This is a genomic window from Micromonospora chalcea (genome assembly GCF_028768405.1).
Lineage (GTDB): Bacteria > Actinomycetota > Actinomycetes > Mycobacteriales > Micromonosporaceae > Micromonospora > Micromonospora chalcea.
In genome coordinates this window covers 6,017,323-6,131,287 of record NZ_CP118233.1, presented here as the reverse complement: position 1 = coordinate 6,131,287, position 113,965 = coordinate 6,017,323, and the positions used below count along the sequence as shown (strand labels likewise).

Below are 113,965 nucleotides of genomic sequence, written 5' to 3'. Positions count from 1 at the left end.
GCGTACCTGCTCGCGCTGCTCGGCGGCGGCGCGCGCGTACCGCTCGCGCAGGTCCGGGTCGCCGGTCCACACCTCGCGGTGCCGGCCGCTCTCCGGGTCGACGAGCGTGATCAGTCCGACGTCGGGCAGTTCCAGCTCGCGCGGGTCGGTCACCTCGACCGCGAGCACCTGATGACGGACCGCGAGGCGGCGCAGCGCCGCGGCCCACGGCGGGGGCGCGGCGTCCGGGTCGTCGGGCAGTTCGTCGAGGAAGTCGGAGACGATCACCACGAGCCCGCGCCGGGTGGCGACACGCTGCAGGCCGTCCAGGCCGTCGGCCAGGCCCGGCCCCGCGGCGGGCGGGCGTGCGCCGGCCGCGCCCGCGTCGTCCGGGTCCCGCCGGTCGTCGGTACGCGGAGCGCCGAGCAGCGCGCGGAGCAGCCCGAGCAGATGGGTACGCCCGCTGCGGGCCGGGAATCGGCGCAGCCCGTCGGGCGTGAGCACCTGCGCGCCGAGCCGGTTGCCGACTCCGGCGGTGAGGAAGCCGATCGCTGCCACAGCGGCCACCGCCAGCTCCCGTTTGTCCAGCGTGGAGGTGCCGTACTCCATGCTGGGGCTGGCGTCGACGAGCAGCCAGGTGGTCAGTTCCCGGTCCGCGTCGACCTGGCGGACGTGCGGCACCGTGGTCCGGGCGGTGACCGCCCAGTCCATCCGGCGTACCTCGTCCTCGCCGGGGCGGTACTCCCGGCTGCCGGCGGCCTCGCTGCCCGGCCCGGGCAGCAGGCCCCGGTACCGGCCGTGCAGCAGGCCGTCGAGCCGCCGGGTCACCGTCAGCTCCAGCCGGCGCAGCCGCTGGTCGGGCGCGAGGTCGGTCAGCCCGGGCTCGGCCGCGCCGGTCATGCCGCCGCCAGGTCCGGCGCCGCCTCGGTGGGCCCGTTCACCAGCCGGGGTGGTGGCACCGCCTCGATCACCCGGCGCACCACGTCCTCGCCGGAGATCCCGTCGGCGACCGCGTCGAAGGTGAGCACGAGCCGGTGCGCCAGCACGTCCACCGCCAGGTCCCGGATGTCCTCGGGGAGGACGTAGTCGCGGCCGTGGATGAGTGCCTGCGCGCGGGCGGCGGCCACCAGGCCGAGCGTGGCCCGGGGGCTGGCCCCGTACGCCAGCAGCGGCGCGATGTCGGGCAGGCCGAAGCGTTGCGGGTCGCGGGTGGCGAGGATGAGGCGGACCACGTACTCGGCGAGCGCGTGGTGGACGAAGACGTCGGTGGCGCGGCGCTGGAGTTCCCGCAGCCGGATCGGGTCGAGCACGGTGCTCGCGGTGGGGCGCTCGGTGCTCATCCGGTAGAGGATGGCCAGCTCGTCGGCGTCGCTCGGGTAGTCGACCACGACCTTCATGAGGAAGCGGTCGCGTTGCGCCTCGGGGAGCTGGTAGACGCCCTCGGACTCGATCGGGTTCTGGGTGGCCAGGACCAGGAACGGCTCCGGCACCGGCCAGCTCCGCCCGCCGATCGAGACCTGCCGCTCGGCCATTGCCTCCAGCAGGGCCGACTGCACCTTGGCCGGGGCCCGGTTGATCTCGTCGGCGAGCACGAGGTTCGCCATGATCGGTCCCAGCTCCACGTCGAACTGCTCGGTTGAGGCGCGGTAGATGCGGGTGCCGACGATGTCGGAGGGCACCAGGTCGGGCGTGAACTGGATCCGGGAGAAGGTGCCGCCGACGACTGTGGCGAGGGTCTGCGCCGCGAGCGTCTTGGCCACCCCCGGTACGCCCTCCAGCAGGCAGTGACCGTCGGCGATGAGGGCGGTGAGCAGGCGTTCGACGAGCCGATCCTGCCCGACGATCACGCGTTTGACCTCGGCGAGGGTCTGTTCCAGCTCGACGCCGCTCGCGTCGGCATCGACCGGGCTGGGCACGCTGGCCAGGGTGTCCGAGATGTCCGTCACGGTGCTTGCTTCCCGGGCCGGACCGGCGACAAACGTCGGATTATCGGACCCGGACCGGCAGTGGCCGAACCGGACGGGCAGCATCTCCCCGATCGGGCGGCAACGGCGCGAACCCCATCGGTCCGGGCGGGACCGGGACGGAACACGACACCGGCCCCCGCCGCAGCGGAGGCCGGTGCGCGGCCGGACGGGTCAGTTGGCGACCAGGATGTGGAACGGCCGGTCGGCGAAGCCGCCGGTGGAGTTGCGGGTCTGCACGAAGACCGCGTTGGGGGTCAGCGTGCGCGGCGCGGCCGAGATCTCGCCGCCCGGCGGCACGTTCGCCGAGTCGTTCGTGCCGATCGAGACGTGGTACGCCTTGGCGGACACGTCGTAGTCGAACAGCACCTGGTACTGCCCGGCGGACACGCCCGGGCCGGGTACGAACCGGAGCGAGGACACCACGTTGCCGGAGTGCTGCAGCAGCGTCCCGTTCGCCGACACGACCGCCCAGGCGACCTGACCGGGGGCCGGCGGGGCCAGCGTGGCCCGCATGGCGGCGCGGGCGGCCTGCCGCTCGGCGGCGGTCACCGGCGGCTGCGCGGTGCTGTGCCGGGCGCCGGGCTGGGGTCGCGCCTCCGCCTGGGCGGCCGCGGCGATCCCGCCACCGGCCAGGGTGAGGGACAGCGCGGCGAGCGCCACCACCGTCGCCTTTCGCTTGAAGAATGTGGCCATGAGTTCTCCCTTGGTTAAACCGTGGTGATACGGCGACTGCGCGCGTCAAATTGCGGATCATCGGGAATCCGCCCGGGGAGCGCACCGCTCGTGAGCTGGCCTTACTACAGAGAGTCGCGACGTCTCAACCAGGGGGAACGTAGCACCGGAAAACGCGGGCGGTCAATAGCTCATATTGCGTGTCCGACCGATCGAAAAAGTGCTCAGAAATTGCGGTCGAGCATTCACGAAATTGTTTCGCCGGGCATCGCGGCAGCGCGGACCCGGGTAGCCTGACGGCCATGATCACAGCTCCGGACCTGTCCCGGGGCGGCACCCGGGGCGGCCGCTGGGCCACCGCCGCGTGCTGGCTGGCAGCGGCGCCGGTCGCCGCCTGGGCGCTGGTACGCCTGGCCGGGCTGGAACGCGGTCCGCTGGTGCTGGCGATCGCCTTCACGCCGTACGTCGCCGCGCTGGCCCCGGTCGTGGCGGTGTCGGCGCTCGCCCTGCGGCGCCGGGCCCCGGCGGTGGTCGCGGCACTCGCCGCGCTGTCGTTGATCGGCGTGGTGGCGCCCCGGGCGGTCCCCGACGCCCGTCCCCCGGCCGACGGGCCGACGCTGCGGCTGCTCACCGCCAACCTGCGCCTCGGCTCGGCCGACCCGGCGGGACTTGTCGACCTGGCCCGGGTCCGGCGGGTGGACGTGCTCACGGTGCAGGAGCTCACCCCGGCGCTCGCGGCCGAGCTGGACCGGCTCGGCCTGGCCACGCTGCTGCCCTACCGGTCGCTGAGCCCCGAGGTCGGCTCCACCGGCTCCGGCGTGTACGCCCGCCACCCGCTGCGCGACACCGGGCACCGCCGCAACAAGGGGTTCTTCTTCACCCAGGCGTACGCGACGGTGACGGTGCCGGGTGCGCCGCCGTTACGGGTGGAGTCGGCGCACCCGGCCGCGCCGTACGCGGTGGACGTGGTGCCGGACTGGTGGACCGACCAGCGCGCCCAGCCGCCGGCCACCCCGGACGGCGGGCTGAGCGTGCTGGCCGGGGACTTCAACGCGACGCTCGACCATGCGGCGCTGCGGGAGCTGATCGCCACCGGTTACACCGACGCGGCGGACGCGGCCGGGGCCGGGTTCGGCGGCACCTGGGGCCCGTACGACGGCGACCCGATCCCGCCGGTCACCATCGACCACGTCCTGGTGGACCGGCGCATCGCGGTGCGCGCCGCCGGCACCTTCCCGGTGCCGGGCAGCGACCACCGCGCGTTGCTGGCCGAGCTGCGCCTGCCGGCCGGGTGAGTCAGGCCGCGGTCCCGCCCGTCACCCGGGTCCGGTCCAGGCCGTAGGTGAGCGCGTCGACGAGCGCGTGCCAGCTGGCCTCGACCACGTTCGGGTGCACGCCCACGGTGGTCCAGTCGCGGCCCGCCCCGGCGGTCTCCACGAGTACGCGCGTCACCGCGCCGGTACCGTGGCTGCCCTCCAGGATGCGGACCTTGTAGTCGGCCAGCTGGAACTCGCGCAGCTCCGGGTAGTGCCGGGACAGCGCCACCCGCAACGCCTCGTCCAGCGCGTTGACCGGGCCGTTGCCCTCGGCGGTGGCGATCACCCGCTCGCCGCGTACCCGGATCTTCACCGTGGCCTCGGAGACCACCGCGCCGTCCTCGCGGTGCTCGACCAGCACCCGGTACGACTCCAGCGTGAACGGCCGGACCGGCGCCGCGCCCGGCAGTTCCGAGCGGACCAGCAGTTCGAACGAGGCGTCGGCGGCCTCGAACGACCAGCCATCGGCCTCCAGCTCCTTGACCCGCCCGGTGACCTTGGACAGGGTGTCCGGATGGCCGGCCAGGTCCAGACCGAGCTCACGGCTCTTGAGCTCGATGCTGGCCCGGCCGGCCATCTCGGTCACCAGGATCCGCATGTCGTTGCCCACCACGGTGGGTTCCACGTGGTTGTAGAGCAACGGGTCGACCTTGATCGCGCTCGCGTGCAGCCCCGCCTTGTGAGCGAAGGCGGCAGCCCCGACGTAGGCCTGGTGGGTGTCGGGGGCGATGTTGGCGATCTCGGCGATGGCGTGCGAGACCCGCACCATCTGTTCCAGGCAGCCCTCCGGTAGGACGGGCATGCCCAGCTTGAGCTGAAGATTGGCGACGATCGCGAAGATGTCGGCGTTGCCGGGGCGCTCGCCGTACCCGTTGGCGGTGCCCTGCACGTGGCGGACGCCGGCCTCGACGGCGGCGATGGTGTTGGCGACCGCGCAGGCGGTGTCGTTCTGCGCGTGCATGCCGAGCCGTTCCGGCGCGATCCCGGTGCGCGCCACCAGCCCTTCGATCACGGCGGTGACCTGGGAGGGCAGCATGCCGCCGTTGGTGTCGCAGAGGACGAAGCGCTCGGCGCCGGCGGCCAGCGCGGTCTCCGCCACAGCGGTGGTGTAGCCCGGGTCGAAGCGGAACCCGTCGTAGCAGTGCTCCCCGTCGACGAAGACCCGCCGGCCCTGCGCCACCAGGTACGACACGGTGTCGCGGATCATGGCGAGGTTCTCCTCGGCGGTGGTGCGCAGCGCGCGTTCCACGTGCCGCAGGTCCGCCTTGGCGACCAGGGCGACGGCCGGGGTCTGCGCGTCGAGCAGCCCGCGCACCTGCGGGTCGTCCTCGACCGCGAGGCCGGCCTTGCGGGTGGCGCCGAAGGCGACCAGGATCGCGTGCCGCAGTTCCAGCTCGGTGCGGGCCCGGCGGAAGAACTCGGTGTCCTTGGGCACCGCGCCCGGCCAGCCCCCCTCGATGAAGCCGACCCCGAGGTCGTCGAGCAGGCGGGCCACCGCCAGCTTGTCGACCACCGAGTACGTGAGTCCTTCGCGCTGGGCGCCGTCGCGCAGCGTCGTGTCGTACACCTGGAAGGTCATCGGAGTCCTCTTCTCGTGTCCGTCCTGGGGAGCAAACAAAAAGACCCCCCGCGGATGCGGGAGGTCTGCGCGCTCGGCGAGGGAAGGCCGGCGCGCTAGCTGCTAATGATCAGGACGAAGCTGGTCACGACCAGTACTCTGCCACCCCGCCCCCGCTTTTGGGAGGCGAAACCCATATTCCGGGACGATCGCGGGGCTGGTGACCGCCTTCACACCCGGCCACCGCCCACCACGAGCGCAAACAGGGCTGCGGAAGAATCTTGAACAGATCCAGTTACTGGCCCGGCGGTGCCGCCGGGTCACGCTCAAGGAGGACCCGTGCTCACTGTCGGTGACCACTTCCCCGAGTACGAACTCACCGCCTGCGTGTCGCTCGACGCCGACAAGGCGTTCGAGACGATCAACCACAAGTCCCACGAGGGCCAGTGGCGCGTCGTGTTCTTCTGGCCGAAGGACTTCACCTTCGTCTGCCCCACCGAGATCGCCGAGTTCGGCCGTCTCAACGGCGAGTTCGCCGACCGCGACGCCCAGGTGCTCGGCGTCTCCGTCGACAACGAGTTCGTCCACTACGCCTGGCGCAAGGACCACCCGGACCTGCGCGAGCTGCCCTTCCCGATGCTCAGCGACATCAAGCGTGAGCTGACCTCCGCCTGCGGCGTGCTCGGCGCCGACGGTGTCGCGCAGCGGGCCACCTTCATCGTGGACCCGAACAACGAGATCCAGTTCGTCATGGTGACCGCCGGTTCGGTCGGCCGTAACGTCTCCGAGGTGCTGCGGGTGCTCGACGCGCTCCAGACCGACGAGCTGTGCCCGTGCAACTGGAACAAGGGCGGCGCGACGCTCGACGCCAACGCGCTCCTCGCCGGCGCCGGAGCCTGACCATGGGCCTGGACGCGATCAAGGCGGGCCTGCCCGAGTACGCCAAGGACATCCGGCTCAACCTCGGCTCCACCATCACCACCTCGACGCTGAAGCCGGAGCAGGCGTGGGGCACCGCCCTGGCCTGCGCGGTGGCGGCCCGCAACCCGGTGGTGCTGCGGGAGATCGCCGCCGAGGCGGCCGGTCACCTCACGCCCGAGGCGGTCGCGGCGGCCAAGGGCGCGGCTGCGGTCATGGCGATGAACAACGTCTACTACCGGGCCAAGCACCTGATCGGCGACGAGCAGTACGCGTCGCTGCCGGCCCGGCTGCGGATGCAGATCATCGCCCGCCCCGGCGTGGAGAAGACCGACTTCGAGCTGTGGTGCCTCGCCGTCTCGGCGATTACCGGCTGCGGCGTCTGCCTGGAGTCGCACGAGAAGACGCTGCGCGCCGCCGGGTTCAGCCGGGAGCAGGTGCACGAGGGGCTGCGGATCGCCGCCGTCGTACACGCCGCCGCGGTGACCCTGGACGCGGAGGCCGCGCTGGCCTGATCCACCGGCCCGGACGCGCCCGACCGGCGCCGCGCGGGCCGACCTCCCGAGGGGCCGGCGTCACCACCGTGGCGCCGGCCCCTCGGCGTGGGCGGGCCGGCCGCCGGCGGGTTGGTGCCCGGACAGGGTGGGTAACCCTCCCGACTGATGACGGCGCCGCGACGGCCGCGGCCCTGGGGACGGGAGGCGGCACATGGACGGACTGGACCCGCGCGCCACGCACGGCGGCACCGAGCCGATCCTCGACGACGGCCGGGGCACCGTCGCCGGGGGCGCCCCGGCGGGCGCCTTCGACCCGTGGCGCTACCGCGACGAGGCGGGCGTGGCGAGCGCCGACCTGACCGGCTACAAGGTCGAGGCCACCGACGGCGCCATCGGCAAGATCGACCGGGCGAGCCACGAGGTGGACGACAGCTACCTGGTCGTGGACACCGGGCCGTGGATCTTCGGCAAGAAGGTGATGCTCCCGGCCGGGACCGTGAACCACGTCGACCACGACGCCCGCACCGTGCACGTCGACCGGGAGAAGGACCAGATCAAGGCCGCCCCGGAGTACGACGAGTCCAGCCACGCCGACCCGGGCTACCGGGACCGGCTCGGCGGCTACTACGGCGAGAGCCACTCGGCGCTGCCGCCGGACGTGCCGCCGCGCATCTGACACCGCGGCGACGGCCGGCGGGGCCGTGGGAACGCCCCGCCGGCCGTACCGTGTCGGATGTGGACGCCCCGCAGAGCCGCTTCCCCACCCTGTTCAACTTCCGCGACGTCGGCGGATACGCCGCTCAGGACGGGCGCACCGTGCGCCGCGGCCGGCTCTACCGTTCCGACTCGCTGCACCGCATCGACGAGACCGACCGGGCGGCGTTCACCGCGCTCGGCATCCGTACCGTGATCGACCTGCGCCGCCCCACCGAGGTGGAACGCGACGGGCGGGTGCCCGCCTACGACGGGCTCGCCTACCGGCACATCCACCCCGAGCACGCCGACTGGGGCGCGAACCGGTTCGACGCCTCCGGCGTCAGCCTGGCCCGCTACCTGGCCGACCGGTACGCCGACCTGGCGTGTACCGGGACCGCCGGGCTCGCCGAGGCGGTCGGGCTGATCGCGGACAGCGCCAACGCGCCGGTGGTGGTGCACTGCGTCGCCGGGAAGGACCGCACCGGCATCGTCTGCGCGCTCACGCTCTCCGTGCTCGGGGTGCCCGACGAGGACGTGGTCGCCGACTACGCGCTCAGCACCGCGGCGTCGCAGCGCTTCACCGAGTGGGTCCGCGCCACGCTGCCGGACGCGGAGGAACCGCCGCCGCCGTTCCTGGAGTCACCGGCCGAGACGATGGAGCTGTTCCTGGCCGAGCTGCGCGCCGGCCACGGCTCGGTCGAGGGTTACCTGACCCACGCGGGCGTCACCGAGACGCAGCTGGAGTCGCTGCGCACCCACCTGCTGGACTGACGCCGCGCGGTGAGCAGGGAGCGGACTCGCTGCTCACCGCGCGGTCGGGCGGTCAGATGACCCGGGTGACCCAGCCGTGCGGGTCCTCGGCGCGACCGCGCTGGATGTCCACCAGCTTCTGGCGAAGGGCCATGGTGACCTGGCCGGGCTCGCCGCCGCCGATGAGGAACTCGCCCTCCGGGAAGCGCACGCCGCCGATCGGGGTGACGACAGCGGCCGTGCCGCAGGCGAACACCTCGCGCAGCCGCCCGCTCGCCGCGTCGGCCTGCCAGTCGGCGAAGCTGACCGGCGCCTCCCGCACCTCGTGCCCGGCCTCGGCGGCCAGGGTGAGGATCGCGTCGCGGGTGATGCCGGGCAGGATCGTGCCGCCCAGCGGCGGGGTGACGATGCTGCCGTCGTCGTAGACGAAGAAGACGTTCATGCCGCCCAGCTCGTCCACGTAGCGCCGCTCGACCGCGTCCAGGAAGACCACCTGGTCGCAGCCGGCCTCGATCGCCTCGGCCTGCGCCGCGAGCGACGCGGCGTAGTTGCCGCCGCACTTGGCCGCGCCGGTGCCGCCGGGCGCGGCCCGGGTGTAGTCCGGCGAGACCCAGACCGTCACCGGCTTCACCCCGCCGGAGAAGTACGCCCCGGCCGGCGAGGCGATGACGCAGTACAGGTATTCGTTGGCCGGGCGCACGCCGAGGAAGACCTCGCTGGCGAACATGAACGGACGCAGGTAGAGGCTGGCGTCCTCGTGCTCCGGGATCCACGCCTGGTCGATCTCGACCAGGCGGCGCAGCGACTCCACGAACGTCGCCTCCGGCAGCTCCGGCATGGCGAGCCGGCGGGCGGACGCGCTGAACCGGGCCGCGTTGGCCTCCGGGCGGAACATCGTCACCGTGTCGCCGGTGCGGTACGCCTTCAGCCCTTCGAAGATCTCCTGCGCGTAGTGCAGCACCGCCGCGGCCGGGTCCATCGGGATCGGCGCGCGCGCCTCCAGGCGGGCGTCGTACCAGCCCTTGCCCTCGGCGTAGCGGATGGTGACCATGTGGTCGGTGAAGACCCGGCCGAAACCGGGGTTCGCCAGCAGGGCGGCCCGGTCGGCGGCGGATACCGGCGCGGGATTCGGACGGATCTCGAAATCGAGCTTGTCACCACCGCTCATCGCGCTGACCTCCCTGCGGGTTCACGGCATGCGGGATCGCACGCCGACGTCACTGGTGCCAGAAACTTACCCCGAACGGTCGTTCAGCGGATAGGTCCGCCCCTCGGACGGCTGCGCCGCACCGGACCGCCGAATCGGGCCCGGAGACGGGTCTGGCGGCCCGTTACCGGGCCGCCAGGTGAGGATCGGCCCGGTCAGGATACGGCGTACCCGGCGAGCCGGTCGCCGACCTCCTCGGTGCGCAGCGGCGCGCCGGGCGTACGCGCGGCCAGCTCGGCGCCGACCGCGGCGGTGACCCGGGCGGCGGCGTCGGCGTGGCCGAGCTGGTCCAGCAGCAGCGCGGCGGAGAGCACGGCGGCGACCGGGTCGGCGACGCCCTTGCCGGCGATGTCCGGCGCGGAGCCGTGCACCGGCTCGAACATCGACGGGTAGCGCCCCTCCGGGTTGATGCAGCCGCTGGCCGCCAGCCCGATGCCACCGGTCACCGCGGCGGCGATGTCGGTGAGGATGTCGCCGAAGAGGTTGTCGGTGACCACCACGTCGTACCGGGACGGGTTGGTCACCAGGAACATCGCGGCGGCGTCGATGTGCTGGTACTCGGTGGTGACGTCGGGGTGCTCGGCGGCCACCGCGGCGAAGGCGCGCGACCAGAGCGAACCGGCGTGGGTGAGCACGTTGGTCTTGTGCACGAGCGTGACCTTGCGCCGTTCGCGACGGCGGGCGCGGGCGAAGGCGTCGCGGATGACCCGCTCGACGCCGTGCCGGGTGTTCAGGCTCTCCTCGGTGGCCACCTCGGCCGGGGTGTCCCGGTGCAGCGCGCCTCCGGCGCCCGCGTACAGCCCCTCGGTGCCCTCGCGGACCACCACGAGGTCGACCTCGCCGGGCTTGACCGCGGCGAGCGGGCCGCCGACGCCGGGCCAGAGCCGGGACGGGCGCAGGTTGACGTACTGGTCGAAGGCGAACCGGAGCTTGAGCAGCAGGCCGCGCTCCAGCACGCCCGGCGGCACGGTCGGGTCGCCGACCGCGCCGAGCAGGATGGCGTCGTGACCGGCCAGCTCGTCGAGGACGGAGTCGGGCAGCGCCTCGCCGGTGCGGTGCCAGCGCGCCGCGCCCAGGTCGTACTCGGTGGCCTCGATGCCGGGCAGCACCGCGTCGAGGACCTTGCGGGCCTGCGCGACCACCTCGGGTCCGATGCCGTCGCCGGCCACCACCGCGATGCGTGCCACCTGATGCTCCTCGTCTCGACGTTCCCGGCAACGGTACGTCGGTGTCCCGTCCCCCGGTACGAATCTTCCACCATTCGGGAACGCGAGTCACAGGATCCTCCCAGCTGACACCCATGGCGCGGTCATCTCCACTGCTTAGGGTCGGGTTTCATCGGGTCGACGCAGGCCCGGAACCGGCCACCGCCGCGACACGGCGGCGACCACCGAGGGGCAGGTGTCATGCGGATCGAGCACCGGCGGACCCACTGGGCGGACGAGCAACCACGTACCCGCTGGGTCGACCAGTCCGCGTTCCGCCCGGTCCGTCCGGACCTGCACCTGGGCGCCAGCAGCCACCGCGTCGAGCGGCCCGGCGCCGGCGCGTCCGGCCGGATCACCGTCCGGCACACGGTGGCCACCTCGACCGCCGACTACACACTGCTGCTCAACGCGCCCGAGTGGCTGGGCCACCGGGTGGTGGGCGAGGCGCTGCGGGACGCCGTCGCCGAACTGCGCGCCATCGACCTCACCTACGGACCGAACCGGCCGGACAGCCTCGTCTCCCGGCTGCGCCGCGACGAGATCAGCCCCGACTCGTACCCCCCGCTGGCCGACCTGATCGACCTCTGCGCGTCGATGCGGGCGGCGACCGACGGCTGGTTCGACGCCTGGGCGGTGCCCGGCGGCTTCGACCCGGGCGGCCTGCTCGGCGGCTGGGCCGTGGAGCGGGCCGCGGCGCGGTTGCGCGCCGCCGGCATCCACGACTACGCCGTGCTCAGCGGCGCCGACCTGACGGTACGCGGGCGCGCGGCGCACGGCGGGCCGTGGCGCGTGGCCGTGCACCACCCCACCGACACCCGGCGCACGCCGCTCGTGCTGGAGATGACGACCGGCGCGGTGGGCACCTCCGGTGTCACCGGGCGGCGGGGGCACGTGATCGACCCGCACACCGGCGAGCCGACCGACCGCCTGGCGGCCGCCACCGTGATCGGCCCGGACCTCGCCGTCGCCGACGCCTACGCCACCGCCCTGTACGCCGCCGGACCGGCCGGACTGGCCTGGTTCCGCCAGGACTCGGACTACCGCCCGCTGTTCGCGCAGCACCGGCGCTGAGCCGCGATCGGCCCCCGCGGTCTCGGCAACGACCGTGGGGGCCGGTCAGCGACGAGTGCGCGTGGCTCGCGCAATCGAGGGGTGCGGGCCGACGGGGCGGACGCCCGACCGCGCCACCCGAAGACGGGCCGGGGAATCGACTCAGCCGGAAACCGCAACGGTACGCTAGCGAATCGACGCAACTCGACGCAAGAGTCTCCACAGCGGACGCCGGGGAATCGGTGTCGGCAATCAGCCGGTGAACGCACGGTGGGGCAGAGGTGACGGGCCGGGCCCGGGATGGCACGCTGTCCGCCGTGAGTTTCGATCTGAGCGTGTGGGCCCTGCCGAACGGGGCGACACCGGAGCAGGTGCGGGCGGCGGTGCAGCAGTGCCGCGAGGGCTGGCACGGCAAGCAGCAACCCGACCCGAGGCTGGTCGCCTTCTACCGGGCGATCACGGCGAGCTACCCCGACGGTCCGACCCGGCCGGGTACGCCCTGGGAGGCGCCGCTGCACACGGCCGCCGACCACATCGAGATGAACCTGAACCCGACCTGCCCGGACCAGGTCCTGCTGGACATCGAACGGCTGGCCGGCGAACACGACCTGATGCTCTTCGACGCGCAGGACGGCTCGGTCTACCCGCCACCGGCCCGCGTGCGTTCCTGACCGGCCGGAACGACGAAGGGCCCGGCCGCATCCGGCCGGGCCCCGATGTGTCCTGTCCGGACTACACGTCGCGCAGGTCGGCCGCGCTGGCCGCCACCGCGCCGATCGAGTCGGCGGCGGAGGTGAGCAGGTCGGCGCCGAGCGCCTGGTCGACGGTGAGCGTCATCAGCGTCTCGCCACCGGCCTCACGGCGGGCCACCTGCATGGCGGCGATGTTGACGCCGGCCTCGCCGAGCAGCGTGCCGACGGTGCCGACCACGCCGGGCCGGTCGGCGTAGCGCAGGAAGACCAGGATGCCCTCCGCGCCGATCTCGACGTCGAAGCCGTCCACCTCGGTCAGCTTGAACACGTCCCGGGCGCCGGTGTGCACCACGGTGCCGGACACCCGGACGGTACGGCCGTCCGGCAGCGCGCCGCGCACGGTCACCAGGTTCGGGTGGTCGACCGTCTCGCCCGGCGTGGCCAGCGTGACCTCGACACCCCGCTCGGCCGCCAGGTGCGGCGCGTTGACGTAGGTGACCTGCTCCTCCACCACGGAGCTGAACAGGCCCTTGGTCGCGGCCAGCTTGAGCACCGACACGTCGTGGGCGGCGATCTCACCGCGCACCTCGACGGTGACGCTGGCGGCCACCCCGCCGGCCAGGGCGGTGAACGCCCGGCCCAGCCGCTCGGCCAGCGGCAGCAGCGGGCGTACGTCCTCGGCGACCACGCCGCCGGCCTGCACGTTCACCGCGTCCGGCACGAACTCGCCCTGGAGCGCCAGCTTGACGCTCTTGGCCACGGCCAGACCGGCCTTGTCCTGCGCCTCGTTCGTGGAGGCGCCCAGGTGCGGGGTGGCCACCACGTTGTCGAAGGCGAACAGCGGCGAGGAGGTGCAGGGCTCCTTGGCGTACACGTCGACGCCGGCGCCGGCGACCCGGCCCTCCGCGATCGCGTCGGCGAGCGCCTGCTCGTCGACCAGCCCGCCCCGGGCCGCGTTGACGATCCGGACGCCCGGCTTGACGATCGCCAGCTCCTTCTCGCCGATCAGGCCCACCGTCTCCGGCGTCTTCGGCAGGTGGATCGAGATGAAGTCGCTCTCCCGCAGCAGCTCCTCCAGCCCGACCAGGCGGACACCGAGCTGCGCGGCGCGGGCCGGCTGGATGTACGGGTCGTACGCGATCAGCCGGGTGCCGAACGCGGCGATGCGCTGGGCGAACAGCACGCCGATGCGGCCGAGGCCGACCACGCCCACGGTCTTGCCCTGGATCTCCACGCCGGTGTACTTGGACCGCTTCCACTCGCCGGCCTTGAGCGCGGCGCTGGCGCTGGCGGTGTTGCGGGCCACCGCGAGCAGCAGCGCGACGGCCTGCTCGGCGGCGGAGACGATGTTCGAGGTGGGCGCGTTCACCACCATGACGCCCCGGGCGGTGGCGGCGGGCACCTCGACGTTGTCCAGACCGACGCCGGCCCGGGCGACCACCTTGAGCCGCGGCGCGGCCGCGATCGCCTCGGCGTCGATCTGGGTGGCGCTGCGTACGATCACCGCGTCGGCCTCGGAGAGGGCGGAGAGCAGGGCCGGGCGATCGGTGCCGTCCACGTGCCGCACGTCGAAGTCGTGGGCGAGCACCTCGATGGCGGCGGGGGCGAGTTCTTCGGCGATCAGTACGACAGGATTCATCGGTCCTCGTAGACGCTCGGTAATGGTGCGGCCTGGGACGCCGGGGCGCCGCGCTGCGCCCTACGCCGATCCGTGCCATGGCCGTCGGGTGCGCCGGGGCACCACACCAAGGATGGTAGGTGGCTGCCCGCCCGGCGTGTCCCGGAGTGCGGGGTGAGGGCCCTCACAAAGGCCCGTCGCACGCCCGTCATCCCCCGTTAACGGGTGCGGTACGGGACGAGGCGCTACTCACCGTGTCTCAACACGTGAACGCACGGCGGCCCGCAGCCGGACGCCGGGGAGAGCGTCGGGCCACGGGCCGCACGAGGGAAGAACTCAGGCGGTCTCGGTGATCGGCCGGTCGACCCAGCTCATCATGCCGCGCAGCTTCTGCCCGGTCTCCTCGATCGGGTGCGCCGCGCCCTCGGCCTGCCACTTGGCGAAGTTCGGCCGGCCGGCCTCGTCCTCGGCCACCCACTCGCGGGCGAACTCGCCGGACTGGATCTCGCCGAGGATCTTGCGCATCTCCTCCTTGACCCGCGAGTCGATCACGCGCGGGCCACGGGACAGGTCGCCGTACTCGGCGGTGTCGGAGATGCTGTAGCGCATCCGGGCGATGCCGCCCTCGTACATCAGGTCGACGATCAGCTTCAGCTCGTGCAGGCACTCGAAGTAGGCCACCTCGGGCGCGTAGCCGGCCTCGGTGAGCACCTCGAAACCGGTCTGCACCAGCGCCGCCGCGCCGCCGCAGAGCACCGCCTGCTCGCCGAACAGGTCGGTCTCGGTCTCCTCGGTGAACGTGGTCCGGATCGCGCCGGCGCGGGTGCCGCCGATCGCCTTGGCGTACGCCAGGGCGAGGCCGAACGCGTTGCCGCTGGCGTCCTGCTCGACGGCGACCAGGCAGGGCACGCCCTTGCCGTCGACGTACTGGCGGCGGACCAGGTGACCGGGGCCCTTCGGGGCGACCATCGCCACGTCCACGTCGGCCGGGGGCTTGATCAGGCCGTACCGGATGTTGAAGCCGTGCCCGAAGAACAGCGCCTTGCCCGCGGTCAGGTTCGGCGCGATGGCCTCGGCGTAGATGTGCCGCTGGGCCGTGTCCGGCGCCAGGATCATGATCACGTCGGCCTCGGCGGCCGCCTCGGCGGGCGTGAGCACCCGCAGGCCCTGCTCCTCGGCCTTCGGCCGGCTCTTCGACCCGGCGGGCAGGCCGATCACCACGTCGACGCCCGAGTCGCGCAGCGACAGCGCGTGCGCGTGGCCCTGGCTGCCGTACCCGATCACGGCGACCTTGCGGCCCTGGATCAGGCCCAGGTCGGCGTCGTCGTCGTAGAACACCTCAACGCTCATTGACTTCCCTTTCGTACGGCGGAGCCCGTCGGCCCGTCGAAAAAACTTGTGGGTACGGATCAGGCGGCGCGCAGGGCCGGGCCGGCGGTGATGGCCCGGGAACCCCGCCCGATGGCCACCGTGCCGGACTGGACCATCTCCTTGATGCCGAACGGCTCCAGGTCACGCAGCAGCGCGTCGAGCTTGTCCGGCGTGCCGGTGGCCTCGATCGTCAGCGTGTCCGGCGCGACGTCGACCACCCGGGCACGGAACAGGCCGACCGTCTCCAGCACCTGGGCGCGGGCCGTGCGGTCCGCGCGGACCTTGACCAGCAGCAACTCCCGCGCCACCGACACCTGCGGGTCCAGCTCCACGATCTTGAGTACGTTGACCAGCTTGTTGAGCTGCTTGGTCACCTGCTCCAGCGGCGAGGACTCGGCGTTGACCACGATGGTGATGCGGGAGACGTCCGGGTTCTCGGTCTCGCCGACGGCGAGGCTGTCGATGTTGAACCCGCGCCGGGAGAACAGCCCGGAGACCCGGGCCAGGACGCCCGGCTTGTTCTCCACCAGCACGGACAGCGTGTGCATCGTCATTTAGAGTTCGTCCTCGTCGAAAGCAGGGCGCACGCCCCGCGCGAACATGATCTCGTCGTTGCTGGTGCCGGCGGCGACCATCGGCCAGACCATCGCGTCCTTGCCGACCACGAAGTCGATGACCACCGGCGCGTCGTTGATCGCCATGGCCGCCTCGATGGTCTTGTCCACGTCGGCGGCGTTCTCGCAGCGCAGCCCGACGCAGCCGAGCGCCTCGGCGAGCTTGACGAAGTCCGGGATGCGGTGCTTGTGCGTGCCCAGCTCGGTGTTGGAGTAGCGCTCCCCGTAGAACAGGGTCTGCCACTGCCGCACCATGCCCAGGTTGCCGTTGTTGATCACGGCGACCTTGACCGGGATGCCCTCCAGCGCGCAGGTGGCCAGCTCCTGGTTGGTCATCTGGAAGCAGCCGTCGCCGTCGACCGCCCACACGGTGGTGTCCGGCTTGCCGACCTTGGCCCCCATCGCGGCCGGGACGGCGTAGCCCATGGTGCCCAGGCCACCGGAGTTGAGCCAGGTGTGCGGCTTCTCGTACGAGATGAACTGGCTGGCCCACATCTGGTGCTGGCCGACGCCCGCCACGTAGATCGCGTCCGGGCCGGCGATCTCGCCCAGCCGCTTGATCACGTACTGCGGGGAGAGCGTGCCGTCGGCCGGCTCCTCGAAACCGAGCGGGTACCGCTCGCGCAGGTCGTCGAGCTGCGCCCACCAGTCGGTCAGGTCGACCGACGGGTGCGCGGCCTGCTCGGCGGTGACCGCCGCGATCAGCTCGTCGATGACGTGCCGCGCGTCGCCCACGATCGGGACGTCGGCGTGCCGGTTCTTGCCGATCTCGGCCGGGTCGATGTCGGCGTGGACCACAGTCGCGTCCGGCGCGAACGAGTCGAGCTTGCCGGTCACCCGGTCGTCGAAGCGGGCGCCCAGCGCCACGATCAGGTCGGCCTTCTGCAGGCCGTAGACCGCGGCCACGGTGCCGTGCATGCCCGGCATGCCCAGGTGCTGGCGGTGCGAGTCGGGGAACGCGCCGAGCGCCATCAGCGTGGTGACCACCGGGATGCCGGTCTGCTCGGCCAGCTTGCGCAGCCCCTCGGTGGCGCCGGCCTTGAGCACGCCGCCGCCGACGTAGAGCACCGGACGGCGGGCATTGGTCATCAGCCGGGCCGCCTCGCGGATCTGCTTGCCGTGCGGGTGCAGCGTGGGCCGGTAGCCGGGCAGGTCGAGCGCGGGCGGCCAGGAGAAGGTCGCCGGCGCCTGGAGCACGTCCTTCGGGATGTCGACGAGCACCGGGCCGGGCCGGCCGGTCGCGGCCAGGTGGAACGCCTCGGCCAGCACCCGCGGGATCTCGTCGGCCGTCTGCACCAGGAAGTTGTGCTTGGTGATCGGCAGCGTGATGCCCTGGATGTCCGCCTCCTGGAAGGCGTCCGTGCCGATCGACGGCCGGGCCACCTGGCCGGTGATCGCCACCATCGGCACCGAGTCCATGTAGGCGTCGGCGATCGGCGTCACCAGGTTCGTCGCGCCCGGGCCGGAGGTGGCGATGCAGACGCCCACCCGGCCGGTGGCCTGCGCGTAACCGGTGGCCGCGTGCCCGGCGCCCTGCTCGTGCCGGACCAGGATGTGGCGGACCGTGGAGTCGTAGAGCGGGTCGTACGCGGGCAGGATCGCACCGCCCGGAATGCCGAAGACCACGTCGACGCCGAGCGCCTCCAGCGACCGCACGAGCGAACCGGCGCCCGAGACCTGCGCGGTGGCGGGCTCCCGTACGGGCGTCTCGGTGGTGGCGGCCGCCGGGGCGGCACGGCCGGGGCGGGCGGCGGAGTCGGAGTCACCGGCCGCGCCGGTGCCGGAACGGGCACGGCGGGCGGTGTGGGCGAGGGTCTCTGGCGTGGGTCTCGTCATGGCGGTTCAAGCCTTCGGAAGTGAGTGGGTGACGCGCTTCTCAGGATGGGACGCGGAGGTCCCGCGATGGGTCCGACGGCAACAAAAAAGCCCACGTGCAGGATGCACGGGGCCAGCGCACTCTCGGTGGGAGAGTGCGCTCAGGTAAGTACTCGCGGCGACCGGTTCGACGACATGCGGCTAAGCCTGACGCATCTCACGCGATGAGTCAACTGATCCCACATTTTGGTTCACGGACGTGGGCGTTTCGGTACCCGGCATGCCCTCCACCCCCGGTGCCACCTGCGAAGATCCCTCCATCGGAGGACGCTGCGCGGGCACTGTGGCCGGCGGGTTGTTGCGCAACCGGGGCAGCAACGGCGACGGGCTGTGCGCCGGCGGCGCGGGTGGCGTCTGCGGCATCGCGGTGTGCCGGTTCCCGGGCGCGGTCGCCGCCTCCAGCATCGCCTCCAGGTGCTCGGCCGGCACGCCCCAGCCGAACAGCGCCCCCTGACCGAACCGGCAGCCGGCGGCCACCACCGCGGCCAGCTCGGTCGGATTGGTCACGCCCTCGGCGATCACCTCCAGGCCGAGCTGATGCCCCAGGCGCATGACGATGTCGACCATCGGCGCGAACGCCGGACCGTCCCGCCCGACCGGCCGGACCGGCTCGTGCTCGGCGACCAGACTGTGGTCGATCTTGAGAATGTCGATCGGCAGCCGCCGGAGCTGGCCGAGCGACGAGTAGCCGGCGCCGAAGTCGTCCAGCGCGATCCGGACGCCGGTCAGCCGCAGCGCGGTGAGCCGCCGGATCAGCTCGTCCAGGTCGGTGGCGACCGCGTGCTCGGTCACCTCCAGCACCAGCCGCTGCGGCGGCACGTGGTGCGCGCGCAGCGCCTCGGCGACCTGGACCACGTACTCCGGCGCGTGCAGCTCGCGCGGTGAGACGTTCACCGACACCCACACGTCGTGCCCGTCTGCGAGCCAGCGGGAGAGCTGGTAGCAGGCCTGGTGCAGCACCCACGCGCCGAGCTTGGCGATCATCCCGCACTCCTCGGCGAGCGGGATGAACTCGTCCGGCCGGACGTTGCCCAGCTCCGGGTGCCGCCAGCGCAGCAGCGCCTCGGCGCCGACCGGGCGCACCGACGGCAGCGAGGCCACCGGCTGGAAGACCAGCCGCAGCTCGTCGCGCTCGATCGCGCCGCGCAGCTCGTGCTCCAGCCGGGTACGCCGGCTCAGCAACTGGTCGTACGTGGCGTCGTAGCGCTCGATCCGGTTCTTGCCCCGCTGCTTGGCGTAGCGCAGCGCCAGGTCGGCGTTGCGCAGCAGCAGCTCCACGTCCGCGTCGCCGTGCCCGGCCGCCACGCCGATGCTCACCGACAGGAAGACCGGACCGTCCCCCTGCTCGTACGGGCGGCCGAGCACCCCGAGCAGCCGGTCGGCCACCGGGCCGGGATCGGCCGACCCGTGCATCAGCACCGCGAACTCGTCGCCGCCGAGCCGGGCCGCCAGGTCACCCGGCCGCAGGTTGCCCCGCAGCCGCCGCCCCACCTCGATCAGCACCGCGTCGCCGACGTCGTGGCCCCGCATGTCGTTGACGTTCTTGAACCCGTCCAGGTCGAGCCCGAGCAGGACGCAGGGCACGCCCGACTCGGCGCAGCGGTGCAGGGCCCGCAGCAGCCCGCGCCGGTTCGCCAGCCCGGTGAGCGGGTCGGTGTGCGCCAGCTCACGGAAGTGCGCCTCCCGCTCGGCCAGCCGGCCCGCGTAGCCGCGTACGTCGTTGAGCGCCAGGTACTGCCGGGTGACCAGGGCGAAGCCCTCGACCGTGCCGGCCACGATGGCGTACCCGTCGAACCCGCCACCCTGCACCAGGTGGTACATCGCGGAGGCGGCGATGGCGAACATCGGCACGAAGGCGTACTCGCCGTCGCGGCGGATGAGATCGACGTCGAGCTGCGTCAGGTCGGCCCGGCGTCCGGCCACGGCGGTGGCGAGCAGGCCGGCGGCGGTCAGCGTGGCGCCGGTCAGCGCCAGGCCGGGACCGGCCTGGCAGAGCCCGGCCGAGACGCCCAGCCCGCCCGCGGTGACCGCTATCGCGCCGACGCCGAGCAGGGTCAGCCACCCGCGTGGCGGCGCGACCCGCAGCACCAGGATCACGGTCAGCCCGGTGGTCAGCGCCGCGATGATCGAGGCCAGCACGATCGGCAGGCAGGCGACCGGGGTGGCGTCACCGAGCAGCCGGGTCGGCTCGCTGAACGCCACCCAGCCGACGAACCAGAGCGCGCTGCCCATGATCAGGCCGTCCAGCAGCAGCCGGGCGGTGGCGGCGCGGGTCGCGGCGGCGCCGGGCAGCCGGAGCACGGCGGCGCCGAGGCCGAGCCCGGCGAGCGTGGTGCCCACCGCGACCACTGCCGCCCAGCCGGTCCGCTGGCCCTGCCGGTGCGCCCAGTGGTCCCCGGCCGCGAGCAGACCGCCGAGACCGACCAGCAGGCTGAGCAGGGCCGCCCCGGCGGCGACGGCCAGCAGCAGGTGGGCCTGCCGCCGAGGGCCGGTGCGACGCCGCGCGGACGCGGCGAGCAGCACCGTGGCGGCGGCCGCGGCGATCCCGCTCAGCGCCGCGACGGTGACCATCCCCGGGGACGACTGCACGCGTCAACTGTGCCGGATGAGCGCCCCCCGTGGGGCACCGGGTGTGCAACTGTTGGGACACAGGGTGCGCGGCGGGGGCGCGCCGCCGGGATGGTGTCAGACTGGTTGTCATGCCTGAGCTGCGGTCGAGGACCTCCACCCACGGTCGGACGATGGCCGGCGCCCGGGCCCTGTGGCGGGCCACCGGGATGACCGACGACGACTTCGGCAAGCCGATCGTCGCCATCGCCAACAGTTTCACCCAGTTCGTACCCGGTCACGTCCACCTCAAGGACCTCGGCGGCCTGGTCGCCGACGCGGTGGCCGAGGCCGGCGGCGTGGGGCGGGAGTTCAACACCATCGCCGTGGACGACGGCATCGCCATGGGCCACGGCGGCATGCTCTACTCCCTGCCCAGCCGGGAGCTGATCGCCGACGCGGTCGAGTACATGGTCAACGCGCACTGCGCGGACGCCCTGGTCTGCATCTCCAACTGCGACAAGATCACCCCGGGCATGCTGCTCGCCGCGCTGCGGCTCAACATCCCCACCGTCTTCGTCTCCGGCGGCCCGATGGAGGCCGGCAAGACGGTGGCGATCGAGGGCGTCGTGCACTCCAAGATCGACCTGATCGACGCCATGATCGCCTCCTCGAACGAGGCGGTCACCGACGACCAGCTCGGCGAGATCGAGCGCTCCGCCTGCCCGACCTGCGGGTCCTGCTCCGGCATGTTCACCGCCAACTCGATGAACTGCCTCACCGAGGCGATCGGCCTCGCGCTACCAGGCAACGGCTCGACGCTCGCCACCCACGCCGCGCGCCGGTCGCTGTTCGTCGAGGCCGGGCGCACGATCGTGGAGATCGCCAAGCAGTGGTACGAGAACGACGACGCCTCGGTGCTGCCGCGCTCGATCGCCGGCCGGGAGGCGTTCGAGAACGCGATCGCCCTCGACGTGGCCATGGGCGGCTCCACGAACACGGTGCTGCACCTGCTCGCCGCCGCCCGCGAGGCGGAGCTGGACTTCGGCGTCGCCGACATCGACGCGATCTCCCGCCGGGTGCCGTGCCTGGCCAAGGTCGCCCCGAACTCGCCGAACTACCACATGGAGGACGTGCACCGGGCCGGCGGCATCCCGGCCATCCTCGGTGAGCTGGACCGCGCCGGGTTGCTGCACCGAGACGTGCGCGCGGTGCACTCCCCCGGCCTCGACAAGTGGCTGGCCGACTGGGACGTGCGCGGCGGCGCGGCCACGCGAGAGGCGATCGAGCTGTTCCACGCCGCCCCGGGCGGCGTGCGCACCACCGAGCCGTTCTCCACCACCAACCGCTGGTCGTCGCTGGACACCGACGCGGCCGGCGGCTGCATCCGGGACCGGGAGCACGCCTACAGCGCGGACGGCGGCCTGGCCATCCTGCACGGCAACCTCGCGCCGGCCGGCTGCGTGGTGAAGACCGCCGGCGTGCCCGAGGAATGCCTGACGTTCCGCGGCCCGGCCAAGGTCTACGAGTCGCAGGACGACGCGGTGACCGCGATCCTCGCCAAGGAGATCGTCGCCGGGGACGTCGTGGTGATCCGGTACGAGGGCCCGAAGGGCGGCCCCGGCATGCAGGAGATGCTCTACCCGACCTCGTTCCTCAAGGGCCGCGGGCTGGGCCGCTCCTGCGCGCTGCTCACCGACGGCCGGTTCTCCGGCGGCACCTCCGGCCTGTCCATCGGGCACGTCTCCCCGGAGGCCGCCTCCGGTGGGCTGATCGCGCTGGTCCGCGACGGCGACGAGATCGTCATCGACATCCCGGGCCGGTCGATCGAGCTGAACGTGCCCGCCGACGAGCTGGAGGCGCGCCGGGTGGCCGAGGAGAAGCGGGACCGCCCGTACACCCCGGTCGACCGGCAGCGTCCGGTGTCGGCGGCGCTGCGCGCGTACGCCTCGATGGCGACCTCGGCCAGCGACGGCGCCTACCGCCGCGTCCCCGAGTGATGTAAGGAAGGGCCCCTTCTTAACGCCTCCGGTAGAGGAGGGGGCCCTTCTTAACACCCGCGCGCCGGTAGGGTCCGGCGGCGTGGAGACGACGGTGAGTTACGCGCGACTGGTCCGGCCGGCGATCGACCGGGTGTACGTGGGCGCCCGCTGGGCAGCGCGCGCCCGGATGGAGGCGTTCTACGCCGAGCGGGGCTGCACACTCGGCGCGGAGAACAGCTTCTTCTCCGGTGTGCTGGCCCGGCCGATGCCCGCCGAGGCGCTGGCCGACGGCCTGATCTACACCTACGGAAGCATGGACGAGGAACTGGCGCAGGGCGTCGTCGTCCGGGACGACGAGGGCGCGTGGCACCTCACCGACCTGGGCCGGGAACTGACGCTGTTCGCCCAGCGGGCCACCGGCGAGGCCGCCGAGGAACTGTGGGCCATGCTGCCCGGCGTGCTGCCCGGCCTGGGCGTCGTGCCCCGGCTCGCCGACCTGGTCGGCCGGGTGCTGACGCACGCGCAGGCCACCGCCGGGCCGGTGTTCCGGGCGATGTCCCCGCCGTACGAGCCGGAAGGGGCCTCCCCGGCGCTGCTGCTCGTCACCCGGCTGGGCTCGCTGCGGCACCACCGCGCGGACGCGCACCGGGCCGCGTGGCGGGCCGCCGGGCTGACCGCCGACGAGATCCGCGCGCTGCCGGACGGCCCGGAACGCGCGGCGATCGAGGCGGACACCGACCGCCGCGACGAGCCGGCGTACGCGGCGCTCACCGAGGCCGAGCGCTGGGAACTGCTGGCCGGCCTCGCCGCACTGCCCAACTAGCGCCCCGCGGCCTCCGCGGCCATCGGGTGGAACGCCATGGGTGTCTCGGGACCCGTTTGACATCCATGGCGTTCCCCTCACCGCTGGGCGGGGTCCTCCTCGGCCGGGGCGGTGCCATCTATCGGCAGGCCGAACTCCGCCGGTGAGTTCTCGTCGGTGCCGTCCAGGTCCGCGTGCGGCTCGTCCGGGATGACGTCGTCGGGATCGGCGCCTCCGGCATGCAGTTCGGACAGCTCAACCGGATCAGTCATGCCGCCCTGGTACCCGCCCGGCGCCGCCCGAACCCGCCCGAGGGCCGACGGGGTCAGGCGCGCTGCAGGTGTCGTTCGAGGCCGTCGAAGAGCAGGTCGAGGGTGAACTCGAACTCGGTCTGGGAGTCGCACCAGCCCAGCGTCGGATCGGCCGCGTCGTGCGTCTCGGCGGCCACCATCGCGGCCAGGTGCGGCAGCCGTTCGGCCAGCGCCACCATCTCCGCGGCTGCGGCGTCGGCCGCCCCGCCCGCGTCCGGGCGGAACACCTCCTGGGCGAAGCCGAGCGCCATGCTGCCGAACGCGTGCAGCGCCCGGTGGGCGATCCGGTACGAGAAGCCGCCGTCGACGAGCGTGGCGAGGATGCCGTCGTAGTGGGCGTACACCCCGGCGGGGACGGTCGGGCGGGAGCTGAGCAGCGCGGGGGCCCACGGGTGCCGCAGCATGACCGCGCGCGCGGCGAGGAAGCGCAGCCGTAGCCGAGTCCGCCAGTCGCCGCCGGGCGCGTCCGCTTCGGCACGCTCGGCGGCCGAGGTGATCTCCGTGGCGACCGCGTCCACGAGGCCGTCGAGCAGTCCGGCCTTGCCGGGTAGGTGGTGGTAGAGCGACATGGCCTCGACGCCGAGTTCGGCGGCGAGCCGGCGCATCGTGAGCGCCTCCATCCCTTCCGCGTCGACGAGGGCGATCGCGCTGGCCAGGGCCCGCTCGCGGCTCAGCGGCTCCCGAGGTTTCCGCGCTCCCATCCGGCTCCCCATCTCCCCTTGACCTTACAACGTATGGTTGGCCTTACGGCGTAAGGCAAGCCCCGCCACCGCGTCGTTCACCCCCGAAGGAGCCGCCATGCACCAGCTGATCCGTACCGCCCGGGTGACCGGGCTGTTCTACCTCGGCCTCGCCGTCACCGGCGCGCTGGGGTTCCTCACCGTCCGGCCGATGATCTTCAACCCGGACGACGCGGGCGCGACGTTCGCCAACCTGGTGGCCCACGAGTCGCTGGCCCGCGTCGGCGTCGCCCTCGAACTGCTCGTCGTCCTCACCCAGGCGCTCACCGCCGTCTGGTTCCACCGCCTGTTCCGGACTGTCGACAGCACCGCCTCGGGCAGCATCGCCGCCTTCGGGCTCGTCAACGCGGTCGCGATCCTGGGCAGCGCCGCAGTGCTCGCGACGGCCCTGGGGGTGGCGACCGGCGGGCCGGGCGACGCCGACACGGTCCAGCTGCTCTACCTGGTCAGCGGGAACCTGTGGGAGGTGGGCGGCCTCTTCTTCGGGCTCTGGCTGGTGCCGATGGGCTGGTGCGTGCTCCGGTCGGGCTGGCTGCCCCGACCGCTGGGCCGGCTCCTCGTCGCCGGTGGCGTCGGCTACGTGCTCATGACGTTCGTCGCGTACCTCGCCCCCGGCGCCGGCATCGTCGGCGATCTGCTGGTGGTGCCCGCCACGGTGGGCGAGGTGTGGATCCTCGGCTACCTGATCATCTTCGGCGTGCGAAAGCGCGCGGAGACGGATGCCAGGGCGACCGCGGCCTAGGCGGGGCTCGCGGCCAGGGCGACACCCCGGGCGTACCGGATGGCGGCCGGGGTGTCCGCGAACACCAGGCCCTCGCGGCGCAGCTCCTCGGCGACGCCGAGCGTGCTGAGCACCTGGTCGTGGCCCGGGGTGATGCCGGAGAGCAGCACCGTGATCCCCCGGGCGCGCAGCCGGGCGATGGCGTCGCCGAGCACCTGCGCGCCGGTGGCGTCGATGGTGGAGACGCGGGACATCCGCAGGATCACCACCCGCACGTCGGCCACCTCGGCCAACTCCAGCAGGAACGTGTGCGCGGCGGCGAAGAAGAGCGGCCCGTCCAGCCGGTACGCGACGATGTGCTCGGCGAGCAGCGCGTGCTCCTCGGCGCTGTGCTCGCCGGTGTCCAGCGGCACCTGTTCCAGCTTGGCGCTGCGGGCCACCGCGCGCAGCGCCAGCACGACCGCGACGGCGAGCCCGACGACCACAGCTGTCACCAGGTCCCAGATGACGGTGACGGCGAATGTCAGCACCAGCACCACCGCGTCGGCGCGGGTGGCCCGCATCAGCGCCAGCAGGGAGGCGGCCTCCACCATCCGGACGGTGGTGGCGAGCAGCACCCCGGCCAGGGCGGCCAGCGGGATGCGCCCGACGAGCGGGGCGGCGGCGAGCACGATCGCGGCGAGGGCGACCGCGTGGGTGAGCGCGGCGAGCTTCGAGGACGCCCCGGCGCGGACGTTCACCGCGGTACGGGCGATGGCGGCGGTCGCCGGGATGCCGCCGAAGACCGGGGAGGCGAGGTTGGCCAGGCCCTGGCCGAACAGTTCGCGGTCCGGGTCGTGCCGCTCGCCGACTGTCATGCCGTCGGCCACGGTGGCGGAGAGCAGGCTCTCCAGCGCGGCGAGCGCGGCCACGGCGAGCGCGCTGGGCAGCAGTACGCCCAGCGCGCCGAGGTCGACGAAGTCCAGCGACGGCGCGGGCAGCCCCTGCGGCAGCTCGCCGATCCGGGCCAGGTCGATCGGGGCCAGCTCGGCGAGGAGCGTCGCGGCGGCCACCCCGACCAGGGAGAACGGCACGGCGGGCCGCCACCGGCCGCCGAGCAGCATCAGCGCCGCCACGCCGAGCGCGACAGCGATCGCGGCGGGCCGGGGATGCGCGGCGAACCGGGCGACCGCGTCGGAGGCCACCGCCCACACCTTTTCGCCGTGCGCGCCGGTGACGCCGAGCGCGGCCGGCACCTGTTGCAGCGCGATGACCACGGCGATGCCGGCGGTGAACCCCTCGATCACCGGGGACGGCAGGTAGCGGACGTACCGGCCGAGGCGGGCCAGGGCGAGCGCGATCAGGATCAGCCCGGCCAGCGCGCCGACCATCAGCACGCCACCGGCGCCGAACTGCTGCACCACCGGCACCAGCACGACAGTCATCGCTCCGGTGGGGCCGGAGACCTGGAGGTTGGAGCCGCCGAAGACCGCCGCGACCGCCCCGGCGACGACGGCGGTGACGAGGCCGGCCTGCGCGCCGAGGCCGGAGGTGACGCCGAAGGCGAGCGCCAGGGGCAGCGCCACCACGGCGACGGTGAGCCCGGCGAGCAGGTCGCGCCGGGGCGAGCGGCGCGCCGCCGCCCAGTCGGCCCGGCCGGGCAGCAGCCCGCGGAACAGCCGGCCCGTCTGCCGTACGACGTCACCGGCGCGAAGGGCAGTCGCCGCGCTCACCGGTCCGTCCCCGAGGCCCGCAGCTCGTCCAGCAGGCCGTCCCGGTCGGTGAGGACCGCGCCGAGGATGCGCCGACCGGCGGCGAGCAGGTCCGCGACGTCGGGGGTGCTGAGCGCGTACATCACCAGGGGGCCGTCCCGGTACGAGGTGACCATGCCGGCGCGGCGCAGCACGGCGAGCTGCTGGGAGAGGTTGGACGCCTCCACGTCGATGGCGGCGAGCAGGTCGCGGACCGGTTTCGGCCCGTCCTGGAGCAGTTCGAGCACCCGGATGCGCACGGGGTGCCCGAGGGTGCGGAACAGCTCCGCCTTGGCCTGGTACAGCGGCACCGACACGACACACCCCTCCGACGACGACTCTGAAGACTTTAGCACTTGCATAAATCTTCACATCGACGGAGATGAAGGGCGTCCCGCTCAGGCCAGGTCGTTGACGCAGCGCAGCACCGGCCGGGAGGTGAGCGCCTCGGCATCCAGCGGGCACGTGGTGCTCACCGTGAAGACGACGCTCTCCCCCGGCAGCAGCGTCACCAGCGCGCGGTCCACCTCCGCGGCCGGATCGAGGCGGTCCGGGAACAGCGTCAGGTCGCGCAGCACCGTCCGCGCGGTCACCCGGACCCGCCGGCCGCCGTCCACCGGCTCGACCGCCGCGTCCCACTCCGCCGCCGGCCACCGCACGTCGCGGTCCTCGGCGAAGAACCACAGCGCGCGCTCCGCGGCGTCCCCGGCGTCCGCGACGAGCAGTTCCGCGCGGCCGTCGTCCGGCCGCGCCAGCTCCGCCGGCAGTTCCACCACGACCGAGGAGTACGCCGGGACGTCGAGGTCGACCGAGGTCTTCGCCCTCGGCTCCCCGGTGACTGTCAGCCGGGTGACGGTGGCCGGCCCGCGCCACGCCTGGGCGGTCTCGTTCACCACCACCAGCGCCGGCCGGCCGTCGCGCGGCTGCACCGTGAGCAGCCGGTCGGCGTAGGCGCGGCGCAGCGCGTACCACAGGGGTTTGCGGCGCCCGTCGCCGTCGATCGCCGACCACGACGTGACCGGCCAGCAGTCGTTGAGCTGCCACACGACGGTGCCGGCGCAGACCGGCCGGTGCGAGCGGAAGTGCTCCACGCCGAGCTGGATGGCGCGGGCCTGGTTGAGCTGGGTGAGGTAGTGCCAGTCGTCGAAGTCGGCGGGCGGCGGCAGGTGGGCGTCGAGCCCGCGCCGCAGCTTGCCGTCCCCGTCGGTTGCCTTCTGGTGGTGCGTCATGCCCGGCGAGTCGTGCGCGAGCGGGTCGTCGGAGAGGGCCCGGCGCAGCGTCGCGTACGCGGGCGGCGCCTGGTAGCCGAACTCGGCCACGAAGCGCGGCACGTAGTCCCGGTAGCGCGTGTAGTCGTCGGTGTTCCACACGTCCCAGATGTGCGTGGTGCCGTGCGCCGGGTCGTTGGGGTGAAGTTCCTCGCTGCCGGACCAGGGACTGCCCGGCCAGTACGGGACGGTCGGGTCCAGCTCCCCGACGGCGGGGAGCAGCTCCAGGTAGTAGCCGCGCCCCCAGGTGCGCCCGGCCAGGGGTTCCTGCCAGTCCCAGTCGTGCCAGCCCCAGATGTTCTCGTTGTTGCCGGTCCAGAGCACCAGCGACGGGTGCCCGGCGAGCCGGGTCACCTGCTCGCGCGCCTCCGCCTCGACCTCGGTGCGGAACGGTTCCTCCTCCGGGTACGCGGCGCAGGCGAACAGGAAGTCCTGCTGCACCAGCAATCCCATCTCGTCGGCCAGGTCGTAGAAGTCGTCCGACTCGTACCGGCCGCCGCCCCAGACGCGCAGCAGGTTGACGTGCGCGCCGGCCGCCTGGCCGAACCGCTGCGCCAGGCGCTCCCGGGTGACCCGGTTCGGGAACGCGTCGTCGGGGATCCAGTTGACGCCCCTGACGAACACCGGCACGTCGTTGACGTGCAGCGCGAACGGGGTGCCGTGCGCGTCGGGCGTGGTGTCCAGGCGTACCGAACGGAACCCGATCCGGCGGGACGCGGCGTCCAGCTCCCGGCCGTCGGCGGCGTGCAGGGTGGCGTCGAGGTCGTACCGGGGCTGGTCGCCGTACCCGATCGGCCACCACAGCGCGGGGTCCGCGACGGTGAGCGTCACGACGGCGGTCCGCTCCCCCGCCGGTACGGGGACCTCGGCGGTGACCCCGGCGACATCGGCGCGGACGGTCAGCGGCTCGTCGCCGGTCCGCTCGACCTCGGCGTGCAGCTCGACCCGGCCGACGCCGTCGACCACCGTGACGATCGGCCGCACCGACGCGAGCCGGGCGGTGGACCAGGCGTGCAGGCCGATGTCGCGCCAGATGCCGGCGGTGACGAGCGTCGGTCCCCAGTCCCAGCCGAAGTTGCAGGCGGTCTTGCGGATGAAGTGGAACGGCTCCGGGTACGCGTTCGGCCGGTCACCGAGCCGGTCCCGGTGCGCCTCGGCATACCGGTACGGGGAGTCGAAGCGTACGGCCAGGGTGTTGCCGTGCGGGCGCAGCAGCGCGCGGACGTCGAAGCGGTACGAGCGGTGCTGGTTCTCGGTGCGGCCGACCTCGACGCCGTTGAGCGTGACGGTGGCGACCGTGTCCAGGCCGGCGCAGACCAGGTCGACCCGCTCTTCGTCGCCGGGCTGCCATCCGAACGTCGTCTCGTAGACCCAGTCGGTGCGCCCGATCCAGGTGAGGCGGTTCTCGTTGTCGTCCAGGTACGGGTCGGGGATGAGGCCGGCCGCGAGCAGGTCGGTGTGCACGCATCCGGGCACTGTCGCCGGCACCGCCGTCCCGGCGATCTCCGGCGGCACCGCCGGACCGGGCTCGGCCCGCAGCGTCCATCCCTCGTGCAGCAGCGTTCGACGGCTCACGACTTCACCGCGCCTTCCATGATTCCGCGGACGATCTGACGTCCACCGATGAACAGCATGACCAGCAGAGGCACGGTGGCGATGAACGCGCCAGCGAGCACCCGCCGGTAGATCACGTAGTTGCCGCTTGCGAGGTCGGAGACCGCCACCATCGACGTCGGGTAGTCGGTGCCGCTGAGCGTGATGAGCGGCCACTGGAAGTCGTTCCAGGTGGCGACGAACGTGAGCAGGCCGAGCACCGCCAGCGCCGGGCGGATCGCGGGGAGCACGATCGTCGCGTACACCCGCATGGTCGTGGCGCCGTCGACCCGGGCCGACTCGATCAGCTCGTCCGGGACGGTGTTCAGGATGAACTGCCGCATGTAGAACACGCCGAACGCGGTGACCAGGCCGGGCGCGATGACCGCGAGCAGCGTGCCGTTCCAGCCGAGCCTGCCCATCACGATGTAGAGCGCCACGATGCCGAGCTGGTTGGGCACGGTGAGCGTGAGCACCACGAACAGCATCAGCGCGCGGCTGCCCCGGAAGCGCAGCTTGGCGAACGCGAAGCCGGCCAGCGAGCAGAAGAACAGCACCGAGGCGGTCACCACCACCGAGACGATGACGCTGTTGATCAGCGACGCGGCGAAGTAGACGTCCTGGAGGGAGAAGACCTCCTCGACGTTCGTCAGGAACCGGTCGCCGGGGACCACCGCGGGCGGCAGCTTCGCCAGCGCCTCGTCGTCACTGGTGGCGATGACGAACATCCAGTAGAGCGGGAACGCGGCGAACAGCATGCTGACCGCGAGCAGCAGGTAGGTCCAGAGCCCGGCCGGGGTGTCCTGCGGGGCCCGGGCCACCACACGTCGGGTCGTCACCGGCGGCCTCCGGAGAGTCGGTTGGTCAGCAGGTAGTTGAGGCCGGCCACGATCAGGATGATCAGGAACAACGCCCAGGACATGGCGGCGGCGTAGCCGAGGTTGAGGTCCTTCCAGCCGACCTTGTAGATGAGCTGGGCGATGGTCTGCCATTCACCGTCCGGCCCGCCGGTCGCGGCCTGCGCGTTCGGGTCGAACAGCATCGGCTCGGTGAACAACTGCAACCCGCCGATGGTGGAGAGGATGACTGTGAACAGGACCACCGGTTGGATCATCGGCACGGTTATCCGCCAGAGCTGCTTCCACTGCCCGGCGCCGTCGATGGCGGCGGCCTCGTAGACGTCGCGCGGGATGGACTGCATGGCGGCCAGGTAGAGCAGCGCGTTGTAGCCGATCCACTTCCAGTTGACCATGGTGGCGATGGCGATCCAGGCCTGGAGCTTGCCGGCCCGCCAGTCGATCGGGTCGTCCGCGCCGCCGATGCCGAGCAGGCCGAGCACCCAGTTGGCCATGCCGAAGTCGCGGGAGAAGAAGACGCTGAACACCATCGTCGAGGCCACGATCGGTGTCACGTACGGCAGCAGGACACCCACCCGCCACCAGGTCTGCGCCCGCAGCTTCCGGTTGAGCAGCGACGCGACGAGCAGCGCGAGCAGCAGTTGCGGCACTGTGGAGAGCAGGAAGATGCCGAACGTGTTGTAAAGGGCGTTCCAGAAGTCCTCGTCGGCGGCCAGGCGGCTGAAGTTCTCCAGGCCCGCCCAGTACGGCAGCGTCGGGTCGTCCAGGCGGTAGTTGCGCAGCGACACGACCGCGTTGAACAGCAGCGGGAACAGCCCGAACACGAGGAAGAGCAGGAAGAACGGCGCGATCATCAGGTACGGCATGTAGCGCATGTCGAAGCGGTACAGCCGGTCGCGCCAGGTCATCCGCCGGTCGCCGGCACTGCCGCCCTGCGGCGCGGGTGGGCGGCGGGGCGGTGCGGCACGGGTGCTGGACATCTGTTCACTCCAGGGCCGGGAGATCGGACGGTGACGGGGCGGGCCGGGCCGCCCCGTCACCGCTGACACGTCAGGACTTCGCGGCCTTCTCGGCCTCCTTGACCGCCTCGTTCCAGGCGGCGTCGGACTTGAGCGACTTGTTCTCCACCCGCCGGATCACGTTCTCCACCGCCACCCGGGTCGGGCCGTTCTTGCGGCCCAGGTACTGCGGGGTGAGGCCCTGCGCCATCTTCGGGAAGATCTGGCCGACCGGGGCGTCGTTGAAGAACGGGTTCTTGAAGTCGGCGATGGCCGGGTCGGTGTAGAGCGCCGGCTGCGACGGCAGGTTGCCGACCTTCTTGAAGATCTCGATCTGCTGCTCCGGCGCGACCAGCCAGGTCAGCAGCTTGTACGCCTCGTCGACGTTCTTGCCCTGCTTCGGCAACGTCAGGAACGATCCGCCCCAGTTGCCGCCGCCACCCGGTACCGCGGCGATGTCCCACTTGCCCTCGGTGCCGGGCGCGGTGTCCTTGATGTGGCCGAGCATCCAGGCCGGGCAGGCGAGCACCGCGAACGCGCCGCTGGTGAAGCCCTTGTCCCAGTCGGCCTGGAAGCTGACCAGGTTCGCCGAGAGCCCGGCGCCGACGGCCTTGACCGTGTAGTCGAACGCGACTTTCGGGCCCTGCTCCATCCGGAGCTGGTCCTGCTCGTCGTAGAACCCGACCGGCTGCTGACCGAGGATCGGGTTGAACAGGTTGGTGCCGGCGTCGATGAACTTCTTCTTCGTCGTGGTGGTGTACTGCTGGCCGACCTCGATGAACCTGTCCCAGGTGGGCCAGAGCGCTGACACCTGGTCGCGTTCGGTGGGCAGGCCGGCGGCCTTGAACAGGTCGGTGCGGTAGCACATGGCCAGGCCGCCGACGTCGGTGCCGAGGCCGATCTGCGTCTTGCCGTCCGCCGACAGCGACTGCTTCCACTTCCAGGGCAGGTACTTGCTCTCGTACGAGCCGGCGCCCTTGTCGAGCAGGTTGACGAACTTGTCGGACTGGCTTCGGAACTGGACCATGAAGCCCTCGTCGATCGCCGCGATGTCCGGCGCGCCGTTGCCCGCGACGAGCTTCTTCTGCAGGTCCTCGTGCTGGGCGTTGTACTCGCCCGAGTTGAGCTGGATCTTGACGTTCGGATGTTCGGCCTCGTACCTGGCCTTGAGGTCCTGGAGCCCGAAGTCGCCCCAGAAGTTGATTTTCAGCGTGACCTGACCACCGGCCGGGTCGGAGCCGCCGGTGGTGCTCCGGCCGCTGCAGGCGGCGATCATGACCAGGCTGACGGCACCGACGGCGGTCACCCGCGCCAGGTGCGTCCAGGACCGTCTCATCTCATCCTCCGCGCCGAAATGGGAACGCTCCCGAATATCGAGAGACGTTGACTGAACCGGATAAGTGACGCCACCGTACGGTTCCCATTCACGACTGTCAACGGCCGGTTACCGATGTGCCGATCCGGTAACCTCGCCGCCGCTCACGACCACGCTGCGGGCGGTCTCGTCGGGTCCGCGCTCTAAGCTGAACCGCACAAGCGACTGCCGCCGGATGCGGTCCACCGATGCCGCCCGCGGCACCCGGACCCGGCACCGCGTGCAGTAGCGTCACCAGACGCCGGTGATCCGGCGACCGGAAGCGCCCGCGAGGGCCGGACACAGTGGAGGAACGCTCCGGTGAAGCGGCCGACCATCGCCGACGTCGCCCGGCGCGCCGGGGTCTCCAAGGGCGCGGTGTCGTACGCGCTCAACGGCCAGCCCGGCGTCTCCGAGGCGACCCGCCAGCGCATCCTCGCGATCGCCGCCGAGATCGGGTTCCGGCCCAGCAGCGCCGCCCGCGCGTTGTCCGGGGCGACCGCCAAGGCGGTCGGGCTGGCGCTGTGCCGCCCCGCCCGGATACTCGGCATCGAGCCGTTCTTCATGGAGCTGATCAGCGGCGTCGAGGCCGAGCTGTCGGCCCGCTCGTACGCGCTCACGCTCCAGGTGGTCAGCGACCAGGACGCCGAGATCGCGGTCTACCGGCGGTGGTGGGCCGAACGCCGGGTCGACGGCGTGCTCGTCTGCGACCTGCGCACCGACGACCGGCGGGTGCCGGCGCTGGAGGAGCTGCAACTGCCGGCGGTGGTGATCGGCGGCCCCGGCCACACCGGCGGCCTCGCGAGCGTCTGGGCCGACGACGCGGCGGCGCTGGTCGAGACGGTGGAGTACCTGGTCGCGCTCGGCCACCGGCGCATCGCCCGGGTCGGCGGGCTGCCCTCGCTGCTGCACACCGAGATCCGCACCGAGGCGTTCACCGGCGTGTGCCGGCGGCTCGGGCTGGAGGAGGCGCAGACGGTCTGGTCCGACTACACCGGCGAGGAGGGCGCGCGGGCGACCCGCCGGCTGCTCAGCTCCGCCGCCCGCCCCACCGCGGTGATCTACGACAACGACGTGATGGCGATCGCCGGGCTCTCGGTGGCCCAGGAGATGGGCCTCACCGTCCCCGGCGACCTGTCCATCGTGGCCTGGGACGACTCGCCGCTCTGCCGGCTGGTGCACCCGCCGCTGACCGCGCTGGGCCGGGACATCCCGGCGTACGGCGCGCACGCCGCCCGGCAGCTCCTCGCCGTGATCGCGGGTGAGCCGGCCGCCGTGGTCCAGGACGAGACCGCGCACCTCACGCCGCGCGGCAGCACGGCCCCACCTCGTACGACGGACCGCTGAACCGGTTCAGCTCAGCGGGCGGCGGACGGGAACTCCTCGAACCACGCCTCGACCCGCTCGGCGGTCGCCGGGCGGGCCAGCGCGAAGCCCTGCCCGTACCGGCAGCCGGCCCGGCGCGCGCCCGCCACCTGGCCCTCCGACTCCAGCTCCTCGACCACCAACTCGACCCCGAGCCGGTCGGCCAGGTTCGCCACCACGTCGATGAGCGGACGCTGCCCGTCCCCACCCGGCCGGACCAGATGCGGGCCCACCTTGAGCAGGTCGATCGGCAGGCGGCGGAGCTGGGCGAGCGAGGCGTGCTCGGCGCGGAAGTCGTCGAGCGCGGTCCGCACGCCGATCGAGCGGAGACCCGCGAGCCGGGCCACCACAGTGGACAACTCGGCGCCCACCCCCGGCTCGGCCACCTCCACCACCAGCCGCTCCGGCGACACGTCGTACGCGGCCAGCGCGGTCGCCGTACGCGCCACGAAGTCCGGCGCGGCCAGCTCACGCGGCGTCACGTTGACAGCCATCCACAGCTCCCGGCCGCCCCCCGACCACGCGGCGAGTTGGCGGCAGGCCCGGTCCACCACCCACCGCCCGATCTCGCCGACCAGATCGAGGTCGGCCGCCACCGGCAGCAACTCCGCCGGCAGCACGGTGCCCAGCGTGGGACTGCGCCAGCGCAGCAACGCCTCGGTGCCGACCGGTGTCCGCTCCGCGAGCGCCACCACCGGCTGGTAGACCAGGTCCAGCTCACCGCGCGCCACCGCGCCGGGCAGCTCCCGTTCCAGATCCAGGCGCCGGACCAGTTGCTCCTCCAGGTAGGCGTCGTACCACTCGACCCGGTCCCGGCCGAGCTGCACCGCCCGGCGGCGGGCCAGGTCGGCCTGACGCAGCACGTCCTCCGGCTCGCCGCTTCCGGTCTCGGCCAGCCCGACGCTCACCCGCACCCGGGCCACCCCGCCCGGCCGCGGGTACGGCTCGGTCAGCGCCGCCAGCAGCCGGGTGCCGAGCGCGTACGCCAGCACCGGCCCGACATCGGTGAGGACCGCGTACTCGGCGTCGCCCAGCCGGGCGACCAGGTCGTGCGCCTCGACGCCGGCTCGGAGCCGGCGCGCGACCTCGGTGAGCACCGGCCCCTCCGGCACGGCCGCGCCCTCGCCGTGCAGGTCGACCACGAGCAGGGCGCCACCGCTGCGCTGCGCCAACGCCCGGACCAGATCCGCGCGCGTCAGTGGCGCGGGCTCGACGGCCCGGGCATCAGGCCCGAGCCTGCGCCGCAGCCACGCCTCCCGGGCCGCCAGTCGTTGCACGCGGCGACGCTGGTCCGCGGCGGCGAGCAGCTCACCCACCATGATCGGCGGAACGACCGTCAGGCCCAGGGCCATCGCGCCGGTGCTGAACTCCCCCACCACGCACAGATGGACACCGGCGGCCAGCGCGGCGATCCCGGCCGGCGCGGTGAGGCGGGGCCAGGCGGCCGGCGCCACGTCCCGGTCCGGCCGCTCCCCGGCCCAGGCACGCCGGAGGCCCGCGACGGTCAGCAGCGCCCCCGCCAGCAGCGGCGCTGCGACGACCGGCAGCGCCCGGTCCGGCGCGCCGTACGCCAGCAGCACCACAAGCAGCGTCAGCCCGCCGAGCGTCAGCGCGGCCCCGGCGTGACAGCGTGCGGCGCCCGGCCGGCGGTGACGTTCGGCGAGGGCCACCACCACGAGCACGGCCAGCACCACCGCGCCGCCCGACGCGGCGATCCCGGCGGCGGCCGGGACCGGGCCGCCCGGCAGCAGCATCCAGCCGGCGAAGACCAGGCTGACGCCGAGCGCGAGCACGTCGACGGTACGGCGTACCAGCTCGGGCCCGGACAGCCGGGACCGCCCGGGCAGGCGCAGCAGCGCCGTCACGTACAGCGGCGCGGTGAGGCACAGCCCGGTCAGCGCGATCGGCAGCCGGTACGCGGGATCACTCAGCGGCAGCACCGCCACGGAGAGCCCGGCGACCAGGACGGCGGCGTCGAGGATCGCGGCGACCCGGCGGGACAACGCGACCCGGCGCGCCTGCCGCCCGGTCGTCACGCCCGGCGCAATGACGTCCCGGCGCTCGGGTGGGCCGGTTTCGGCGCTCCGGGCTGGTGATTCGGCGGTTCGGGCGTCGACGGTCGGCGGCGCGTTCGGGGCGAGGTCGCTCGGAGCGGGCAGCGCTCCGCCGGCCAGCCAGGCGAGCCGGACGCAGGCGAGCGCGGATCCACCGGCGACGGCGAGCGCGGTCGCGGCCGGACCGGGTAGGAGCCCGGCGACGCCCGCCAGGAGAAAGACCGCGCCGGTGAGCGACACGGCGACATCGGGCAGGGGTGGCCGCCGACGGGGACCGGCGGGAGGAGGGACGGGCACGGCGGTCGCCTTCGTGAGGGGGCACGGGGGCGGTGCGGTTGCGGTTCGCGGTAACGACGTGCGGGGTCGGGGCGGGCGGGACGCATCGGCGGGGACCGCTGCGGCCACGCCTAGAAACGATCCCGGAAGCGCCCGGTGACGTCATCCCACCAGTGACATCCGTCACACCCCAGCCTCCCGACGAGATCTCGGAAGCAAAGGGCCACCATGAGGACCGTTTCCTTCCAAGATCTCCATCGCACGACCCGCCCGCGCCAGATCTTGGTACGCAGTCGCCCTCGGGAGGGCGGAGACGTACCAAGATCTCCGGGGTTGGCGGGGTTGGCGGGGCTGCCGGGGCGCGGGGTGGCGGGAGTCGGCCGGGTGGGATCATCGGAGGGTGAGCCGTGCCGATACCGTCCGTTTCCGACACAACCAGGCCATCCTGGTCGCCGCGATCGTCGCCACCATCGGCGCGCTGCCGCTGGCCTCCGCCCGCTGGTGGCTGCTCTGGGTGCTGCTCGTCCCGCTCACCGTCGCGGTCTGGGCGTGGCGCGCCGGCACCGACGCCGACGCCTCGGAACTGCGGCTGCGGGCGATCGCCGGGCAACGCCGGGTGCCGTGGACGCGCGTCACCGAACTGGCCGGCGACGCCCGGGGCCGCGCGCTCGCCCGGCTCGACGACGGCGAGGTGGTGATGCTGCCGGCGGTACGCGCCACCGAGCTGCCCCACCTGATCGCCGTCACCGGGCAGGAGCTGCCCGGTGAGGCGAGCGCTCAGTAGCCGTCGACCACCCGGTTCGTCAGCTCCTCCCCGGCCACGTGCCGGCGTAGCTGCTCGGCCACCAGGCGGTACGCCCGGGGCAGCAGACCGCGTACCGAGCCGCCGATGTGCGGGGTGAGCAGCAGGTTCGGCAGCTCCCACAGGGGATGGTCGGCGGGCAGCGGCTCCGGGTCGGTGACGTCCACCGCCGCCCGCAGCCGCCCCGAGGTCAGCTCGGCGAGCAACGCGGGGGTGCTGACCACCGGCCCCCGTGCGGCGTTCACCAGCAACGCGCCGTCCGGCATCGCGGCCAGGAACTTCTCGTCGACAAGCCCCCGGGTCCGGTCGGTCAGCGGCACCAGCAGCACCACCACGTCCGCCTCCGGCAGCAGGGCGGGCAGCTCGTCCACCCCGTGCACACCCTGGTCCGGGCGCGGCGTACGGGCCACCAGCGTGAAGCTCACCTCGAACGGGGCGAGCCGGTCGCGCACCGCCGTGCCGATCGAGCCGGCGCCCACGATCAGCACGCGCTTGCCGGCCAGTTCGTCGGTCGGCGCCACCTCGTCGTACGCCCACTCGCGCCGCGCTTGCGCCCGGGCCAGCGGCGCGAACCCGCGCAGCGAGGCGAGGATCGCGGCCACCACCCACTCGGCGGTGGGCGAGTCGTGCACGCCCCGGGCGTCGCAGAGCGTCACACCGTCCGGGACGCGCCCCACCCAGGCGTCCGCGCCGGCGGAGAGCAGCTGCACCACCTCGACGTCCGGCAGGCGGGCCAGGAACGCGCCGGCGTCCGGGCCGGACAGGAACGGCGGCACCCAGAACCGCACCCCGGCCGGGGACGACGGGGGCCGTTCCGGGTCCTCCAGCAGCTCCACGGTGACGCCGGGCGGCAGCTCGCCGAGCAGCCGGAGGCCTTCGGGGTGCGGGATCCATGCCTTCACGACCGCCGACCATATCGGCAGCCCCGGGCCGGCATGGCGTGGGCCGTGACGAACGCCCCGCCCGGGGTCGATTGACAGTGCAGCGGGGTATAACCGAGGACGGGATGCCGGTCGGGTGTTCCGCTTGCTGAGGGCGGTGGCGATGAGCGAGGACGGCCGGGGCCGGGTGGCCGTGCCGATTGCCGCGCTCACCGATCCCGACCGGTTGCGTGCGCTCGACGAGACGCGGCTCGACGCCGTACCCGACGAGGCGTTCGACAGGTTCGCCCGCCTGGTCGGCGACCTGCTCGACGTGCCGGTCGCGCTGGTCTCCCTGGTCGACGCCGACCGGCAGTTCTTTCCCGGCGCGACCGGGCTGCCGGAGCCCTGGGCGGCGCGCCGGCAGACACCGCTGAGCCACTCGTTCTGCCAGCACGTCGTCGACATCGAGATGCCGCTGGTGCTGCCCGACGCCCGCCTCTACCCCCGGGTACGCCTCAACCTGGCCATCGAGGACCTGGGCGTGGTGGCGTACGCCGGAATGCCGCTCACCGACCTGGACGGGCGGGTGCTCGGCTCGCTCTGCGCGATCGACAGCAAGCCCCGGGCCTGGACCCCCGAGCAGCTGCGTACGCTCGCCGACCTGGCCGCCGCGTGCTCCTCGGAGCTGCGGCTGCGCATCGCGGTCCGCGGCGCCGAGCAGGCCCGCCGCCGCGCCGAGGAGGCGCACGACCGGCTCGCCATGCTGGCCGGGATGAGCGAGATGCTCGGCGGCACGCTCGACGTGGCCACTGCCGTCGACCGGCTCGGGCACGCGATGGTGCCGCTGCTCGCCGACTGGTGCCTGATCACGCTCGTCGACCCGGCGGGCCGCCCGCGCACCGTCACCGGCGTACACCGGGACGCCGAACGCGGGGGCGACCTGGCCCGCTTCGCCGAGTTGCTGACGACCGGCCTCAGCGCGGAGTCGCAGATCCGTTCGGTGCTGCGTACCGGGCGGCCGGCGGTGCGGGCCGTGGCCGGACTGGACGACGTGGCGCGCGGCACCACGCGCCCGGAGCTGGTGCCGCTCGCCGACCGGCTCGGCATCGGCTCCCACCTGACCGTGCCGATCACCGCCGCCGGGGACCGGGTGATCGGGGCTGTCACCCTCGTCAACCGCCAGGGGCGGCGCGGTTTCGACGACAGCGACCTGCGCACCGCGCAGGACATCGGAGTACGCGCCGGACAGGCGGTCGGCAACAGCCGCCTCTACGGTGAGCAGCGCCACGTCGCCGAGGTGCTCCAGCACAGCATGCTGCCCACCCTGCCGACGGTGCCGGGGATCGAGCTGGCCGCCCGCTACCTGCCGGTCGCGGACCGGGTCGAGGTGGGCGGTGACTGGTACGACGCGTTCGTCCAGCCCGACGGCGAGCTGGTGGCCGCGATCGGTGACGTCGCCGGTCACGACATCGAGGCGGCGGCCACCATGGGCCAGTTGCGCAACCTGGTGCGCGGCAACGCGTACGGGCGCGACGACCCGGTGGAGTTGCTGGTGGCGCAGCTCGACCGGGCGATGGGCGGGCTGCGGGTGCCCACCGTCGCCACCGCGGTGCTGGCCCGGATCCGCCCGGACGGGGACGGGCTGCGGGTCTCCTGGTGCAACGCCGGGCATCCCCCACCGGTGCTGGTCCGGGCGGACGGCACGGTCTCGGTCGCCGAGGGACGCGGGCCGCTGCTCGGCCTGGCCCGGGCGCCCCGGCGTACCGGCCGGACACTGGTCCTCGCCCCGGGCGACACGCTGCTGCTGCACACCGACGGGCTGATCGAGCGCCGGGACCGGTCGATCGACGAGGGACAGGCCGACCTGCTCGCCCATCTCCGCGCCGACGGGCCGGGCGCACCGCTGGACCTGCTCTGCGACCGGCTGCTCGCCGCCGCCCACCGCCGTGAGGACGACGTGGCCCTGCTCGCCCTGCGTGCCGGCTGAGCTGAGCGGCCCGGTTCGGCGCTTCGCCCGGCTAGGCTGGGCCGGGTGAGAGCGCGTCTTCCGTACCCCCGTGCCCGCCGGCTCCGCACGGCGCTGGCGGTGTCCTGCGCGGCGCTGCTGCTGGGCAGCGCCGGTTGCGCCCTCGGCGAGCCCGAGCCGGACCCGGCCGGCGCGCCGCCCAACCTGCCGAGCCCGTCCAGTACCGCCAGCCCGGGTGGGGCCGGCCAGCAGGTGGTCGCCACCGTGCTGGCCAAGGGCCTGGAGGTGCCGTGGGGCATCGCGTTCCTGCCCGACGGCGCGGCGCTGGTGACCGAGCGGGACAAGGGGCGGATCCTTCAGGTCGGCCCGGAGTCCGGCCCGGACGGGCTGGCCGTGCGGCCGGTGCAGACCGTGCCGGACGTGGCCGCCGGCGGCGAGGGCGGTCTGCTCGGCATCGCGGTCTCGCCGGCGTACGAGCGGGACCGGACGATCTTCGTCTACTACACCGCCGAGAACGACAACCGGATCGCCAAGATGCGGCTCGGGCAGGCGCCGACGCCGATCCTGACCGGCATCCCGAAGGCCGGCACGCACAACGGCGGCGGGCTGGGCTTCGGCCCGGACGGTCTCCTCTACGCCAGCACCGGCGACGCCGGGCGCACCGAGAACGCCCAGGACGCGAAGAGCCTCGGCGGCAAGATCCTGCGGATCACCCCGGACGGCAAGCCGGCGCCGGGCAACCCGACCGCCGGGTCGCCGGTCTGGTCGACCGGGCACCGCAACGTGCAGGGCTTCGCCTGGACGCCGGACAAGAAGATGTACGCGGTGGAGTTCGGGCAGAACACCTGGGACGAGATCAACCCGATCAACAAGGGCGGCAACTACGGGTGGCCCCGGGTGGAGGGGCGCAGCGACGACAGGCGCTACGTCAACCCGATCACGCAGTGGCCCACCGGTGACGCCTCCTGCTCCGGCCTGGCCGCCGTGGATCGGCTGCTGGTCGCCGCCTGCCTGCGCGGGCAACGGCTGTGGCTGGTGGAGCTGGCCGGCAACGGGACCGTCCTCGGTCAGCCGCGCGACCTGCTCAACGACAAGTACGGCCGGCTCCGGGCGGCGGCGGTGGCCCCGGACGGCTCGCTCTGGGTGAGCACCTCGAACCGGGACGGGCGGGGCCGGCCCGCCGCCGAGGACGACCGCCTCCTGCGGCTGGTCTTCGCCGACGGGGGCGCCGGCCGGAGCTGATCCGGGTCGGCAGGTTTGTCAAGATCGCTCAAGGGGCAGGTCAGGATCTCAGCATGGACGGCCACGACAACGAAGAGCACCGCGCGGGGGACGAGACGTCGCCCGGGCGCGGGCCTGCCCGCCGCTGGACGGCGTGGCGGCCGGGTCACCGGCTGCGCCGGCTGGGTGTCGTGCTGGCCCTGTTCGCGGTCACGCTCGGCGGCATCGTGGTCGGCACGTACGCGGGCGGCCACGTCGGCACCGACATCGGCCCGTTCCGTGCCGAGCTGAAGCTCAGCCCGTCGCTGAGCGGCGGCACCACCGTCGACATCCCGCCGCTGGGCGCGTTGCTGCTGGACAGCCACGACGGGCCGGCGTACCTGACCGTCGAGGTGGGCGCGCTCGACCAGGGGCGCACCGAGGCGCTGATCGACGACCCGGCCAGCATCAGCCGGGCCAGCCAGTCGGCCGTGCAGGACGTCCGCGACGGCGTGATGCGGCTCGGGCTGCGTACGCTCGCCTCGGCGGTCCTGGCCACGCTGATCCTGGCCGCGCTGGTCTTCCGCGACGTGCGCCGTACCGCCTGGGCCGGCGGCCTGGCGCTCGTCATCACCGCCGGCAGCCTCGGAGTGGCCGCGACGACGCTGCGTCCGCAGGCGATCGAGGAGCCACGGTACGAGGGCCTGCTGGTGAACGCGCCCGCGATCGTCGGTGACGCGCGGCGGATCGCCAACGACTACACCAAGTACGCCGAGCAGTTGCAGCGGCTGGTCGGCAACGTCAGCAAGCTGTACACCACGGTCTCCGCGCTGCCGGTGGTGCAGCCGTCGCCGGGCACCACCCGGGTCCTGCACGTGTCGGACATGCACCTCAACCCGACCGGCTGGCAGTTGATCCGTACCGTGGTCGAGCAGTTCGGCATCGACGTGGTCATCGACACCGGCGACATGACCGACTGGGGCAGCGAGCCGGAGGCGTCCTTCGTCGGCTCGATCGGCCTGCTCAAGAAGCCGTACGTGTTCATCCGCGGCAACCACGACTCGCCGCGCACCGCCGCCGCGGTGGCCCAGCAGCCGAACGCGATTGTGCTGAACAACTCGATCACGACGGTGGGCGGGCTGACCATCGCCGGCATCGGCGACCCCCGCTTCACTCCGGACAAGGAGACCTCACCGGCCGGCAGCGGCCTCACCGCCGCCGTCGCCGACCAGGTGATCGGCGCCGGCGAACAGCTCGCCGCGACGGTCGAGAAGTCGCCGCGCAAGGTCGACATCGCGCTCGTGCACGATCCCGCCTCGGCCGGCCCGCTCTCCGGCACCTGCCCGCTGGTGCTCTCCGGGCACACCCACGCCCGGCAGGTGTCGAAGCTGCCGGAGGTGCCCGGCAAGCAGCCGACCACGCTGATGGTGGAGGGCTCGACCGGCGGGGCCGGGCTGCGCGGCCTGGAGGGCGAGAAGCCGACGCCGCTGACCATGACGGTGCTCTACTTCGACCAGCAGAAGCTGCTCCAGGCCTACGACGAGATCACCGTGGGCGGGACCGGGCAGTCGCAGGTCAACCTGGAGCGGCACGTCATCCGCGACCCGGCCAAGGGCGACCAGGTGCCGGTCACCCCGACCCCGACCCGGGGACCCTCCGAGTCGCCGTCGCCGGGTACGACCACCCTGAGCCCCACCGCCACCCCCACCCGCTGACCGTCCGGGCGTTCTCCGGCCGCCTGCCGCGCGGACGCCCGGTCACCGCGTGTCACCGACCCGTCCGGCACTGGCATGTCCTGCTGCCGCCTTTGCTCTGCAGCCATCGGCGCGGCAGGCACCGGGAGTGACCGCACGGACGGCCGCGCGCCGCGGGCACTCTTCGCCGCACCCCAGCTCAGGGCGATGCTGCGGGTGTGGCTGCAGAGCAAAGGCGGCGAGAGGCGATCGCCCGGGTCGCCGGAGACGGTCACTCTCAGCAATCGGGCCAATCTGTCACGTTCCGTGACCACCACGGCCTGCCGCGCCGCCGGGTCGAGCCGGACCAGCCCGGCGCGGTCAGCGCAGCGCGATCGCGGCCAGCGCGGCGTTGACGATGCTGCCCGGCAGCAGGTCGTGCAACTCGTACAGCTCCCGGACGTTGCCGGACTGGCCGAACTCGTCCACGCCGAGCGGCACCGCCGGGGCGCCGACCGCCGAGCCGAGCCAGGCCATCGCGTGCGAGGCCGCGTCGTGCACGGTGACCACCGGCACCCGGTCGGCGAAAGCCGACCGCAGCGCGCCGGGCACGCTCGGCACCGTCGCGGTCCGCACACCTTGACGCAGCGTCCGCTGCCACGCCCGGTAGAGGCGGTCCAGGCTGGTCACGTCCACGACGTGCGCGGCCACGCCCTCCTCCGCCAGCTCCGCGGCGGCGGCGAGCACCTCCGGCAGCACCGCGCCGGAGGCCGCGAGCTGCACGACCGGGGCGTCAGCCAGATCGGGGTACGCCTGGTGCGCGTCGACGAGCCGGTACGCGCCGGCCACCACCTGCCGCCGCAGCACCGCGTCCCCGAGCCGGGTCCGGGCCGCCTCGAACGGGGCCTGGTCGATCGGCCGGGTGCTGAGCCGGAAGTAGTACGCCCCGTCCTCGGCCGGCGCGGCGGTGGCGGCGGGCGCGGCGCCACCGGCGATCTGCCCGAGCGCGTCGCAGAGCAGCCAGTCGAGGCTGCCGGCGTACGCGGGCTCCAGGAACGTCACGCCGGGCAGCTCCAGGCCGACCGACGCGGTGATGGTGGACTGGTGCGCGCCGCCCTCCGGGGCCAGCGTGATGCCGGACGGGGTGCCGGCCACCACGAACCGGGAACCGGAGTACGTCCCGTAGAGGAACGCGTCGAGACCGCGCAGCACGAACGGGTCGTAGACGGTGCCCACCGGCAGCAGCGGCTGGCCGGACAGGTCCCACGACAGGCCGAGCTGGCCCAGCAGCAGGAACAGGTTCATCTCCGAGATGCCCAGCTCGATGTGCTGCCCGGCGGGGCTCTCGGTCCAGCGCAGCATCCGGTCCTCGGTCCAGGAGCGCTGCTCGGTCGGCGCGAACACGCCCGTCTTGTTGATGAACCCGGCCAGGTTGGTCGAGGTGGCCACGTCCGGCGCGGTGGTCACCAGGTAGGGCGCCACCTGCGGATCGCGGGCCAGGTCGACCAGCACCCGGCCGAAGACCTCCTGGGTGGAGACCGGCTTGTTCGCGCGTACCCGCGTGGTTTCCGGAACGGTGACGCCCAGCGCCCGCTCGCGCGGCGGGCGGGACAGCGCCTCCCGGCGCTCGCCGGCCCGGATGCCGGCCGGGGACGCCGGGTCGAGGCGGTCCCACTCGGTCTCCGGGGTCAGGCCCTGCGCGGCGCGCAGCGCGTCGACCTGTTCGGTGGTGAGCAGCGCCGAGTGGTTGCGCGGGTTGCCGGCGATGGGCAGACCCCAGCCCTTGACCGTGTACGCGAACACGACGCTGGGCCGGTCGGTCACCGCGTCGCACTGGGCGTACGCGTCGAGCATCGCCTGCGCGTCGTGGCCGCCCAGGTCGGTGACGAGCGGGCCCAGCTCGTCGTCGCCGATGTCGGCCACGAACGCGGCCACCTCGGCCGGCGCGCCGTCCAGGAACTGCTTGCGCAGCGCCGGGCCGGCCAGCCCGAACAGCGACTGGTACTGCTCGTTGGGCATCCGGTCGATCCAGTCGCGCAGCGCCGCGCCACCCGGCCGGGCGTACGCCTCGGCGAGCTTGCGGCCGTACTTGACCTCCACGACGTGCCAGCCGGCCGCCTCGAACTGGCCGCGCCACTGGTTGATCCGGATGCCGGGGACGACCCGGTCCAGCGACTGCCGGTTGAAGTCGACGAGCCACATCACGTTGCCCAGGCCGGTGGTGGCCGGGTCGGCGACCGCCTCCCAGATGTTGCCCTCGTCCAGCTCGGCGTCGCCGATGATGGCGACGAACCGGGAGTGCGGGCGCGCGCCGAAGTGCGCGTCGACGTAGCGGCGGGTCACGGCGGCGAACAGCGGCGCGGCGGCGCCCAGGCCGACCGAGCCGGTGGAGAAGTCCACCTCGTCCGGGTCCTTGGTCCGCGACGGGTACGACTGGAGGCCGCCGCGCGCCCGCAGCTTCGGCAGGTACGACTTGTCGAGGTTGCCGAGCAGGTACTGGATGGCGTGGAACACCGGCGAGGCGTGCGGCTTGACCGCGACCCGGTCCTCGGCGTCGAGGTGCTGGAACCAGAGCGCGGTCATCGCTGTCACCAGGGAGGCGCTCGAGGCCTGGTGGCCGCCGACCTTCACCCCGTCGCCGGTGTCGCGGTCGTGGTTGGCCGCGTCGACGATGCGGGTGGCGAGCCAGAGCACCCGGCGCTGGATCTCGTCGAGGACGTCGAGGTCGTGCTGGTTCACGGTGACTCCATCCGGGCGTCGCCGTTGACGCCCACTGAGTGGGGGTGAGGCGTTAGGAAGGGCCCCTTCCCATGCACCAGGCGTTAAGAAGGGGCCCTTCCTTACAACACGTCAGGCGCCGAGGCGCGCCAGGATCAGCTCGCGGACCGTCTTCGCGTCCGCCTGGCCGCGGGTGGTCTTCATGACCGCGCCGACCAGCGCGCCGGCCGCCGCGACCTTGCCGCTGCGGATCTTGTCGGCCACGTCCGGGTTGGCGGCGATCGCCTCGTCCACGGCGGCGGTGAGCGCGCCGGTGTCCGAGACGACCTCCAGGTTGCGGTTGGTCATGATCTCGGTCGGCGAGCCCTCGCCGGCCACCACGCCCTCCAGCACGGTACGGGCCAGCTTGTCGTTGAGCTTGCCCGCGTCGACAAGGCCCTGCAGCTCGGCGACCTGGGCCGGGGTGGCGCCCACGTCGGCCAGCTCCACGCCGGTCTCGTTGGCGCGGCGGGACAGCTCACCCAGCCACCACTTGCGGGCCGCCGCGGGGGTCGTGCCGGCGGCCACTGTCGCCTCGATCAGCTCGACCGCGCCGGCGTTCACCACCGACTGCATGTCGAGGTCGGACAGGCCCCACTCCTGCTGGATCCGCTTGCGGCGCAGCCGCGGCAGCTCCGGCAGGGCGGCCTTCAGCTCGGCCACCCACGCGGTGTCCGGGGCGAGCGGCACGAGGTCCGGCTCCGGGAAGTACCGGTAGTCGGTGGCGGTCTCCTTGGACCGGCCCGACGTGGTGTCGCCGGTGTCCTCGTGGAAGTGCCGGGTCTCCTGGGTGATCCGGCCACCGGCCTCCAGCACGGACGCCTGGCGCAGCATCTCCGAGCGCACCGCCCGCTCGACCGAGCGCAGCGAGTTGACGTTCTTGGTCTCGGTGCGGGTGCCCCACTCCTCGCCCGGCCGGTTCAGCGACGTGTTGACGTCGCAGCGCAGCGAGCCCTCCTCCATCCGCACGTCGGAGACGCCGAGGGAGCGGATCACGTCGCGCAGCTCGGCGACGTACGCGCGGGCGACCTCGGGCGCGAGCGCGCCGGTGCCGGGGATGGGCTTGGTGACGATCTCGACCAGGGGGATGCCGGCCCGGTTGTAGTCGACGAGCGACTCGGTGGCGCCGTGGATGCGGCCGGTGGCGCCGCCGACGTGCAGCGTCTTGCCGGTGTCCTCCTCCAAGTGCACCCGCTCGATGCCGATGCGCACCAGCTCGCCGTTGACCTCGACGTCCAGGTACCCGTCGAAGCACAGCGGCTCGTCGTACTGGCTGATCTGGAAGTTCTTCGGCATGTCCGGGTAGAAGTAGTTCTTCCGGGCGAACCGGCACCATTCGGCGATCGAGCAGTTGAGCGCCAGCCCGATCCGGATGGTCGCCTCGATGGCGGCCTTGTTCGCCACCGGCAGCGAGCCGGGCAGGCCGAGGCAGACCGGGCAGACCCGGGTGTTCGGCTCGCCGCCGAAGTCGGTCGGGCAGCCGCACCACATCTTGGTGTTCGTGCCCAGCTCGACGTGGGTCTCCAGGCCGATCACCGGTTCGAAGCGCGCGACGACCTCGTCGTACGCGGGCAGTGTCGTCGTCATCTGAGCTCCAGGCACGATCCGGACAGAACCATTCCAGCCTAATCGGCTGGCCCGGCCACCCCGCTGCCGGGCTTCGAGATCACCGCGCGGGGCCCGGGCGTCACTCGGGTGTGGTGAAGGTCCGCCGCCGGTTGTACGCCAGCACGAGCAGGATGCCGCCGATGGAGAAGGCCACGATGCTCAACAGCAGCAGCACGAGCGGCGAACCCGGCCCGGTGATCGGCAGCCACGCGCCGCTCACCTTCGACGGCGAGGCCGTCGGCAGGGGCGCCGAGGTGCTGCTCTCCGACGGTGTGGCGGCCGGGTCGTCAGGGGTCGGCGTAACAGTCGGGTCGGCCGGGTCGGGCGTCGAGCCGGTCGGGGACGCCGTCGGGGTGCCCGGGTTGCGGGCGGCGACGGTCAGCGACACCTGCTTCATGGCGCTGGTGCTGTAACCCTTCGCCGCGACCGTGAAGGCGAACGTGCCGGCGCTGCCCGGGGTGCCGCTGAGCTTGCCCTCCCCGTCGAGGGTGAGGCCGTCCGGCAGGGCCCCGGCCGCCAGGGAGAACACGATGTCCGAGTCACCGGCGGCGGTGAACCGGAAGGAGTAACGCTTGCCGACGGTGGCGGCGGGCGGGTCGCCGGAGGTGAACGCGGCTGCCGCCTCGGCGACCACGATGGTGGCGTCCTGCTCGTCGAAGCGGTCGTTCTTGTCGGTCATCCGCAGCGTGAACGTGTACGTCCCCGCGGTGGTCGGTGAACCCCCGAGCGACGTACCCACCACGAGCATCCCCGGCGGCAGACTGCCCGAGACCACCGACAACCGGTACGGCCCGGTGCCGCCGGTGGCCTCGACCGTGTGGATCGCGTACACCCGGCCCAGGTACATGGGCGACCGGGGCTTGCCCGACGTGATGACGACCTTGGGTTCGCGCACCTCGATCGTCGCCGTCTGCTCGTCGAAGAGGTCGTTCTGGTCGGTCATCCGCAGCGTGAACGTGTACGTGCCGGGCGTCGTCGGCGCACCACCCAGCGACGTACCCACCACGAGCATTCCCGGCGGCAGACTGCCCGAGGTCACCGACAGCCGGTACGGCGCGGTCCCGCCTGTGGCCTCGACGGTGTGGATCGCGTAGACCTGCCCGATGACCATGACCGACCGGGGTTTGCCCGAGGTGATGGTGACGGCCTCGGTGGCGACGGTGGCCGGTTGCGCGGCGGCCGGCTGCCCGGCGCCCAGCAGCAACGCGACGACCATCGTCAGGGCCATGACCGGGCGAAGTGTCCCCATCGCACATCCAGCTCTCGGTCGGAACCGCTCGCGTCCGCCAGCGGGCCACAGTCCAGTCGATCCAGCAGACTCGCAGTTTATTCGACCAGTGCCAGTGACCCCCGGCAATCCCCTGATCGGTGATCACCGTGTCGGTACGGAGGCGGGCGGGCCGCCTCCGTACCGTCCGGTTCAGATCGTCGGCGGGGTGAGCGTGCCGACGGCGCTCTCCAGCGCGGCGGCGATCCGGTACATCCGGTCGTCCGCCATGGTCGGCGCCATGATCTGGAAGCCCACCGGGAGCCCGTCGGACAGGCCGCACGGCACCGAGATGGCCGGGCCGCCGTACAGGTTCGTCGGGATGGTGAACAGGTCCGCCAGGTACATCTGGTACGGGTCGGCGGTACGCGACCCCAGCGGGAACGCCACGAACGGCGTGGTCGGCGAGATCAGCGCGTCGACCTGCTCGAACGCGCTGGTGAAGTCCCGCGTGATCAGCGTGCGGACCTTCTGCGCCTGGCCGTAGTAGGCGTCGTAGTAGCCCGAGGAGAGCGCATACGTGCCGATCATGATGCGGCGCTTGACCTCGGGGCCGAAGCCGGCCTCACGGGTCAGCGACATGACCTCCTCCAGCGACCGGTTGCCGTCGTCGCCGACCCGCAGACCGAACCGGACGCCGTCGAACCGGGCCAGATTGGAGGAGCACTCGCTCGGCGCGATCAGGTAGTAGGCCGGCAGCGCGTACTTGAAGTGCGGGCAGGAGACCTCGACGATCTCCGCGCCCAGCTTCGCCAGCGCCTCGGCCGCGTCGCGGAACGCGGCCATCACGCCCGGCTCCGCGCCCTCGCCGATGAACTCGGTGACCATGCCGAGCTTCACGCCGGTCAGGTCGCCGGTGGCTCCGAGGCGCGCGGCGGCCACCACGTCCGGCACCGGGGCCGGGATCGACGTGGAGTCGCGCGGGTCGTGACCGCCGATCACCTCGTGCAGCAACGCGGCGTCGAGCACGGTACGCGCGCACGGGCCGGGCGTGTCCAGCGACGAGGAGAACGCCACCAGGCCGTAGCGGGAGGTGCCACCGTAGGTGGGCTTCGCGCCGACGGTGCCGGTGACCGCGCCGGGCTGGCGGATCGAGCCGCCGGTGTCCGAGCCGATCGACAGCGGCGCCTCGTACGCGGCCAGCGCCGCCGCGCTGCCACCGCCGGAGCCGCCCGGGATCCGGTCGGTGTCCCACGGGTTACGGGTCGGCCCGTACGCCGAGTATTCGGTGGAGGAGCCCATGGCGAACTCGTCCATGTTCGTCTTGCCGAGCATCACCGTGCCGGCGGCGCGCAGCCGCTCGACGATGGTCGAGTCGTACGGCGGGCGCCAGCCCTCCAGGATCTTCGACCCGACCGTGGTCGGTACGCCCTTGGTGGTGAGCACGTCCTTCACCGCGACCGGCACACCGGCGAGCGGGCCGAGTTCGTCACCGGCGGCGCGGCGCTCGTCCACGGCACGCGCGGCGGCCAGCGCCCCCTCGGTGTCGACGTGCAGGAACGCGTGCACCCGGTCGTCGACGGCGCCGATGCGGTCCAGGTGGGCCTGGGTGACCTCGACGGCGGAGGTCTCGCCGCTCGCCACCAGCCCGGCGATCTCAACAGCGCTCAGCTTGGTCAAGTCGCTCATGCCGGCACTCCGCTTCGCTCCGTGCCGTCATGAGCGACAGCCATGCTGGGCCCGATGATTCGCTCGCTGCGCTCGCTCATGAGGCCACATCCTCGTCCAGGATCCGCGGGACGCGGAACCGCTGCTCCTCGGCGTCGGGTGCGCCCGACAGCGCCTCCTGCGGGGTCAGGCCCGGCCGTACGACGTCCTCGCGGAGCACGTTCGTCAGCGGCACCGAGTGGGACGTCGGCGGGATGTCCGCCGCGGCGACCTCGCCGACCTGCGCGACCGACTGGAGGATCACATCCAGCTGGCCGGCGAAGGTGTCCAACTCCTCCTCCGTGACGGCGAGCCGCGACAGTCGCGCGAGGTGCGCGACCTCCTCGCGGGAGATGGCGGCCATCGGGTGCCCCCTTCGTGGCTGTCCTGAGACGTCTGCGGTGGGCCGGCCGCGCGTACGGGATGACGCGCGGTGACCGGAGCGAGTCTATTGTCCCGCCGTCACGACGACGCCTTCGCCTCCCCCTCCGGCGCCGCCCCGCTGCGGCTCCCGGCCTCCACCGGGCGCACCGGACGGTAGCGCGACAACCAGGCCACCAGGTCCTCGGCCGGCATCGGCCGGGCGTGGAACCAGCCCTGCGCCACGTCGCATCCGGCGGCGTGCAGCAGCCGCCAGGTGCGCTCGTCCTCCACGCCCTCGGCCACCACCCGCAGCCCGAGCGCGCCGGCCAGCTCGATCATCGAGCGGACGATCGCCGCGTCGTCCGGGTCGTCGGCCATCCCGAGGACGAACGAGCGGTCCACCTTCACCTCGGACAGCGGCAGCCGGCGCAGGTGTTGCAGCGACGAGTAGCCGGTGCCGAAGTCGTCCAGCGCGATGCCGACGCCGATGCGGTGCAACTGGGTGATGCTGGCGAGCACCCGCCGGGGGTCGGCCATCAGCGCGCCCTCGGTGATCTCCACCTGGAGCCGCTGCGGCGGCACCCCGTACCGGGCCAGCCGGTCGGCGATCTGGTCGGCGATCTCGCCGGTGTGCAGGTCACGGACGCTGACGTTGAGCGCGGCCCGCAGCGTGAGCCCGGCCGCCGACCACTTGGCCAGCTGCTCCACCACGTCGTCCACCACGCGGCGGGTGAGCAGCCGCATCACCGCGCTCTGCTCGGCGACCTGGATCAGCTCGCCCGGGTCGACCATGCCGCGGCGCGGGTGCCGCCACCGCAGCAGCGCCTCGACGCCGACCACCTCGCCGGTCGCGATCGCGATCTGCGGCTGGTAGTACATGGTGATCTCGCCCGGGTGCCCGGACTGGTCCTCCGGCTCGGCGCTCCCGTCGGCGGTCGGCCCGATGACGCCGGGCGCGCCGGTGCTCACCGCGGCCTGCGCGTCGTGCCCGGTGTCGGTCTCGTGCGCGGCCTCCGTGTCGCGCCCGGTGCCGGTCTCCGCCGCGTCGGCGTCCCCGCCACCGACCACTGGCGTCGCCACCACCGCTCCGGCGCGCGCGGCCCGGCTGCGGACCGGGTCGGCGCCGGTGAGGATCCGCTCGATCAGGTCGTCGTCGTGCCGCTCCGCGGCGCGGTCCCGACGACGCCGCAGCCACCGGTTCGGCCCGTCGCCGGAGCGTCCGCCGCCCCGGCCGTCGTCGCGCGCCGGGCGCTGGTTGCGCGACGGCCGCTCGGCCCGGGCCGGTCGCGGCGCCGACAGCGCCGGCGTCAGTGCCGCGCCGTCACCCCCGCGTACGCCCACCGTCTCCCCGCCCTGCGCGGACGGGCCCGACTCCAGCACCCGGCGCAGGTCGGCCAGGAGGCTCAGCCGCTCGGCCGAGTTGTGGTCGGACTCCGGCGCGTACACCGCCACCGTGTCGTTGCGGTGCTTCGCGTCGTACATGGCCACGTCGGCGTGGCGCATCAGCGTGGCGAAGTCCTCGCCGTGGTCCGGGTAGAGCGCGATGCCGATCGAACCGCCCACGTCCAGCGGCAACCCGTCCAGCGGCACCGGCTCGGCGAGCGCGGCGACCACCCGGTCGGCCCGCTCGCGGGCCTGGTCGATGTCGGTGAGCCGGGGTACGACTATGGCGAACTCGTCACCGCCCAGTCGCGCCACCATGTCACCGGCGCCGACCACGCCCATCAGCCGGGCGCTCACCTCGACCAGCAGACGGTCCCCCACCGCGTGCCCGAGCGCGTCGTTGACGTGCTTGAACCGGTCGAGGTCGAGCAGCAGCAGCGCCAGGTGCGCGTCCGGTGCGCCCCGGGCGGCCCGCTCGCCGTGCAGGTGCACCTGCTCGGCCACCTCGGTGAGCAGCGCCTTGCGGTTGGGCAGCCCGGTGAGCGGGTCCACGTCGGCGAGCTGTTCCCGTTCCTCGGACAGCCGGGCCATCCGGTAGACGGCGAACAGCGGCACCAGCACCAGCGGGATCAGCGCCGCGCTGGCCCGGGCGGCGGCCACCAGCACCGGCGCGAGCAGAAGCAGCGAACCGGTGGACAGCAGCTCGTACGCCAGCCCGCTGCGCACGCTGGGCCACCACCGGTCGCCGAACCGCAGCCGCACGGCCGAGCTGACCAGCCCGTAGTTGACCACGAACCAGGCGAGCGTCGCGCCGCCCACCGCCGCCACGTCGGTCCAGTGCAGCCGGCCGTCGCCGAACAGCTCGCCCGGACCGAGCCGGGTGACCGCGTACGCGGCGGCGAGCGCGCACGCGTACTGCGCGGCGTTGAAGCCGGTACGCCAGGGCGCATACCCGAGCCGCCAGCCGCTCACCGCGACGGCCACCGCCTGGACCGCCACCGCCGGGCCGAAGCCCCAGCCGAGCAGGATGGCGAAGGTGAAGCAGGTCGACGGGAACACGGCCGAGGTCTGCCGCCGCCCCGGCGGCACGAACGGGCGGGCGTCGCAGGCGACGGCGAGCGCCGCCATGGTCCAGAACGCGGCCGGCAGCTCGGTCAACCGGTCGGCGAGCGCGATCAGCGGCCCGGCCGAGACAAGTACGGCCACCACGCCGACCGCGCCGACGAAGCCGAAGAACGGCCCGCTCCGCCCGGGCGGGACGGAGTTACGCGGGTCGCCGGTCTCCATCGCACCTCCCGGGGGCAACGTCGTGGCGCGCGCCGTCACGCGCCGTACGCCAATGAAACGCCCTCCGAGGCGGTTTCCCCGACACGACAGTCACGAATCGGTCGGAGTCGTAATTAACTTGGTATCCGCGGACGATCGCCGTGACCAGCCCGTCAGTCCTCCACCCGGGCCACCCCGCGGGCCGCGTCCGGGCCGGAGTCCAGCAGCACCCGGAAGCCGTCCTCGTCGAGGATCGGCAGTTTCAGGGTGGCCGCCTTGTCGGCCTTGGAACCCGGGTTGTCGCCGACCACCACGAACCCCGTCTTCTTGGAGACCGAGCCGGTCACCTTGCCGCCCCTGACCTGGATCGCCTCGGCGGCCTGGTCACGGCTGAACCCGCTGAGCGTGCCGGTGACCACGACGGTGACGCCGTCGAGCGGTCGTGGCCCCTCGTCGGCGGCCTCCTCGGCCATCCGTACGCCCGCCTCGGCCCACTTGCGCACGATGTCGCGGTGCCAGTCGACGGCGAACCACTCCTTGACGCTGGCGGCGATGGTCGGGCCGACGCCGTCCACCGAGGACAGCTCCTCCTCGCCGGCGGCCTCGATGGCGTCGACCGACCGGAAGTGCCGGGCGAGCGCCTGGGCGGCGGTCGGGCCGACGTGCCGGATGGACAGTGCCACCAGCACGCGCCACAGGTCGCGTTCCTTGGCCTCGGCCAGGTTGTCGAGCAGCTTGACCGCGTTGCTGCCCAGGCTGCCGTCCTTGTTGACGAAGAACGGTGACCGGCTCAACTGCTCGGCGTCGAGCTGGAACAGGTCGCCCTCGTTGGTGATGATCTGCGCGTCCAGCAGCGCCGCCGCGCCCTTCTCGCCGAGCACCTCGATGTCGAGCACCTTGCGGCTGGCCAGGTAGAACACCCGTTCGCGGATCTGACCGGGGCAGGCGCGCCCGTTGGGGCAGCGGATGTCGACGTCGCTCTCCTTGGCCGGCGCGAGCGGCGTGCCGCAGGCCGGGCAGGTGGTCGGCATGACGAACGGACGGGCGTCGGCCGGGCGCAGCTCGACCACCGGGCCGAGCACCTCGGGGATCACGTCGCCGGCCTTGCGCAGCACCACCGTGTCGCCGATGAGCACGCCCTTGCGCTCGACCTCGCGGGCGTTGTGCAGCGTGGCCAGCGCGACCGTGGAGCCGGCGACCCGGACCGGTTCCAGGACGGCGAACGGGGTGACCCGGCCGGTGCGCCCGACGTTGACGTCGATGTCGAGCAGCTTCGTGTTCACCTCCTCCGGCGGGTATTTGAAGGCGATCGCCCAGCGGGGGGCCCGGCTGGTCGAGCCGAGGCGGCCCTGGATGGAGACCGGATCGACCTTGACCACCACGCCGTCGATCTCGTGCTCGACGTCGTGCCGGTGCTTGCCGTAGTAGGCGATGTAGTCAGCGACGCCGGCGAGGTCGTCCACCACCCGCCAGCGGTCGCTGGTGGGCAGCCCCCACGCCTTGAGCGCGGCGTACGACTCGGACTGCGCCGCCGGCCGGAAGCCGGTGCGGGCGCCGATGCCGTGCACCACCAGGCGCAGCGGGCGGGAGGCGGTGACCCGCGGGTCCTTCTGGCGCAGGCTGCCGGCGGCGGCGTTGCGCGGGTTGGCGAACGGCGCCTTGCCCTGCTCGACCAGGCTCGCGTTGAGGTCGGCGAACGCGGCCACCGGGAAGTAGATCTCGCCGCGTACCTCGATCAGATCCGGCACGTCGGGGAAGTCGTCGGCCGGGGTCAGCCGGGCCGGCACGCCCTTGATGCTGCGCACGTTCGCGGTGACGTCCTCGCCGGTGCGGCCGTCGCCCCGGGTGGCGGCGCGCACCAGCCGGCCCTTGGAGTAGGTCAGGTTGATGGCCAGCCCGTCGACCTTCAGCTCGCACAGGTAGGGCACCGGGCCGCCGGCGTCGCGCTCGACCCGCTCGGCCCAGGCGGCCAGCTCCTCGTCGGCGAAGGCGTTGTCGAGCGAGAGCATCCGCTCGGCGTGGGCGACCGGCGTGAAGTCGGTGGAGAAGGTGCCGCCGACGCGCTGGGTGGGCGAGTCGGGGGTGCGCAGCGCCGGGTATTCCGCCTCCAGCGCCTCCAGCTCCCGCAGCTGCGCGTCGAACTCCGCGTCGGTGATCGTCGGCGCGTCCAGCACGTAGTAGCGGTACTGGTGTTCGGTCAGCTCCTGACTGAGCGTGGCGTGCCGCTCCCGGGCCGCTGGGATCGGCTCGGCCCCCGCCGCCGCCTCCTGGGCCGCGTCGGCCGCAGTGGGAACCGCTTCTTCGGACACGCCGCCGCCTTCGGACACCGCTGTCGCCTCCCGTGCTCGCGCTACCCGAGAACCGTAGCGGTCGGCTGTGACAACAGTCCGGCCACCCGCACGAGCAGGGCGAACCGGCGCGCGTCGCGCCCCCGCGCGGTCCGGCCCCGGGCGTGCGACCATCGCCTCGGCGGCGCTGTGCGGGAACGGTCGGAAGGCGGGTACTGATGCGCGACGGGGTTCTCTGGGCGCTGGTGATCGTGGCCTGCGTCGCGGCCGGCTGGCTCTGGAACGAGTGGCGCCGCCGGTCGGCCGACCGTTCCGCCGGGGCGCGCGGCCGGGCCGACGGGCGACGGCCGGGCTCCGGGCGCGGTGGCCGGGCCGGCGTCGGCGTCCGGCGGGACCGGGGTGGCGTCCCGCCACGGCCGCGCGGCGCCGGGCGGACGGACCGGGACGAGCCCCGGCCCGGGGAGATCTGGTGGGCGGACGTGCCCTACGCCGACGGGACCGGCTCCAAGGTGCGGCCCTGCCTGGTGCTGCGGGTCGACGGCGCGGACGCCGAGGTCCTGAAGATCACCAGTCAGGACAAGTCGGACCGGGACGACCACCTGCCGATCCCGACCCGGAGCTGGGACCCGGACGCCGACCACGACAGCTACCTGGACATCAGCGAGCCCATCCCGGTGCCGCTCACCGCGTTCGCCGACCGGGCCGGCACGTGCGACCCGGACCTGTGGCGGGGTGTGCGCCGCCTGAACCACCTCACCGGCTGACCCCGGCGGCCTCCGGACCTCAGCGCTGCGACGCCCCTGCGTCGAGCGCGTCGGCGAGCGCGGCGAGCTGACCGGCGTACTCGATCCGGTCGGCCCACCCGGCCGGCCAGGCGGCCATGCCGTACGCGGCACCGGCGAACGCGCCGGCCAGCGCGGCGATGGAGTCCGAGTCACCGGCCGTGGTGGCGCCCCGGGCCAGCGCGCCGACCGGATCGTCGCGGTGGCGCAACGCGCAGAGCAGCGCGGTGGCGAGCGCCTCCTCGGCGATCCAACCCTCGCCGGTGAACCGGCACGGGTCGCCGCCGTCGTCGGGACGGGCGAGTGCCGCCTCCAGCCGGTCGAGCACCCGCAGGCAGTCGTCCCAGCCGCGGGCGACGAACCCGGCCGCGTCGCTCTCGCCGGGCCGCTGCCACAGGTCACCCAGCCAGTCCTCCCGGTAGACGGTGCGCTGCTCCCGCGCCCGCTCGGTGAGCAGGCCGGGCAGCTCGGGCAGCGCCGCGCCGTCGCGCAGCAGCCGGACCGCGTACGCGGTCAGCTCGCTCGCCGCCAGCCCGGTCGGGTGGCCGTGGGTGAGCCCGGCCTGGAGCTGGGCCAGCCCGGCCATGGTGTCGAGGTCGACGTCGAGCAGCCCGACCGGGGTGACGCGCATGTTCGCGCCGCAGCCCTTCGAGCCGGCGACTGTGGCCTCCTGCCAGCGGGCGCCCCGGGCCAGCTCGGCGCAGGCCCGCAGGCAGGTCATGCCGGGCGCGCGGTTGTTCTCCGGGCTGACCGACCAGTCGACGAAGCGCTGCCGCAGCAGCGGCTCCACCGCCTCGGCCGTGTACGCGGGCGCCTCGTGCAGCGCCCACGCCACTGCGAGCGCCATCTGCGTGTCGTCGGTGACCAGGGCCGGGTCGCCGGTCAGCTCGCGCGGACCGCCCGGGCCGTAGCGCCGGACGATCTCGGTGACGGTGAGGAACTCGGTCGGCTTGCCCAGGGCGTCGCCGTAGGCCAGGCCGAACAGCGAGCCGGCGACGCGGCCGGTGGCGGTGGAGGCGGTCACGGTGGCGATCATGCCTCCGCCGCGCAAGCCCGGGAAGATCAGTCCCAGCAGAGGCAGAACGGGTGGCCGACCGGGTCGGCGTAGACCCGGAAGCCCTCCCCCTCGCCGGGTAGCCGCCGTGCGCCCAGCGCCAGCGCCGCCTTCTCGGCCGCCTCGATGTCGTCGACGCTCACGTCGAGGTGGAACTGCTGCGGCCGGGCCGGGTCGGGCCAGTCGGGGGTGCGCAGGCCCGGCGCCCGCTGGAAGGCCACCCGCGGCTGGTGCCCGGGTGGCCCGCCGAGCACCACCCACTCGTCGCCGTCGGAGTTCTCCTCCACCACGGGCAGGCCGAGCAGCTCGGAGTAGAAGGCGGCGAGCGCGCGCGGATCGGGGCAGTCGATCACTGTGGAACGCAGTCGTCCAATCATGCCGGTCATCGTGCCCGGCGGGTACGACGGAAAACGTCAGTCCTCGGCCAGCCGCCGGCCCGCGTCGCGGCAGGCGGTGAGCACCGCGCGGGCGTACGCCGGGGTGGCGCCGGCCAGGCCGCACGCGGGAGTGACCACCACCTGCTCGGCCAGCCGGCGGCGGGGGAAGCCGAGCTGGTCCCAGACCCGGCGGACCCGGCCCGCGACCTCGGCCGACGTCGGCGCCCGGCCGGAGGCCGGTGGCAGCGTCGGCGCGGCACCGGCCAGCAGCCCGAGCCCGGCGTCGATCGCCTCGCCGAGCGGGTCGAGGTCGGTGACCAGCGACAGGTCGAGCGCGACGCCCACCGCACCGGCCGAGCGGATCAGCTCCAGCGGTACGTCCGGCGCGCAGCAGTGCACCAGAGCCGGTACGCCCGCCGCGTCGATCACGTCGCGCAGCAGTCCCCGCGCCACCTCGGTCTCCACCGGACGGTGGGTGCCGAAGCCGCTCTCCGTGGGCACCCGCCCGGCCAGCACGGCCGGCAGGGACGGCTCGTCCAGTTGGAGCAGCACCGAGGCGCGGGGCAGCCGCCGGGCGACCGCCTCGACGTGCCCGCGCAGGCCTTCGCCGAGCGAGCCGGCGAGGTCGCGTACCGCGCCCGGGTCGCGCAGCATCCGGCCGCCGATCGGCAGCTCCAGCGCGGCGGCCAGGGTGAACGGGCCGGCGGCCTGGATCTTGACCGGTCCGGCGTACTCCTCGGCCTGCTCGGCGAGCTGGTCCAGGTCGCGTTCCATCAGGTCGCGGGCGCGGCGCAGGTCCCGGCCGGGGCGCGGGGCGATCCGCCAGCGGGCCGCGTACAGCTCGACCGGCAGTTCCACGAGCAGGCCGGCGCTGCGGCCGACGAGGTCCGCACCCGGTCCCCGGGCGGGCAGCTCGGGCAGGTGCGGCAGGGTGGGCAGCTCGCCGAGCACGATCCGCTGCGCCTCGGCGATGTCGGTGCCGGGCAGCGACCCGATGCCGGTCGCCGCTCCGGTGGGCCAGGGCCACGCCTGCTCAGTCACGGCCGCAGCCTATCCGCTGCCGATGCGAGGTCAGGCGGCGGTGATGGTGGCGGAGCCGAGGACCACGTCTCCGGCCGGGTCCGGCCGGTAGGCCACGATCGCCTGGCCGGCGGCGACACCCCGGACCGGGCGGCGCAACGACGCGCGCAGGCCGTCGGCGTCCACCTCGACGGCGGCCGGCACCACGTCGCCGTGCGCCCGCAGCTGCACCTCGCACTCGACCGGCCCGTCCGGGCGCGGCCCGCCGGTCCACACCGGGCGGGTCGCGCGTACGTCGGAGACCTCCAGCGCCTCGGCCGGGCCGACCGTCACCGTGTTCGTGGTCGGGGTGATGGACAGCACGTAGCGGGGCCGGCCGTCCGGCGCCGGGCGGTCGAGGTGCAGGCCGCGCCGCTGCCCGACGGTGTACTGGTAGGCGCCGCTGTGGCTGCCCACCACCGCGCCGGTGAGCGCGTCCACCACCTGGCCGGGCGCCTCACCGAGCCGCTCGGCGAGGAAGCCGCGGGTGTCGCCGTCGGCGATGAAGCAGATGTCGTGCGAGTCCGGCTTGTCGGCCACCGCGAGACCGCGCCGGGCGGCCTCCGCGCGCACCTCGGCCTTGGTCGAGTCGCCGAGCGGGAAGATCGACCGGTCGAGCTGCGCGCGGCTCAGCACCGCCAGCACGTACGACTGGTCCTTGGCCGCGTCGACGCTGCGCCGCAGCAGGCCGTCCGCGCCGAGCCGGGCGTGGTGGCCGGTCACCACGGCGTCGAAGCCCAGGGCCACGGCCCGGTCCAGCACCGCGGCGAACTTGATCTTCTCGTTGCAGCGCAGGCAGGGATTCGGGGTACGCCCGGCGGCGTACTCGGCCACGAAGTCGTCCACCACGTCGTCGTGGAACCGGTCGGCCATGTCCCACACGTAGAACGGGATGCCGAGCACGTCGGCGGCGCGCCGGGCGTCCCGGGAGTCCTCCAGCGTGCAGCAGCCCCGGGCCCCGGTGCGGTAGGTCTGCGGGTTGCGGGCCAGCGCCAGGTGCACGCCCGTCACGTCGTGCCCGGCCTCCACCGCCCGCGCCGCCGCGACGGCGGAGTCCACCCCGCCCGACATCGCCGCCAGAACCCTCACCGGCCCACTCCCCTCGTCCTCACCGAGCGTATCCGGGTCAGCGGGGCGTACGGAGGGCGGCCGCGCGGCGGGCCCGCTCCACAGCGGCGGGCAGCGCGGCGATCAGCGCGTCCACGTCCGCGCCGGTGCTGGTGTGCCCGAGCGTGAAGCGCAGCGAGGACCGGGCCCGGTCGTCGTCCGCGCCCATGGCCAGCAGCACGTGCGAGGGCTGGGCCACCCCGGCCGAGCAGGCCGACCCGGTGGAGCAGGCGATGCCCTGGGCGTCCAGGAGCAGCAGCAGCGCGTCCCCCTCGCAGCCGGGGAAGGAGAAGTGCGCGTTGCCGGGGAGCCGGTCGGCCGGGTCCCCGTTGAAGATCACCTCGGGGACCGCCTGCCGGACCCGCTCGACCAGTTCGTCGCGGAGCGCGGCGACGCGGGCCGCGTACTCCTGCTGGCCCTTCACCGCGGCCTCGACGGCGACCGCGAACGCGACGATGCCGGCGGTGTCCAGCGTGCCGGAGCGGACGTCGCGCTCCTGGCCGCCGCCGTGCAGCAGCGGGGTGGCGGCCACGTCGCGGGCCAGCAGCAGCGCGCCCACGCCGGTCGGCCCGCCGAGCTTGTGCCCGGTCACGGTGAGCGCGGACACGCCGCTGGCGGCGAAGTCGACAGGCACCTGCCCGACCGCCTGGATGGCGTCGGTGTGGAACGGCACCCCGTGCTCGGCGGCGACAGCGGCCAGCTCGGCGACCGGCTGGACGGTGCCCACCTCGTTGTTCGCCCACATGGCGGTGACCACCGCGACGCGCTCGCCGTGCTCGGCCAGCTCGGCGCGCAACCGCTCCGGGTCGAGCCGGCCGACCGCGTCGACCGGAAGGAGACCGGCCTGGGCGCCCTCGTGCTCGACCAGCCAGTCCACCGCGTCCAGTACGGCGTGGTGCTCGACCGAGCTGGAGACCACCCGGACCCGGTCGGCCCGGGCCGCACGGCGGGCCCAGAACACGCCCTTCACGGCGAGGTTGTCGCTCTCCGTCCCGCCACCGGTGAAGATCACCTCGGAGGGCCGGGCGCCGAGCGCGGCGGCCACCCGCTCGCGGGACTCCTCCACCCGCCGCCGGGCACGGCGGCCCGCCGCGTGCAGCGACGACGCGTTCCCCACCTCGCGGGCGGTCGCGACGTACGCCTCGAGTGCCTCGTCCAGCATCGGGGTCGTCGCCGCATGATCAAGGTATGCCATCACCGTTCAGCCTAACGGCCTGCGAACCCGCGGCCGGGGGCCGGACCGCCCCGTCCCACCCGGGGCGGTCCGGCCCGCTCACGACCGAACGGCCGCGATCACGCGGGAACCGCCGTGACCACGATGTTGTCCCGGTAGCTGCGGGTCTTGGCGTCGAACGGCCCGCCGCAGGTGATCAGCGTAAGCCGGGGCTTGCCGTCGCGCGCGAAGTACCGCTCGAGCGGGATCTTCGACTTCCGGTACTCCTCCCGGGCCACCACCCGGTAGGAGCGCTCGCGGCCGTCCGCGCCGGTGGCGGTCAGCTTGTCGCCCTGGCCCAGCTCACGCAGCCGGAAGAACGCGCCCTTGCCCTGCTCGGCGCTGTCCACGTGCCCGGCGATCACCACCGAGCCGGCGTCGGCCTCCAGGCCCGGGCCGTAGCGGTACCAGCCGACCTGGTCCACGCTGGGCGGGACCTCGAACTCGTCGGTGCGCTCGTTGACACCCACCGGATTGACGGTGGCGGTGACCCGGATCGGCGGGATGCTGAGCTTCACCGGCGGCACGATCTCACTGCCGGCGGGCAGCGTGCCCGGGTTCACCGGAACCGAACCGCCGCCGGTCGCCGCCGGGGCCGGCGTGGGAGTGGCACTGGCCAGGGCCGTCACCTCGTCGCCGCCGACGTCCTCGGCGGGCTCGGATCCGCACGCCACCACGCCCGCCAGGGTGAGCGCGGCGGCGCCGGCGGCCATCGCCGCCAGCGCCCCGCGGTTGCGCACCGTCACCGGCGACCGGCCCGGGCGGTTGCCGCCACCCGCGCACCGCCGCCGACCAGGAGCAGCACGCCGGCCCCGGCCAGCACGTACCACCAGGTGTCCACGCCGGTGCCGGCCTGGCCGCCGGTGCCGCTGGGCACGCCGCCCGGAGCCGAGTGCAGGCCGGTGATGGTCTGGGCGACCACGCTCAGGTTCTTCGCCTCGGCCGAGCCGATCGCGTAGACGATGGTGGCGGTGCCCTCCTTGAGGTTCAGGTCGGCCGGGCCGATGGCGACGGTGTCGGTGCCGGCCAGCACCACGTCCGCCTTCACCGAGCCGGCGGCCACGTCCGCCTTGGCCTCCTTCGGGTTGGTCAGGTCCTCGAAGACCGGCTTGCCGCCGGCCCGCACGTCGACGGCCGGGGCGGCCGCGGTGTGCCGGACGATCAGCCGGGCCTTGCCGGCGCCCACCTTGGACACGTCGTTGACGAACGGCGTGATCTGCGGGTTGCCGTCGGCGCTCAGGTGCGCGGCGAGGCTGATGTTCGCCCCGCCCGGCACCGCGGCGTCGTCCACCTTCAGGATCGCCTTGTCGATCGCCTCGCCGGGCTTGGTCAGGGCGATGTCGTACTCCCCCTCGGGCAGGGTGAGCGGGCCGGCCACGTCGCCCGGCTTGAAGTTGTTCAGCGTCTTCTCGCCGTTGACGTACACGTCGACCGGGGTGTCCGGAATGCCGTGGACCACGGAGACCTTCGACGAGGCGGCGTAGGCCGGGCTCATGGTGGCGGCGCCGACGCCGGCGAAGGTGAGGGCGGCCACCGCGCCGCCCGCGGCGACCCGACGGAACATCGCGTACTGCATTGTCTGCCTCCTGGTAGTTCATGCTGATTCGTCAGGCCTGGCTTGCAGAACGGGTTACGCCGGCTCCGTGGCCCCCGGATGCGCCCGGATCCGATTTCTTTTTCCCGTCTCCGGGCGCATCCGCCGGAGCCTCCGGCGACGAAGGAGAGGTGACGAGGGTCGTGGCGGACACACCGGGAGAGTGGGGCGGGGGCTGTGGGAGTTACAGTCGGGCATGCCCCACGGAAGGCGAGCCGCCCGGTGACGGCGGCCAGGCAGGGCCCCGAACCGCCGGGCGAGGACGACCTCGCCACCCGGTTCCGCGACGGCGACGAGGCGGCCCTGCGAGAGGCGTACGACAGGTACGGGCGGGCGGTGCTGCACCTGGCCACCACGACGCTCGTGAACCGCAGTGACGCCGAGGACGTGACCCAGGCGACGTTCGTCGCCGCCTGGCTCGGCCGGGAGACGTTCGACCCGGCGAAAGGCTCACTGGTCGGCTGGCTGCTCGGAATCGGGCGGCGCAAGGTGGTCGACCGGATCCGGGCCTCGGCCCGGGAGACCCGGGTGGTCGAGACGGTGAAGCAACTGCCGGAACCGGTCTCCACCGGCCCCGACCCGGACACGGTGGTCGACCGGCTGGTGGTCGCCGACGAGCTGGCCCGGCTCCCCGACGAGCAGCGCCGGATGCTGGAACTGGCGTTCTACGACGACCTGACACATCAGCAGATCGCGGCGGTGACCGGAGTGCCGCTCGGCACCGTCAAGAGTCACATCAGACGCGGCATGCAGAGCCTGAAACGCAGATGGGAGGTGGACGGTGCAGCACCTGGACCACGACCGGCTGGTCTTTCTGGCGCTCGGTGAGAGCGAGGCGGCTGACGGCGAGGCCACCCATCTGGGCACCTGCGACCACTGCCGGGGCGAGATGGAGACGCTCCAGCACGTCGCCGGGCTCGGCGCGGGCACGCAGGGCCTGGCGGAGCTGCCCGACCCGCCGGAGCACATCTGGCAGGGCATCGTGGCCGAGATCCGGGCCGCCGAGGAGCTGCCGGCGTTGACCGAGCGGCGCCTGCCGCGCCCGGCCGACCCGGTGGAGCCGGCTGCCGTACCCGTGGTGGCACGTCGTCCGCGGCGGAGCCGGCGCTGGCCGGGGTGGGCGACCACGGCGGTCACCGCCACCGCCGCCGCGGTGATCGGCGTGGCCGGCACGGCCGCGGTGCTCGGCGGCGGCGGTGGCGAGCCGGCCGACCCCGACCCGCCGGTGGTGGCCAGCGCGCCGCTCGCCGCGTTCGGCTCGACGCCGAAGGACGCCTCCGGCGACGCCCGGGTGCTCGGTGACAATCGATTGCATCTGCACGTGGCGAATCTCCCGAGCGTTCCGGGGTACTACGAGGTCTGGCTGATCGATCCGAACACGATGAAGATGTTCTCCGTGGGTACGCTGAGCAACGGTTCGGGGGACGCGCTGCTGCCGATCCCCCCGAACGTCGACCTGCGCACCTACACCGTTGTCGACGTCAGCGCGGAGCAGTACGACAACAAGCCCGGCCACTCCGGCGACAGCCTGCTGAGGGGCACCCTGACGGGCTGATCGGCGGGCCGGCTCAGCTCCCCGGCCCGCCGATCAGCTCCCTACGAGAAAGGCCGCCGCCCGGTGCACCGGGCGGCGGCCTTTTCACGCGACGCTCACTTGCGCTTGCGGATCTCCTCGGCGGCCTGCGGGACGACCTTGAACAGGTCGCCGACCACGCCGTAGTCGGCGAGTTCGAAGATCGGCGCTTCGGCGTCCTTGTTGACCGCGACGATGGTCTTCGAGGTCTGCATGCCGGCCCGGTGCTGGATCGCCCCGGAGATACCGAGGGCGACATACAGCTGCGGAGAGACGGTCTTGCCGGTCTGGCCGACCTGGAACTGGTGCGGGTAGTAGCCGGAGTCGACCGCCGCGCGGGACGCGCCGACCGCGCCGCCGAGCAGGTCGGCGATCTCCTCGACCAGCTTGAAGTTGTCCGCGTTACCGACACCGCGACCGCCGGACACGACGACCGACGCTTCGGTCAGCTCGGGGCGGGAGCCCTTCTGCTCGGCGACCCGCTCGACGACCTTGGCGAGCTTGTCGGTGTCGGTGACCGACACGGTGAGCTGCTCGACCGCCGGGGTGGCGGCGGCCGGGGCCGGGTTGAGCGAGTTCGGCCGGACGGTGACCAGCGGCAGGCCCTTGGTGACCTTCGCCTTGACGATGGTGGAGCCGGCGAACGCGACCTGGGTGGCGGTGCCGTCGGCGGCCAGGGCGACCACGTCGGTCAGGATGCCGTTGTCCAGCTTCACCGCCAGCCGGGCGGCGATCTCCTTGCCCTCCTGCGACGACGCCAGCAGCACCGCCGCCGGCTGCACCCGCGCGACGAGGTCGGCGACCACAGTCGCCTTGGGGGCCACCAGGTAGCCGTCGATCTCCTCACCCTCGGCCGCGTAGATCTTCTCCGCGCCGTACTCGCCCAGCTTGGCGCTCAACGCCTCGGCGGCGCCGGCGCCACCGAGCACGACGGCGCTCGGGGTGCCCAGCTCGCGGGCGAGGGTGAGCATCTCGAGGGTGACCTTCTTGACGCCGAACTCCCGGGTGGCTTCGACGACGACGAGAACCTCAGACATGTCAGTGACCTCTCACACGAACTTCTCGGAGGCGAGGAACTCGACCAGCTTCACGCCGCCGTCGCCCTCGTCGGTGATCTTCTCGCCGCCGGAACGCGGCGGGCGCTTGGAGTGCTCCACCACCGCGCTGGTGGCGCCGTCGAAGCCCACCTCGGCCGGGGCCACGCCCAGGTCGCCCAGGGAGAGCGTCTGCACCGGCTTCTTCTTGGCCGCCATGATGCCCTTGAAGGACGGGTACCGCGGCTCGTTGATGGTGTCCCAGACGGAGACCACGGCCGGGGTCGAGGCGGTGACCACCTCGTAGCCCTCCTCGGTCTGCCGCTCGACGGTCAGGCTGGACCCGTCGACGGTGAGCTTGCGCGCGCCGGTCAGCGCGGCCACGCCCAGCCGCTCGGCGATCATGTGCGGCATCACCTGCACCCGGCCGTCGGTCGACTCCGCACCGCACAGAACCAGATCGGCGCCCAACTGCCCGAGCGCGGCGGCGAGGACCTTCGAGGTGGCCACCGCGCAGGAACCGTGCAGGGCGTCGTCCACCACGTGGACGGCCTTGTCCGGGCCCATGGACAGCGCCTTACGGATCGACTCGGTCGCCCGGTCCGGACCCATCGTCAGGATGGTGACCTCACCACCGTGCGCTTCCTTGATCTTCAACGCCTCTTCGATGGCGTACTCGTCCATCTCATTGATCACATTGTTCGCCGAACCGCGGTCGACGGTGTTGTCGTCAGAACGCAGGCTGCGGTCCGCGCCCGAATCAGGCACCTGCTTGACGAGTACGACGATATTCATCGCGCTTCGACGACCCTCCTGTTTGGTGTAGCGATCACTCGCCCGGTCACGGGCGCAGCCTCCCGCGTGACGGAACGTGGGTCAACCGCGGGCAGCTGTGCACTTCCCCACGAGCGCAATGTTACCCGCAAGTAGCATGACGGCCCCGGCAGCCCGCAGTGACGCAGGTCACCGGCATCAGACCGATCCGGCCAGCGCCTGCGTGATCTTCTCGATCGCCGCCGCCTCGGCGGGCTCGATCCCCCGGTGCGCCTGCGCCACCCGCTCCGCGGCGGCCAGCACCACCGACCGGTACGTCTCGGCGTCGGCGGGCGACTTGGCCCGGAGGATCTCCATCGACCGGCCCAGCGCGGGCAGCACCACGGACTCGACCTCCAGGGCCGAGTCCCGGGGCAGCTGCGGCAGCGGGCCGGTGGTGAGCGCCTCCTTGACCACGCCCCCCACCTCGGCGAGCGCGCCGGAGGCGGCGAAGCTCTCCCGCACCATCGCCAGCACCCCGGGTACGGCGTTGGAGACCAGGAAGACCGCGCCGAACGCACCGGTCTTCAGGGTGAGCCGCTCGTCCGCCGTCAACCGTTCCATGATCACGGAGTGTAGACGTACGGCGTGGAGGTGGTGACCGCAACGAGTCCGAGCCGCTCCAGGATGGGCCGGCTGTCCGGCGAGCAGTCCACCTGCAGCAGCGTCTTGCCGCGCTGCTGCGCCAGCCGCGCCCGGTACGCCACGAGCGCCCGGTAGATGCCCTTCTTGCGCCACTGCGGCAGCGTCGAGCCGCCCCAGAGGCTGGCGAAGCCGGTGCCGCGCTGGTAGCGGATCCAGCCGGCGCTGACCACCGTCTCCCCGGCCTCGGCCACCACGATCGTGATCGACTGCGGATCGGCCTCGATCTCCCGGGCCAGCCCGTACACCAGGTGGCTGCGGTCCTCCCGCCAGACCTCCTCCTCCATGGCGGCGATGCGCTCCAGGTCGGCCCGGCTGGTGACCTCGCGCAGGCGTACCCCCTCGGGGAGCACCGGAACGGCGGCGGCGAGCGGCGCGACCGGCCCGACCACCACGGTCTCCTGGTCCTCCGGCACGAAGCCGGCGGCGCGCAGCCGGTCGCCCAGGTCGGCCGGCTCGTCGTGACCGGCGAGCTTCCACTCGACCGACTCGCCCCGGGCCCGGAAGACCTCGACCTGCCGGGCGATCAGCGCGTCCAGCTCGGCGCCGGCCAGGCCGTCCAGCGTCCGGTAGGTGAGGAAGCCGCGGTGGTCGAGGCCGAGCACGCGGAACAGCGGGCCGTCGCGCTCCACCGTCACCCCGTCCGGCAGCGGGTCCGGCAGCTCCGGTCGGATCTGTGCGTCGTAGGCGGCGCGCAGCTCACGCGCGTCAAGATCGGTCATCCCCCAGGCTAGGCGCGGGGCAAAGCGGATAATCGGCAGCGTGTGGGAGTCGATCAAGAACTGGTTCGACCCGCGTGAGCTGCGTTCGGTCGGCAACCCGCCGGACTACCGCTTCTCGCTGGCGAACGAACGGACGTTCCTGGCCTGGCTGCGTACCGGCCTGGCGCTGGTGGCGGGCGGGCTCGCCGCGGCGCAGTTCCTCCCGCCGCTGCGCCTGGCCCACCTGCGCGAGGCGCTCGCGATCGCGCTGCTGCTGCTCGGCGCGACCGTCTCGATCCGGGCGGTCGACCACTGGGCGCGCACCGAACGGGCCATGCGGCTGGACGAGGAACTGCCCGCGTCCCGCTTCCCGGCCGTGCTGGCGCTGATCGTCGCGATCGGCGCGCTGCTGCTGGTGGCCGCCGTGCTGCTGGGTGGCGCGGGATGACCCGCGACCCCGGCCTGCAACCCGAACGCACCCGGCTGGCCTGGCGGCGGACGCTGCTCACGCTGACCGCGGTGCTGCTGCTGCAGCTCCGGCTGGCGTTCACCGGCCGGGTCCTCGACGCGCTGCTGACCGGAGCAGCGCTCCTGGTCTGGCTCGCCGTGCTCGTGGTGACGTGGCACCGGGCCACCGGCGCAGGGCCGCGGCGGTTCGACAGCTGGTCGGTGCCGCTGACCGCGATCGGGGCGGCCGGACTTGCGGTGCTCGGCGTGGCGCACGTGCTGGGCGGGGTGCGCTGACGTGCGCGGGTGAGCCATCATGGGGCATGGCCCGCCTCTACGTGCTGCTCTTCCTGGTTCAGATCGTCCTCGCGGTCGTCGCGCTGATCAGTTGCCTCTCCGCCGACGAGGAGAAGGTCAAGGCGCTGCCCCGGATGATCTGGGTGCTGATCATTCTGTTCTTCCCGCTGGTCGGCTCGATCGCCTGGTTCCTGGTGGGCCGCGAGCACCCGGCCGGAACCACCGGCGTCACCGGCGCGGCTCGGCCCGCCGCCCCGGCCGGTCGCCCGCTCGCCCCGGACGACGACCCGGAGTTCCTCGCCTCACTCGACGAGCGGTCCCGCCGCGAGGACCAGGAACGGCTGCGGCTGTGGGAGGAGGACCTGCGCCGCCGCGAGGAGGAGCTGCGCCGCCCGGACGACCGCGACCGCCCCGAGGTCTGACACGCGCCGCGGGCCGCCCACCGGTCACCCGGCGGACGGCCCGCACGCGCCGCGGTCAGGCCAGGTTCGACGACCGGGGGTACGCGTCAGCCGGGTCGGTCAGCACGTTCACCAGGTACGGCACGCCCGAGTCGAACGCGCGCCCCAGCGCGGGCCCGAGGTCGGCCGCCTTCTCCACCGTCTCGCCCCCGCCGCCGAGCGCCTCGACCACCTTGTCGTAGCGCAGCCCGGGCTGGAGGTCGGCGGCCACGTCGTAGCCGTACATCGCCCGCATCGGGTGCTTCTCCAGCCCCCAGATGCCGTTGTTGCCGACCACGATCACCACCGGCAGCTTCTGCCGGACCAGCGACTCCACGTCCATCAGCGAGAAGCCGGCCGCGCCGTCGCCCATCAGCACGCAGATCTGCCGGTCCGGGTGGCTGATCCGGGCGCCCATCGCGTAGCCCATGCCGGTGCCGAGGCACCCGTACGGGCCGGGGTCGAGCCAGGTGCCGGGCTGGGCCGGCTCCAGGTAGCGCCCGGCGTACGACACGAAGTCGCCGCCGTCGCCGATGGTGACGGCGTCCGGGGCGAGCACCTTGCGCAGCTCGCCGTAGATCCGGGCCGGGCGGATCGGGTCGCTCTCGGCGGCCATCTCCTCGGCGTCGCGGGCCTTCGCCGCGTCCTCGGCGGTACGCAGCTCGGCGATCCAGTCGGCGTGGTCGGCCCGGTCACCGGCGTGGTCGGCGAACGCGCCGAGGATCAGCCGCAGGTCACCGGCCGGCGCGGCAGCCGGCTGCACGTGCCCGGCCCGCTGGCTGGGCGCGTCCACCACGTGCACCACCTGCGCGTCGCCGAAGTCGCCGAAGGAGAGCCGGAAGTCCAGCGGGGTGCCGATCACCACGACCACGTCGGCGCCCTTGAGCGCGACCCGGCGGGCCTTGGCGAACGCGAGCGGGTGCTCCGGCGGCAGCGCGCCCCGGCCCATCCCGTTCGTGAACACCGGCACCCGCAGCGACTCGGCGGCGGCACGCAGCGCCTCGACGGCGTCGCCCGCGTACACGTCGGAGCCGGCGATGATCACCGGCCGGGACGCGCCGGCGATCAGGCGGGCCGCCTTCGCGACCTCGTCCGGGTCCGGCTCGATCGGCGCCGGCGGCGTGACCGCCGGCAGGTCGGCGTCACCGACCGAGAAGACCGCCTCCAGCGGGAAGTCCAGGAACACCGGGCCGCGGTGCGGGGTGAGCGCGGTGGTCAGCGCCGCCGACACCGCGCGCGGGATGTCGTCGGCGCTGAACACCGTCTCGGCGTGCTTGGTCACCGGCGCGACCAGCGGCAGGTGGTCCATCTCCTGGAGGCTGCCCGAGCCCCAGCGGAACTGCGGGGCCCGCCCGCCGAGCACCAGCACCGGCGAGGCGTTGAAGAACGCGCTGGTCAGGCCGGAGACGCCGTTGGTGACGCCGGGGCCGGCGGTGAGCACGGCCAGGCCGGGGCGGCGCTGGAGCTTGGCCACCGCCTCGGCGGCGAACACGGCGGACTGCTCGTGCCGCACGTCGTAGAGGGGGAAGCCCGCCTTGTGGGCGGCGTCGTAGAGCGGGAAGACGTGCCCGCCGGAGAGCGTGAACATCTCCCGTACGCCGTGCGCGCGCAGTGCCGCGAGCGCCAGATCGCCGCCGTGGCCCTCGACCCGTTCCGTCATGCCATTCCCCTTCATCGACCGACCGGGGTCACGTTACTGGCCGGTACAGCAGATGTGAACAGCTCTCGCGTCAGCGGCCGGTGAAGCCCGGCTTGCGCTTCTCCACGAACGCGGTCATGCCCTCGCGCCGGTCGTCGGTGGCGAACAGCGCCGCGAAGAGCTGACTCTCCCAGGCCAGGCCCGAGGTGAGGTCCATGTCCAGACCCGCGTCGACGGCCGCCTTCGCCGCCCGCAGCGCCTGCGCCGGCCCGGTCAGGAACGGCTTCACGTACGCCACCGCGGCGTCGTAGACCTCCGCGGCCGGCACCACCTGGTCGGCCAGGCCGATCCGCAGCGCCTCGGCGGCGTCGACCATCCGACCCGTCATGATCAGGTCCTTGGCGCGGGCCGGGCCGACCAGGCGGGCCAGCCGCTGCGTGCCGCCCGCGCCCGGGATGATGCCGAGCTTGATCTCCGGCTGGCCGAGCTTGGCGTCCTCGGCCACGATCCGCCAGTCGCAGGCCAGCGCCAGCTCGCAGCCGCCACCGAGCGCGTACCCGGTGATCGCGGCCACTACCGGCTTGGGGATACGGGAGATCGCGCCGAGCGCGCTGGACAGGTCGGCCGCGCGCTCCGCCATGTCCACGTAGGACATGTCGGCCATCTCCTTGATGTCCGCGCCGGCCGCGAAGACCTTCTCGCCGCCGTACACGATGACGGCGCGGACCTCGGCGTCGGCGGTGGCCGCCGCAGCGGCGGCGCGCAACTCCTCCTGCACCTGGGTGTTGAGCGCGTTCATCGGCGGCCGCTCCAGCCGGATGGTGCCGATGCCGTCCTTGGATTCCAGCTTGACGAACTCGCCCACGCTGCCCTCACTTCCTCGTCGAAGTCGCGTGCCAACCTTACGGCTCGCCTCGTTGGGGTAGACAGTGTGGTGTCGGCGACTCCCCAGGTAGCCGCCGGAGTCGCCGCCGCCCCGCCACCGGGAGTGAGCCATGATCACCTACTTCGACGACCGGTCCGTCCAGGTCACCTCCACCACGGTACGGGTGGACGGGCGCACCTACCCGCTCGCCGAACTCACCACCGTGTGGCACCGGCGGGGCGAACGCTCGTGGCGGGTGCTCGCCGGGCGCGGCGCGATCGGGGCCGCGATCGCCGGGCCGCTGGTCACCGCCGTGCTGGGCATCGGGCTGGCCGTGTGGCTGCAACGCTCGGCGGTGGTCACCATCGCCATCGTCGGGATCTCGGTGCTGATCGGCCTGGCCGTCGGGCCGGTGGCCGACTTCCTCTTCGAGCACCTGGACCGCTCCTACGCCCGGGGCAGCCGGGAGATGGAGATGTGGGCCGACTGGCGGGGTCGTCCGGTGCGGCTGCTGCACACCCGGGACGCAATGCGCTTCGGCCAGATCTACCGGGCGGTGCAGCGGGCCATGGAGAGCCTGCCGGCCGCACCCGGTCGTCCCGCGGCCGACCCTGCCGCGACCGGTCCTGCCGCGACGGGTCAGAACGTGATCGGCTCGTCCGGCAACAGGCCCAGCCCGCGCAACAGGCCGTAGGCGTCCTGCTCGCCCGGCCCCGCCCGCCATACCGTCACCCTACCGACGCTCGACCGTCCGGTGTCGACACAGGCGGTTAGGCTGATTCATGGCCCTCTATTACCGGGACGACGCGGTGCAGGTCACCTCGGACGCGATCCACGCGGGTGGTCGGGTCGTCGCGCTCGCCGACGTCACGTACGTCTGGCACGAGCGCGGCGCCACCACCCTCGCGGTCCGGGGACGGGTGCTGGGACGCGGGGTGCTGGTCCTGCTGCTGTCGCTGCCACCACTGGTCGCCGTGGTCTGCGTGCTCTCCCTCGCCTGGTCGGCGCAGGACCGGGGCGAGTGGAAACTGGCCCTGATCATCCTGGCCGCGTTCGTGGTGATCGGCCTGGCGCTCACTCCGTTCCTGGAGGTGCCGCTCGGCTGGCTGGACCGCTCCTACGAGCGTGGCAACCGGGTGCACGAACTGTGGGTGCAGCACCACGGCCGGGAGACGATGCTGGTCCGCACGCCCGACGCGCTGCGGTTCGGGCAGATCTACCGGGCCGTGCAACGTGCCGTGGAACAGCAGACCGACCGGCGCTGAGCCGACCGGCGCCGGTCAGGCCAGCGGCAGCGTGGTCGCGATCGGCCAGGCCAGCAGCACCGCCCCGAGCAGCGGCGCGAGCCACCACGGCGCGGCCCGGCGGCGCAACACCGCGGCCCAGGCCGCCTGCCAGGCCACCAGCGCGGCGAACAGCGGCACCACCAGCAGCACGAACCCGGGCGCCAGGCCGAGCACCGCCGCGGCGGCCAGCACCAGCACGGCGATGCCGCCGGTGGCCGCGTAGCGGAGGCCGTCGCCGCCCGCGAGCCGCTCGGCGCCGAGCAGGAACACCAGACAGCAGAACGCCACCAGGGGCAGCAGCCACCACCGGGCCCCGACCGGCACGGTCGAGGTGAGCCCGAGATGAAGCGGCAGCGCGACGGCGAGCACCGCGTACCCGAGGAACGCGACAGCGACCACCGCGGACCGGACGCCGCTCGCGGTCGGCGGTGTCCCACCGGGGCGCGCGTAGCGTGCCGCGGCGGCCAGCAGCACGCCGGTGAGCAGCAGGAACACGGCGACGTATCCGCCCACGGCGAGCGGCAGGCGGGTGGTCGGCAGCAGCGCGGCGGACACCGCGCCCAGCCCGGCCGCCGGCACCGTCGCGGCCAGCCACCAGCCGGTACGCGGACCGCCCGCGCCCGGCCGCGCCCGGCGCGGCAGCAGGGCCGCAAGCGGCACGAAACCCAGCGCGAGCCCGGCCAGCAGCAGCCCGGCGCCGCCCGGCCGGGTCAGCGGGGACGGCTCCGGCCCGCCGGTACGGCCCGGGAGCGCGTCGAGCACCGCGGCGTGGGTACGCGGCGCGAACAGCACCGACACGTGCTCGACGCCGGGCGCCACCACCCGCGTCCGGGAACCCGGTGGCGCGTCCCGGGTCGCCTCGTCGACGGCCTGGCGGAAGCCGGCGAACTCCAGCCCGCCCACCACCAGCGTCAGGTTCCCCGGCCAGCCGGCCGGCACGTCACCGCCGTCGGGCAGCGAGATCGCCACCGTCCGGTCGATCTCCGGATGCGCCACCGCGTACCGGACGACAGCGCCGGCGCCCATCGAGTGCCCGACCAGGACGATCCGGTCCCTGTCGACGCCGGGACGCCCGCGCAGCCACCCGACCGCCACGTCCAGGTCGTGCCGCAGCCGCGCCCGGGCACGTTCCTCGTCCCGCCCGGCCCCGGGCAGCCGGGACCCGCTGGCGCCGTGCCCGGCGAAGTCCAGCAGCACCGCGACGCCGCCCTGGCGGGCCACCGAGTCGGCCAGCGGCCGCATCAGCCGGGCCGACCCGGCGAAGCCGTGCGCGATCACCACCCCGGGCCGCAGGCCACCGGCCCCGCCGTCGGCCCGTACCTCGGTCAGCGGCACCCCGGCCACCGTCGCCCGCGCGGTGCTCAGCCCGGCGTCGGCGCGGACCAGGAGCAGGGCGCCGAGGACGACGGCGAGCAGCGCGACCACGCCGCAGGCGAGCGTTCGCCGCGACGCCGGGCCGGGGGTGGGCATGCCGGCACCCTACGCCGCGTCGGCGGCCCGGCGTGACCTTCGCCGCCCGGCTGCCGCCGGGCGGCACTGGCCGCGACGCCGCACACTGGAAGCCATGGCGATCCCTCTCCCCCGGCCCGGCGCCCTGCTCGGCCTCACCCGTACCGCAGTGGACCAGGCGCTCGGCTCCGCCGCCACGATGGCCTCGGTACCCGCTCGCGCCTTCGCCGTCCTCGACCAGGTGGAGGCGCTGGTCCGGCGGATCGACGGAGTGGTGGACCGGATCGAGGGCACGCTCGACCGCACCGACCGGGTGCTGGCCGACGCCGAGACGGCGGTCCGCGAGGTGGCGGTGATCAGTGCCGCCGCGACCGCGGCGATCGACACGGCGACCGAGGTGGCCGCCGCCGCGACGGTGGTGGTCGGCGAGGCGCAGCGGGTCTCCGCGGCGGCGGCCACCGTGGTCGGCGAGGCGGACCGGGTGGCCCGCAGCGCGGCCGGTGTGGTCACCGAGGCGGAGACGGTGACCGCGCGGGCGGCGGGCACCCTCGCCACCGCCGAGAAGGCCACCGGCGTCGCGAACGAGCTGCTGGCCGCGTACGAGTCGACGCTGCGCCGGGCCGCGCCGATGGCGGCGCGTTTCGTGGAGCAGCTCAGCCCGGAGGAGGTGACCGCAGCGATCCGTCTCGTGGACGAGTTGCCGAAGCTCAAGGACCACCTCACCTCGGACGTGCTGCCGATCCTGGCCACGCTGGACCGGGTCGGCCCGGACCTGCACGACCTGCTGGACGTCACCCGCGACCTCAAGCTCGCGGTCGCCGGCATCCCCGGGCTCGGCATGCTGCGCCGCCGCGGCGAACGCCTCACCGACGAGGTGTAAGGAAGGGCCCCTTGTTAACGCCTCCGGTAGTGAAAGGGGCCCTTCTTAACAGTCGGCGAACAGCTCGTCGATCTCCGCGCGGTGCGGCAGCGCCACCGAGGCGCCGAGCTTGCGTACGCACGCCGCACCGGCGGCCGCCGCCCAGCGCACCGCGTCGGCCAGGTCCCGCCCCTCACCCCAGGCCACGGCGAGCGCCGCGGTGAACGCGTCGCCGGCGGCGGTCGAGTCGACCACGTCCACCGGCACCGCCGGCACGTGCGTCGCCGGCCGCTCCCGGTCGACGTACCAGGCGCCGTCGCCGCCGAGCGTGAGCACCGCCCGGGGCACCAGATCCAGCAGCGCCGCCGGCTCGTCCCGGCCGCGACCGGTCAGCGCCTGCGCCTCCGGCTCGTTCACCACGAGCAGGTCGGTGGCCGCCAGCAGCTCGGCCGGCACCGGCCGGGCCGGCGCGGCGTTGAGCACCACCCGGGTGCCCGCCGACCGGGCCGCGAGCGCCGCCTCGGTCACCGTCTCGACCGGCACCTCCAGCTGCGCGACCAGCACGTCCGCATCGCGTACGGCGGAAAGCTCGTCGGCGGTCGGCGACGTGAACGCGGCGTTCGCGCCCGGCGTGACCAGGATGGCGTTCTCCCCCGCGCCGCCGACCATGACCAGGGCGACGCCGGACGGGCCGTAGACCACGCGCAGGTGCCCGGTGTCCACGCCGGCCGCTGTCATCCGGGCCCGCAGCGTCACGCCGAACGAGTCCGAGCCGATCGCGCCGAGGAAGACGCAGGAGGCGCCGGCGCGTACCGCGGCGACGGCCTGGTTGGCGCCCTTGCCGCCGGGCAGCATGACGAAGTCGCTGCCCAGCACCGTCTCACCCGGCCGGGGCAGCGCGGCGCCGATGCCGACCAGGTCCATGTTGGCGCTGCCGACGACGGCGATCCGGGTCTGCGGCACGGTGTCCGTCCCGTCGCTCAGGCGGCGCGGGCGGCCCAGCGGTCGCCGGACCGCGTGACCACCAGCGGCAGGCCGAACGTCTTCGACAGGTTGTCGGCGGTGAGCACGTCGCCGAGCAGGCCCTGCGCCACCACGCCGCCCTCGCGCAGCAGCAGCGCGTGCGTGAAGCCCGGCGGGATCTCCTCGACGTGGTGGGTGACCAGCACCATCGCGGGCGCGTCCGGGTCGTACGCCAGCTCGGCCAGCCGGGCCACCAGGTCCTCGCGCGCGCCCAGGTCGAGCCCGGCGGCCGGCTCGTCGAGCAGCAGCAGCTCCGGGTCGGTCATCAGGGCGCGGGCGATCTGCACCCGCTTGCGCTCGCCCTCGGACAGCGTGCCGTACGCGCGGTCGGCGAGGTGCCCGACACCGAGCTGGCGCAGCAGCGCGGCGGCGCGCGCCTCGTCGGTGCGGTCGTAGCTCTCCCGCCAGCGGCCCACCACCGACCAGGCGGCGGTCACCACCACGTCGGTGACGCGCTCGTCGGCGGGGATCCGCTCGGCGAGCGTCGCGGTGGACAGGCCGATGCGGGTACGCAGCTCGTTGACGTCGGTGCGGCCGATGCGCTCACCGAGCACGTGCGCGACGCCGTTGGTCGGGTACAGCCGGCCGGAGGCCAGGTTGAGCAGTGTCGTCTTGCCCGCGCCGTTCGGCCCGAGCACCACCCACCGTTCGTCCAGCTCGACCCGCCAGTCGACGTCGTGCACCAGCGCCGTGCCGGAACGCTTGACGCCGACCCCGTCGAGGCTGACCACCAGATCCGCGTCCACGGTCGAGGGGGCGGGGGCGCCCGGGGCGCCGGGGATCAGGTCACCAGTCACCGCACCATCCAATCACGCATCCGGCACGGTGCCCCCCACGGGAGGCGTCGCCACCATAGGGTGGGGCGCCGTGTCGTTGGTCACCGCTTCCGGAAGGACACCCATGCCCGACCGCTGCCGGAAGGCGCGCGGATGAGCGCGGTCATCGAGATCGCCGGCCTCCGCAAGACGTTCCACTCGCTGCGTCAGGGGCGGCGGGTCGCCGTCGACGGCTTCGACATGCTGGTCGAGGCGGGTCAGGTGCACGGTTTCCTGGGGCCGAACGGTTCCGGCAAGACCACCACGCTGCGTGCGCTGCTCGGGCTGGTCCGGCCGGACGCCGGGCGGATGCGCGTGCTGGGCGCCGATTCACCCGAGCGCCTGCCGGACGTGGCCGGCCGGGTCGGCGCGATCGTGGAGAGCCCGCAGTTCTTCGCCAACTTCACCGCGCACCGGACGCTGCGGCTGCTGGCCGTGGCCGGTGGCGTGCCGACCGTCCGGGTGGACGAGGTGCTGGAGCAGGTCGGGCTGCGGGACCGGGGCCACGAGCGGGTCAAGGGTTACTCGCTGGGCATGAAGCAGCGGCTGGCGGTCGCCTCGGCCCTGCTGAAGAACCCGGAGCTGCTGATCCTGGACGAGCCGGCGAACGGGCTGGACCCGGCCGGCATCCGGGAGATGCGCGACCTGACCCGGTCGCTCGCCGAGGCCGGGGTGACGGTGCTGCTCTCCAGCCACATCCTGGCCGAGATCCAGTTGATCTGCGACCACGTGACGATCGTCAGCCGGGGGCGGCGGGTCGCGTACGGGCCGGTGGAGGAGGTGCTGGCCGGCTTCGACCAGCACCAGTGGCGGGTGCGGGTGGCCGACCCGGAGCAGGCCGGTGACCTGCTGGGCCGGGCCGGTCTGTCGGTGACGGCCGGGCCGGACCACCTGGTGGTGACCGGCGTGGAGGATCCGGAGACGATCAGCCGGACGCTCGGCGAGCAGGGCGTGTGGGTACGCGAGCTGGTCCCGCTGCGGCCGGACCTGGAAAGCGTCTTCCTGGAACTGACCGGCGACCACGAGCACATGGGCGTGGAGGTGCCGCGGCAGGTCGACGGCGCGCCGCCGAGCGACGGAGTGATCGACCTCGACGTCCGGGAGAGCCGGGAGGTGGACGCGTGAACCTGGTCCGTGCCGAGCTGGAGCGGCTGGCCGCCCGGCGCTTCGTGCAGCTCATGGTGGTGCTGCTGGCTGCCGCCTTCGCGGTGACGGTGGTGACCACGCTCGCCGGTTCGCACCGGCCCAGCCCGGCGGAGCTGAGCCGCGCGCAGGCGCAGGCGGCGGAGAGCGTCCGCGAGATGGAGATGACGTACGACCGCTGCCTGCGGATCCGGGAGGGCTCGCTCCCGCCGGCCGAGAACGACTACCTGCCGCGCGACTGCGCCCAGATCGACCCGGCCCAGCTCGACGAGCTGCCGACCGCGGCCGACTACCTCAGCGGTGTCTTCGTCTTCGCCAAGGAGGCCGAGCCGCTGCTCTACTTCCTGATCGCGTTCCTGACGCTGTTCGGGTTCCTGGTCGGCGCCTCGTACATCGGGGCCGACCTGAACTCGGGCGGGGTGGTCAACCTGCTGCTGTGGCGGCCCCGGCGGTCGACGGTGCTCGCCGCGAAGCTGGGCACCCTGCTGGGCGGGCTGGTCGGCCTGTCGGTGCTGGCCTCGGTGGCGTACCTCGGGGCGTTCTGGTTGATCGGCCAGGCGTCCGGCCTGGTGGGGCGGACCGGTGGCGACTTCTGGCCGTCGCTCGCCGCGATCTGGGGGCGCGGCCTGGTGCTGGTGCTGCTCGCCGCGGCGCTCGGCTTCGCCGTCGCCACGCTGGGCCGGCTGACGTCGGCGGCGCTCGGCGCGGTGGCCGCGTACGTGGTGGTGTGGGAGCTGGGGGCGCGGCTGGTGTTCCAGATCCTCCAGGTGGGCCGGCCGGACCGGTACATGCTGTCCAGCTATCTGGCGGCCTGGCTCTCCGGTGAGGTGCGGCTCTGGGACGGCAACGCCTGCGGCCCCGGGATCTCCGGCTACTGCGACGGCTCGTACACGGTGACCTGGCCGTCGGGTCTGGTGGTGCTGCTCGGGCTCACCGGCGCGCTCGTGGCCGCGGCGTTCACGGTGTTCCGCCGCCGCGACCTGATGTGACGGAAGCGCAGGCCCGGCAACTCCTTGCGAACCCTGACGCCATGATGAAGGATTCCTTCACATGGCGTCAGGGCGCACGACGCGGTCAGCCGACCGTCGAGCCGAACACCTCGTCGCGCACCGCGTCCAGCGCGGTACGCAGCGCGCCGCGCAGGATCGGCTCCTCGGTCAGCCCGGTGGTCACCACCCGGGGCCGGACGAGCGTGATCGCGGCGACCTCGTGCTGCACCCGCTCGGCCAGCGCCGCCCCGCCCGCCTGCCCGACCGCGCCGGCGAGCACCACCAGCGGCGGGTCCAGCACCACGCAGGTACTCGCCACGCCGAGCGCCAGCCGGCGGGCCAGCTCGTCCAGCATCGGCCCACCGGCGGTGCCCGCCGCGATCGCCGCGCGTACCACCTCGGCCGCCCGGGCCGCCGCGACGCCCTGCTCCGCCGCCTTGGGGGTGGCGAAGCCGTGCTCGGCGGCCACCGCGCGTACCGCGTCGGCGCCGACGAGCTGCTGGAATGCCGGCTTGGCCCGCTTGGACACGTCGCGCGGGATGGGCGCGCCGGGCACCGGCAGGTAGCCGATCTCGCCGGCCGCGCCGCTGCTGCCGTGGTGCAGCCGCCCGCCCAGCATGATCGCCAGGCCGACGCCGGCGTCCACCCAGACCAGCACGAAGTCGGAAGTGCCCTGGGCCGCGCCGGACTGCGCCTCGGCCACCGCGGCGAGGTTCACGTCGTTCTCGAACACGACCGGGGTGTCCAGGTCCTCGCGCAGCGCGGCGAGCAGGCCGCTGTGCCAGCGCGGCAGGTTGAACGCGAAGGTGATGTCACCGGTCTGCGGGTCCACCAGGCCGGGGGTGCCGAGCACGACGCGCCGGACGGCGGACAGCTCCGCCCCGGCGCTGCTGGCCGCCTGGACCACCGCGTTGTGCACCACCCCGACCGGGTCGTCGGTGTCCTTCGTGGACTGCTCGACCCGGCCGGCCACCGTACCGGTGATGTCGGCGCAGGCCGCCACCACCCGCTCCGCGCCGACGTCCACACCCACCACGTACGCGCTGCTCGGCCGGACGGCGTAGAGCTGGGCGTTCGGGCCCCGCCCGCCGGCCTGCTCGCCGACCCGGGCGACCAGGCCGCGCTCCTCCAGCCGTTCGACGAGCTGGGACGCGGTGACCTTGGACAGCCCGGTCAGCTCACCGATCCGGGCCCGGGTCAGCGGGCCGCGTTCGAGCAGCAGCTCCAGCGCCGCACGATCGTTGAGCGCCCGCAGGAGTCGGGGGGTACCGGGCAGCCGGGTCGCACTCATGCCGTCGTCCTCAATTTTCAGTAAAGTTTTCTAACCACAAAACGCCTGCCGAGGGGCGTCCGTTAGCGTATCGGCCGCCCCGATCCGCGAAGGTCGGACGACCCGGCAGGGAAAGGGGATACTCGTGGGTCAGGATCCAGGACTCCGGCGGCTCGCGCTGGGCACGCTGCTGGCCGCGTACCCGGGTCCGGTCCCGCCGGACTGGGCGGTCGACCTGCTCGCCGCCGGGCTCGCCGGGCACACCCTGTTCGGCACCAACATCCACGACCCGGCCCAGGTCGCGGCGTCCACGGCGGCGCTGCGCGCCGGCCGCCCCGACGTGATCGTCGCGATCGACGAGGAGGGCGGCGACGTCACCCGGCTGGCCCACGCCACCGGCAGCCCGTACCCGGGCAACGCCGCGCTCGGCACCGTCGACGACCCCGCGCTGACCCGCGAGGTGTACGCGGCGATCGGCGCCGAGCTGGCCGCGCTCGGCGTCACGCTCGACCTGGCGCCCACCGTCGACGTGAACACCGCCGACGAGAACCCGGTCATCGGCACCCGCTCGTTCGGCGCCGACCCGAAGCGGGTGGCGGTCCACTCGGCCGCCGCCGTCGCCGGCCTCCAGTCGACGGGCGTGGCCGCCTGCGCCAAGCACTTCCCCGGGCACGGCGCCACAGTCGCCGACTCCCACCACGAGCTGCCCACAGTCGACGCGCCGCCGGCCGTCCTGCGGGAACGGGACCTGCCGCCGTTCGCCGCGGTGGTCGACGCGGGCGTCCGCGCGGTGATGACCGCGCACATCCGGGTGCCGGCGCTGACCGGCGACGGCCCGGCCACGTTCAGCCGCGCGGTCCTGCACGACCTGCTGCGCGTCGAGTACGGCTTCACCGGCGCGGTAGTCACCGACGCGCTGGAGATGAAGGGCGCGGTGCTCGCCGCCGGCGGGGTCGGCACGGGCGCGGTCCGGGCGCTGGCGGCCGGCGCGGACCTGCTCTGCATCGGCGCCCGGGTCGACGCCGAGCTGGTCGAGTCGGTCGCCGCCGAGATCGTCGCGGCGATCGGCGACGGGCGGCTGGCGCGCGAGCGGGTCGAGGAGGCGGCCGGCCGGACCGCCGCGCTCGCCGCCACCGGCCCCGCCGACGCCCCGCCGCCCGCCACCGACGGCCTCGGCTACGCCGCCGCGCTGCGGGCGGTACGGGTCGAGGGCGACCTCACCCGCGCCGCCGCACCCCTGGTGGTGCAGGTGCACGCCACCTCCACCGTCGCCGAGGGGCGGGTGCCGTGGGGGCTCGGCCCGCACCTGGCCGCCGGGATCGAGCAGGCCCGCGCGGTGGCGGGCGAGACCGACCCGGAGAAGCTGCGGCGGCTCGCCGGGGACCGGCCGGTCGTGCTGGTCGGGCGGCACCTGCACCGGCTGCCCGGCGCGCGGGAGCTGGTCGAGGCGCTGGCCGCGACGCATCAGGTGACAGTGGTCGAGATGGGCTGGCCGGGCGCGTGGCGGCCGGCTGGCGCGCGCGCGTTCGTCGCCACCCATGGCGCCAGCCACGCCAACGGCCGCGCCGCCGCGCAGACGCTGGGCCTGACCGGCTGATCCACGCCTCTCTTGAACACGTTCAAAATCTGTCGTACGCTCAGGGCGTCCTTGATTTGAACACGTTCAAGAGAGGCGACGGGGATGGACGTGAAGGTCTGGATGTACCTGGCCTACCTCGCGGTCAGCATCGGTCTGACCATCTGGGTGGCCCGGGCACTGTCCCGCAACGGGCTGGTGTTCCTGCAGGACGTGTTCGCCGACAGCCGGCTGGCCGAGGCGGTCAACAGCCTGCTCGTGGTCGGCTTCTACCTGCTCAACCTCGGCTACGTCACGGTGGCGATGAAGGAGTCCGGCCCGGTCGGCGACACCAGCCAGGCGCTGGAGCAGCTCTCCATGAAGGTGGGCCTGGTCCTGCTGGTACTGGGCGCGCTGCACTTCTTCAACGTCTTCGCGCTCGGCCGCTACCGGCGCGGCCGCCTGCGGCAGCAGGCCACCCACCCGCCGCTGCCGCCGGTCCGTATCCTCCCGCCGCAGGGTGGGCCCGTACCGGCAGGCGGCCCGAACCCGCCGGCCCGGTGACGTCCGCCCCGGGCGGGCGCCCGTCGGATCCCACCGGGCACGGGGCCGGTGGGATCCGCGGGTTCACCGTCCTGTTCGACGCGGGCTGCCCGATGTGCCGGGGCGCCCGGCGGTGGCTCGCCTCGCGGCCCCAGCTCGTACCCCTGGAGTTCGTGCCGGCCGGGTCCGCCGAGGCCCGGCGGCGCTTCCCCGGCCTCGACCACGACGCGACGTTGCGGGACCTGACGGTGGTGGCCGACACGGGCGCGGTCTACAGCGGCGACGGCGCCTGGTTCGCCTGCCTCTGGGCGCTCGCCGAGCATCGGGGTACGGCCGAGCGGCTGGCCCGCCCGCACCTGCTGCCGCTGGCCCGGCGGGTGGTGGCGGCGGCCTCCGCGGTCCGCGAACGGATCCGGGAACCGGGATACGGTGACGACGATGACCGAGCAGAGTGCGCCGACGACCGCTGCGGGTGGGCAGGGGTCGACGGCCCGGGGTGAGCAGACCCGCCAGTTGATCCTGGACACCGCGATGCGGCTGTTCCGCGAGCGCGGGTACGCGCGCACCACCATGCGGGCGGTCGCCCAGGAGGCCGGCGTGGCGGTGGGCAACGCCTACTACTACTTCGGCTCCAAGGAGCACCTGGTCCAGGAGTTCTACGCGGGCACCCAGCGCGATCACCGGGAGGCGGCCGGCCCGGTGCTCGCCCGGGAGCGGGAGTTCGCCGCGCGGCTGGCCGGGGTGCTGCACGCGGGCATCGACGTGCTGAGCCCGTACCACGCGTTCGCGGGCGCCTTCTTCAAGACGGCGGCCGAGCCGACCTCGCCGCTCAGCCCGTTCTCCGCCGAGTCGTCGGAGCCGCGGGACATGTCGATAGCGCTGTTCCGCGAGGCCCTCACCGGGTCCACTGTCAAGCTCGACGACGAGCTGCGCGAGGCGCTGCCCGAGCTGCTCTGGCTCGGCTACATGGGTGTGGTGCTCTACTGGGTGCACGACCGCTCGGACGGGCAGGTCAAGACCCGCCAGCTCATCGACGGCGTGGTGCCGCTCGTGGACCGGCTGGTGGGGCTGTCCCGGCTGCGCGTGCTGCGGCCGGCCACCCGGCAGGCGCTCGCCCTCATCCATACGCTGCGTCACTGACCTCGCCCGCGCACCTGCCAGCGATTTCGCAGGTGAGAGTCCGCAACCGGACAGCAACACACCCCTTGTTCACGGTCGGTAATACACATAGCGTTACCGGTGTCGGGGCCTGGGGGAGAGCTGCGGACCGTGGATCCGGCCCGGGATCCACGGTCCGCGCCGAGCCGGGCCGGCTCAGCGGGGGAACACGCCGAACGCGGTGAAGCCGCGATCCGGGAACCCGGCCGCCTCGGCCACCCGGCCGGACGCCGCGTTGCCCGGGTCGTGCAGGTAGGTGGGAATCGCTCCCTCGTCCAGCACCCGGCGCGCCGCCTGCGCGACCAGCCGCCGGGCCAGGCCGCGCCCGCGCGCGGCCGGCACCGTGCCCACCGCCAGCTCGTGCCCGTACGAGTCGTGCCGCTTGATCCCCACCCCGGCCCGGTACGCGCCGTCGGCGCCCCGGACCACGAGCACCTCCCGGTCGAACAGCCGCAGCCACGGCGGCAGCCCGGGCAGCGTGGGCGGCACCCACTCCCCCACCTCGGGCAGCGGCGCCGGGCCGGCGCACCAGCGGAAGACGGACGTGTGCGAGATGAAGTCGGGCGTGCCGACCGCCGCCGGGAGGGCGGGCAGCCACTCGCCGGGCGGCCGTCCCCGGACCAGCGCCCGGACCGCCTCCACCCGATCGACGGCGACCGAGAGGACGGTGCTGCCGTGGGCGGTCACCGCGAGGGCCGGGCGCAGGCGGCCGTCCCAGGCCGGACGGGCGCGGCGGTGGGACCGCACCACGTGCAGCCCCGGGCCCGCCGGCCACTGTCCCAGCCAGGTCGCCAGATGGAGGAAGACCCGCCGGTCGAGCACGTGATCATGGTACGCCGGGCCGGACCGCCCGTGCTCGCGTAATCAACTGATCCCACCGGGGTTGAGACCCGCGGCGGATGGGTAGTGGGGCGGCACGCCAGCGACGGATGACGATGTGTGGTCCGGCGGAGGGCCGCAGGAATTTGACGCTTCACGGGAACCCGAGGCATCGACCCTGCGTCATATTCATTTCCATACATGGACAAGTTTTTCTGGGACGGTAGTGGTCATGCCTCACGAACCGAATGACCGATTCCAGCAGGACCCGGAGCGGAGCTGGCGGGCCGCCGGCGACGCCGGACGCTTCCCGGCGCAGCGGGCGTACCGCGAAGCCCGCAGCCGGGGGCTCTCCTGGGCCGAGCTGAACACGCAACCATCGGGCGCCGCCGCCTGGCGCGGGTCGGCGGCCGCCTGACGCACCAATTTCAAGCGCAGCTTGGTGCGCAGATCCAGCACTTCCTGGTGTACGGTCGAACGCATGACCCGCATCACGGTGGACGTCAACGATGAGTGGCTGGAGTCCGCCCGCGAGGTGCTGGGCACCGACACCAAGGTCGCCACCATCAACGCCGCGTTGCACGCCTTCGCCGTCCGGCGGCAGGCGAAGGAGATCGTCGCCGCGTTCGATCAGGTCGAGATGGACTTCGCCGAGTCGGACGAGGGCTGGCGTTACGGCGGTGGGCGCGACTTGAGCCGGCTCGCCGAGGACGCCCGCGACGGCGAGGCCGCGGCCTGATGGCCGGCCAGGTCTACCTGGCGGACACGTCGGTGTACGTGCTTCAGGCTCGGCACCAGGCCGTCCGGAAGCGCTTCGAGACGCTGCTGGCAGAAGGGCGCCTCGCCGCGTGCCAGATGACCTCGCTGGAATATCTGAACAACGCCCCCACACCGAAGGGATACGAGATCCTGTGGCAGGCGCTCCGGGGACACCGCTGGCTGGATGTCACCGCCGAGGCGATGGACCGCGCCATGGCGGTGCACCGCCTACTGGCCGCCGAGAGCCAGCACCGCAACTTTCGGCTGCCTGATCTGATCATCGCGGCGACCGCCGAGCTGCACGGTGCCACGGTGCTGCACTACGACGCCGACTACGACCGGATCGCCGCGCTCACCCACCAGCCCACCGAGTGGGTCGCCCCGAAAGGCAGCCTCTAGGAACGCGGGCGGCGACACACCGGCCGGGCGTGCGTACCGGTCTTCGCACACCTGTGCGGTAGCGTCTTGTGGTCCGATTTCCGGCCTACGACAGGAGAAGCTCCGCGCATGGGCAAGAAGACGATCCACGTCTCCGACTTCACCGGCCAGGTGCTGAGCGCCGACGACGAGGTGGTCAAGGTCGTCGTACTGGAGCACCCGGACCTGGTCGCCGGGCCCGTGCAACTGGACGCCACCCCGGTCGACGTGGAGAGCATCGACGACGCGGCACTGGACGTCGCGGTGGTGGAGATCCACGACCGGCACGGCCACGGCGAGCCGCGCCGGGTGGTGCTGACCGCCAGCGAGTTCGACGCGATGGCCACCGACGTGCCGATGGCGCAACTGCTGCGTACCGCCGAGCGGGTCAAGCCGCCCAAGGCACGCCGCGCCACCGAAAAGATCGACTACGGCACCATCGAGCACGCCGGGCGCCCGCACCGCGGCCGCGTCACCGAGGAGGAGGCCCGGCTGGTCCGGGAACGCCTGGACGAGGTGAACAAGCGCCTCGCCGACGCCGGCATCCGCCAGGTCGACCCGGCCGACCCGGAGCACGCGGCCCGCTACGGGTTCCCCACCGCCGAATGACACACGCGGGCCGGGCACGCGCCCCCGTGGCGCGTGCCCGGCCCGGTGTCAGGCCCCTTTTCGGGTGATCTCGGCCAGCGCCGCCTCGAACGCCGACTCCAGCGCGTCCTTGCGCAGCCCGAGTCCGGTCAGCACACCGTCGCCGCCCTCCTCCTCCAGCAGGGCGAGCAGGATGTGCTCCGTACCGATGTAGTTGTGTCCCATCCGCAGCGCCTCCCGGAACGTCAGCTCCAGGACCTTCTTGGCCCGCGCGTCGTAGGGGATCAGGTCCGGGACCTGGCCGGCCTTCGCCGGCAGCGTCGCGGTGACGACCTCCCGCAGCCGCTCCAGGGGTACGCCCTGCGCCACGATCGCGGCGGCGGCCAGCCCTTCCGGCTCGGCGAGCAACCCGAGCGCGACGTGTCCCGGGGTGATCTCGGCGTTGCCGGCCGCCCGCGCCTCCTCCTGCGAGGCCAGCACGACGTTGCGGGCGCGCGGGGTGAACCGGCCGAACCCGGAGTTCGGGTCGAGCGCGGCGGCGGTCTCCGCCTTGGCCGCGGAACGCTTCTGGGCGGCCTGCTTGCTCACGCCCATACTGCGGCCGATCTCCGTCCACGACGCGCCGGAGCGGCGCGCCTGGTCGACGAAGTGCCCGATCAGGTGATCGGCGACGTCGCCCAGGTGGTCGGCGACGAGGACGGCGTCGGCCAGTTGGTCGAGCGCGTCGGTGTGTGCCTTCTTGATGCCGTCGATGAGGTCGTCGAGGCGTACCGGGTGGGTCATCTTGTGCGGTTCCGTCTCCTCCATGCGTCAACCATAGGTTGACGATACGGATGCGTCAACCCCCGGTTGACGGCCCCTTTCCCATCGCGCGATGATCTCGATCCCGGTAGTGTCGACCGGGGTGAGCACCCATTCGACACTGCTGTTCGTGCTCGCCGCCGTCGCGGTCGTCATCGCCGTACGGTGGGTGGCCTCCCGCACCGGCCTGCCCGCCGCCGCGCTCCTGCCGCTCATCGGCATCGCGTACGCGCTGCTCCCCGGCCCCAACATCGGCCTCGATCCCGACCTCGTGCTCATGGTCGTGCTGCCGCCGCTGCTCTACAGCGCCGCGCTCGACTCGTCCCTGCTGGACATCCGGCGCAACCTGCGGATCGTGGTCAGCCTCTCGGTGCTGCTGGTGCTCCTCACCGGACTGCTCGTCGGCGTCGGGTTCCACCTGTTCGTCGCCGGCGCGACCCTGGCCGCCGGCATCGCGGTCGGCGCCGCCGTCGCCCCGCCCGACCCGGTCGCCGCCCTGGCCGTGGGCCGCCGGGTCAACCTGCCGCCGAAGATGGTCACGATCATCCAGGGCGAAGGGCTGCTGAACGACGCCACCGCGCTGACCATGCTCAGCGTCGCGGTGGCCGCCGCCGTGGGCGGCGAGTTCTCGTTCCACGCAGCGGTCGGGCAGTTCGTGCTCGCGGCGGCCGGCGGAATCGCCGTGGGTGTCGTCGTCGCCCGGGCCAAACGGCTGGTCCGGCCGCTCACCGCGGACCCGCTGCTGTCCAACGCCATCTCGCTCGCGACACCGTTCGTGGCGTACCTGCTCGGCGAGGCGCTGCACGTCTCCGGCGTACTCGCAGTGGTGGTCGCCGGCCTGATCGTCGGCCACCAGACGCCGCAGTTCGGGTCCGGGGCGGCCCGCCTCCAGACCAACGCCGTGTGGCGGCTCGTCGACTTCCTGCTCGAAGGCTTCGTCTTCCTGCTCATCGGCCAGCAACTCCCCGCCGTCGTGCGGGGCCTGCGCCAGTACGAGACGTCCACCATCGCCGTCGCCGTCGCCGTGTCCGTCGGCGTGGTCCTGCTCCTGCGCCCGGCCTGGCTGATCCTGACCCAGTGGCTCCCCCGGTCGCTGCACACCCGGCTGGGCGGCGTCGCCGAACAGGACGACACCGACCCACCCGGCGCGGCGCGGCGAACCGGGCGAGCCGACCGCAACGCCCGCGGACTGACCGCACGCGAGGTGGTGGCGCTGAGCTGGTCCGGCACCCGGGGCGTGATCAGTCTGGCCGCCATCTTCACGCTGCCGCTCACCACCAACAGCGGAGACCCGTTCCCCGACCGCGACCTGCTGCTGTTCTGCACCTTCGTGGTGGTCCTGGTGACGCTGGTCGGGCAGGGCCTGACGTTCGCGCCGCTCGTGCGGATGCTCGGCCTGCGCGCCGACGAGGCAGACCAGGCCCGGGTACGCAACGAGGCCCGCTCCGCTGCCGTCGAGGCCGCCCTGGCCCGCCTCGACACCGTCGCCGCCGAGGAACCGGACACGCGGGTGGCGGTCGACACCACACGCGCCCAGTTGCTGACCCGGCTGGCCCGCTACCGGGGGCGGCTCGACCTGCTCCAGCAGAGCGGATCGTCGGAGCTGCCCACCTCACCCGAGTACGAGACGGCGCTGCGGGTCCACCGGACCGCGCTGGAGGCACAGCGCGAGGAGTTGCTGCGGTGGCGCGACTCCGGCCGGCTGCCGGACGAGGGACTGCGCGTGCTGGAACGCGAACTCGACCACGAGGAACTGCTGCTGCCGAAGCGGGCGCCGAGCTGACTCCGGGCCCGGCGCCCGCCGGCCGCCTCACAGCTGGCGCAGGATCACCGGATCCTTGATCTTCTTGTCGGCGGCCAGCAGCAACGCCTTGCTGATGATCTCGCCGAGCCGGCTGTCACCCTCGAACGGCAGGAACATCTCCGGCTCCTTCGCCTTCGCCGAGTCCGGGATGACGCACAGGTACCGCTCGTCCGGGGCGATCAGGATGTTGCCCGAGCCGCAGTGGATGCGGTACGTGTGCAGGTCGCCGCGTACCTCCAGGAACCTGTCGGTGAGCGTGCAGCGACCGGCGATCGCCAGCCGGGGGATCAGCTCCGCCAGCACGTCCCGGCGCGTCCGGCCGGTCGGGTTCAGCTCGCCGAAGCTGTTCTGCGCCCAGTAGTCGCGATACCGGCCCTCCGGCCCACCGTCGTACCAGTTCGGGTCGGCGCCCACCCCGGCCGCGGCCACGAACAGGTCGACGTCGCGCATCACCTCGCTCAGCACGACCGGCGGAACCTGCGCCAGCGGAACCGGCAGGCGCTCGCCCCGGATGAAGAACAGCTGGTCGGTTCCCATCGTGTCGAACACGAGGTCGTCGTCCCGGTGCTCGATCCCGGCGACACCCAGTTCGGCGCGCAGCCCCCAGTCCGGGAGGGCCAGCCAGGGCAGGTTGTAGGACGCCCCGTCGTTGCGGTGCTGGACGTACGACCAGCCGCGCCGGGACAGCAGCGCGTTGAGCCGGTGCTGACGCACGATGTGCGCGGCGAACCGGTTGGAGTACACGCCAGTGGCTCGCTCCGCGTCGGTGAGCAGATACTGCTCCCGGTGCGCCTGCTTGAACGGCTGGGTGATCGCGTGCCGGGTCAGGAACTCCCGCCACGGCCCCACCGCGTCGGGGTCGAGCACCGGATGCCACAACCGGACCGTCGCGTCGCCGGCCGGCTCGAACACGGTGTCGTCCACTGTGCGCAGCGCCTCACCGGCCCAGCAGCAGGCGACGCCGTCGACCGTCCAGACGAGCCGCCGGGCCAGCGTACGGGCCAGCGGATGGTCCAGGAGCCGTTCGCGCCACTGCTCGACGGTCCACGAACGGTCGCGCCGCAGCAGCCCTTCCAGCCGGTCGCGGGTGGCGACGAGCGTCGCGGCGACGTCGGCGACAGTCGCCTTCAGCTCCTTCACCTCCTCGCCGTGCTCCCTGCGCACCTGCGCCGGAGGCGTCCTGACCACCTTGCCGTCCGCGTTGCGCCACATCACTACGGCGTCGACACCGCGCACCTCCAGCTCGTACGAACAGTCGCCCAGCTTGTCCGCGAGCGGCAGCCCGAAGCCGGGCAGGGCCATCTCCTCGACGTCCTCCCGGCTGACACCGAGCGCCTCGGCGTGCCGGGTCAGCCCCTTCTCCACCAGGCGCAGGGTGCTCTTGTAGGTCAGCCGCGAGGACAGTCGCGCCAGCTGGGCGAGCGCGGCCGGGTGATCGGTGTCGACGAGCGCCGCGACCGCGGCGTTCGCCAGCTTCGGGCTCGCCGGGCCGTGGCCGGAGATCTTGCGGGCGGCCCGTTCCGCGATCTGGCCGAGGCTGCGCAGGGTCTCTTCGGACGGCGGGCACATCGTCCGCATCCAGAGCAGGCCCCACAGCAGCCTGACGTTGTAGCGGTCGATCATCCGTGGTGGCATGTCCTTGATGTGGCCGGCGCAGCACGTGGTCATGCGCAGTGGCAGGCTGCGGGACTGCCCGACGAGCGGGAGCCAGTCGTCGAGCCGGGCGGTGAACTCGTCGGCGCCCACCGCGTCGAGCAGCGACCGGGCCTGCTTGCGCCAGGCGGCCGTCGGCTTCGCCTTGTCCGCCTCGACCGGGCAGTGCGCCAGCAGCGCCTCCCACGCGGACCGGCGATCCGCCGGCATCGCCTCGATGTCCGCTACGACGCGGTCGGCCCACTGCTCACCGACGTTGGGGATCGGCCACATCCGGTCGGCCTCGTCGCTGATGTAGCTCAGCGAGCGCTCGATCCCGGTCCGCCGCCAGGTCGCCAGCGCCGCCGGGTTCACCCGCCCGGCCGAGGCCTCCGCCTGGAGGGACTCCCAGGTGAACCGCGTGAGATGGGAGCTCCAGTAGTTGAATCCCAGCCAGGCCTGAGTGCTCAGCCGGCCGAGCCAGGCCGAGCCGTCGAGGCCGCCGCCGGAACACACGGCACGGATCAGCGTGGCCCACCCGTCCTTGCCCGAGCCCGGCACGGCCAACGCGTCGAACACCACCTGCCGTACCGGCGCCGGTTGTGCGGCCAGGAGTTCCTTCGTGCGGCGCCACGCCTCACCCCGGGCCCGGTCCCGCGGGTCCTCGTGCGCGTACGGCAGCGACGGCAGGCGGTCGATCAGTGTCGACGCAGCGGTGACACGGCGGTCGTGATCCGCGTCGTCACCGGCCAGGTCGGCCACGGCGGCGGCGACCGTCTGCGCCTGCCGGGTCGCCTCCGGTAGCAGCTCGACCAGCGGCGGAGCGAGATCGTACGGCCCGTGCGGATCGTTCAGTGCCGCGAGCAGCGACGGAACCGTCCCGGCCGGCGCCCAGCCGCACACGGTCACCACCAGGCTGATGGATTCCCGCTGAGTGGGCTCGTTGAGGGTCTGGCCGCTCCGCTCGCACCACCTCTTGACGGTGGCGACCACATCGCGCAGGGCCGACTCGGGGTCGTACGTGTCCACTCAGCCACCCACCAGCGGGACGAGCTTGAGGAAGGTGACGCGCGATCCCGCGTGCAGGCGGACCTTCTCGTCCAGGTCGGTGACCTGGTGGTCGTCCACGAGCACCACGAAGGCGTTGCGGCCGAACGCGTCGAGTGTCATCCGCGTCCGCTCCTCGGGATCGGCGTCCGCGCCGGACTCGGCGATCTCGAGGGAAACCCGACGGCGGATCAACTCGGCGAGGGGCAGCGTCTCCTCGAAGACCTCAATGGTCCACGCGGGCCCGCCCGGAGCTCCGACCACCTCGTCGGTGACTGTGATCAATGGCATGGCGGAGAAGGTAACGCTTCCCTCCGACACCTCAGCATTTTGTGTGACCTGACCGCGTACCGGACAGTCTCCACGGTGTACGAGATCATTCCGTGAAGGCGAGGTTGTGAGCGTGTCCTATCCCGCGTACCCGAACAGGGCCGACATGTCGGCGGTGGTGGACGCGGCTCGCCGCGGCGACCGGGCGGCGACGGACGAGGTGGTCTCGCACTGTCTGCCGCTGGTCTACAACATCGTGGGCCGGGCGCTGAACCGGTCGGCCGACGTCGACGACGTGGTGCAGAACACGATGCTGAGCGTCGTACGCGGCCTGCCGGGCGTCCGCGAGCCGCGGCTGTTCCGGTCGTGGCTGGTCGCCGTCACCATGAACGAGATCCGCACCCACACGCAGCGCCGGCCCACCACACCGGCGCCGCCGGAGGACATCGACAACGTGATCGACCCGCGCGCGGACTTCGAGGACCTGACCCTGACCCAGCTCCGCCTCGCCGACCAGCGCCGCGAGGTCGTGCTGGCCACGCGCTGGCTGGACGACGACCACCGCCACCTGCTGTCCCTGTGGTGGCTGGTCGAGGCCGGTCACCTCACCCGCGCCGACCTGGTCGACGCCCTGCGCCTGGAGCCACATCACGTGACCGTGCGGGTGTCCCGGATGAAGGCGCAACTGGACACCGCCCGGCTGGTGGTGCGAGCCCTCACCGCGCGGCCCGGCTGCGCCGGCCTGCGCGACACCGCGTCGGGCTGGAACGGTCAGCCGGCGCCGCTGTGGCGCAAGCGGTTCGCGCGGCATCTCCGGGACTGCGCGCACTGCCCGGACGCGACGAACGACCTGGTGCCCGCCGAACGGCTGCTCGCCGGCCTGGCGCTCACGCCGCCCCCGGCCGCACTCGCCTCGGACGTCACGCAGAAGCTGCACGCCGTCGCCTCCGTGTCGCCCGTCGCCCCGGCCGGTACGCACGCCGTGGCGGCCGGAGCGAGGTCCGGGCTCTCCTTGTCCAAGACCCTGGTCGGTGTCGCCGCGGCCGTTGCCGTGCTCGGCGGGGGTGGTCTGATCCTTGCCAACTACCCGAGCGGATCGAAGCAGCAGCCGACGAGCGTGGCGGCCTCGCAGCCCGCGACCGAGACCACCGCTCCCGCGCTCACACCCTCCCCGACCGCCGCCTCCCCGACCGCCGCCCTCCCGAGCCCCACCCCGAGCCGGTCGGCGAAGCCCAGCAAGTCGCCAAAGCCGACCCCGTCGCCGGTCAAGTCCACCGCCACGTCCAACGGCTTGTCAGCAGCGGAACGGCGGCTGCTGGTGCTGCTCAACGAGCGGCGTCGCGCGCTCGGGCTGACCGAGGTCAAGCTGGGCGCGGCGCAACACCGGGAGGCGGAGTCCTGCGTACGGCGGAACCTGAACGCGAGCGGGTTGCAGCACTGCGGGCACGAGGTGCTGTTCGCGTCGTCGGGCAACTCCTCGCCGGAGCAGATGATCGAGGCGTGGTTCAACAGTCCGGGCCACAAGACGGCGCTGACGTACGCCAGCTCCCGCTTCGCCGGCCCGGCGATCGTGTTCAACGGCAGTCGCCAGGTCGCCGCCATCAACATCGACTACTGAGGCGGTCGCTACGCTCCCCCGATGACGCACGAGAAGGAGATCGTCGAACCGGTCGACCTGTGCCTTCCGGACGGGCGGCTCAACCCCGCCGCGGTCGGCTGGACCCGCCGGCCGCTGCACCGGGCGAACCTGCGCGGCTGGGGTAGAGCCAAGCGCTGGGAGTACTGGGGGATCGTGACGCCGACCCACATCGTCGGCCTCGTCGCGTCGTCGCTGGACTACGCCGGGGTGCACGGCGTCTACGTGCTCGACCGCGCCACGAAGGTCGAGACCAGCACGGACGCCGTGGTCCCCTTCGCCCGCGGCGTCGTCATGCCGCCGATCAGCGGCGTGGGCGCCGTGTGCGCACGCGGGGGCGGCCTGTCGATCGACATCGACCAGACCACCGAGGGCAGCACGATCCGCGCCACCGCACCAGGCATCCAGATCGACCTCGTGGTGCCGCTCCCGCCCGGCCACGAGTCGCTCGGCGTCGTGGTCCCGTGGAGCAAACGCCGGTTCCAGTACACGGTCAAGGACGTCGGGCGCCCGGTGCGCGGCTCACTGCGGGTGAACGGCACGACGCACGTCGTGGACGAGCGGGACTCGTTCGCCGTGCTCGACCATGGCCGGGGCAAGTGGCCGTACGCGATCACATGGAACTGGGCGGCGGGCAGCGGACCGGACGCGTCGATCCAGCTCGGCGGCAAGTGGACCGACGGCACCGGCTCGACCGAGAACGCACTGTTCGTCGGCGGCCGGCTGCACAAGCTCGGCGCCGAACTGCGCTGGAGCTACGACCGCCACGACTGGCTGCGGCCGTGGCGGATCAGCGGTGATCGCGTCGAGGTGGAGTTCCACCCGTTCCACGAGAAGGTCTCCCGCACCAACCTCGGCGTCGTGGCCAGCGAGACCCACCAGTGCTTCGGGCACTTCTCCGGCTGGGCCCAGGCGGACGACGGCGAGCGGGTGGCTCTGGACGGCCTGGTCGGCTGGGCGGAGGAAGCTCAGAACCGCTGGTGACGCAGCCGCTCGTTGACCTGCCGGACCACGTCCTCGGGAAGCTTGACCACGCGCCGGTCGTACGTGAGCAGACCGTTCAGCTCGTCCTCCACGTCGGACAGCTGGGTGTAGACGGTCGCGCTCAGACCGGCCCGGATCGCGGGCACGATCTGCTCGGTGTGCAGCCGCGTGAACGCCTCCGCCAGGTCCTCGGCGCTCCGGTACCGCCGGTAACCGAAATCCTTGCGGCTGAAGGCGTGCCCGTCGACGCGCAGGTTGTAGCCGCCGTACTCGGACAGCACCAGCGCCCGGCGGTCGCCGCGTCGCCGCGGCACCCGGAAGCGGCGGAAGTAGACGTGCAGGCTGCGCAGGTCGCCGCCGCCCTGGTCGTGCCAGCCGCTGGCGTGGTCGACCGTACGGGTGCTGTCGAGTTCGGCGACCTCGCGGGCGATCCGGGCCGCGTCGAACTGCCCCCAGCCCTCGTTGAAGGGCACCCACACGGCGAGGCTCACCACGTTGCGCAGGTGCTCGACGGTGTCGCGCAGCTCGGCCCGGAACCGGTCCCGTCCACCGGCGTCGGCACGGCCGAACCAGCGCCGCCACCGGCCCCGGTCGGGCAGCCGCAGCGGCGTCACCGCCGGCGCGGTGACGACCAGCGGGTGGTAACTGCTGCCGCCGTTGACCATGTCCTGCCAGACCAGCATCCCCAGCCGGTCGCAGTGGTGATACCAGCGCAGCGGCTCGATCTTGATGTGCTTGCGCAGCATGGTGAACCCGAGCCGCTTCATGGTGGCGATGTCGGCGATCATCGCCTCGTCGGAGGGCGCCGTGTACATGCCGTCCGACCAGTAGCCCTGATCGAGGATGCCGGCGTGGAAGTACGGCCGCCCGTTGAGCAGCAGCCGGGGCACGCCGTCCCCGTCCGGTCCGACACCGAACGAACGCATGCCGAAGTAGCTGCGTACCCGGTCCGCGCCCAACTCGGCGGTCACGTCGTAGAGGAACGGATCCTCGGGGCTCCACTGCCGTACCTCGGGGATCGGGATGCGAACGGCCACGCCGACGGGTGCGGTGGCCTCGGCCACCGCGACCCCGTCGGCCAGGATCCGGATGCCGGCGTCGCCGGCATCCGCCGTCGCGTGCACCGTCACCTCGACGCACCGCTCGTCGAGGAGCGGGGTCAGGGTGAGGTGCCGCAGGTGTACGGCGGGCACGCTCTCGGCCCACACCGTCTGCCAGATCCCGGACTGGGCGGTGTACCAGATGCCGCCGCGGCGCAACCGCTGCTTGCCCCGGGAGTGGTGGTCGGTGTCGCTGTCGTCCTGGACCGCCACGACCAGGACGTTGGCGTCCTCGCGGAGCGCGTCGGTGATGTCGCAGGTGAACGGCAGATACCCGCCGGTATGGCCGCCGACAGCAACGCCGTTCAGGTAGACCTGGCAGGTCTGGTCGACCGCGCCGAAGTGCAGCAGCAGGCGCGAGCCGGCCGCGTGGAAGCCCACCGGGAGGGTCAGCGGTCGGCGGTACCAGAGCGTCTCGCCCGGCTGGAGCTGCCGCCCGACGCCGGAGAGCGTGGACTCCGGGGAGAACGGCACGAGGATTTCGCCGTCGTAGCGTTCCGGCTCGGTGGACGAACCGGTGATCGCGTACTCCCACCGGCCGTTGAGGTTGAGATAGCTGTCCCGGGCGAACTGCGGGCGGGGGTATTCGGGCAGGACACGCTCCGGGTCGAGCGTGGAGCCCCACGGGGTCAGCAGCGTCATGCCCGGGCCTCCCGCTCCCGCCGCCGCAGCGCCACGGCCGGCACCGCGATGAGGACCAGCACTGCGAGCGCCATGAGGAAGATGCCCGGCGTCGGAACCTGCTTCACCACGCCGAGATCCTCGTAGACCTCGCCGGCGCCGGTGATCACGGCGGCGCCGAGGTAGGGACCGACGAGCATCGGCACGAGGATGGCGAAGACCATCCGCAGCCCCTGGACATGGCCGGCCCGATCCGGTGGCGAGTAGTCGCGCACGATGGCGCCGATCGGGGCGAGGACGAGCATGAAGCCCGACATCATCACGACCCCGGCGGCGATCACGGGAACCATGCCGCGGGCGAAGAACATCAGCGCCAGGCCGGCGCCGTACACCACTACTGCCGGCAGGAGGAAGCGCACCTTGCCGACGCGGTCGATGAGCCGCCCGCCGACCACGCTGACCGCCGACGCCGTGACGAGGACGACGGCCAGGACTATCGCGTACCCCTCGATCCGCAGGTACCGCTGCAGGTAGATGATCAGATACGGCAGGAACACCTGCGTGGAGATCCCCCAGATCGACCAGGCCGCCAGGGCGAGGTAGAGCCCCGGGTTGGCCCGGACGGCGGCCGGGCGCAAACCGTGGACGACGGCGCGCAGGTAGCCGCCCTCGTGCCGGACGAGTGACGGGCTGTCCTCGACCAGGAACCAGGCCAGCAGACCGGCCACGGCCATGATCGCGCCGATGACCACGAAGAACAGCCGCCAGTTCCCGGCGCGGGCCAGCCCGTCGAACCCGCCGAAGATCACCAGCATCGAGACCAGCGGCATGATGGCGAGCACCGACTCGACCCGGCCACGGTTGGCCGGCTCGGTCACGTCGGTGACCCACGCCTGGAACGCCGCGTCGTTTGCGCCCGAGCCGAGGAAGGACATCAGGCAGTCGAGGGTGATGACCGCGATCGCCGTGACCAGCACGACGTTCGCGACGGGCGCGATGTCCTCCACGAAACCCACTGTCAAGAAGCCGAAGGCGGCGGTGGAGACGCCCCACAGCAGGTAGCCGCCCGCGATGAACGACCGGCGCCGCCCGGTCCGGTCGGAGAGGGCACCGAGCAGCAGGGTGGCGACAGTGGCGGTCACTGCGCTGGCGGCGACCATCGTGGCGATCGCGTTGGGATCGTCGGTGATCGTGTCGTACACGAACAGGTTCAGGTAGATGTTCTCGATGGTCCAGGCCATCTGCCCGACGAGCCCGAGCACGATCAGCGCGGTCCAGGTCCGGGGGCGCAGCCCGACCGGACCGGCCGAGGTAGCCGGGGTGAGCACGCTCCGGGTGGCGGACACGACGGCCTCCTTCGACGGGTCAGAATATGATCCGTCCCGCCCGGCCGTCGATGGGTCCGGGGTCGGCCAGGCTGCCGCGTCCGAGCAGGCACGACGAAAAGGCCCTGGTACGGGTGACCGAACCAGGGCCTTGATCGTTGGTGCGCCGCCAGGGACTCGAACCCCGAACCCGCGGATTAAGAGTCCGCTGCTCTGCCAGTTGAGCTAGCGGCGCTCGCTGACAACGGGACGAGACGTTAGCACGCCCGCCCGCCACCCCCGAAATCCAGGGTCGGCCTCACCGCACCGCCAGCGTGACCTGCCCGGTCGCGGCCCCCGACGGGTCCACCATCAGGGTGTACGCCCCGGAGGCCGGCAACACGGTCGGCCCGAGTTCACCGGCCCCGTTGATCACGCAGCCGCTGCCGACGGTGCTGCCGTCGGGCGCGCGCAGCGCCAGCACGCCGCACTGGTCCGGCAGGTCGGAGGCGGTCGCGCTCACCGTCACCGACGTGCCGGCGACGGCGGTGAACCGGTAGCCGATGACCGCGCCGGGCCGTTCCACGACGGCGACGACAGGTGGCCCGCCGGGCGTGATCGCCGCCTCGCGGTCCCGGCTGGTGACCAGCCGCAGCGTGGTCGTGCCGGTGCCGCGTTCGGTGGGGTCGACCACCACCGTGTACGTCCCGTCGGCGGGCAGCACCGTGCCGTCGACCTCGCCGGTCCCGTTGATCACGCAGCCACTGCGCAGCAGCCGCCCCTCGGCGTCCCGCAGCTCCAGCGGTGAGCACTGGTCGGTGAGCGTGCTCGTCGGCACCTCCACGTAGACGCGCTCGCCCGCGCGCCCGGTGAACCGGTAACGCGCCCGTGCGCCGGGCTGCTCGACGGTGGCGGTGACCGCCGGGCCGTTCGGTTGCAGCGTGCCGTCGCTGTCCCGCGCCGCGTACACCCGCACGGCGGCGCGGCCGGTGTCGCCGGGCGCGGCGACGACCCGCAGCGCGTACGTGCCGGTGGCGGTGAGGTCGACGCGGTCGACGTACCCGTTGCCCTTGATGTTGCAGCCACTGGCGATCTCCCGGCCGCCCGGCTCGGTGAGCACGTACGGCGAGCAGCGGTCGCCGATGCCCGGCGCGGTGGCGTCGACGAAGACGGCGTCCCCGGCGCGGACGGTGAACGTCAGCGGCGCGCCGCCGGGGGTGAGCGAGGCGGTGGCGACGGGTACGGCGGTGATCGGGGTGGCCGCGGGTGGGGCGACCCGCTCCGTGCTCGCGCCGGCGACGGCGAACTCGGGGCGCCCGCTGACCGCGACGTCGAAGACGCACTCGGCGAGCTGGGCGGGCGCGGTGACGCCGGCCCAGCGGCAGACCTGTTCGGCCGCCGCGCGCCGGGCCGGGTCGAGGTCGGCGACGGTGACCTCTCGTTCCGGGAACGCGCGGTCGGTGAACGTGCCGGTGTCCTGCCCGTCGTCGTAGTGCAGCAGCGAGCGGTCCGCGGCGATCCGCCAGCTGTCCGCGTACGCGGGATAGAGCTTGCCGAAAGGCACCGGCTGGGCCAACGGCGCCCCGGAGGCGGGCGCGATGTCGTCGGCCGGGTCGCCGTCGAAGTCGCCGAGCAGTCCGCGTACCTTTCCGGCCCGGGTCTCGGCCAGCCGCACCAGGATCCGGTAGCCGTACCGGCCGATCTGGTCCACCGCCGCCGCGGACCCGTCCGGCCACGTCACGTCGTACCCGTCGGTGGGGCCGGTGTCCGACGGGCGGCGGGTGAGCGTGCCGCCGCCGGCCAGGTCGGTGCGGTCCGGGGGTACGGCGAGCGGCGCGCCGTCGACGTGTACCCGCGTGCCGCCGTCGGTGAGGGTCAGCGCGACGCGGTGCGCGCCGACCCGGAACGCGACAGCCGAGTTGACCGAGGCGGTCCGCGTGCCCGCCATCGGGGCCTGCCGCACCTGCACCTCCAGCGGGTCGCCACCGGTGGAGGCGACCAGCGTGAACTCGCCGACTGCCTGGAAGTCGTAGGCGACCCGGTCGAACGTGACCAGGTGCGGGTCGCCGTTGCTGCCGCCGCAGTCGGCGCCGTCCTCGCAGAGCTTCACCGGCCCCTTCGGCGGCGGCGTCTTCTTGGCCGGCTTCTTGCACTCGTCGAGGCTCTTCGGCAGCGTCTTCCCCTTGTACTCGGTGCGCGGCGGCAGCCCCTTCGCCGCCCGGTAGCGGTTCTCCGCGAGCGTCGCCTTCACCTCGGCGGTACGGATGCCGGTGCCGCCGCACTCGCCCTGCGGCACCGCGTTGCGGGAGATGTCGTCGGCGTGGTTCAGCTCGTGGTACAGCGCGGCGCAGGGGTCACGGGCCACCCCGTCGCCGTACGGGTCGGTGGAGGTCGGGTTCCAGGTGACGGTCGAGGAGCCCTTGCCGTCGACGCTGTCCGGCGTCTCGAACGCGCCGGAGCCACCAGTGGTCGGAATGATCCGCACCCGGGGGCTCTTCTTGTCGCGCAGCCTCGGCAGCAGGCCGGACGGGTCGCCGCCGGGTAGCGCGAACCCGGCCAGGCAGCCGTCGACGGCCGCCTGGAAGTCGACACCGCTGACCGGCACCCCGGCCGTCGGGTCGACGCCGTAGTCGGCCCGCGCCGGCCGGGCGCCACCACCGACGTACGCGCCGACGGCGACCAGCAGCAGCGCCACGGCGGCGGCGGTCGGGCGGCGTCGTCGGCGTACCAGCAGCAGCACGACCAGCGCGACGACGAGCAGCGCCAGGACTCCCCCGCCGACGAGCCAGAGCCAACGCTGGCCGGCCCCGCCGCCGTCGGACACGGTGAACGTGGTGGTCCGCAGCGCCGTCGCGCCCGCGCACAGGTCCGCCGCGCCGGTCACCGGCAGCGTCACGTAGCCCGCTGTCACCTCGTACCGGCCGGGTGCGCCGACCGGCCAGAGCGTGTCCAGCCCGCCGCCGTCCGGCGTGGCGGCCACCGAGCGGAGGAGCACCTCGCCGTCGCGCAGCCGTACCCCGGTCGAGGTCACTGTGGCGGTCGCGCCCGGCTCGACGGTGGTCAGTCCGGCGGTGGCGGCGGCGCCGATCCCGTCGTCGTGGAAGCTGCGGGCGAGCGTCGGCGCGACGTCGCGCCCGTCCCGGCGTACCCCGGTGATCTGCACGGTGCCGACGGCGCTGGTGGCGAGCGCGCAGGCCGCGCCGGTGGCGTTCGTGACGGTGAGGTCGAGGCGGACCTGGTCCCCGGCGCGGTAGTCGGCCTGACCGGGCCGCAGCGCCAGGCCGAGGCCGCCGTCGGCGGGCGCCGCGGCGGCGCTCGCCACCCCGGTCGCCAGAGCGGTCACGAGTACGCCGAGCGCCGCAGCCAGCCGCAGGGTCCACCTCATGGTGCGGACTGTAGAAGCGGGTGGGCCGGTTTCCGCGCGGTCTGTCGGGGACCGGTCGGAGCCGTATCCTGCTGGTGATGAAGCTCTTCGGTACGGTCGCCGACCTGTACGAGCGCGCGCGGCCCGGTTATCCGCCGGAGATCGCCGAGTCGATCCTCGCCTACCACGGCGGTACCCCGGCCTCAGTGGTCGAGGTCGGCGCGGGCACCGGCAAGGGCACCGACGTGCTGGCCCGCCTCGGCGCGCCGCTGACCTGTGTGGAGCCCGACGCGCGGATGGCGGCCCGGCTGGCCGAACGGTTCCCGGACGCGCGCATCGAGGCAACGACGTTCGAGCGGTGGTCGCCGCCGGCCGGCGGGGTGGACGTGCTCGCCTGCGCGATGGCCTGGCACTGGCTGGACGCCGCCACCCGCAACGCCCTGGCCCGGCGCGCCCTGGCACCCGGCGGCACGCTCGCCGTCTTCGGGCACCGCTACGACTACGCCGACGCCGGCCAGCAGGCCGCCGTCCGGGCCGCACTGCGATCCGTCGACCCCACCGTCCGGAAGCGGCCCGTCGACTGGTTCCACCGGGACATCCTCGACAGCGGGCAGTTCGACGACGTACGCCGCGAGGTGTTCCGGCGGGAACTGCCGCTGGACAAGGAGCGGTACCTGGCGCTGATGCGCACGTTCGGGCCGTACCTGTCCCGCACCCCCGAGCAGCAGCAGCGCGGGATCGCCGCCCTGGACCGGCTGGTGGACGACTTCGGCGGCACTGTCGTGCTCGACCTGCGGACCACGCTGGTGCTGGGCCGGGCCGATGCTCGGTGACCGGTGGGGCGTGTCGGACGACGAGACGCTGGGCCGCTACCCGTGCGACGACTTCGTGCCCGCGCCCACGTTGCGGGCGTGGCGCGGGGTGAGCGTGGACGCGCCACCGGCGGCCGTGTGGCAGTGGGTCGGCCAGATCCGGCTCGCGCCCTACTCGTACGACTGGGTCGACAACCTCGGCCGCCGCTCACCGCAACTGCTGGTGGGCCTTCCCGAGCCGGCGGTCGGCGAGCCGTTCACCACCGCGGGCGGGCGGCGAAGGGGCCGGATCCTCGCGGTCGAGCCGGGGCGTCACCTCACCGCCTCGATCATGGGCGCGGTCCTGTCGTACGTCCTGGTGCCGGATGCCGGGAACACGACCCGCCTGCTGCTCAAGGTCGTGATGCGGACGAACCCGGTGATCGCCCTCGGCGGATGCCTCGGTGACCTGGTGATGGCCCGCCGGCAGTTGCTGAACCTCAAGCGGCTCGCCGAGGAGGGCGCGGTTCCGGGGCGCTGATCCGTCACTCCGGGCGTCGTTCGACCGGCGCGCTGCTCACCACGCCGTCGGGGCGGACCTCCTGACGCAGACGCGCCAGGTTGACGAACCGGTCGCCGTCGACCGGGGCGGCGTCGAGCAGGCGCAGGACCACAGTGCAGTACTTGGCCATGGTGTTGCGGCCCGGCATGAAGATAGACAACTCGTCGTGGGCCTCGGGCGTCTGCACGAACAGGTCGGCAGGCAGGGAGGGCAGCGTCTCCGGGGTGTCCGCCACAGCGACCTTGACCGTCCAGAACGGCCCGGTGCCGTCGAGTACGCGCCGGTCCTGCTCCGGCGTCTCCAGCGCCAGCGTCCGCCACGGCTCACCCAGGCAGGTGAGGCCCGCCTGCCGCACGGTGGCGACCAGTTCGGCCGCCGCCGCCTGGATGATCTCCTCGGCCCGGTCCCACTCCTGCGCGTCCCGGCCCAGCGGTGTGCCCGGCACGAGCCGCGCCACCACAGTCGTCGCGGGCACGTGCCGCAGCCGCGGCTCGGGCTGCGCCTCGAAGACGGCGCGGGCGGCAGCGATCGCGTCCGCCTGAGCCTGACGTTCCCGGCGGACCTCGTCGCTGTGCCGATCGAGCAGGGCGAGCGCCTGGTCCGGTTCGTCGAGGGCACGCCGGACGAGCTTCACGCTCATCCCGGTGTCCCGCAGCAGCGTGATCAGCATTGCGCGTTCCACCTGCTCGAAGGCGTACGAGCGGTGGCCGGTCCGGTCGTCGACCTCGGCGGGCACGAGCAGCCCTTCGGCGTGGTAGAAGCGCAGCGCCTGCGGCGACAGGTGACACATCTGGCTGAACTCGCTGATCGACAACATGATCCCAGCCTGCCCCCTTCAGTAACCGCAAGGGCAAGCGCCGCCGCCTAACGCTGGGGCAGCCCGGCGGCGGCCGCGATCGTCTCGACCGCCTGCTCCAAGCCGGTGCTCTCCGGGAGGACGAGTTCGCCGGGCCAGCCCAGGATGTCGTGCGCGGCGTACCAGCCGCTCATCTGCTCGGCGGTGAACTCACCGGCCTGCGGGCGGGTCAGATGCCGGCGCAGCGTCTCGGCCAGCGACACGTCGAGGTAGCAGAACAGCGACCGCCCCCGGTGGCCGTCCCGCAGCGAGGTCAGCATGTCGCGGTAGCGGCCGGTGTACAGGATGCCCTCCAGGACCACGTGGTAGCCGTGGTCGAGCGCGAACCGGACGGTCTGCTCGATCAGGGCGGGCGCGACGCCGCCGGGCGTGTCCCGTTCGCGCAGGACGACGCGGCGCAGGTAGTCCTGTTCGACGAGGGCGCATCCCCGGCCGTGCCGGTGTCGTAGCTCACGGGCGATGCTGCTCTTGCCCGAGCCGGAGTTGCCCCTGATGCAGACGAGGATCGTGTCCGGGCTGCCGGCCGATTCGGCGCGCACATTCCATCCCTGGCGTCACGTGCCGCAGGCGAATGCCGATCAGGTCCGGGTGATCACCAGGAACGCGTACCCGATCACCTTCGTGCCGTCCCAGTTGTACATGGGCGGCACGCCTGCGGCTTCGTCCACGACGACTGGTACTTGGGCGGCGCACCCATGGGCCGGTTCCCTCCCCGCCACCGGGCTGACCGCCCCTCGGTGGAACGTCATGGGTGTCTCCCGGCCCGTTTGACATCCATGGCGTTCCACCCGCGGGCGGTCGCCCCGGCGCGCGCCCGTCCCGCCTGCCGGCGATGTACCCGAAAAGGCCCCGACCGGCGTGGAACGCCTGTTCAGGGCCTTGCTCGTTGGTGCGCCGCCAGGAACTCGAACCCCCGAACCCGCGGATTAAGAGATAGACGGACAACGTGCGATGACGTCCAGTCCGGCCGACTGAGTCCACCTGTTCGCGGTCACGCCCCGACTTCGGCCGGTCGGCGTCCCGCCCAGTCCGTCGAAAGCTGGTCCGTCCATCGCGCCGGAGCACCCGTGGAGCACCCGGTCATGAGCCAATTCGTCGACGATGCCTGCTCAGCTCAGGGCTTAGCGCGGACCTGACTCCAGAAAGCGGTGACGTTGTCATTGTCCGGGCCTTCTGCCCGGATCGTCGTGGGAGGCACCTTGAACCGGACCTTGGCCTTCGCTGGTCCGGCCGACGTGATCGGTACGAGATCCGCCAAGCCCGCGTTGACCAGCAAGCGGACGAAATCCCTCCATACGTCGAGGCCATGGCGATGTTGCCAGCCGGACTGTTCCTCGGCGCTGCGGTAGTCCGATTCGTAGACCACGATCGAGTCCGCCCGGCTGATGACACGGGACAGGAAGACGTCGACGTGGTTGGCGAACTGGCTGTCCGGACGGCTCTCAGCCACCCGTTGCAGCGGTACACCGAGCCGGACCAACTCGCGCGAGATATCCGCTGTCCCCTCGCAAAAAGACTGCGGGGTGATCAGAAGCGTGATCCGTTCCGGATCCAGTCCGGTCACATTTCCCAGCCGCATCAACATCCTCACCCGGAGGGTCTCGATGTCGCAGTCGTCGAAGTTGATACACGGTGTCAACGGCAGAATCAGTTCGTTGATGGCGCAATGGGCGAAGGTCAGCTGCCCGCATGTCACGTCCGAAAGATCCAGCACGTCGAACTCGACGTCGTGGATCCGCACCGAACCGAGGCGACGAAGCACCCGGGCCACCTCAGCCCAGAGAGAACCAAGGTTCTTGCGGAAAGTCTGCTGCCGCTCCGGCGACACGTGCCGGGTCTGGCCCATCTCGGTGATCATAAGTTCAGGGATAGTTTCGGCGCTGTACCGGACCACATGCGTGACAGTCGCGGCTCGCCATTCCACGCTGGCCAGAACGTCATGAAACTCGACATGTTTATCGTTGCGAATCATCTCCAAAATTGCATTCGCGAGGAACTGATCGTAGAAGAGTTCGTGTTGGAAGGTGAAGCGCTTCTCGGTGGATCTGCTGTTCCCGGCGAACGCGACACCGCACAGAACCGATAGACGATTCGTCAGGCCGCGGCGCACCTCCAGATCCTCGCTATTGATCGCCAGCGAGGCGGCAAACCGAAGTTCCTCGACGGACACCTCGCGCTCACGCTGGTCGGCCATCAGCTGGGCCAGATACTCGAACATTCGTTCCAACTCCATATTGGTCAGGAGTGGTTTGCTGCCTGGGGTAGTGAGCTTCGCGATCTCCCGGTTGATGTACTGATCGATGAGACGCTGCGGCAGGGGCCGGCCGGCAGCGGCCTCGACGTCTCGGCTGGCCGCACGCCTGCGTACATCCTCGAGGAAGACTCTGGCGAAGAAGGGTAGACCTAGCAGATCGCGGTCCTGTTCGCTCAGGACCGCGGTCTCCCGTTCCGGCACGCCATTAATTTGCAGAAAGCGCGCCGCCAGGGACTTGTCCCAGCGTTGGATCTCGGCCACCTGGTGTCGGACAGCGAGGCGCTGTGAACCGTCAGCCCGCTGAATGCTGGACCGGTACTGGTTCAGGTAGTAAGAGGAGCGCGCAGAAACGATGATCACTCCGCGGCCGCCGAGATCCTCGATCCAGGGCCTCAAGGATCCCAGCGCGTCGTCGTAACCGACGCCGCCGAGCAACTCGTCGAATCCGTCGACAAAGAGTGCCATGAGGCCATTGCGGCACAACGCCCGAACTGCGGCCTCGGTGAGGTTTCTGGTCGCTGTGACCGCCGCGTCCACCACCATCGGTAATGTAGCCAGAACATGCCCGGCCGACGACACGTAGAGGAAGAGCGGGCCCTCCGGGCTCTTGCCCTCCTCGATCTGACTGGCGCGGTCGAGTGCCGCTTTGAGGAGAACCCGGGTCTTGCCGATACCGGCCTCACCAGTAACGAAGTAGACTTGAGTGTGGGTTCCTCGTGACTCGACGCTGGTGTCGATCTGAGTGAGGAGCTGGTCGAAGGACTGCATGTCACTGCTCTCGGCCGCCGGTTGACCGGAGAGATCTCTTATCCGGATTCTCGACTCCACTGGGTTCGGCGGCATCGCAGCCCAGCCGAGCGCGGTCTGTTCCTCAGTAACCAACTGTTGGTAGAGTTCGACAAGCTGCTGCCGGATCCTGCGAGCAACCACGGTCAGGTTCGCCAACTGCCGGAGGAAGTGCGAGTACGGCTGCCACTGTGTACCATCTTTCCACTGCCGCGCCTCGTCTGGGCCCAACCGGAATCCGTCGATGCGATCCTCGGTTCCCTCACTGGTTGCGCGTTTCCAGAAAAACGCGACACCACCGGCTATTTCATCGTGGTAGGGATCGAAGTCCGGATCACGAAAACCGGCTAGGTCGGCACGCACGTCCGAAATGAAGGCGGCGAACGCGCGGTCGCCGTTCTTCGCCTCGATGGACTGGCCTATGGCATGCACCAGCTCCTCGTCGGCCAGATTGAACCGGACCGGCGCGTATTCGCCGGGCCGAATATAGACCGGCTGAAGTCCGGTGAACTGGGCGAGGAGACACCAGCTTCCGGCGTTGTCGGAGAGCACGAACGGCCACAGCGGAAGGCATCCGTCCGGCCAGGCGAGCGTCACTCCGAACATGCTGTCGCCAGTGCGCGTACCCTGCATCATCTCCGCGTCGGCCAGCATCGTGTGAACGGCCTCGGTGACCTCGGAGATAACTCGCTTGACATGTCTTGCCAGTGCCGAACGATCCGGCTCATGGGGGACGGGGCCCCCGTGACTTAGGTGGTTCCGCAGCTTCAGGAGGCTTGTCAGTCCGGAGTCGTTGGGCCAGCGGGAGTCGAGCGCGCCGAGGACTCGGCTCACGGCACTAGTGACAATGCGTACGGCCGGGGTGCTCGGCAGGTTCGGTGCGAGCGAGAGGAAGCGGCGCAGATAGCTTGTCCAGCTTCCGAAGCCTGGAGCACGGCCCAGGTTCACCGCCTCTCGGTCGTTCTGCCGCAGGCAACCGGCGACGCATAGGGTCAGAAACCGTAGCTCGAAATCGACCTGAGCGATGTTCTCGTAGAGGCTAGAGGGCTCCGGGGCTTCGCGAAACGTCTGCTCGGTCTTCCGATACTGGTCGATCGCCCGCACGCGACATCCCCTCCGATAGCCGTAACCTGACAAACGGTGAGGATACCCAGGAGTTCCTTGCCCGGCATCGGTTGAAGTTTCTGAAATTCGTCGCGGACAAACTGCACACGCCGACCGGCCACGTGAACAAGATCGCCAAACACGGCACGGCGGCCATCTACTGATCCCGGTCAAGGCCAAGCAGCCGACCTTGCACGCCCAGCTCAAGACCGTCCTGGCGCAGACCCCGGTAGGCCACCGATCCCGCGACCGTGGCCACGGCCGCCACGAGACCCCGCACCACCAAGGCAGTCTCCATGAACATCGCGGCGACATCCTGTTTCCGCACGCCCACCAAGCCGTCCGGATCACCCGCACCACCGCGGCAAGACCAGCCGCGCACCCTGGCGGTTCGGCTCGAGGAGGCGGTCGGCTGGTTGGCCTCCGCGATGGACGAACCGGCGCTTTGCTCGATCAGCTCAAGCTGCCGAGGGGCGACACTCGACGCCGCCAGAGCCTCGTCCAATCCCAGACGGAGTCTGACCAGGCCTCCGGCCTCACTGCTCCCCATACGGGCAGGCGATCGATCCGCTCCACCGGCCACGGTCTCGATGCTGACGTCGCGCGGCATAGTGCTGTCCTCGTTGCGGCCGAGCCCCATGACCGGACGCGGAATATTCAGACCCACGGCGATCCGTTCCAGCACCTCGTACGCCGTGACCTGCCGGACGCCCTTGGCGATTTCAGTAGCGCGGTGGGGCGAGAGGCCAACGAGAGCGGCGATCCTGCCGTAGGACATGCCCCGGGCGTGAAGGAAGCGGAAGACCGTAGTGATGTCACGTTGTCGCAGGAGCTCGAGGATCGGTCGGCCGTTCCACAGCCCCGAACTCCACCACTCGGGATCCACCTGCACGGCCACGATCACCTCCGATCGGACGACGACCACCTGACAGCACAGCGCATCCGCGCCGTCACATCAAGTCAATGGCGGCCGAGTCGACAGCCCATCCAGAGTCGGCGCTTGGGGTGGCATCCGAAAGACCCACGATGAGCTCTCAGGGTGTCCCCTCGTGGGATCAGCACAGGCTCCGGAGCACCACAACCTGTCCAGCCCGAGCCTTGGTCATCGGCCTGCGCAACCGAAGCAAGTGAATGCAAATGAGGGAAGAGTGGTCTATCAATAATCCGTCATAGCTCAGCCGAAGGAGCGGATCTATAGGCACCCAACAGGCAGAACACCCGCAGAAGGTCGAGGCCGAAAGGGTCGAGCCACCCCACCCCCTTCAGACACCCATTGGCACCCATAACTATCTTACGTAGGGTCATCAGCTAGTCGCTTTGAGTGCAACAGACCGGGTGGTGGCTTGCGGATGATGACCAACACCCACAGGGCTAACTGCGCAAACGCCCGACGGCCGGGCTGCGAGTGCTCCGGCTGCGGGGGCTCACAACACGGCTGGCAAGGATGGAGCCTTTTTCATCCTGCGTAGCGGGCGGCTTCGACGTGGTGCAAGACGAGGGTGGCCTGCACGATCGCGGTAGCGCGGCGCGGGCAGCAGCGAAGCTTGGCCAGGATCTTCCAGGTCTTGAGCGTGGCGATCGCGCGCTCACCGCGGGCGCGGATCTTCGCGTGCGCCTGGTTGACCGTCTTCTGCCGGCGTGACAGCTTCGGCCGGAAGCGGCGCCGCTTGAACGGGATGCGCAGGCTGCCGCGGGCGCCCTGGTAGCCCTTGTCCGCGAAGGTCATCACATCGGCGCTGGTCAAGGCTTCGATGATGCCGTGGGTGCGGGCGGCGGTCAGGTCATGCGTTGAACCGGGCAGCGCGGCCGATGCCCAGACGAGACGCCCGGCCGCATCCGCGATGACCTGCACGTTCACGCCGTGACGTTTGTGCTTGCCGGAGTAGTACGGCTTCTGGTCGGCGACCCGGTCGATCGGGGTCAGCGTGCCGTCCAGGATCGCGTAGGCCAGTTGTCGGATGCGCCGCATGGCGGTGTCCAGGTCCTCGGCGGCAGCGCTGAGCAGGGCGATTGCTTCTTGAACATAGCGCCAGGCGGTCGCGACGCCGATCTCGAAGCCGGCGGCGAGGCGGGTGTAGGTGTCGCCGTTGCGCAGGTGGGCCAGGGCGAGTAGTGCCTGGCGGCCCGGGTTCAGTCGCCTCCACCGGGATTTGCGCTGCTGGCGGTGGCCGCGGATTCGCTCGGCGAGGTGGTTCAGGGTCCGGTTGGACAACGGGATCGTGGCAGGGTAGGACAGCATGGCGAGGCTCCCGGTCGGGGCATCGGGTTTTGGTCGATTTGCTGTCCTACCTGGAGCCTCGCCCTCATCGATCAGCACCCCTTGCCGACCCGGGCTGACCTGCAAGATCAGGCTGGAAAAGGCTCATGGATGAGCCTGGCCGCCGACCAGCCAGAGAAACGCGACGACCGGCGGCGCGAACTCAAGGAAGAGGCAGAAGCAGACCAAGGATCCGGACGCCTGGGTTTTAACGCCCGCAACCGCCAGGTCTACTTCGACCTTGCACGCCTGGACATCGCCGACTACCTGTGGGCCGCCGACGATCGAGCCAAGATCAACGGTCGGTTGCCCCGCGATGTTGAACCATCATCGACGTCATCAGACCTTGGCCGGATAGACACCGTCGGCCGAGAGGTCATGGGGAACACGTGGCCCGAGATCTCAGCCGGCATAGACAGCCTCGTCCGGAACAAGGCTGACGCCAGGGAGGTCAAGAGATGCTTGGCCGATCACACGTGGTGCAGCCTGTTGGTGGCCCTGATCCAGTTGATCGAGAGGATCAACAAGGCCGTCGACCTGCTCTCGGATACCGCCAAGCAGTTCATCACCGGCGTGTTGTCGCAGCGGTTCGGTTCGGGGGTGCCCCGGCTGGTGACCGACGCCGTAATCCGCCTTGTCGTGGACAAGGTGTGGTCAGCCCTGGCGAGGCTGCTGGAGGCTCACTTTCCCCTCCTCGGAACAGACACCCTGCGCGTCCTGAGGATGCTGGCCATCTTCACCTGCCCCTCGGTCGAACACCACCCAGAGGTCTACAAGCACGCCGTCAGGCCGCTCATGGACGACGCGCACGAAATCATCACGGACGAGATCAAGACGCACGTAGTAACCCTCTTCACCGCGTGGTGGCGGCGGCGCGCTCCGGAAGCTCTCGCCTAACGCCCGGACACGTCTGGCCCTTCAACCCCGGGGAAGAACCAGCGGTACGCGCCACACGCACACGAGACCCGCGTAAGCGAAAAAGGCCCCGACCCGGTGCGTGACACCAGGTCGGGGCTTTGATCGTTGGTGCGCCGCCAGGGACTCGAACCCCGAACCCGCGGATTAAGAGTCCGCTGCTCTGCCAGTTGAGCTAGCGGCGCTCGCTGACAACGGGAAGAAGATTAGCACGCCCGCGGAGCCGGGTTCCAATCCGATACCGGGGTCCCCCCTTCGGACGAGCTTAACCGGCGAAAGCGACCAAAACGGTCAAAGACTTGAGCGCGGGGGCGGGTCAGATGGCGTCGATACGGCACGATGTCCGCCAGGCATGTGAGGACAGGGGTGGGCATGGGCAGGTTCTCGCGGGCCGGGGCGACGGTGGGCGCCCTGGTCCTCACGGCGTCGCTGGCACTGACCGGGTGCGGCGGCGGCGACGAGGGGAAGAAGCCGGCCTTCGAGCCCGGCCAGCAGCAGGTCGGCGGCGTCTCGGCCTCGGCGCCCGCCGACCCGAGCGCCGCCCCGACCGGCGGCGCCCCCGCGGCGGCGCTGACTGTCAGCCCGGCCGACGGCGCGGCGAGCCGGCCGGTCAGCACCGAGATCAGCGCCCGCATCCCGGGCGGCGGCACCGTGTCGAAGGTGGTGCTCGCCACCGCCGACGGCACCGCCGTCGCCGGACGGATGCGACGGGACGGGTCCAGCTGGGTGCCGTCGGCCGCGCTGAAGTACGGCACGAAGTACACCGCCACCGTCACCGGCGCCGGCAAGGACGGCCAGACGTACGAGGGCACCAGCACGTTCACCACGATGGCCAAGCCGAAGTCGATGATCGGCTCCGGGCTCTACCTGTTCAGCGACAAGACGTACGGCGTGGCCATGCCGGTGGTCGCCGAGTTCTCCCCGGGCATCCCGAAGAAGGACCGGGCCGCGGTGCAGAAGCGGATGTTCGTGCAGACGGACCCGCCGCAGCCCGGCGCCTGGCACTGGGTCGACAACGGCACCCAGGCGTACTACCGCGCCCCGGAGTACTGGAAGACCGGCACCACGATCACCGTCCGGCTGGCGCTGGCCGGGATCCCGCTGAGCAACGGCCGCTACGGCAACATCGACCGGAGCGCCACCGCGAAGATCGGCCGCGCGTTCGAGATGACCGTCGACAACGCGACGAAGCGGATGACGGTCTCCGAGAACGGCACGGTGATCCGTACGCTGCCGGTGAGCCTGGGCAAGAAGAGCACCCCCTCCTCCAGCGGCACGATGGTGGTGATGGAGAAGAAGGAGTCCACCGTCTTCGACACCCGCAGCGAGCCGGACCCGGCCAACCGGTACGTCACCGAGATCGACTTCGCCCAGCGGATCACCTGGGGCGGCGAGTACATCCACGCCGCGCCCTGGTCCGAGGGCGTGCAGGGGCGCCGGAACGTCTCGCACGGCTGCGTCAACGTGTCGATGGCCGACGGGCGGTGGCTGTTCGGCAAGACGCTCGTCGGTGATCCGATCACGGTGAAGGGCACCGAGCGGCGCCTCGCGCCGGGTAACGGCTGGACTGCCTGGAGCTTGAGCTGGTCGGAGTTCGTCGCCGGCAGCGCGCTGCCGGTGCCGGAGGGCGGGCAGCCCGCCCCGTTCTGACCGGCGTACCGTGGTCGGACACGCCACCTCCGACGAAGCGCCGGGCGGCCGTGGAATCGTTACATCCCGGCGGGGTGTTCCGGTTCACGCCCGGCAACGCGTAAGCGCTCCGGCGCGTCTGACCTGAGACGACGCCGAACGGCATCACTTGTGAGGGAATCATGCGAGCTGGCCAGGACGAACCGATCAGGGGCGGGAGCGCCCCGCGCGTCGGCCGCCGCCGCGCGCTGGCGGCCGGGGTGCTCGCCGCCGCGTTGGCCCTGACCTCCGCCTGCACCGGCGGCGGTGGCGGCAAGCCGTCGAGCTGGCAGGGCGGCGGCGACGGTGGCGAGAAGGCCCCGAAGGCCGCCGCCACGATCAGCGAGCCCGCCGCCGACGCCAAGGACGTGCCCGCCTCCACCGCCATCGTCTTCACCACGACCGAGGCGCAGGAGACGACAGTCGAGGTGAAGGACTCCGCCGGCAAGGCCGTCGACGGCGCGGTCGCCGCGGACGGCAAGAGCTGGCTGCCGGCCGGCGCCCTGGAGTACGGGCAGACGTACACCGCGACCGTGACGGCGACCGGCGACGACGGCAAGCCCGCGACCGCCACCAGCACGTTCACCACCATGGCGAAGCCGGCCAAGCAGGTCCGGGTCACCAGCTTCCTCGGCGACAACCAGGTCGTCGGCGTGGCCATGCCGCTGATCGTGAAGTTCGGCCGGGCCATCCCGGAGGACTACCGCGACGACGTGCAGCGCCGGATGATCGTCACCGCCAAGCCGGCCCAGGAGGGCATCTGGCACTGGGTGAGCCCGACCGAGGTGCGCTACCGGCCCAAGACGTTCTGGAAGCCGAACAGCACCGTCAGCTACAAGGTGCAGGCGGGCGGGCTGCCGCTCGGCGGCGGCTGGTACGGCCGGTCCGACCTCACCGTCGACGTCAAGATCGGTCCGTCGTTCGTGATGACGGTCGACAACCGCACCAAGCGGATGACAGTCACCCGCGACGGCAAGGTGGTCAAGACCATCCCGGTGAGCCTCGGCAAGAAGAGCACCCCCTCCTCCAGCGGCACGATGGTGGTGATGGAGAAGCTCCGGCACACGGTCTTCGACACCATGGAGGAGCTGGGCCCGGAGGAGGGCTACCGCACCGAGATCGACTACGCCCAGCGGCTCACCTGGGGCGGCGAGTTCATCCACGCCGCGCCCTGGTCCGAGGGCGTGCAGGGCCGGTCGAACGTGTCGCACGGCTGCGTCAACGTCTCGATGAAGGAAGGCAACTGGCTGTTCGCCAACACCCGCATCGGTGACCCGATCACGGTGAAGGGCACCGAGCGCAAGCTCCAGAACGGCAACGGCTGGACCGACTGGAACATGAGCTGGGAGGAGTACGTCAAGGGCAGCGCCCTGCCGTACGAGCCGCCGGCCGCCGACACCCCGGACCCCGACACCACGCCGGACGCCGGTACGCCGAGCGTCGAGCCGACCCCCTGAACCCCGCTCACGACGAAGCCCCCTCCGGAAGGAGGGGGCTTCGTCGTGAGGAGACACACAGGCCATGTCTTGTCGGGACCGCGCTCGTTCCCCTCATGGCCGGGCGCGCCATGGACCTTCCGTCAGCCGGTCGTTGAGGTGGTCAGATGAGCAGCGCGGCCTGGCTCGACGAGTCGATGCGTCAGCGGCCCGACCGCAGCGGCATCTACGTGCTCGCAGCGGCGGTGATACAGACCGGCGAGGTCGAGATGGTCAGGTTCGACGCTGCCAGGCTGGCTCCAACGCCCCGGGCCCGCGTTCACTACCGGGACGCGACCGACGGCGAACGGCGCAAGATGGTCCAGGCCGTAGCGTCCATGACTGCAGCGGTCCATGTGGTGGTCATGGGAACCGGCATGGACAGCTCCCGGCAGGAACGCGCCCGGCGGCTGTGCATGGAGCAGATGTTGTGGCAACTCGACCGGGCAGGCGTGGAACACGCGAGCATCGAGACCCGCACGGCGTCGCTCAACGCCATGGACACCGCTGCCATTGCTCAGTTCAAGCGGCGGCGGATCATCTCAGGACGGATCAAGATTGACTTCGTGCGGCCGTACGGACCGCAGAGTGATCCGCTGCTGTGGCTGCCGGACATCGTTGCCGGCGCGGTCAGCAGCGCACACGGCTCAGCTCATGGGCAACAGCTGCTCGCTCCGCTGACGCCCACACTGAGGATGTCCGAGATCGAGCTGCACTGACTGGAACATGCGCGGGGCCGAGGTCCCGGTCTGCCC

99 protein-coding genes, 2 tRNA genes and 1 pseudogene (1 of these 102 cut by a window edge) are annotated in these 113,965 nt (G+C 72.7%); 43 read left to right on the top strand and 59 right to left on the bottom strand.

All coding sequences use genetic code 11. The features are described from left to right. From PVK74_RS27775 to PVK74_RS27765, 3 genes are all read right to left on the bottom strand, one after another. A protein-coding gene (locus PVK74_RS27775; protein ID WP_043325978.1) for a DUF58 domain-containing protein crosses the window boundary here: on the bottom strand, window positions 1-879 show its 5' portion. Its footprint begins 138 nt before the window's first position; the window shows 879 of its 1,017 coding nt (coding positions 1-879); it begins with the start codon at window positions 877-879; its stop codon lies beyond the left edge, outside the window. Beyond that, window positions 876-1,925, bottom strand: coding sequence for an AAA family ATPase (locus tag PVK74_RS27770; RefSeq protein ID WP_043325980.1), 1,050 nt, complete (start codon window positions 1,923-1,925; stop codon window positions 876-878). Before PVK74_RS27770 ends, PVK74_RS27775 begins: the two co-directional genes overlap by 4 nt. A gap of 192 nt (window positions 1,926-2,117) precedes the next feature. Next, window positions 2,118-2,639, bottom strand: a complete 522-nt coding sequence (locus PVK74_RS27765) for a hypothetical protein (protein ID WP_043325982.1) — start codon at window positions 2,637-2,639, stop codon at window positions 2,118-2,120. 281 nt (window positions 2,640-2,920) lie between these two features. Here PVK74_RS27765 and PVK74_RS27760 point away from each other — a divergent pair, with 281 nt between their 5' ends. Next, entirely contained in the window at window positions 2,921-3,913 is a 993-nt protein-coding gene (locus PVK74_RS27760; RefSeq protein ID WP_274477571.1) for an endonuclease/exonuclease/phosphatase family protein, read from the top strand. A gap of 1 nt (window position 3,914) precedes the next feature. Here PVK74_RS27760 and cimA read toward each other — a convergent pair whose 3' ends face one another. After that, window positions 3,915-5,513 (bottom strand): citramalate synthase, encoded by a 1,599-nt coding sequence (gene cimA / locus PVK74_RS27755; RefSeq protein ID WP_043325985.1) that lies wholly within the window; start codon window positions 5,511-5,513, stop codon window positions 3,915-3,917. A 318-nt stretch (window positions 5,514-5,831) separates the two neighbouring features. On the opposite strand from cimA, the gene PVK74_RS27750 reads away from it, so the two are divergent. From PVK74_RS27750 to PVK74_RS27735, 4 genes are all read left to right on the top strand, one after another. Beyond that, complete coding sequence (locus PVK74_RS27750) at window positions 5,832-6,392, top strand: peroxiredoxin (RefSeq protein ID WP_030500869.1); 561 nt, start codon at window positions 5,832-5,834, stop codon at window positions 6,390-6,392. A gap of 2 nt (window positions 6,393-6,394) precedes the next feature. After that, window positions 6,395-6,925 carry an alkylhydroperoxidase, AhpD family gene (gene ahpD, locus PVK74_RS27745; RefSeq protein ID WP_104113885.1) on the top strand — a complete coding sequence of 177 codons (531 nt, stop codon included), beginning with the start codon at window positions 6,395-6,397 and terminating at the stop codon, window positions 6,923-6,925. Window positions 6,926-7,118: 193 nt separating this feature from the next. Beyond that, entirely contained in the window at window positions 7,119-7,583 is a 465-nt protein-coding gene (locus PVK74_RS27740; RefSeq protein ID WP_030500871.1) for a hypothetical protein, read from the top strand. Window positions 7,584-7,633: 50 nt separating this feature from the next. After that, the gene (locus tag PVK74_RS27735) at window positions 7,634-8,374 is read left to right on the top strand and encodes a tyrosine-protein phosphatase (RefSeq protein WP_274477569.1); all 741 of its coding nucleotides are present in this window, start codon (window positions 7,634-7,636) and stop codon (window positions 8,372-8,374) included. Between the two features lie 52 nt (window positions 8,375-8,426). Here PVK74_RS27735 and PVK74_RS27730 read toward each other — a convergent pair whose 3' ends face one another. Then, complete coding sequence (locus tag PVK74_RS27730) at window positions 8,427-9,521, bottom strand: branched-chain amino acid aminotransferase (RefSeq protein ID WP_274477568.1); 1,095 nt, start codon at window positions 9,519-9,521, stop codon at window positions 8,427-8,429. Between the two features lie 194 nt (window positions 9,522-9,715). Further along, the gene (locus PVK74_RS27725; RefSeq protein ID WP_030500874.1) at window positions 9,716-10,747 is read right to left on the bottom strand and encodes a 3-isopropylmalate dehydrogenase; all 1,032 of its coding nucleotides are present in this window, start codon (window positions 10,745-10,747) and stop codon (window positions 9,716-9,718) included. 219 nt (window positions 10,748-10,966) lie between these two features. Here PVK74_RS27725 and PVK74_RS27720 point away from each other — a divergent pair, with 219 nt between their 5' ends. Together PVK74_RS27720 and PVK74_RS27715 are read left to right on the top strand one after the other, a co-directional pair. Then, window positions 10,967-11,839, top strand: a complete 873-nt coding sequence (locus PVK74_RS27720) for an FAD:protein FMN transferase (RefSeq protein WP_043325992.1) — start codon at window positions 10,967-10,969, stop codon at window positions 11,837-11,839. Window positions 11,840-12,135: 296 nt separating this feature from the next. After that, window positions 12,136-12,489 carry a hypothetical protein gene (locus tag PVK74_RS27715; RefSeq protein ID WP_030500876.1) on the top strand — a complete coding sequence of 118 codons (354 nt, stop codon included), beginning with the start codon at window positions 12,136-12,138 and terminating at the stop codon, window positions 12,487-12,489. A gap of 61 nt (window positions 12,490-12,550) precedes the next feature. Here PVK74_RS27715 and serA read toward each other — a convergent pair whose 3' ends face one another. The 5 genes from serA to PVK74_RS27690 form a co-directional block, all read right to left on the bottom strand. Then, a complete protein-coding gene (serA, locus tag PVK74_RS27710) occupies window positions 12,551-14,149 on the bottom strand; it encodes a phosphoglycerate dehydrogenase (RefSeq protein ID WP_043325995.1) in 1,599 nt (532 codons plus the stop codon). Window positions 14,150-14,464: 315 nt separating this feature from the next. Further along, entirely contained in the window at window positions 14,465-15,478 is a 1,014-nt protein-coding gene (gene ilvC / locus PVK74_RS27705; RefSeq protein ID WP_043325996.1) for a ketol-acid reductoisomerase, read from the bottom strand. A gap of 59 nt (window positions 15,479-15,537) precedes the next feature. Then, window positions 15,538-16,053, bottom strand: coding sequence for an acetolactate synthase small subunit (gene ilvN / locus PVK74_RS27700; protein ID WP_018786257.1), 516 nt, complete (start codon window positions 16,051-16,053; stop codon window positions 15,538-15,540). Continuing rightward, complete coding sequence (locus PVK74_RS27695) at window positions 16,054-17,949, bottom strand: acetolactate synthase large subunit (RefSeq protein WP_043325998.1); 1,896 nt, start codon at window positions 17,947-17,949, stop codon at window positions 16,054-16,056. Window positions 17,950-18,129: 180 nt separating this feature from the next. Further along, on the bottom strand, window positions 18,130-20,577 hold the full coding sequence (locus tag PVK74_RS27690) for a putative bifunctional diguanylate cyclase/phosphodiesterase (RefSeq protein ID WP_043325999.1): 2,448 nt from the start codon (window positions 20,575-20,577) through the stop codon (window positions 18,130-18,132). Between the two features lie 110 nt (window positions 20,578-20,687). On the opposite strand from PVK74_RS27690, the gene ilvD reads away from it, so the two are divergent. Further along, on the top strand, window positions 20,688-22,535 hold the full coding sequence (gene ilvD, locus PVK74_RS27685; protein WP_083296934.1) for a dihydroxy-acid dehydratase: 1,848 nt from the start codon (window positions 20,688-20,690) through the stop codon (window positions 22,533-22,535). Between the two features lie 94 nt (window positions 22,536-22,629). Further along, window positions 22,630-23,340 (top strand): hypothetical protein, encoded by a 711-nt coding sequence (locus tag PVK74_RS27680; RefSeq protein WP_274477567.1) that lies wholly within the window; start codon window positions 22,630-22,632, stop codon window positions 23,338-23,340. Between the two features lie 77 nt (window positions 23,341-23,417). Here the strand turns inward: PVK74_RS27680 and PVK74_RS27675 are convergent, their stop codons facing one another. Further along, the gene (locus PVK74_RS27675; protein WP_187692897.1) at window positions 23,418-23,591 is read right to left on the bottom strand and encodes a hypothetical protein; all 174 of its coding nucleotides are present in this window, start codon (window positions 23,589-23,591) and stop codon (window positions 23,418-23,420) included. A gap of 53 nt (window positions 23,592-23,644) precedes the next feature. Further along, complete coding sequence (locus PVK74_RS27670) at window positions 23,645-24,343, bottom strand: TetR/AcrR family transcriptional regulator C-terminal domain-containing protein (RefSeq protein ID WP_274477566.1); 699 nt, start codon at window positions 24,341-24,343, stop codon at window positions 23,645-23,647. A gap of 85 nt (window positions 24,344-24,428) precedes the next feature. On the opposite strand from PVK74_RS27670, the gene PVK74_RS27665 reads away from it, so the two are divergent. Beyond that, window positions 24,429-25,112 (top strand): DUF4386 domain-containing protein, encoded by a 684-nt coding sequence (locus PVK74_RS27665; protein WP_064446994.1) that lies wholly within the window; start codon window positions 24,429-24,431, stop codon window positions 25,110-25,112. Here PVK74_RS27665 and PVK74_RS27660 read toward each other — a convergent pair. From PVK74_RS27660 to PVK74_RS27635, 6 genes are all read right to left on the bottom strand, one after another. After that, entirely contained in the window at window positions 25,109-26,803 is a 1,695-nt protein-coding gene (locus tag PVK74_RS27660; RefSeq protein WP_166455564.1) for a SulP family inorganic anion transporter, read from the bottom strand. The genes PVK74_RS27665 and PVK74_RS27660 overlap by 4 nt on opposite strands. Continuing rightward, window positions 26,800-27,138 carry an ArsR/SmtB family transcription factor gene (locus PVK74_RS27655; RefSeq protein WP_043326024.1) on the bottom strand — a complete coding sequence of 113 codons (339 nt, stop codon included), beginning with the start codon at window positions 27,136-27,138 and terminating at the stop codon, window positions 26,800-26,802. The genes PVK74_RS27660 and PVK74_RS27655 overlap by 4 nt, the downstream gene beginning before the upstream one ends. 81 nt (window positions 27,139-27,219) lie before the next feature. Next, a complete protein-coding gene (locus tag PVK74_RS27650) occupies window positions 27,220-29,664 on the bottom strand; it encodes a glycoside hydrolase family 2 protein (protein WP_274477565.1) in 2,445 nt (814 codons plus the stop codon). Beyond that, a complete protein-coding gene (locus PVK74_RS27645) occupies window positions 29,661-30,521 on the bottom strand; it encodes a carbohydrate ABC transporter permease (protein WP_187692901.1) in 861 nt (286 codons plus the stop codon). Before PVK74_RS27645 ends, PVK74_RS27650 begins: the two co-directional genes overlap by 4 nt. Further along, window positions 30,518-31,519 carry a carbohydrate ABC transporter permease gene (locus tag PVK74_RS27640; protein WP_069087624.1) on the bottom strand — a complete coding sequence of 334 codons (1,002 nt, stop codon included), beginning with the start codon at window positions 31,517-31,519 and terminating at the stop codon, window positions 30,518-30,520. The genes PVK74_RS27645 and PVK74_RS27640 overlap by 4 nt, the downstream gene beginning before the upstream one ends. A gap of 70 nt (window positions 31,520-31,589) precedes the next feature. Further along, window positions 31,590-32,873 (bottom strand): ABC transporter substrate-binding protein, encoded by a 1,284-nt coding sequence (locus PVK74_RS27635; protein WP_069087623.1) that lies wholly within the window; start codon window positions 32,871-32,873, stop codon window positions 31,590-31,592. A 339-nt stretch (window positions 32,874-33,212) separates the two neighbouring features. On the opposite strand from PVK74_RS27635, the gene PVK74_RS27630 reads away from it, so the two are divergent. Continuing rightward, on the top strand, window positions 33,213-34,238 hold the full coding sequence (locus PVK74_RS27630) for a LacI family DNA-binding transcriptional regulator (RefSeq protein ID WP_064446989.1): 1,026 nt from the start codon (window positions 33,213-33,215) through the stop codon (window positions 34,236-34,238). An 11-nt stretch (window positions 34,239-34,249) separates the two neighbouring features. On the opposite strand, the gene PVK74_RS27625 is transcribed toward PVK74_RS27630, so the two are convergent. Then, the gene (locus PVK74_RS27625) at window positions 34,250-36,550 is read right to left on the bottom strand and encodes an EAL domain-containing protein (RefSeq protein WP_420800536.1); all 2,301 of its coding nucleotides are present in this window, start codon (window positions 36,548-36,550) and stop codon (window positions 34,250-34,252) included. A 436-nt stretch (window positions 36,551-36,986) separates the two neighbouring features. Here PVK74_RS27625 and PVK74_RS27620 point away from each other — a divergent pair, with 436 nt between their 5' ends. Further along, a complete protein-coding gene (locus PVK74_RS27620) occupies window positions 36,987-37,370 on the top strand; it encodes a PH domain-containing protein (protein WP_069087620.1) in 384 nt (127 codons plus the stop codon). Here PVK74_RS27620 and PVK74_RS27615 read toward each other — a convergent pair. After that, entirely contained in the window at window positions 37,364-38,290 is a 927-nt protein-coding gene (locus PVK74_RS27615) for a 2-hydroxyacid dehydrogenase (protein ID WP_064446986.1), read from the bottom strand. The two genes, PVK74_RS27620 and PVK74_RS27615, sit on opposite strands and share 7 nt — an antisense overlap. A 142-nt stretch (window positions 38,291-38,432) precedes the next feature. Between PVK74_RS27615 and PVK74_RS27610 the strand changes: the two genes are divergently transcribed. From PVK74_RS27610 to PVK74_RS27600, 3 genes are read left to right on the top strand one after another with little or no spacing between them, the layout of a single operon-like run. Next, window positions 38,433-40,238, top strand: coding sequence for a SpoIIE family protein phosphatase (locus PVK74_RS27610; RefSeq protein ID WP_210871946.1), 1,806 nt, complete (start codon window positions 38,433-38,435; stop codon window positions 40,236-40,238). Between the two features lie 45 nt (window positions 40,239-40,283). Next, window positions 40,284-41,459: a PQQ-dependent sugar dehydrogenase gene (locus tag PVK74_RS27605; RefSeq protein ID WP_043326037.1), complete on the top strand. Its 1,176-nt coding sequence runs from the start codon at window positions 40,284-40,286 to the stop codon at window positions 41,457-41,459. A gap of 53 nt (window positions 41,460-41,512) precedes the next feature. Next, complete coding sequence (locus tag PVK74_RS27600) at window positions 41,513-43,132, top strand: metallophosphoesterase family protein (RefSeq protein WP_104113640.1); 1,620 nt, start codon at window positions 41,513-41,515, stop codon at window positions 43,130-43,132. A gap of 339 nt (window positions 43,133-43,471) precedes the next feature. Here the strand turns inward: PVK74_RS27600 and PVK74_RS27595 are convergent, their stop codons facing one another. The 7 genes from PVK74_RS27595 to ligA all read right to left on the bottom strand — a co-directional run bounded on the left by PVK74_RS27595 (window position 43,472) and on the right by ligA (window position 55,708). Continuing rightward, window positions 43,472-45,829, bottom strand: a complete 2,358-nt coding sequence (locus PVK74_RS27595) for a transketolase-like TK C-terminal-containing protein (protein ID WP_069087618.1) — start codon at window positions 45,827-45,829, stop codon at window positions 43,472-43,474. A gap of 111 nt (window positions 45,830-45,940) precedes the next feature. After that, window positions 45,941-47,434 (bottom strand): Asp-tRNA(Asn)/Glu-tRNA(Gln) amidotransferase subunit GatB, encoded by a 1,494-nt coding sequence (gene gatB, locus PVK74_RS27590; protein WP_043326041.1) that lies wholly within the window; start codon window positions 47,432-47,434, stop codon window positions 45,941-45,943. A 100-nt stretch (window positions 47,435-47,534) separates the two neighbouring features. Beyond that, entirely contained in the window at window positions 47,535-48,683 is a 1,149-nt protein-coding gene (locus tag PVK74_RS27585; protein ID WP_274477562.1) for a putative Ig domain-containing protein, read from the bottom strand. A 192-nt stretch (window positions 48,684-48,875) separates the two neighbouring features. Beyond that, on the bottom strand, window positions 48,876-50,351 hold the full coding sequence (gene gatA, locus PVK74_RS27580) for an Asp-tRNA(Asn)/Glu-tRNA(Gln) amidotransferase subunit GatA (protein ID WP_043326045.1): 1,476 nt from the start codon (window positions 50,349-50,351) through the stop codon (window positions 48,876-48,878). Window positions 50,352-50,427: 76 nt separating this feature from the next. Further along, complete coding sequence (gene gatC, locus PVK74_RS27575; protein ID WP_013284468.1) at window positions 50,428-50,733, bottom strand: Asp-tRNA(Asn)/Glu-tRNA(Gln) amidotransferase subunit GatC; 306 nt, start codon at window positions 50,731-50,733, stop codon at window positions 50,428-50,430. A gap of 98 nt (window positions 50,734-50,831) precedes the next feature. Further along, window positions 50,832-53,402, bottom strand: a complete 2,571-nt coding sequence (locus PVK74_RS27570; RefSeq protein ID WP_274477561.1) for a putative bifunctional diguanylate cyclase/phosphodiesterase — start codon at window positions 53,400-53,402, stop codon at window positions 50,832-50,834. A gap of 152 nt (window positions 53,403-53,554) precedes the next feature. Then, window positions 53,555-55,708, bottom strand: a complete 2,154-nt coding sequence (ligA, locus tag PVK74_RS27565; protein WP_082931011.1) for an NAD-dependent DNA ligase LigA — start codon at window positions 55,706-55,708, stop codon at window positions 53,555-53,557. A 179-nt stretch (window positions 55,709-55,887) separates the two neighbouring features. On the opposite strand from ligA, the gene PVK74_RS27560 reads away from it, so the two are divergent. Beyond that, a complete protein-coding gene (locus PVK74_RS27560; RefSeq protein ID WP_064446981.1) occupies window positions 55,888-56,433 on the top strand; it encodes a type II toxin-antitoxin system PemK/MazF family toxin in 546 nt (181 codons plus the stop codon). 19 nt (window positions 56,434-56,452) lie between these two features. On the opposite strand, the gene PVK74_RS27555 is transcribed toward PVK74_RS27560, so the two are convergent. The 7 genes from PVK74_RS27555 to PVK74_RS27525 form a co-directional block, all read right to left on the bottom strand. Continuing rightward, the gene (locus PVK74_RS27555) at window positions 56,453-57,487 is read right to left on the bottom strand and encodes an ADP-ribosylglycohydrolase family protein (protein ID WP_064446980.1); all 1,035 of its coding nucleotides are present in this window, start codon (window positions 57,485-57,487) and stop codon (window positions 56,453-56,455) included. Window positions 57,488-57,513: 26 nt separating this feature from the next. Next, window positions 57,514-57,882: a VOC family protein gene (locus PVK74_RS27550; RefSeq protein ID WP_176722754.1), complete on the bottom strand. Its 369-nt coding sequence runs from the start codon at window positions 57,880-57,882 to the stop codon at window positions 57,514-57,516. A gap of 36 nt (window positions 57,883-57,918) precedes the next feature. Continuing rightward, window positions 57,919-58,923, bottom strand: coding sequence for a methionine synthase (locus tag PVK74_RS27545; protein ID WP_069087613.1), 1,005 nt, complete (start codon window positions 58,921-58,923; stop codon window positions 57,919-57,921). A gap of 30 nt (window positions 58,924-58,953) precedes the next feature. Next, the gene (gene mnmA / locus PVK74_RS27540; protein ID WP_069087612.1) at window positions 58,954-60,030 is read right to left on the bottom strand and encodes a tRNA 2-thiouridine(34) synthase MnmA; all 1,077 of its coding nucleotides are present in this window, start codon (window positions 60,028-60,030) and stop codon (window positions 58,954-58,956) included. A 37-nt stretch (window positions 60,031-60,067) separates the two neighbouring features. Further along, window positions 60,068-61,243 carry a cysteine desulfurase family protein gene (locus PVK74_RS27535; RefSeq protein ID WP_064446977.1) on the bottom strand — a complete coding sequence of 392 codons (1,176 nt, stop codon included), beginning with the start codon at window positions 61,241-61,243 and terminating at the stop codon, window positions 60,068-60,070. A gap of 98 nt (window positions 61,244-61,341) precedes the next feature. Then, window positions 61,342-62,007: a class F sortase gene (locus PVK74_RS27530; RefSeq protein ID WP_064446976.1), complete on the bottom strand. Its 666-nt coding sequence runs from the start codon at window positions 62,005-62,007 to the stop codon at window positions 61,342-61,344. Next, the gene (locus PVK74_RS27525; protein ID WP_069087611.1) at window positions 62,004-62,837 is read right to left on the bottom strand and encodes a DUF4397 domain-containing protein; all 834 of its coding nucleotides are present in this window, start codon (window positions 62,835-62,837) and stop codon (window positions 62,004-62,006) included. The genes PVK74_RS27530 and PVK74_RS27525 overlap by 4 nt, the downstream gene beginning before the upstream one ends. Before the next feature lie 240 nt (window positions 62,838-63,077). Between PVK74_RS27525 and PVK74_RS27520 the strand changes: the two genes are divergently transcribed. Further along, complete coding sequence (locus tag PVK74_RS27520; protein WP_013284457.1) at window positions 63,078-63,683, top strand: RNA polymerase sigma factor; 606 nt, start codon at window positions 63,078-63,080, stop codon at window positions 63,681-63,683. Beyond that, window positions 63,637-64,410 carry an anti-sigma factor gene (locus tag PVK74_RS27515; protein WP_064446974.1) on the top strand — a complete coding sequence of 258 codons (774 nt, stop codon included), beginning with the start codon at window positions 63,637-63,639 and terminating at the stop codon, window positions 64,408-64,410. Before PVK74_RS27520 ends, PVK74_RS27515 begins: the two co-directional genes overlap by 47 nt. A gap of 95 nt (window positions 64,411-64,505) precedes the next feature. Here PVK74_RS27515 and PVK74_RS27510 read toward each other — a convergent pair whose 3' ends face one another. From PVK74_RS27510 to PVK74_RS27495, 4 genes are all read right to left on the bottom strand, one after another. Then, window positions 64,506-65,465, bottom strand: coding sequence for an electron transfer flavoprotein subunit alpha/FixB family protein (locus tag PVK74_RS27510; RefSeq protein ID WP_274477560.1), 960 nt, complete (start codon window positions 65,463-65,465; stop codon window positions 64,506-64,508). A 12-nt stretch (window positions 65,466-65,477) separates the two neighbouring features. Beyond that, on the bottom strand, window positions 65,478-66,257 hold the full coding sequence (locus tag PVK74_RS27505) for an electron transfer flavoprotein subunit beta/FixA family protein (RefSeq protein WP_113974472.1): 780 nt from the start codon (window positions 66,255-66,257) through the stop codon (window positions 65,478-65,480). Window positions 66,258-66,434: 177 nt separating this feature from the next. Next, the gene (locus PVK74_RS27500) at window positions 66,435-66,839 is read right to left on the bottom strand and encodes a hypothetical protein (protein WP_030500918.1); all 405 of its coding nucleotides are present in this window, start codon (window positions 66,837-66,839) and stop codon (window positions 66,435-66,437) included. Between the two features lie 2 nt (window positions 66,840-66,841). Beyond that, complete coding sequence (locus PVK74_RS27495; RefSeq protein ID WP_030500919.1) at window positions 66,842-67,639, bottom strand: GNAT family N-acetyltransferase; 798 nt, start codon at window positions 67,637-67,639, stop codon at window positions 66,842-66,844. Between the two features lie 40 nt (window positions 67,640-67,679). On the opposite strand from PVK74_RS27495, the gene PVK74_RS27490 reads away from it, so the two are divergent. From PVK74_RS27490 to PVK74_RS27480, 3 genes are read left to right on the top strand one after another with little or no spacing between them, the layout of a single operon-like run. Further along, window positions 67,680-68,066, top strand: coding sequence for a YidH family protein (locus PVK74_RS27490; RefSeq protein WP_030500920.1), 387 nt, complete (start codon window positions 67,680-67,682; stop codon window positions 68,064-68,066). Next, window positions 68,063-68,362, top strand: a complete 300-nt coding sequence (locus PVK74_RS27485; RefSeq protein WP_030500921.1) for a DUF202 domain-containing protein — start codon at window positions 68,063-68,065, stop codon at window positions 68,360-68,362. The genes PVK74_RS27490 and PVK74_RS27485 overlap by 4 nt, the downstream gene beginning before the upstream one ends. Before the next feature lie 26 nt (window positions 68,363-68,388). Further along, window positions 68,389-68,784, top strand: coding sequence for a PLD nuclease N-terminal domain-containing protein (locus PVK74_RS27480; RefSeq protein WP_210871165.1), 396 nt, complete (start codon window positions 68,389-68,391; stop codon window positions 68,782-68,784). Between the two features lie 55 nt (window positions 68,785-68,839). Here PVK74_RS27480 and PVK74_RS27475 read toward each other — a convergent pair whose 3' ends face one another. Together PVK74_RS27475 and PVK74_RS27470 are read right to left on the bottom strand one after the other, a co-directional pair. Further along, window positions 68,840-70,462 (bottom strand): acetolactate synthase, encoded by a 1,623-nt coding sequence (locus PVK74_RS27475; protein WP_274477559.1) that lies wholly within the window; start codon window positions 70,460-70,462, stop codon window positions 68,840-68,842. Window positions 70,463-70,532: 70 nt separating this feature from the next. Continuing rightward, complete coding sequence (locus tag PVK74_RS27470) at window positions 70,533-71,306, bottom strand: enoyl-CoA hydratase-related protein (RefSeq protein WP_043326074.1); 774 nt, start codon at window positions 71,304-71,306, stop codon at window positions 70,533-70,535. A gap of 130 nt (window positions 71,307-71,436) precedes the next feature. On the opposite strand from PVK74_RS27470, the gene PVK74_RS27465 reads away from it, so the two are divergent. Together PVK74_RS27465 and PVK74_RS27460 are read left to right on the top strand one after the other, a co-directional pair. Next, window positions 71,437-72,000, top strand: a complete 564-nt coding sequence (locus PVK74_RS27465; RefSeq protein WP_274477558.1) for a DUF6232 family protein — start codon at window positions 71,437-71,439, stop codon at window positions 71,998-72,000. An 88-nt stretch (window positions 72,001-72,088) separates the two neighbouring features. Continuing rightward, window positions 72,089-72,571, top strand: coding sequence for a DUF6232 family protein (locus PVK74_RS27460; protein WP_064446971.1), 483 nt, complete (start codon window positions 72,089-72,091; stop codon window positions 72,569-72,571). Between the two features lie 15 nt (window positions 72,572-72,586). Here PVK74_RS27460 and PVK74_RS27455 read toward each other — a convergent pair whose 3' ends face one another. Continuing rightward, the gene (locus PVK74_RS27455) at window positions 72,587-74,062 is read right to left on the bottom strand and encodes an alpha/beta fold hydrolase (protein ID WP_274477557.1); all 1,476 of its coding nucleotides are present in this window, start codon (window positions 74,060-74,062) and stop codon (window positions 72,587-72,589) included. A 94-nt stretch (window positions 74,063-74,156) separates the two neighbouring features. On the opposite strand from PVK74_RS27455, the gene PVK74_RS27450 reads away from it, so the two are divergent. Further along, complete coding sequence (locus tag PVK74_RS27450) at window positions 74,157-74,921, top strand: hypothetical protein (RefSeq protein ID WP_064446969.1); 765 nt, start codon at window positions 74,157-74,159, stop codon at window positions 74,919-74,921. Window positions 74,922-74,966: 45 nt separating this feature from the next. On the opposite strand, the gene PVK74_RS27445 is transcribed toward PVK74_RS27450, so the two are convergent. Together PVK74_RS27445 and PVK74_RS27440 are read right to left on the bottom strand one after the other, a co-directional pair. Further along, window positions 74,967-75,863: a ribokinase gene (locus tag PVK74_RS27445; RefSeq protein ID WP_069087606.1), complete on the bottom strand. Its 897-nt coding sequence runs from the start codon at window positions 75,861-75,863 to the stop codon at window positions 74,967-74,969. Between the two features lie 17 nt (window positions 75,864-75,880). After that, window positions 75,881-76,720, bottom strand: a complete 840-nt coding sequence (locus PVK74_RS27440) for an ABC transporter ATP-binding protein (protein WP_064446967.1) — start codon at window positions 76,718-76,720, stop codon at window positions 75,881-75,883. Window positions 76,721-76,852: 132 nt separating this feature from the next. Here PVK74_RS27440 and PVK74_RS27435 point away from each other — a divergent pair, with 132 nt between their 5' ends. Beyond that, window positions 76,853-77,863 carry an ABC transporter ATP-binding protein gene (locus PVK74_RS27435; RefSeq protein WP_043326083.1) on the top strand — a complete coding sequence of 337 codons (1,011 nt, stop codon included), beginning with the start codon at window positions 76,853-76,855 and terminating at the stop codon, window positions 77,861-77,863. Beyond that, a complete protein-coding gene (locus tag PVK74_RS27430) occupies window positions 77,860-78,870 on the top strand; it encodes an ABC transporter permease subunit (protein WP_043326085.1) in 1,011 nt (336 codons plus the stop codon). The genes PVK74_RS27435 and PVK74_RS27430 overlap by 4 nt, the downstream gene beginning before the upstream one ends. A gap of 85 nt (window positions 78,871-78,955) precedes the next feature. Here the strand turns inward: PVK74_RS27430 and PVK74_RS27425 are convergent, their stop codons facing one another. Then, window positions 78,956-80,161, bottom strand: coding sequence for an ROK family transcriptional regulator (locus PVK74_RS27425; protein WP_030500934.1), 1,206 nt, complete (start codon window positions 80,159-80,161; stop codon window positions 78,956-78,958). 124 nt (window positions 80,162-80,285) lie between these two features. Here PVK74_RS27425 and PVK74_RS27420 point away from each other — a divergent pair, with 124 nt between their 5' ends. The 4 genes from PVK74_RS27420 (at window position 80,286) to PVK74_RS27405 (ending at window position 83,378) form a co-directional block, all read left to right on the top strand. After that, window positions 80,286-81,737: a glycoside hydrolase family 3 protein gene (locus tag PVK74_RS27420; RefSeq protein ID WP_274477556.1), complete on the top strand. Its 1,452-nt coding sequence runs from the start codon at window positions 80,286-80,288 to the stop codon at window positions 81,735-81,737. Between the two features lie 84 nt (window positions 81,738-81,821). Then, complete coding sequence (locus tag PVK74_RS27415; protein ID WP_043326089.1) at window positions 81,822-82,259, top strand: hypothetical protein; 438 nt, start codon at window positions 81,822-81,824, stop codon at window positions 82,257-82,259. Further along, window positions 82,256-82,738: a thiol-disulfide oxidoreductase DCC family protein gene (locus PVK74_RS27410; RefSeq protein WP_043326091.1), complete on the top strand. Its 483-nt coding sequence runs from the start codon at window positions 82,256-82,258 to the stop codon at window positions 82,736-82,738. The genes PVK74_RS27415 and PVK74_RS27410 overlap by 4 nt, the downstream gene beginning before the upstream one ends. Then, the gene (locus PVK74_RS27405; protein ID WP_043326093.1) at window positions 82,677-83,378 is read left to right on the top strand and encodes a TetR family transcriptional regulator; all 702 of its coding nucleotides are present in this window, start codon (window positions 82,677-82,679) and stop codon (window positions 83,376-83,378) included. The genes PVK74_RS27410 and PVK74_RS27405 overlap by 62 nt, the downstream gene beginning before the upstream one ends. Window positions 83,379-83,552: 174 nt before the next feature. Here the strand turns inward: PVK74_RS27405 and PVK74_RS27400 are convergent, their stop codons facing one another. Further along, window positions 83,553-84,218 (bottom strand): GNAT family N-acetyltransferase, encoded by a 666-nt coding sequence (locus PVK74_RS27400; protein WP_274477555.1) that lies wholly within the window; start codon window positions 84,216-84,218, stop codon window positions 83,553-83,555. A 229-nt stretch (window positions 84,219-84,447) separates the two neighbouring features. On the opposite strand from PVK74_RS27400, the gene PVK74_RS27395 reads away from it, so the two are divergent. The 4 genes from PVK74_RS27395 (at window position 84,448) to PVK74_RS27380 (ending at window position 86,000) form a co-directional block, all read left to right on the top strand. Further along, on the top strand, window positions 84,448-84,633 hold the full coding sequence (locus PVK74_RS27395; protein WP_043330580.1) for a hypothetical protein: 186 nt from the start codon (window positions 84,448-84,450) through the stop codon (window positions 84,631-84,633). A gap of 63 nt (window positions 84,634-84,696) precedes the next feature. Continuing rightward, a complete protein-coding gene (locus tag PVK74_RS27390; protein WP_043326097.1) occupies window positions 84,697-84,954 on the top strand; it encodes a type II toxin-antitoxin system VapB family antitoxin in 258 nt (85 codons plus the stop codon). Continuing rightward, complete coding sequence (locus PVK74_RS27385) at window positions 84,954-85,373, top strand: PIN domain nuclease (RefSeq protein ID WP_043326099.1); 420 nt, start codon at window positions 84,954-84,956, stop codon at window positions 85,371-85,373. Before PVK74_RS27390 ends, PVK74_RS27385 begins: the two co-directional genes overlap by 1 nt. A 108-nt stretch (window positions 85,374-85,481) precedes the next feature. Then, on the top strand, window positions 85,482-86,000 hold the full coding sequence (locus PVK74_RS27380; protein ID WP_166455581.1) for a hypothetical protein: 519 nt from the start codon (window positions 85,482-85,484) through the stop codon (window positions 85,998-86,000). Window positions 86,001-86,048: 48 nt separating this feature from the next. On the opposite strand, the gene PVK74_RS27375 is transcribed toward PVK74_RS27380, so the two are convergent. Further along, complete coding sequence (locus PVK74_RS27375) at window positions 86,049-86,786, bottom strand: Clp protease N-terminal domain-containing protein (RefSeq protein ID WP_043326103.1); 738 nt, start codon at window positions 86,784-86,786, stop codon at window positions 86,049-86,051. Window positions 86,787-86,853: 67 nt separating this feature from the next. On the opposite strand from PVK74_RS27375, the gene PVK74_RS27370 reads away from it, so the two are divergent. Next, window positions 86,854-88,563: a Na+/H+ antiporter gene (locus tag PVK74_RS27370; RefSeq protein WP_166455582.1), complete on the top strand. Its 1,710-nt coding sequence runs from the start codon at window positions 86,854-86,856 to the stop codon at window positions 88,561-88,563. Between the two features lie 27 nt (window positions 88,564-88,590). Here the strand turns inward: PVK74_RS27370 and PVK74_RS27365 are convergent, their stop codons facing one another. Beyond that, a complete protein-coding gene (locus tag PVK74_RS27365) occupies window positions 88,591-91,245 on the bottom strand; it encodes a DUF4132 domain-containing protein (RefSeq protein ID WP_274477553.1) in 2,655 nt (884 codons plus the stop codon). After that, complete coding sequence (locus PVK74_RS27360; RefSeq protein WP_051611207.1) at window positions 91,246-91,554, bottom strand: hypothetical protein; 309 nt, start codon at window positions 91,552-91,554, stop codon at window positions 91,246-91,248. Between the two features lie 112 nt (window positions 91,555-91,666). Between PVK74_RS27360 and PVK74_RS27355 the strand changes: the two genes are divergently transcribed. Continuing rightward, the gene (locus PVK74_RS27355; RefSeq protein ID WP_274477552.1) at window positions 91,667-93,151 is read left to right on the top strand and encodes a sigma-70 family RNA polymerase sigma factor; all 1,485 of its coding nucleotides are present in this window, start codon (window positions 91,667-91,669) and stop codon (window positions 93,149-93,151) included. A 21-nt stretch (window positions 93,152-93,172) separates the two neighbouring features. After that, window positions 93,173-94,153 carry a DUF2804 domain-containing protein gene (locus PVK74_RS27350; RefSeq protein WP_274477551.1) on the top strand — a complete coding sequence of 327 codons (981 nt, stop codon included), beginning with the start codon at window positions 93,173-93,175 and terminating at the stop codon, window positions 94,151-94,153. Here the strand turns inward: PVK74_RS27350 and PVK74_RS27345 are convergent. From PVK74_RS27345 to PVK74_RS27330, 4 genes are all read right to left on the bottom strand, one after another. Continuing rightward, window positions 94,138-95,895 (bottom strand): glycoside hydrolase family 2 protein, encoded by a 1,758-nt coding sequence (locus PVK74_RS27345; protein WP_274477550.1) that lies wholly within the window; start codon window positions 95,893-95,895, stop codon window positions 94,138-94,140. The two genes, PVK74_RS27350 and PVK74_RS27345, sit on opposite strands and share 16 nt — an antisense overlap. Continuing rightward, the gene (locus tag PVK74_RS27340; RefSeq protein WP_210870118.1) at window positions 95,892-97,220 is read right to left on the bottom strand and encodes an MFS transporter; all 1,329 of its coding nucleotides are present in this window, start codon (window positions 97,218-97,220) and stop codon (window positions 95,892-95,894) included. The genes PVK74_RS27345 and PVK74_RS27340 overlap by 4 nt, the downstream gene beginning before the upstream one ends. A gap of 138 nt (window positions 97,221-97,358) precedes the next feature. Further along, a tRNA-Lys gene (locus tag PVK74_RS27335) sits at window positions 97,359-97,434 on the bottom strand. 63 nt (window positions 97,435-97,497) lie between these two features. Continuing rightward, window positions 97,498-100,563, bottom strand: a complete 3,066-nt coding sequence (locus PVK74_RS27330; RefSeq protein ID WP_274477549.1) for a VWD domain-containing protein — start codon at window positions 100,561-100,563, stop codon at window positions 97,498-97,500. 77 nt (window positions 100,564-100,640) lie between these two features. On the opposite strand from PVK74_RS27330, the gene PVK74_RS27325 reads away from it, so the two are divergent. Together PVK74_RS27325 and PVK74_RS27320 are read left to right on the top strand one after the other, a co-directional pair. Then, on the top strand, window positions 100,641-101,375 hold the full coding sequence (locus PVK74_RS27325) for a class I SAM-dependent methyltransferase (protein WP_274477548.1): 735 nt from the start codon (window positions 100,641-100,643) through the stop codon (window positions 101,373-101,375). Between the two features lie 10 nt (window positions 101,376-101,385). Further along, window positions 101,386-101,874, top strand: coding sequence for a polyketide cyclase (locus PVK74_RS27320; RefSeq protein WP_274477547.1), 489 nt, complete (start codon window positions 101,386-101,388; stop codon window positions 101,872-101,874). A 4-nt stretch (window positions 101,875-101,878) separates the two neighbouring features. On the opposite strand, the gene PVK74_RS27315 is transcribed toward PVK74_RS27320, so the two are convergent. The 5 genes and pseudogenes from PVK74_RS27315 to PVK74_RS27295 all read right to left on the bottom strand — a co-directional run bounded on the left by PVK74_RS27315 (window position 101,879) and on the right by PVK74_RS27295 (window position 109,134). Beyond that, entirely contained in the window at window positions 101,879-102,712 is an 834-nt protein-coding gene (locus tag PVK74_RS27315; RefSeq protein ID WP_274477545.1) for a MerR family transcriptional regulator, read from the bottom strand. Window positions 102,713-102,759: 47 nt separating this feature from the next. After that, window positions 102,760-103,290, bottom strand: coding sequence for a kinase (locus PVK74_RS27310; RefSeq protein ID WP_274477544.1), 531 nt, complete (start codon window positions 103,288-103,290; stop codon window positions 102,760-102,762). Window positions 103,291-103,865: 575 nt separating this feature from the next. Beyond that, window positions 103,866-106,895: an NACHT domain-containing protein gene (locus PVK74_RS27305; RefSeq protein ID WP_274477543.1), complete on the bottom strand. Its 3,030-nt coding sequence runs from the start codon at window positions 106,893-106,895 to the stop codon at window positions 103,866-103,868. A 436-nt stretch (window positions 106,896-107,331) separates the two neighbouring features. Further along, window positions 107,332-107,820: pseudogene (locus tag PVK74_RS31240) on the bottom strand (hypothetical protein); the annotation flags it as partial. 531 nt (window positions 107,821-108,351) lie between these two features. Continuing rightward, window positions 108,352-109,134 carry a transposase family protein gene (locus PVK74_RS27295; protein ID WP_274477541.1) on the bottom strand — a complete coding sequence of 261 codons (783 nt, stop codon included), beginning with the start codon at window positions 109,132-109,134 and terminating at the stop codon, window positions 108,352-108,354. 129 nt (window positions 109,135-109,263) lie between these two features. On the opposite strand from PVK74_RS27295, the gene PVK74_RS27290 reads away from it, so the two are divergent. After that, window positions 109,264-110,049 carry a hypothetical protein gene (locus PVK74_RS27290; protein ID WP_274477540.1) on the top strand — a complete coding sequence of 262 codons (786 nt, stop codon included), beginning with the start codon at window positions 109,264-109,266 and terminating at the stop codon, window positions 110,047-110,049. 127 nt (window positions 110,050-110,176) lie between these two features. On the opposite strand, the gene PVK74_RS27285 is transcribed toward PVK74_RS27290, so the two are convergent. After that, window positions 110,177-110,252, bottom strand: a tRNA-Lys gene (locus PVK74_RS27285). Window positions 110,253-110,439: 187 nt separating this feature from the next. Here PVK74_RS27285 and PVK74_RS27280 point away from each other — a divergent pair. From PVK74_RS27280 to PVK74_RS27270, 3 genes are all read left to right on the top strand, one after another. Continuing rightward, the gene (locus PVK74_RS27280; RefSeq protein ID WP_064446946.1) at window positions 110,440-111,717 is read left to right on the top strand and encodes a L,D-transpeptidase; all 1,278 of its coding nucleotides are present in this window, start codon (window positions 110,440-110,442) and stop codon (window positions 111,715-111,717) included. Window positions 111,718-111,878: 161 nt separating this feature from the next. Further along, entirely contained in the window at window positions 111,879-113,192 is a 1,314-nt protein-coding gene (locus PVK74_RS27275; RefSeq protein WP_113971879.1) for a L,D-transpeptidase, read from the top strand. 146 nt (window positions 113,193-113,338) lie between these two features. Next, the gene (locus PVK74_RS27270) at window positions 113,339-113,929 is read left to right on the top strand and encodes a hypothetical protein (RefSeq protein ID WP_274477538.1); all 591 of its coding nucleotides are present in this window, start codon (window positions 113,339-113,341) and stop codon (window positions 113,927-113,929) included. The last annotated feature ends 36 nt before the right edge of the window (window positions 113,930-113,965 follow it).

Excerpts from the sequence above, each read along its gene's own strand:
- PVK74_RS27765 (WP_043325982.1), bottom strand. The coding sequence starts at position 2,639 with ATGGCCACATTCTTCAAGCGAAAGGCGACGGTGGTGGCGCTCGCCGCG.
- PVK74_RS27760 (WP_274477571.1), top strand. The coding sequence starts at position 2,921 with ATGATCACAGCTCCGGACCTGTCCCGGGGCGGCACCCGGGGCGGCCGC.
- cimA (WP_043325985.1), bottom strand. The coding sequence starts at position 5,513 with ATGACCTTCCAGGTGTACGACACGACGCTGCGCGACGGCGCCCAGCGC.
- ahpD (WP_104113885.1), top strand. The coding sequence starts at position 6,395 with ATGGGCCTGGACGCGATCAAGGCGGGCCTGCCCGAGTACGCCAAGGAC.
- PVK74_RS27740 (WP_030500871.1), top strand. The coding sequence starts at position 7,119 with ATGGACGGACTGGACCCGCGCGCCACGCACGGCGGCACCGAGCCGATC.
- PVK74_RS27730 (WP_274477568.1), bottom strand. The coding sequence starts at position 9,521 with ATGAGCGGTGGTGACAAGCTCGATTTCGAGATCCGTCCGAATCCCGCG.
- PVK74_RS27720 (WP_043325992.1), top strand. The coding sequence starts at position 10,967 with ATGCGGATCGAGCACCGGCGGACCCACTGGGCGGACGAGCAACCACGT.
- serA (WP_043325995.1), bottom strand. The coding sequence starts at position 14,149 with ATGAATCCTGTCGTACTGATCGCCGAAGAACTCGCCCCCGCCGCCATC.
- ilvC (WP_043325996.1), bottom strand. The coding sequence starts at position 15,478 with ATGAGCGTTGAGGTGTTCTACGACGACGACGCCGACCTGGGCCTGATC.
- ilvN (WP_018786257.1), bottom strand. The coding sequence starts at position 16,053 with ATGACGATGCACACGCTGTCCGTGCTGGTGGAGAACAAGCCGGGCGTC.
- PVK74_RS27695 (WP_043325998.1), bottom strand. The coding sequence starts at position 17,949 with ATGACGAGACCCACGCCAGAGACCCTCGCCCACACCGCCCGCCGTGCC.
- ilvD (WP_083296934.1), top strand. The coding sequence starts at position 20,688 with ATGCCTGAGCTGCGGTCGAGGACCTCCACCCACGGTCGGACGATGGCC.
- PVK74_RS27675 (WP_187692897.1), bottom strand. The coding sequence starts at position 23,591 with ATGACTGATCCGGTTGAGCTGTCCGAACTGCATGCCGGAGGCGCCGAT.
- PVK74_RS27670 (WP_274477566.1), bottom strand. The coding sequence starts at position 24,343 with ATGGGGAGCCGGATGGGAGCGCGGAAACCTCGGGAGCCGCTGAGCCGC.
- PVK74_RS27665 (WP_064446994.1), top strand. The coding sequence starts at position 24,429 with ATGCACCAGCTGATCCGTACCGCCCGGGTGACCGGGCTGTTCTACCTC.
- PVK74_RS27640 (WP_069087624.1), bottom strand. The coding sequence starts at position 31,519 with ATGTCCAGCACCCGTGCCGCACCGCCCCGCCGCCCACCCGCGCCGCAG.
- PVK74_RS27635 (WP_069087623.1), bottom strand. The coding sequence starts at position 32,873 with ATGAGACGGTCCTGGACGCACCTGGCGCGGGTGACCGCCGTCGGTGCC.
- PVK74_RS27610 (WP_210871946.1), top strand. The coding sequence starts at position 38,433 with ATGAGCGAGGACGGCCGGGGCCGGGTGGCCGTGCCGATTGCCGCGCTC.
- PVK74_RS27600 (WP_104113640.1), top strand. The coding sequence starts at position 41,513 with ATGGACGGCCACGACAACGAAGAGCACCGCGCGGGGGACGAGACGTCG.
- gatB (WP_043326041.1), bottom strand. The coding sequence starts at position 47,434 with ATGACGACGACACTGCCCGCGTACGACGAGGTCGTCGCGCGCTTCGAA.
- PVK74_RS27585 (WP_274477562.1), bottom strand. The coding sequence starts at position 48,683 with ATGGCCCTGACGATGGTCGTCGCGTTGCTGCTGGGCGCCGGGCAGCCG.
- gatA (WP_043326045.1), bottom strand. The coding sequence starts at position 50,351 with ATGAGCGACTTGACCAAGCTGAGCGCTGTTGAGATCGCCGGGCTGGTG.
- gatC (WP_013284468.1), bottom strand. The coding sequence starts at position 50,733 with ATGGCCGCCATCTCCCGCGAGGAGGTCGCGCACCTCGCGCGACTGTCG.
- PVK74_RS27570 (WP_274477561.1), bottom strand. The coding sequence starts at position 53,402 with ATGGAGACCGGCGACCCGCGTAACTCCGTCCCGCCCGGGCGGAGCGGG.
- PVK74_RS27560 (WP_064446981.1), top strand. The coding sequence starts at position 55,888 with ATGCGCGACGGGGTTCTCTGGGCGCTGGTGATCGTGGCCTGCGTCGCG.
- PVK74_RS27555 (WP_064446980.1), bottom strand. The coding sequence starts at position 57,487 with ATGATCGCCACCGTGACCGCCTCCACCGCCACCGGCCGCGTCGCCGGC.
- PVK74_RS27550 (WP_176722754.1), bottom strand. The coding sequence starts at position 57,882 with ATGATTGGACGACTGCGTTCCACAGTGATCGACTGCCCCGATCCGCGC.
- PVK74_RS27535 (WP_064446977.1), bottom strand. The coding sequence starts at position 61,243 with ATGGCATACCTTGATCATGCGGCGACGACCCCGATGCTGGACGAGGCA.
- PVK74_RS27525 (WP_069087611.1), bottom strand. The coding sequence starts at position 62,837 with ATGCAGTACGCGATGTTCCGTCGGGTCGCCGCGGGCGGCGCGGTGGCC.
- PVK74_RS27510 (WP_274477560.1), bottom strand. The coding sequence starts at position 65,465 with ATGTCTGAGGTTCTCGTCGTCGTCGAAGCCACCCGGGAGTTCGGCGTC.
- PVK74_RS27505 (WP_113974472.1), bottom strand. The coding sequence starts at position 66,257 with ATGAATATCGTCGTACTCGTCAAGCAGGTGCCTGATTCGGGCGCGGAC.
- PVK74_RS27500 (WP_030500918.1), bottom strand. The coding sequence starts at position 66,839 with ATGGAACGGTTGACGGCGGACGAGCGGCTCACCCTGAAGACCGGTGCG.
- PVK74_RS27495 (WP_030500919.1), bottom strand. The coding sequence starts at position 67,639 with ATGACCGATCTTGACGCGCGTGAGCTGCGCGCCGCCTACGACGCACAG.
- PVK74_RS27485 (WP_030500921.1), top strand. The coding sequence starts at position 68,063 with ATGACCCGCGACCCCGGCCTGCAACCCGAACGCACCCGGCTGGCCTGG.
- PVK74_RS27480 (WP_210871165.1), top strand. The coding sequence starts at position 68,389 with ATGGCCCGCCTCTACGTGCTGCTCTTCCTGGTTCAGATCGTCCTCGCG.
- PVK74_RS27475 (WP_274477559.1), bottom strand. The coding sequence starts at position 70,462 with ATGACGGAACGGGTCGAGGGCCACGGCGGCGATCTGGCGCTCGCGGCA.
- PVK74_RS27465 (WP_274477558.1), top strand. The coding sequence starts at position 71,437 with ATGATCACCTACTTCGACGACCGGTCCGTCCAGGTCACCTCCACCACG.
- PVK74_RS27460 (WP_064446971.1), top strand. The coding sequence starts at position 72,089 with ATGGCCCTCTATTACCGGGACGACGCGGTGCAGGTCACCTCGGACGCG.
- PVK74_RS27455 (WP_274477557.1), bottom strand. The coding sequence starts at position 74,062 with ATGCCCACCCCCGGCCCGGCGTCGCGGCGAACGCTCGCCTGCGGCGTG.
- PVK74_RS27450 (WP_064446969.1), top strand. The coding sequence starts at position 74,157 with ATGGCGATCCCTCTCCCCCGGCCCGGCGCCCTGCTCGGCCTCACCCGT.
- PVK74_RS27435 (WP_043326083.1), top strand. The coding sequence starts at position 76,853 with ATGAGCGCGGTCATCGAGATCGCCGGCCTCCGCAAGACGTTCCACTCG.
- PVK74_RS27425 (WP_030500934.1), bottom strand. The coding sequence starts at position 80,161 with ATGAGTGCGACCCGGCTGCCCGGTACCCCCCGACTCCTGCGGGCGCTC.
- PVK74_RS27415 (WP_043326089.1), top strand. The coding sequence starts at position 81,822 with ATGGACGTGAAGGTCTGGATGTACCTGGCCTACCTCGCGGTCAGCATC.
- PVK74_RS27405 (WP_043326093.1), top strand. The coding sequence starts at position 82,677 with ATGACCGAGCAGAGTGCGCCGACGACCGCTGCGGGTGGGCAGGGGTCG.
- PVK74_RS27395 (WP_043330580.1), top strand. The coding sequence starts at position 84,448 with ATGCCTCACGAACCGAATGACCGATTCCAGCAGGACCCGGAGCGGAGC.
- PVK74_RS27390 (WP_043326097.1), top strand. The coding sequence starts at position 84,697 with ATGACCCGCATCACGGTGGACGTCAACGATGAGTGGCTGGAGTCCGCC.
- PVK74_RS27385 (WP_043326099.1), top strand. The coding sequence starts at position 84,954 with ATGGCCGGCCAGGTCTACCTGGCGGACACGTCGGTGTACGTGCTTCAG.
- PVK74_RS27380 (WP_166455581.1), top strand. The coding sequence starts at position 85,482 with ATGGGCAAGAAGACGATCCACGTCTCCGACTTCACCGGCCAGGTGCTG.
- PVK74_RS27375 (WP_043326103.1), bottom strand. The coding sequence starts at position 86,786 with ATGGAGGAGACGGAACCGCACAAGATGACCCACCCGGTACGCCTCGAC.
- PVK74_RS27370 (WP_166455582.1), top strand. The coding sequence starts at position 86,854 with ATGATCTCGATCCCGGTAGTGTCGACCGGGGTGAGCACCCATTCGACA.
- PVK74_RS27360 (WP_051611207.1), bottom strand. The coding sequence starts at position 91,554 with ATGCCATTGATCACAGTCACCGACGAGGTGGTCGGAGCTCCGGGCGGG.
- PVK74_RS27350 (WP_274477551.1), top strand. The coding sequence starts at position 93,173 with ATGACGCACGAGAAGGAGATCGTCGAACCGGTCGACCTGTGCCTTCCG.
- PVK74_RS27345 (WP_274477550.1), bottom strand. The coding sequence starts at position 95,895 with ATGACGCTGCTGACCCCGTGGGGCTCCACGCTCGACCCGGAGCGTGTC.
- PVK74_RS27330 (WP_274477549.1), bottom strand. The coding sequence starts at position 100,563 with ATGAGGTGGACCCTGCGGCTGGCTGCGGCGCTCGGCGTACTCGTGACC.
- PVK74_RS27325 (WP_274477548.1), top strand. The coding sequence starts at position 100,641 with ATGAAGCTCTTCGGTACGGTCGCCGACCTGTACGAGCGCGCGCGGCCC.
- PVK74_RS27315 (WP_274477545.1), bottom strand. The coding sequence starts at position 102,712 with ATGTTGTCGATCAGCGAGTTCAGCCAGATGTGTCACCTGTCGCCGCAG.
- PVK74_RS27295 (WP_274477541.1), bottom strand. The coding sequence starts at position 109,134 with ATGCTGTCCTACCCTGCCACGATCCCGTTGTCCAACCGGACCCTGAAC.
- PVK74_RS27290 (WP_274477540.1), top strand. The coding sequence starts at position 109,264 with ATGAGCCTGGCCGCCGACCAGCCAGAGAAACGCGACGACCGGCGGCGC.
- PVK74_RS27280 (WP_064446946.1), top strand. The coding sequence starts at position 110,440 with ATGGGCAGGTTCTCGCGGGCCGGGGCGACGGTGGGCGCCCTGGTCCTC.
- PVK74_RS27275 (WP_113971879.1), top strand. The coding sequence starts at position 111,879 with ATGCGAGCTGGCCAGGACGAACCGATCAGGGGCGGGAGCGCCCCGCGC.
- PVK74_RS27270 (WP_274477538.1), top strand. The coding sequence starts at position 113,339 with ATGAGCAGCGCGGCCTGGCTCGACGAGTCGATGCGTCAGCGGCCCGAC.